Source organism: Pedobacter sp. FW305-3-2-15-E-R2A2, assembly GCF_038446955.1.
Classification (GTDB): domain Bacteria; phylum Bacteroidota; class Bacteroidia; order Sphingobacteriales; family Sphingobacteriaceae; genus Pedobacter.
In genome coordinates this window covers 173,015-288,357 of record NZ_CP151803.1, presented here as the reverse complement: position 1 = coordinate 288,357, position 115,343 = coordinate 173,015, and the positions used below count along the sequence as shown (strand labels likewise).

The following is a 115,343-nucleotide window of genomic DNA, read 5'->3' as shown; positions in this document are numbered from 1 at the left end:
TCATTAAAACATTGCAACTCCTGCCAGGGGTTAAAGCTTCCGGAGATGGTACCGGGGGCCTATTTGTAAGAGGAGGAAGTGCAGACCAGAACATGATTCTTCTGGATGAGGCACCTGTTTACAACGCTTCTCACCTGCTTGGCTTCTTCTCTACTTTTAATTCAGATGCCATTAAAAATGTAACGCTCTATAAAAGTGGGATGCCCGCACAATATGGAGGGGGGCTATCCTCTGTAATGGATGTAAGAATGAATGATGGGAATAATCAAAAATTTGGCGTCAGCGGAGGCGTAGGTCTGATTGCTGCCCGGATCAATGTAGAGGGGCCGATACAAAAAGAAAAATCTTCGTTTCTGATCTCTGCGAGAAGAACTTACTTAGATGCTTTTCTAAAACTGGCCTCAGATTCCATAGTAAAAAACTCAAAGCTCTATTTTTATGATGTTAATGCCAAAGCAAATTACATTCTGGGAGATAAAGACCGTTTATTCGTCTCGGCTTATTTAGGCCGTGATGTACTGGGTGCAGATAAACTGGCCGGAATAGATTGGGGAAACATCACTTCTACGGTTCGCTGGAACCATATCTTCAGCAGTAAATTTTTCTCCAATACCTCTTTAATCTTTAGCAACTACGATTATAAGATCAAAGTAGATCAGGACGAAAGTTCTCTTTCTTTATTTTCACAAATTAAAGACTGGAATTTCAAACAGGATATGCAATGGTACGTAAACGATAAAAATACCTTGAGTTTTGGACTGAATGCAATCTATCATACCATTAAACCCGGAGAAGTCAGAGCTTCAGGAAATTCAGGAATGGTTTCACAAGACCTCCAAAACAGGTATTCACTGGAAAACGCCATATATGCCAGCAACACCTGGAAGGTGAGTGATGCATTTAGCCTGACCTATGGCCTGCGTTTATCGGCCTTTAGTATCCTTGGAAAAGGCGAATATTATAACATCAATGAGGAAGGTGCAGTTACAGGTCAAACCAGCTATAAAAAGGGGGAAATTGTAAAAACATATTTCAACCTGGAACCCAGACTTGCCGCAGCACTTCAGCTCAACGAGTCGACAGCACTTAAGGCTTCTTATGTTAGGAATGCACAAAACCTCCACTTAATTTCCAACTCAAATGCGTCTATGCCTACAGACAGGTGGGTAGCGAGTACAAATATCATCAAACCGGAAACGAGCGACCAGGTATCATTAGGCTATTATAAAAATTTGGGTCAAAATAATTACGATCTAACCATTGAAGCTTATTACAAAGACCTTAAGAACCAGGTAGACTACCGCAACGGAGCTGATATATATACGAACAAGCCTATAGAAACCCAATTACTTTTTGGTAAAGGACGTGCTTACGGAGTAGAGTGGCTGATCAAAAAGAAAACCGGAAAATTAACCGGATGGATCGCTTATACCCTTTCTAAATCCGAAAGACAGGTTGATGGAATCAATAATAACGAATGGTACAATACCAGACAGGACAGAACCCATGACATATCCATTGTCACCATGTATCAACTCAGTAAAAAATGGTCGGTTTCTGCGAACTGGGTCTTCTCTACCGGAAATGCGGTGACCTATCCTAATGCAAAATACAACTTATTGGGAGAAAGCTATTATTATTACTCCAACCGGAATGCAGAACGAATGCCGGCATACCACAGGTTAGATCTGGGTGCCACACGTACCCTGAAAAAGACAAAAAAATTCTCTTCAGAGCTCAACTTTAGTTTATTTAATGCCTATGGAAGAGCAAATGCTTATAGAATCGATTTCAGGGAAAAAGAAAATGATCCTACTAAAACTGAAGCGGTAAAAACTACATTATTCAAATTTGTTCCTTCAGTTTCCTATGATTTCAAATTTTAAATCTATCCTTCAAAATATACAGATGAAAACATCATCCGCTTACCGCTTGCAAACAGTAATTAACATGAAAAATATATCGAAATTATTGCTTTTGACACTCTTCTCCACCTTGTTTTGGTCTTGTGAGAAAGTGATAGAATTAGATCGTACCGAAAATGAAGAAAAGTATGTGATCGAGGGAACGATCACCAATGAGCCTGGTGTTTGTTCGGTCTTGCTGAGTAAAACAAAAAACTTTAAAGACGACAACCAGTTTATCGGAATTAGCGGAGCAATTGTCAAAATTGAAAACAATGGCATCATTGTGACACTTCCCGAAGCTAGTCCTGGCGTTTACAAAACCAATACCATTAATGGCACTCCAGGCCAAACCTATTTGATGACGGTTAATGTAGATGGAAAAACGTTTACAGCTTCCAGTACTATGCCGGAAAATGTACCATTTGATGATTTCTATATGAAACCTTCTGACTTTGGCAAAAAACGGACACTTGCTTATGTAAAATATAAAGATCCACTGGAACATGTCAATTTCTATTGGTTTAAACAATTCGTTAACGACAAAAAACAACGAAATTTTATGGTATCGAACGATGAATTTACACCTGGACAGGAAGTAAATTCGGGCATAACTTTTCAGAATGAGACAGATGATTTGTCAAGGGATTTTAAAAAAGGAGACAAATTAGGGATAGAAATGCACAGTATTGATGCTTCTGCTTATCTTTACCTCCACAGTCTGGAAAACGCTGAAGGCTCTGATAATGGAGCATCACCAGCCAACCCGATAAGTAATATAAGCGGTGGCGCTCTTGGTTTTTTTAGTGCTCACACCGTTCAAAAAAGAACTTTAGTGATTCCGTAAAAATGAATGAATTATTAGACAAAAACCTGAGCATAGTTTCCCTCTTTGGATTTGTTATTCTACTTACTTTAGTAGAAATGTACTTCAGTTATGCCCATGATAAAAAAGTTTATCATGGGCGTGATACCTGGACCAATGTTTACCTGATGACCGCCGCCTTTGTGATCAACCTGACCATGAAAACCGGTACCTTTTTCTTACTCGATTACTTTTATCACGAGTACCGCTTTTTTGAAATCTCTAATGCTTTCCTTTATTGGACCGTATTGATTCTGGCACAGGACTTTCTCTATTGGGTGCTTCATGCCACCGGACATTACGTGCGTCTGTTTTGGGCAATGCACGTTACACACCATTCCTCAGAATATTTTAACCTGACCACAGGTTTCCGTTCTACCGTTTTTGAGCCATTATACCGGGTATTCTTTTACCTGCCATTGGCATTGATGGGTTTTAATGCCTTCGATATCCTCTTTGCTTACCTGATCACCCAGATTTATGGAAATTTAGTACATACTCAGGCGATCGGTAAACTGCACCCTATTATTGAGTATATTTTGGTCACCCCTTCCCATCACCGGGTTCATCATGCGAGCAATGTCCGCTATCTGGATAAAAATATGGGCATGGTATTGATTTTATGGGATAGAATATTTGGTACTTTTCAGGAAGAAATTCCCGGAGAAGAAATCAAATATGGATTGACCAGTCAGCCGGAACCAGGAGCTGTAAACATCATTTTCCATGAGTTGATTGCGCTTTCTGACGATGTAAAAAAAGCACCAGGCTGGAAAAACAAGATAAAATACCTGTTTTATCCTCCGGGATGGAGCCACAATGGCGAAAGTAAAACATCCAGGAGCCTGCAAAAGGAGCTAATTGATCAATCCTGACCCCAAGCTGAATAATCTTCCCATTTTATTGCGCAATTTTGAACATCAAGAGCAGATAAATACAAAATCATGAAAAAACTGAGGAAGATCATAGCCGACATCAAAAACTTATCTGGCGAAGATCCTGATCAGTTACAAGCACTGCTCTGGCAGCTGATCTGTTATTCGCCAAAAATGCCGCCCCGCCTCCATCAGCAAAAATTACTGGAAGAAGCAGAAATCACCTCTTTAAAGATACATGATCAGTATTTTAGCCAGTCGGATTTAAACATCAATTGCTTTAAATGGGGGAATGGACCTGTTAAAATACTACTTAGCCATGGATGGGGCTCTAAAGGGTGTGACTTCAGCGAAATGATTACTATGCTGCGGGCAAACAAGGATTTCGAAATCTGGTCTTTCGATGCACCCGGGAATGGAAGTTCTGAAGGAGAAATCAGCAACCTTTTCCTCTATGCAGAATCCATCAAACAACTCTTTATTCATGCAGGCACACCGCAGGTCATGATCGGTCATTCTCTGGGTGGTATGGCCAATGCTTTAGCCTTACAGCAAAGCAACGCATATCCACAGTTACTGATCAGCATTGCACCAATGGTAAATCTAAAAGAAAACTTTATTGCCTCTATGGAGGCTGTAAATACCTCCAGCGAAGCACAGGAAAGGTTCTTTGCTGATTTTGAGCGGCTATTTGAGCAGAAAACCGAGTATTTTATATTGAATAAGATCTATGACTTTTCAGATCAATTGAAACATCTGTTGATATACGACTCGAATGACCTCATTTCTCCAAGCAGTTATATCGAAGCATTTCTAAAAGACCATCCGGAAACCTCAGCTTCTGCATACAAAGAAACCAGTCATTCGAAATTGTTAACCGATCCCAGGGTGCTAAACGAAATGGACCTGTTCATCATTAAAAATATCCATTAGCAGCCTCCTGATTAATTCAAAATCAATTTCTTCCAAACGGTCAAAGTGAATCACCGGCTTCCCCGGCTCCATTCCCTGCGATAACGCAACATTTGTCTTGAGAGCTTCCTGCTTTAGCTGATAAAAACTGATCTGATTTTTCTGAATGGCGAAGGCCAGCACTACAAGACCATTTCTGGAATATGCAGGCATTCCATAGGCCATATGTTCCTCATATCCGATTAACATTTCTTTACACAACGTCCTTACCATCGCCGGCACAGCCACCTTTTTTTCAGGGATCTCTAAAAAGTATTCATCTACAGTTGCCGCCTTGCTTTTCATCTCCATCTTTACTAAACGGTAAAATTACTAAAAATCCTTCTTTTCCCTGATGACAATCAGGGGCAAAAGTGATCATTATCACCTATCTAACTGATAATTATCGGGAAATTTACGCTCAGATTTGAATACCCGTTGTACCCGGTTCAACTCAAAATATAACTATCTTAAGCCAAATAAACATTTGATTAATTTCCAATAAAGCCCTTTAAACAAATGAATTCTCCTACCTACATTACTGCAGCGCAAGCAGTACAAGCTATAAAATCCGGCGACCGTGTCTTTATTCATGGCAGTGCCGCCACTCCCGTTCATTTAGTGAAAGCCCTGCAGGCAAGACATGCAGATTTAAAAAAAGTGGAAATCACCAGTATTACCACCCTAGGTGACATTGATTTCAACGCTGCCCCTTACCGGGAAAGCTTTTTCTTTAACTCCCTGTTTGTTTCTGCCAATACCAGGTCAGTAGTCAACAGCCCTTATGGTGATTATGTTCCTGTTTTTCTGAGTCAGATTCCCAAATTGTTTAAGGAAGGCTTCCTTCCTATCGATGTGGCTTTAATCCAGGTATCGGAACCAGATGTTCATGGCTATTGTTCCCTGGGCACCTCTGTTGACATCGCCAGAGCAGCTGTAGACACCTCAAAGCACATCATTGCCCAGGTAAACCCTAAAGTACCCAGAACACATGGTGATGGCTTTGTACACATCAGTAAGTTCCAGTCGATGGTCTGGCATGAAGAAGAATTGCCAGAAGTAGACTATGGCGCGAAAACAAGTGATGCCATGGTAACTATCGGAGCGAATATCGCTTCCCTTGTGGAAGATGGCGCCACCTTACAATTGGGAATTGGCGGAATCCCTGATCAGGTATTGAAAAACCTAACCGGTCATAAGAATCTTGGCCTACATACAGAGATGCTTTCCGATGGCGTGATCCCATTGATACAAAATGGAGTGATCAACAACAGCCTTAAAAAAATCAACCGGGGTAAATCCATTACTTCCTTTATGATCGGAACAAAAAAGTTATACGATTTTGTGGATGATAACCCCAGCATCAGGGTCATGGATATCTCCTATGCCAACGACACCAGTGTCATCCGTCAAAATCCAAAGGTTACGGCCATCAATTCGGCCATTGAACTGGATTTAACAGGTCAGGTATGTGCAGACTCTATGGGCACGTATCAATATTCTGGAATTGGCGGACAAATGGATTTCATTCATGGCGCTTCTCTCTCCGAGGGTGGAAAACCCATCATTGCACTCCCATCCATTACCTCGAAAGGAATTTCCAGGATCGTACCTTTTTTGAAAGAAGGAGCCGGAGTGGTGACGACAAGGGGCCATGTGCACTGGGTGGTTACCGAATATGGTAAGGTGAACCTGTTTGGCAAGAGTTTAAAACAAAGGGCAATGGCATTGATCAGTCTTGCGCATCCAACGCATCGGGAAGCGCTGGAACGGGCATTTCATGATCGTTTTAACGCTTAAAACCAAGCAGTTCCCATTCAATATGAAGCAAAAAAATACCTAATATTAGGTATTTTTTTGCTTCATATAAAGAAATACATTTGGCTTAAGCTATACATAAATATAGTTATTTAGGGGAGATTAATAAGGATAGGCCGGGGGGGGACTCTTCCGGCTTATTTTTTTAGTCCTTCCCTAACTGCCTTTATCTTGCTCATAAAATCCGCTTTCAACTCCGGATGAATGATTCCTTCATTTTCTTCAAAATTCTGATTAAAAGAAGGAAGAGAAAAAGTGTCGAGAATATTCGCACTACATTTCGGGAAGTAGGCTTTCGCCGAATTCATGACATTCCCGCCACCAAAGCCTCCCGGAGAAGTACTCATCAGCAACATTGGTTTATTCTGAAAAAACTTTCCATTGATGCGGGAGCACCAGTCCATTACATTTTTAAAAGCGGTCGTATAGCTGTTGTTATGTTCTGCCAGTGATACGATCATCAGATCACATGCCGCAATAAGTTCCAGCAACTGATGAGCCTTATGAGGATAACCATCATTACGTTCTCTATCTACGGAAAAAAGTGGCATTTCAAAATCATTCAGATCTAAAAGAGTGATCTTTTCTTCTTCAAAATAGGACAGCGTATGAATGACTAATTTTCTATTGATTGATCTACTGCTGTTACTTCCTGCAAAAGCTAAAATTTTCATCGGTTTCTTTATTTTAATTAGAAAAGGACATCCTGCAAATCTGCATTCTTATCAAAGACACTTTTGGCAAAAGGACATAAAGGAAGGATTTTCACTTTATTTTCCCTGGCATAACGAACGGCTTCCAATACCAATGCCTTCCCCACCCCTTTACCTGCAAACCCCGGGTCTACTTCCGTATGGTCGATAATGATTTTTCCGGGACCCGCCCAGACATAGGTCATCAGTCCAGCTTCCTTACCATCTTCTACAGCCTTAAACCAGCCTTTTTTCTCCTCATTAACCTGTTCGATATTCATAGATATAATTTAATTTTTAATGTTTTTTCCCTGCTCCGGAAGGGGAACAAAGTCAGTCTCTCCCGGCACGCTCGCAAAAGATTGTTCCAGCCACATGGTCTTCGCTTCTTCAATCCTTTCTCTTGTTGAGGCCACAAAATTCCAGTAAATGATCCGTTCTTCAGGAAAAGGTTCTCCTCCAAAAATATAAACGGTCGTATTTTCCTGCATCACGAACTCGCAAAGTTTAGTGTCTTTAGCCACCAGGATCTGCTTCGGCTCATAAGTATAACCTTCGCTTTCAATTGCTCCTTCCAGGATGTACAAAGCACTCTCTCCGAACAAATCAGCACCGATGGTCACCGTTTGCCGGTTGGTTGTTTTCAATTCCAGGAAATAAAGTGGACTATATACCGGAACCGGAGATTTTCTTCCGAAAGCTTCACCTGCAATCAGTTTAAAAGCGATTCCATTCTCCTCCCATGAGGGAATATCTTCCTCTCCTGCATGGTAGAATTCGGGCGCCATTTTTTCCAGTGCGGCAGGCAATGCTACCCAGATCTGAAGTCCGTGAAGCATTTTATCAGAATCTCTAAGGTAGGAAGGCGTCCGTTCAGAATGAACAATTCCACTTCCCGCAGTCATCCAGTTTACTTGTCCCGGTTTTATTTCCACCTCGGTTCCAAGGCCGTCTTTATGCATAATGCTTCCTTCAAAAAGGTAGGTAAGCGTAGAAAGACCGATGTGTGGATGAGGTGGAACATCCAAATTCTCATGGTCACTTAAACAAATCGGGCCCATATGATCAATAAATGAAAAAGGGCCCACCATTCGCTTCTCCCGGAATGGTAAAAGTCGGCCTACCATGAAATTGCCAATATTACTTGGCCTTTCTTCAATAATCAATTTAATATTTGACATGCTGATTTAGATTTTATATCCCACCATTGCTTCTGTTGGTAAAGCCTGATTTTAAAACCTAAGTTAAGATTAAATGTTCGCCTTATGAAGCAGAAAGCAGACTTTGCCTTAAAAACAAAGCGCCCGGCCTCAAAAAAAGAAACCGGGCGCCTGTTGTACATTGATCTGCTTAAAAGCTGACCTTATTTAACTGTTCATTGATATAATCAATTTCATCTCTTTTAAAAGTGATGTCCATTGCTTTGGCATTATCAATGGCCTGGCTTGCATCTCTGGCTCCGGCCAAGACGATAGTGATTCCTGGCTGAAGGGTGGTCCAGCGTAAAACCAACTGAGATAAAGAAACATTTTTCGCATCAGCGACAGGCTGAATGGCTGCTAAAAAGCTTTTCACTTTTTCCGCATCAAACTGACCAAAATAACCATTCCTGTGATCATTCGTTTTTAACGTCGCATCTTTAAAATACTTTCCGGTCAGCAGACCTCTTTCCAATGGACTGTAAGCAATGATAGAAATGTCATGCGCTATTGCATAGGGAATGACATCATCTGCAATCCCCCTGTTGAGCATGCTATAAGCAAGCTGATTGGAAGAAAGGGCGATGCTTTCATTTGCAGTTTTCATTTGATCAAGATTATAATTGCTCACCCCTGCTGCTCTGATCTTACCTTGCTGAATCAGCAATTCCAAAGCTTCCATAGTTTCATCAATCGGTGTGCTGGCATCCGGCCAGTGCAATTGCAACAGGTCAATATAATCCGTACCCAGACGTTTTAAACTTTCCTCCAGCTCTTTGATCACATTGGCCTTTGCAGCATACTTGTAAATCGGTAAGATCTTTCCATTCTCTTCCGCATCAAAGAAATGTTCTCCTTTCCCTTGATTGCTCTGGTCCCATACCAGTCCAAATTTATTCAGGATCTGAATTTTACTTCTGTCTTTCCCTTTGATTGCTTCGCCAATCAACTCCTCACTTAAACCAAAGCCATAAAAGGGTGCAGTATCAATGGTACTTACTCCATGATCTAAAGAGGCATGAATCGCAGCTATTGAATTTTGTTTCTCGTTTCCTCCCCACATTGTACCACCAATCGCAAATGCGCCATAAGTGATCGCCGACAATTCCAGTTCTGATTTACCTAATTTTCTATATTCCATTTCTTTATTTTCAATATTTATAAGCTATTTTCTTCTAATAACTGAGCCACAAAGGTTTGCTCCAAATGTGCTCTGTAACGTGTTAAATCGGTTTCGAGATCCGCGTTCTTTTCGACATCATGGAAATGTATTCCTGATAAGGGTTTCATCCCTGTAAATGCATTCATGCGATGAAATCCGAATAAAGGTCCTTCATCTACACTCTTTTCATTAAAAAACTCACCAGGTAGGGTAAACGCTTCTTTAGGCGCATTCCAGGAAGTGGTCAACATATATTTTTTCCCATGGAGCATTCCTCCTGTACCATAATTGAGAGCTGGATTCTCCGAAGAACGCCCATCACTTTTATAGATGCCTTTATTGTGTCCTGCGGTAAACACCACATCAATGTATTTTTTAAGGCCATGTGGTACCTGGAACCACCAGATCGGTGTATGATAAATTACGACATCTGCCCAGGTATATTTTTCTACTTCTTCTATTGGGTTATAATCGTCATTTACACTGGTTGTTCTGACTTCAAACCCTGGCTGGCTTTCAAAGAAAGCAATGGTTTCCGCGGTTATTGTTGCATTGAAACGACCGCCTGAATGACCAAAAACCTGTCCGCCGTTGATGATGAATATTTTCATGTTCTTTATTTTCTCTTTTATCATTTGTATTGTGACTACAAAATTATGGCAAGATCATGTATAATTAAAATAACTTAAATCATACCTTTGTATCATAATTATAATACATAAGATCATGGTTAATCTAGAATGGTTTAGAACATTTAAAGCGATTTACGAAACCGGGACCCTAACCGGAGCAGCTGAAATATTGTACATCTCCCAACCCGGGGTCAGTCTGCATTTGAATTCTTTGGAAGCTTATGTAGGTTATAAGCTATTTGACCGCACTTCCAGAAGAATGGTTTCCACTGAACGCGGCAAAGTACTTTACAATTATGTACTCGATGCAGTAACCAAACTGGAAGCAGCGGAACATCATTTTCATAAGAGTACAGAAAAAGATACTCCTACCATCAGTATCGGAATGTGTTTTGAGACCTTTCAATTTACTTTGGAATCCTACCTGCCGAAGCTTCCCTTTAATGTCATCATCAAATTTGGAGAATATCCGGAAATGCTGAGCGACCTCGACAATGGCATTCTTGATTTGATCATCACCCCTCAGAAAGGGGATTCCAATAACATCAATTACCTTCCTTTCTCCAAAGAGAAAATCGTACTGGTGGGCGGGTCGGCCACACCAACTGCCGGTTTTGACGAGCTCCTCAAAGAAGGAAATATGCAAGAGGTCCATGCCTGGCTTAAAAAACAGACCTGGTATGGCACCACCGCAGACATGGAGCATTTAAGGCGATTCTGGCACCTCAACTTCAATAAGCGCCCAGACTTCAAGCCAAACTATATTGTGCCCAACCTGAGCTCTATCGTACGTTGTATCAGCGAACAAAACGGAGTGGCCATCATTCCTGATTTTTTATGCAGAAAAGAAATCGAGAGCGGCAACATTAAGGTGATCTGGGAAGGAAATGACGTCATTGAGAACACCCTCTATTTTTCCACCCGCAAAAAAACCATTTACGCTACAGAGATCAAAATGATTGAAGAAATCTTTATCAAAGAAATGGTTTAGGTGCTTAGTCGGCACCTAATGTGACGCAGATTTAGAAAACACATTGATCACGATCACGCCAAGAATGATCAGTGAAATTCCCAGAATTGCAGGTAAATCCAGCTTTTGATGGTATAAAAAATATCCGGCAGCAGAAACCAATACAATACCTACACCCGACCACAATGCATAGGCAATACCGACCTGCATCGTTCTCAAAGTGAGGCTGAGAAAATAAAAGGCAATCATATAACCCGCAATCACAATAAGGGAAGGAATCAGTTTAGAAAACTGTTCCGACGCCTTTAAAGCACTTGTAGCGATTACTTCGGCAGTAATCGCTACAAATAAATAGATAAATTTCATATTTAGAATTTATAAGTCAGTCCGGCGCCAAAAATCTGTTTCACTTGTAAAGCCGGGCCTTTATTGATGCCATCCTTTCTAAGAATTTCAGTTTTATCATCATAGATTAATTGTACGCCGGCATTTACAGTTACAAACTTATTTACTTTCATAAACAGATTGCCCGTATAATCGGTAACTACATTTTGTGGTTTGTCAAGGTAGTTGGCATATAGTTTCAGGATATTCTCAAAGCTGATGTTTTCCATCAGGTTTACTTTGTAATAAGCATCTAATGAGGCTCCAAATTGGAAATCAGTTGTTTTTCCCTGCTTAACGCCAAAAGCACCACCTGGCTGACTGTTCAGCCTTTTATCGGAGACAATTACAATCCTGGAAGCTGCAGGAGAGATATTGACCCTAAAATTATCAGAACGTTTATAAGCAAAACCAGGCCCAAAAGTAAGATATGCTGGTGCGAAAGCTGTTGAAATCAATGTTCTTGTACCGTCCGCTTTGTAAGAATAACCATTCGCAAACTGGGTCTGGAAATTAGCATAGAAGGTATATAGCCAGTATTTAGCGGCTTTATATCCGACTAAACTGTTCAGAATGATTTTATCATCATTCTTACGGACGCCTACATCTTCCTGTTTGCTCAATCCGAAACCGACTATCGCTTTATTATCCCAACTCCATTTATCTTTTTTATAATTGAAATCGTAATTAAAAAGCAGGTTTCCGGCAAAGGCATTTACACCGCCTGCAGACCAGTTCGAAAAGGAACTTTGGTTGATTAAAAAGGTATTTTCTCCATGGATGGTCCATCTTTTTGTGGTGTCCAGGGCAACGGGTTCCTGGGCATAGCCGATCAGGCTAAAAAAGGAGATGATCAAAAGTAGTGCTGTTTTTTTCATAGATAAATCATTGATAGATGAAGTGTAGAATAGATAGGTAATGTCGTGAAATTACAAATTTATTATCTCAACAAGAAAAGTCCAATCTTTCTATCTTCATCAAAAGCACTATCAAAAGGTCTAAAAGGAATCCAGAAAGTTCTTCACATAACCTCTGCGACGTGTGAAAATAGGGATTTCCTTTGTATAGGTTTAGATTTTTTCCATCCCTTACTTTAAAATCCAGTTCAGTATTTTGGCAATATTATTTGCATCATCAACACCACGGTGGTGTGTTCCTTCGAGGGGAATCTTGAGCAGACTCAATGCAGCTGACATTCCCTTTTCATGGCTCAGCTTCTTTTTTAATGCAAATAAGGTCTTTACATTGATATGGGAAGGGCCAAAAGGATACCCGATATTCATGGCGGTACATTGTTTCTGAAATTGCTTCTGATCATATGCGCCAAAACTTGCCCAGGGCCGGCCTTGCGATAAGTACTCATCCTGCAAAATCCGACAAGCTTCTTTAAACGCGATCCCTTCCTCTTCGATCATTTGTGGCGTAATTGTGGTCAATTCAGTACAGAAAAGACTGATCTCAGACCGCTCTGGCTTTACCAGTATCCCTCTGTTTTCGGAAATCTCGCCAGTGCGAATATCCAGGAGACATACGCCAACCTCAATAATGTCACTTTCCATTCCTTTCGGTTGTCCAGTATTCCAGCAGGTTGCTTCTATATCTACGATGACTATTTTATCTAATTTATTTGCCATTCTTTAAAAATTTACACTTCATTTTCATTTAATTCCCTATTCAAATCTGAAGGTTTGCAGATCATTGAATAAGATTCATTCTTTAGGCTTAGTATCTTAATTGATACCACCCCAATGCAACTCCCCCGACACTTGCAGCCCTCTGTCATCAACTATAGACAAATACCAAATCTTAACCCCTTCAGGAAGTGTCGATAAACAAATCTGATCCCCTTTTATCTTCAGATCCTTACGCTCCCATTTTTTGTCTTTTAACGCTGTGGTTGTATCCGTTGTATAATTGAGATAGGCTTTATCAATAGGCACTACAGACTTAATTTTCGCTCTTATTGAAGTCTTTTTAATTTCCACGGCCTCTAATTTTGGTAAAGGAGTCGTCCCATTCAAATAACTATTGATGAAAGAATAGATTTCCTCATTTCCCCAGCCATAACTATGATTATGCCTGAGGCCAATTTTAACCGAAAGATTTCTATCATTTACCATGCGATAGGTTTTCTCGTAGCTATCCAGAAAAAAATGTCCGTCATTAGTCCCATTGATAAACAATACTGGCATTTTCGCTTTGCCCACATACTGAGAGGGATCATATTGCTTAATCCAGATTGCTCTGCTAGGATCCTTCAGTTGATCGATATTTTGCTTCATCGCGCTGTTTTCGAACAAATAGCCACATCCATATACAGGTACTACGGCCTTATACCGATCGTCTATACCAGCAAGAGAACAACTGATAATACCGCCCCAACTGATTCCGTTCAGCGCCGTTCTATTACTGTCCACCTCCTTAAAACTTCTGATTAGATTGTGTGCCAGAATTACATCTGCTACCGCCTGATACATCCATTGTTCACTTAAATCCGAAGTAATTGAATAATAAGGAGTCAAGCCAGCCGGTTCATCAAATCCGCCTGATATATGTTTTTTGGTCGCATCATTACCTCTTAAATCCATCGCGATAGCTGCATACCCTTTTTTAGCCCACAATAACGCCCAGGCCTTGAATGCAGTCCCTCCGCCACCATGAACCAATATCACCGCTGGCAAATTCTTATCCTTAGAACGATCTCCGGCTAGTGTCCCCGGGCTGGCGTAGTAGGCGAATACATTTTTAGGACGGCCCTTATAAGCTAATCCCTGATATACAATTCCAATCGCAGAATCTGTACTTAGGACTTTATAGGCTGGTACCTTATAAATTCCTTCTGTATCCCAAATTGTACCTTTTATTTGAGCATTAGCATCTGGTAATCCCCAAAAGAGAGAGAGCAGCATGATGATTGTCTTATTATATTTAGTTAGCATGTCACTCAAATTCATATAAAAATGAGCCACACTACCGTTTCCCATATCCGTAATTTGGTAATTTATAGGGGAAATACATAATTATAAAAAATCTTTCCGGAAACAAAAAAAGCCTCTCAGTTTTCACTGAAAGGCTTTTAATTGGGCTCCCGAGACTGGGCTCGAACCAGTGACCCTCTGATTAACAGTCAGATGCTCTAACCAGCTGAGCTACTCGGGAGTACTGGCTATCCAAAAAAACGGCTTTTTGAAGTCTTAAACAACATTAAGTTTCGTTCGTTTTGGGAATGCAATATTAGGGGTTTTAATTTATTTATGCAATATTTGCAGCGAAATATTTGAAAATAATTTTAAAAAGATATCTATGAGCTTGATAATCATAGGGACTGTGGCATTTGATGCTATTGAAACTCCCTTCGGAAAAACGGATAAGATAGTCGGAGGAGCCGCTACTTATGCAAGTTTAGCTGCATCCTACTTTTATAATAAAGTAAAAATCGTTGCTGTTGTTGGTGATGATTTTCATAAAGCAGACATTGACACATTCAATGAACATGGAATTGATACCGAAGGATTACAGATAAAAGAAGGAGAGAAATCGTTCTTTTGGTCTGGAAAGTACCACAATGACATGAACAGCAGGGATACTTTGGTAACTGAATTAAATGTTTTAGCTGATTTCGATCCCATCATCCCGGAAAATTATCAGGATTGTGAGTACCTGATGTTAGGAAACCTTACTCCTATCGTACAGCGTACCGTAATTGAGCGTTTAAAAAACAGACCAAAGCTGATTGTTTTAGATACCATGAATTTCTGGATGGACATCATGATGGATGACCTTTTGGAAACCCTTAAACTGGTAGACGTACTGACCATCAATGATGAAGAAGCCCGCCAGCTTTCAGGAGAATATTCTTTGGTTAAAGCCGCTAAGAAGATCCTGACTATGGGACCTAAATACCTGATTATTAAAAAAGGAGAACATGGTGCTTTGTTATTCCATGAAGACAAAATATTCTCTGCACCAGCTTTACCATTGGCAGAAGTGTTTGATCCAACAGGAGCAGGTGATACCTTTGCAGGAGGCTTTATTGGTTATCTTGCGAAAGTAGGAACAGTCAATTTCAACAATATGAAGAATGCCATCATTTATGGCTCAGCCCTTGCTTCTTTCTGCGTAGAGAAGTTTGGAACAGAAAAAATTCTTAACCTAACGGATGCAGAAGTAGCGGAACGCATTCAGGAATTCGTAAAACTAAGTGCTTTTACTATCGAAGCATAAATTATAAATTGGACAGGGACTGCTTGCAAAAGCAATCCTTGTCTAACTAAATAGCTTTCCTATCGCTATAAACTTCTCAAAAACATTTTCCGTATGCGGTGCGTCAGGCAGCTCCTCAGTAAGGTCTTGTCCTGCCCAGTGTTCATAATGTTTACCATTCCGCCATAGGCGACTTTCTGTAACGTCATAAATTATCCCACGATAGGCAACCCAGATCTGCGGCTTATCCTGCCCATTCCGAAGCGCCAGCTGTTGTTTGGTATAAATCGGCAGATCCATTATGCTCTAGCCTTGCTTTTAAATAGCTCGAATAAGTAAACACTCATCAAAAGCATTCCCATAAAGTAAAAATGGCTTTCAAAAGGAATGGCACCGAGTTTTAAATTCATCACCTCTGTATAAGAAATCACAGGCAACGTCGAAATAACGCCATAAGCAATATAAAAAAGGACCAACACTGCTAGAAATCCCCGGTAAAACTTATAGGTGAAGCGCAGTTTATTGAGGTATTCAATGTAAAAAATCAGGACAAACAGTACTCCAAATGAAATTGCACTGTACCATTTGGTATAAGTAAAGATCAGCATGGCAACACAAATCCCCATCAGCAGATTGCTAAAAGAAAGGCTAAACTTATCTAAAGCATTGCTGGGGAAGAACGCATTTAAGGTAACATAGATGCCAATTCCTGCCAGAGAAATGACCATAGAAAACAAAAATTCTTCTACAGGAATTTTCCATAATGATACACCAGTCAGGTAAGCAGGTTGAAAACTCCAGGCACCCACCATCACCAGTACTGTTGCAAATATCGAAAAGGCAATTCCGGTAATCAGCACCGCTGGAATGGCAAACTTTATGCTTTGGTTAAAACTTGTTTTTTTAACAGATAGCAGAACCATCGGGATAACCAGGATGCCAAGTGCCAGCAACAGATAAGTAAAATTCATTTATTTAATTAGTTAAGCCCAAAAATATGATTTTGACGGCGTTTACCAATGAATTTTTTATGCCATAAAAAAAGCGCTTTAACATCCAGGTTAAAGCGCTTTTAAATACCATGGGGAGGACTAAACAACCTCTGCACCCAAAATTTCTTTAGAATAGGTTTTCAGATATTTTTTAAGAATCTGGCGGGCAACGTGGATTCTCGTCTTTACCGTACCTATTGGAATTTCTAACATTTCAGCAATCTCATGATATTTATATCCTTCAAAATATTTGATGAAAGGAATATAATATTCCGGCTGAAGCGTGGCAAGCGCTTTATTGATATCGCCTATAATAAACTTACTGTCGCTCGTGTTTTTTGCAGCACTATAGTGCAGATTGGCAGAAGAAATATCGTCTGATTTGGTAATTAATGCATTGGTTTTCACCAAACGTCTGTAGTTGTTAATGAAGGTGTTTTTCATGATGGTAAATAACCATCCTTTAAGGTTTGTACCTTCTTTAAACTTACTGTAGTAAGTTACCGCTTTTAACATGGTATCCTGAACTAAGTCGTTTGCATCCTCAATGTCTTTCGTAAAATTTAAAGCGAATGACTGCAAAGAAACCGAATGGTCATTTAACTGGAGGTTGAATTCATTTTTTGTCATAATGTTTTAAGTTTTAAGGTTAAAAAAGCAAACAACGTTTTTAGGAGTGGCGCTCAACGTTTGTTTAATCTTACACACCAAATGCTATACAACATATGTACCAAAAAATCAATCCCAATGTTAACAAATTGTTTTTTAGGGTTGACAATGACCATAAGGGCTATGTCACAGAATATTTACTTCTCTTTCCAGTCGAACACCAAATCTGGCCGCTACCGTATCTATTATATTTTCTGAAAAACTATACACTTCCTGTCCGCTTGCCTGTCCATGGTTGACAAGCACCAGGGCCTGATTTTTCCAGGTTCCTGTTTGTCCAACCACCTTACCTTTAAACCCGCATTGTTCTATTAACCAGCCAGCTGCGAGTTTAACTTTACCATTCCCAGCTGGATAATGTACCAGTTCAGGAAATTTTTCAAAGACCTTTTGGAAGGCTTCCTGCTCAATTACAGGGTTCTTAAAAAAGCTTCCGGCATTGCCGATTGTAGAAGGATCAGGGAGCTTGCTTACCCGGATATGGGAGACCACAGCAGAAACATCAGCAATTGTTGGATGGGTAATTCCCCTCTTAACCAATTCTTCCTGAATGGCGCCATATTGCGTATTGATATTAGCTACCCGGCTTAACCTGAAACTCACCTCTGTGATGATATACTGGCCTTTCAGCTCATTTTTAAAAATGCTATCGCGATAATCAAACCGACAATCCTCATGATTAAAGGTCCTGCGTTTTCCCGTCGCAATTTCATAAGCCGAACAGGATTCAAAAACATCTTTAAGCTCCACGCCATATGCACCGATATTCTGGATCGGGGAAGCTCCTACCGTCCCGGGGATCAGGCTCAGGTTCTCTACTCCGGCAAAACCCTTTTGTACACAATAGTTTACAAAGTCATTCCAGACCACCCCTGCTCCGGCAGTAACGATGACCTCATCCCCATGAATCTCCTCAGAAATCCCTGGGATACTCATTTTTATCACCAAACCATCAAAGTCTTTCGTAAATAAAAGATTACTTCCGCCTCCCAAAATCAACAGCGGCTGCTCCTTAATCAATGCAGACTTCAACAGTTCTTCTAATCCAGATGGACTAGATACTTCTGCAAAATAATGGCTGCTAACAGGTATGCTAAAGGTGTTATAAGGTTTTAATGAGATATTTTCCTGGAAGATGGTCATAGATAAAATGAACTGATTTGCTATAGGGTACAAATGTAATTGTTAAGGAGTGTAATAAACATGTTTAAATAAATATTTAAAAAATTTGTCTATTTTTCGTCTCAATTGCTCAAATCATAAGCAACAAGGTGCTATAGAAAGGAGGAATACTAGAATTTGTATGGAAAATCAGGATAAAAAGAGAATTTTAATTATTGAGGCTGCTTTAAAGCGTTTTGCCCATTATGGTCTATCAAAAACGACCATGACAGAAATCGCAAAGGATATCTCCTTTTCAAAAGCATTACTTTATTATTATTTCCCTGACAAACTGAGCCTGTACGTAAGTGCCATTGAACACCTCATGCAAATCATCAGCAGAGACCTCGTTAAATCCGTTGACAAAACAAAAACAGCAACCGAAGGTGTACTTAAACTGCTACAAAAAAGACAGGCTTTTATACAGAAGTATTACAACATACTGGAGTCCAGTCAGATTATTGGCAATGAACTTCCAGATAATCTCGCAGAGAAGTTCCATAAAGCAAGGACTTTTGAGTTCATCATTATCGGCTCCCTGTTTAGCCGGGGTGTAACCAATAAAGAATTCGCGATCTCAGATACCAAATTAGCGACAGAAATATTCATCGATGCCTTATCTGGCATTCATTTCAACATCCTGTCTAAGGATAAAAGCATGTTCCCCGGAAAAGAACAGTTCAAACAGATTTTTCTAAAAGAAAAGATGTTTGCTGACATCTTCTTAAACGGATTGAAAATAAAACAATAAAATTTCGTCATTTTTATGTAACTTTTATATGATTTTCATATTAAAGTTTCTGTTGCTGGAATATGGCAGTATTTTTGACCGTTCAAAGAAAAAAGTCAGAAAGTAGAAAAGTAGAATGGTAGAGACAGATAAAAAAAGAGAACTGATTATTGAGGGTGCGATAAAGCGCTTCATTCATTATGGAATTAATAAAACCACAATGAACGAGATTGCGGACGATTTATCAGTATCCAAACCTTCCTTATATTATTATTTCCCCGATAAAAGCAGCCTGGTACTGGGAGTAATTGATAAGATTTTCTCCGATTACTTCGAGATTTTAGAAAGAGATCAATTTGCAAAAGACACACTTGAAGAGCGTTTCGCAGCATTTGTTGAAGTTAAACACCGCTTTTTTCAGAAATATTATATGCTTCACCTCTCGGGTGGTAGTCCGGATGCCTCTCTCAGCTCCGATGAGCTTAGGGAATCCTTCATGAAAATGAAAGCAAAAAATGAAAATCTTCATGCCGAAATCCTGCAAAGGGCAGTTGACAATAAAGAGATCGCACCTTGTGAAGTAAACAAAATGGCCGAGCTCTATCTGGACAGCCTGTCAGGAATCACTTCACTATGCCTGCTCCATGGAAACAAAGAACTCTTCCCAAGCAAGAAAGACATGAAAGCCATATTAGAGAAACAGCTCAGCTTATCGAAAATATTTATCAAAGGATTAAAATAAAACAGACCCCAAATTATCATAAACATGAATACAATAATTAAACAGGTAAGATTAATTCCACTACTGCTGCTGGGGTTATTATTATCGAATGCAGCAACCGCTCAGCAGACACTGAGCCTTAAAGATGCATTAAATTACGCCGTTCAGAACGCTGTATCCGTACGAAAAGCTAATCTTGACGTAGAAGGAGGCAAGTTTAAAACCCAGGAGATCAGAGCGCAGGCTTTACCACAACTTACCGGAAGTGCAAGTCTGACCGACAATGTTATCGTTCAAAGTATTGTACTGCCAGGAGAATTCCTGAACAGACCGGGCGAAGTGATCGTGGCTAAAGCAGGTACAAAATATAATGCAGGAGCAGGTCTTCAGTTTAATCAGCAACTGTTTAATCAAACTGTTTTCACCGGATTAAAAGCGGCAAAAACCAGCGAGAGTTATTATAAGCTAAATGCACAGCTCTCTGAAGAACAAATCATAGAGCAGGTGGCCAACAATTACTATTCAGTATTGGTGAACAGACAACAACTAAATGTAATCGACACCAATATTAAAAATGTGAAGGTAGTGGAAAGAATCCTTGCCGATCAATATAAAAACGGCTTGGCGAAAAAGATCGATGTAGACCGGATCAAAGTAAACCTGACCAACCTGCAAACTCAAAGGGCCCAGCTGATCAATGGCATCACTCAATTGGAAAACATGTTGAAATATTCTATGGGCATGCCGATAGAAACGGTTATCGTTTTACCACAGACAGAACTGGCAGAGATCAAGACCCTTCCAGAAATTGCGGAATCTATTGACATGAGTAACCGGACTGAGCTAAAAATTGCCAATGTTCAAAAAGAGCTATATACACTGGATAGAAAAGCGAAAGTCTCAGAATACTATCCCACCCTTGCATTGAACAGCAACTACAACTATAACGGCGTTAGCAATAAGTTTGATTTATTTAAAGGTAAAGGGACTGCGAACTGGTATGATATGGCTGCGATAGGGATCACCCTGAGGGTTCCTATATTTGATGGCTTCGCCACCCGTTCAAGAGTACGTCAGGCTGATGTAAACCTTAAAAAAGCGGATGAAGACATCAGACAGATGAAAAACGCTTTAAATGTAGAGTATGAAAATGCAAAAATCAAATTAAAAGACAACATAAGCACCATCACTGCTCAACGTCAAAACGTAATTCTTGCTCAGGAAATTTACCAAAGTACTCAAAACAACTACAATAACGGACTGGCGGCATTAACTGACCTTTTGGATACAGAAAATGCACTTACACAAGCTCAGAACAGTTACAACCAGGCATTATTAAACTATAAAATTGCCGAAATTCAATTAATCAAATCAAACGGAAATATAAAATCACTACTACAATGAAAAGAGGAATTATTACAGCCTTAGTAATCATACTTGCCATCGCAGGCATCGTCCTGGTATTAACCAATAACAAAAAGAAAAATGCGGCAAAAACGGCAATTGTAGCTCAAGGTAGCGGTGCAATCAGTGTCCGTACAGCAGTGATACAGAAACAAGCCATTAATCTTGATTTTAGTGCAAACGGGACCTTTGCACCTAATCAGGAACTGAACTTCCTTTCTGAAAATGCAGGACGTGTAACCAAAATCTATGTAGAGGAAGGCGATAGAGTAACTAAAGGTCAGTCTTTAGCCCGTGTTGATGCTGAGATTTTAAATACAGATAAAGAAACAGCAGAAGCAAATCTGCAAAATGCCATCAGAGATGAAGCCAGATATAGCAGCTCTTTCAAAACAGGCGGTGTAACACAACAGCAACTGGATCAGGCTAGACTTCTGGTTCAAAATGCGAAACTAAGGTTACAAAGTACGCAGAGAAGAGTAAGTGATGCCAACATCAAATCTCCGATCAATGGTATTGTTAACAAGAAATATATCGAAGTAGGTGCTTTCGTAAATGCTCAGGGTACACAAATGTTTGAATTGGTAGACGTTTCTAAATTGAAGCTGAAAGTAAGTGTAAACGAATCGCAGGTAGCGAATCTTAAAGTTGGCGATCAGGTACAAATCAAATCAAACGTATTCCCTACAGATGATTATGTAGGTAAAATCACTTTCATTGCCGCTAAAGCGGATGCTTCCCTGAACTTCCCTATTGAGATCATGGTAGAGAACAACAAGAAAAATACCATTAAAGCAGGAATGTACGGTACTGCAATCTTCAAGTTCCCAGGTCAGGCACCTTCCTTAACGATCCCGCGCGGTTCATTCGTAGGTAGCGTAAGCAGCAACCAGATCTTTGTTTTAGGAGAAGGAAATAAAGCCGTATTGCGTAAAGTAGTTGCCGGAAGAATCCTCGGAGAAAACGTAGAAATCCTTGACGGTCTTAAAGAAGGCGAAACAGTGATCATCAGCGGCCAGATCAACCTGATTGACGGTACTCCGGTTGCTCCTGTGAAATAGAATAGGCCCTTACAATGAAAAATATAAATACATTCTGATGAAAATAACAGAAATTTCTATAAAGCGCCCAACACTCGTTATTGTGGTTTTTACCGTATTAACGCTGATGGGGCTATTGAGTTACTTCAGCTTGAGCTATGAGTTGTTGCCGAAGTTCTCGAACAACGTAGTATCCATCTCCACGATATATCCGGGAGCTTCACCAAATGAGGTGGAAAATACCGTCACCAAGAAAATTGAGGATGCAGTCTCCTCCATGGAAAACATTAAGAAACTGAATGCAGTATCTTATGAGAGTTTATCCGTAGTGACCATCACCTTAAATGATAAAGCCAATGTGGATTTATCATTGAATGAAGCCCAGCGTAAAGTAAATGCGATCCTTGCCGATTTACCGACAGACGTAAAACCACCATCCCTGAATAAATTCTCACTGGATGATTTACCGGTAATTACCATGTCGGCATCCGCGAAAATGGATGACGCAGCCTTTTACGACTTAATTGACAAACGTATTGCTCCGATCCTTTCCAGGGTTACAGGGGTAGCTCAGGTTAACCTTGTAGGTGGACAGGAACGGGAGATTGTGGTCGGACTGGATGCAGATAGAATACAAGGTTACGGACTTTCTGTACCGCAAATTCAGCAAGCGATCTTAACCTCCAACCTGGATTTCCCTACCGGAAGTGTGAAGACTGAAAATCAGGACGTACTGATCCGTTTATCTGGTAAATACAAATCCATAGACGAGTTGAGAAATCTGGTCGTATCAACAAGCAAAGCCGGCGCACAAATCAGGCTAAGCGATGTTGCCGATGTTCAGGATGCACAGAAAGAAGTAGAAAAAATTGCACGTATCGACAGAAAAGGTGCGATTGCGATTCAGATCATTAAACAATCTGATGCGAATGCGGTAGAAGTAAGTAAGGGAATGCATAAAATTGTGGAAACCCTTCAACAAGATTACAAAGCCAATAATCTGAAAATGCTGATCGTAAACGACAGTTCCATCTTTACATTGGAATCTGCCGATGCGGTAATCCACGATTTAATCCTCGCGATTGTCCTGGTAGCCTTTGTGATGTTGTTCTTCCTGCATAGCATACGTAATGCGGCTATCGTAATGGTTTCCATTCCAGCCTCCCTGATTGCTACATTTATCGGGATTGGATTATTTGGTTACACCCTGAATCTAATGTCGTTACTGGGACTTTCCCTTGTAGTAGGTATCCTCGTCGATGATGCGATTGTGGTATTGGAGAATATATACAGGCACATGGAGATGGGTAAAAACAAAGTTCGTGCAGCTTATGATGCCACTGCCGAAATCGGATTTACTGTAGTTTCCATTACGCTGGTAATTGTAGTGGTGTTCTTCCCGATCGCGGTGAGCTCCGGACTGGTATCCAACATCTTACGCCAGTTCTGTGTGGTGGTAATTATCGCTACCCTCCTATCCTTAGTCACCTCATTTACCATTGTGCCTTTATTGTCGTCCCGTTTCGGCAAACTGGAAAAAATAGAAGGTAAAAATGCATTCGGACGTTTCATCTTATGGTTCGAAAAACAACTGCATCAGTTTACCGTTTGGGTAACCGGCATTTTAGAATGGACTTTACGTCATAAAGCCATCACTTTAATCGGCGTATTCCTCCTGTTACTCAGCTCATGTGGCTTAACCATTGGTGGTTTCATCGGAACAGAGTTCTTCCCTAAAAGTGATAAAGGGGAGTTCCTCGTACAGATAGAGCTTCCTAAAGATGCTTCTATCGAGAAAACAAACCAGGTTACACAACAGGCAGAAGCCTTCTTACAAACGAAAAAAGAAATCACACAATTGATTACTACTGTAGGACAATCCAGTGGTGACTTTGGAGGTACTCAGGCTACCGCTTATAAATCGGAGATCAATGTAAAATTGGTGGAACGTAAAGATCGCGAGGATGAATCCAGTATCTATGCGACTAAAGTAAGTCGTGAGCTGGCTAAATTCCTTGTTGGAGCGAAAGTAAAAACAGTGCCGATCAGTATTTTAGGTATTGCCGAAAACGCGCCTATTGACATGGTAGTTATGGGTTCAGACCTGGACAGTGCCATGAAATATGCAGAAGGAGCAATGAAAGTATTGAGTAAGATCCAGGGCTCTGCCGAGATCAAGCTTTCCGTAGAGAAAGGTAGTCCGGAGATTAATGTTCAGGTAGACCGTGATAAGATGGCCGCCCTGGGCTTAACACTGCAAACTGTAGGTACAACCATGCAAACCGCATTTAGTGGAAATACAGATGGTAAATACCGTAAAGGAGAGTATGAATACGACATTAACATCCGTTACCAGACTTTCAACCGTAAAGACATTGATGATGTAAGAAATCTGATCTTCATTAATGCCAACGGAGAACAGGTAAAACTATCTCAATTCGCAGATATTAAAGAAGGTGCCGGACCAAGTCAGCTGGAACGTAGGGATAAGAGTACCTCCGTTTCTGTAAAAGCACAGTCTATCGGTAGGCCAACAGGTACGATCGTAGCAGAGCTGCAGACAAGACTGGAAGAAATGGAGAAAAACGGCCAGTTGAAAAAGCCTGTAGGTGTAAGTTATGTATGGGCCGGTGACCAGGAGAACCAAAGCGAAGGTTTTGGTACCTTAGGGATCGCCTTAATGGCTTCTATCATCCTGGTATACCTGATCATGGTAGCCCTTTACGACAGCTTTGTTTATCCGTTCGTGGTGATGTTCTCGATTCCTTTATCGGTAATCGGAGCCTTACTTGCACTGGCATTAACCAACAACTCTCTGGGTATCTTTACCATTTTAGGTTTGATCATGCTGATTGGTTTGGTAGCGAAAAATGCGATCATCCTGGTCGATTTCACCAACCAGATGAAAGCAGAAGGAAAATCAACGCATGAAGCCCTTGTTTTGGCAAATCATGCCCGTTTACGTCCAATCCTGATGACAACGATTGCCATGGTAATCGGTATGCTTCCAATTGCCCTGGCAAGTGGTGCAGGTGCAGAATGGAAAAACGGTCTGGCATGGGTAATCGTAGGTGGACTAACCAGTTCATTATTCCTGACCCTGATCGTGGTTCCGGTAATGTACCAGGTATTTGACGGCATCTTAGACCGCTTTGGCTTCAATAAAAAAGGCAAAAGTATGGAAGATCTGATCGCCGAGCCTTACGACCATAAAGATGTAAAAGAATATGATCTGGAAGGCGGACATTAACCAACCTTCCTAATCCTATCAAAGAGGAACCCCGATAAAGGGTTCCTCTTTTTTGTTTAGCATAAATTAATGGTCAGAGTTTTGCTATACACCTGCCATGATGAAATACGCCTTATTACTCGCACTTGCCTGTGGCTGGCTGAATTCAAACGCCCAGCACCCTCCTGTATTTGAAGGAATGACCATGGACTCTACCATTCTTGAATTAAACGACCTGCCTCTTGAACTGGTAAAATATAAATATGGCGCACAGAAGATCAGCTTCCTGGCCATTCACGATGACGAAGACACCGGCGTCAAAGCAGCATTTGAATATATCCGTTTAAATGGAGGAAATATCATTGATTGTCAATACGGCGGACAAAGAAATTATGCTTTCAGCTATAACGGGCAGGACTACCAGACAGATCCAAACAGCATCTATTCCAGACCAGGCATTATCCTTGGCCTGGAGAAATATGGGAAAACGGATGAGGTAGTCACCGATCAGCTGGAACAGATTGCCAAAGAAATTCTAAACTTCTACCAACCTGCAAAGCAGGGTTATATTTTCACGCTTCATAACAACGCAGATGAAGGTTTCGGCATTTCCTCCTATCTGCCCGGCGCAGAATTGGAAAACATAGCAGACTCCGTTCATGTCAATCCGCTGATGGATCCGGATGATATGATCCTCGTAACCGAAAAAGTACTGTTCAATCAGTTGAAAAAAGAAAATGTAAATGTAGTCCTGCAGCATCAGGAAGCAGAGGATGATGGTTCCCTTTCGATTTACGCGATGAAGAACAACATCCCTTACCTGAACGTGGAAGTTCAGCACGGGCACCTGGAAGAAAATTTAATGCTGATAGAAGCTGGAGTCAGGGCATTGAGAGAAAGTTATCCTGAGCGCATAAAAAAGGCCGCAGATTAACCTGCAGCCTTTTCTTTGATCAATCACAAATGATTACATGTGTATTGCTCTATTTTCAGTCGCCGCCATTGCCGCTTCTTTAAGTGCTTCTGTATAGGTTGGGTGTGCATGGCAAATCCTTGCGATATCCTCTGCCGAAGCACGGAATTCCATCGCAACAACCGCTTCAGCAATCATATCTGCTGCACGCGGACCAATCATGTGAACACCTAAAATTTCATCAGTTTTAGCATCAGCCAATACTTTTACAAAACCATCGGTATCCATACTTGCCTTCGCGCGTCCGCTTGCTTTGAAAGGAAATGACCCTGCTTTATAAGCTGTACCTTTTTCTTTCAGTTGTTCTTCTGTATAACCTACAGAGGCCACCTCAGGCCAGGTATATACTACACCAGGAATCAGGTTATAATTGATGTGTGGTTTTTGACCTGCAATAGTTTCTGCCACATAAACACCTTCATCTTCCGCTTTATGCGCAAGCATGGCTCCTTTAATGACATCACCAATTGCATATACACCCGGAACAGCAGTTTCTAAATGCTCATTTACCGGAATCTTGTTACCACGTTCTTCCGTTGTAATCCCAATGTTTTCTAAACCTAAACCAGCAGTATAAGCCGTACGACCCACTGCTACAATGCAATAATCTGCTTCCAGTTTTACCTGCTCACCTTTTGCATTGTCTGCGGTTACCGTTACTCTTTTACCTTTAGCAGTAGCACCGGTCACTTTATGTCCCATGTAAAACTCCATGCCTAAAGATTTTTTCAACACCCGTTGAAGTTCTTTTCCTAAGCCCGCATCCATGGTTCCAATGATAGATGGCATAAATTCAACCACCGATACTTTAGTGCCCAGACGTGCGTAAACTGATCCCAATTCCAGGCCAATTACACCACCGCCAATTACGACCATTTCTTTAGGAACCTCTTTAATATTTAAAGCTTCTGTAGAGGTAATGATTCTCTTTTTATCGATCGGTAAAAATGGTAAAGCAGTCGGTTTAGAACCCGAAGCAATGATCACATTTTTTGCAGTGATCGTTTCCGTAGTTCCATCTTCTTTGGTGATTTTGATCGTATTCTTGTCTACGAAAGATCCGACTCCCTGGAAAGAATCAATTTTATTCTTTTTGAAAAGATATTGGATTCCAACCGTATTCTGTGTCACCACATCATCCTTACGTGCAATCATCTGTGGCATATCCACTTTCAGATCTTTAAGGTTGATCCCATGAGTCTGGAAAGTATGTGCCGCATTGTGAAAATGCTCTGAAGAGTCTAACAATGCTTTTGAAGGGATACAACCTACATTTAAGCAGGTTCCACCAAAAGTTTTATATTTTTCTATCACTGCCGTTTTTAAGCCAAGTTGGGCACATCTGATTGCTCCAACATAACCGCCCGGGCCCGAGCCAATAACAACTACATCGTATTGCATATAAAGGATTTTTTTTGTTGCACAAAGTTAATAAACCTAACACTAATAATCGCCCATATTCCAATTCTTTCCTCATCTTTAATGTTACAATCGCTAAAATGAGCAGACGTTTTCTGTATATTTAAGCTTCAATAAAAATCAATACCCAACATGACCCGCTTTAAATTTTCCTGGTTAATGATGATCCTGTTTTTTGCAGGTACATCCAGCTTTGCCCAGCAGTCAGATTCTGCGTATGTACGCGAGAATTACACAAAAATCGAACGCAGCATTCCTATGCGCGATGGTATTAAATTGTTTACCGCAATCTATGTCCCCAAGAATAAAGGAAAGAAATATCCTTTTATGATCAACAGGACGCCATATACCGTCTCCCCTTATGGAGAAGACAAGTACAAAACAACCTTAGGTCCCTCTCCTTTATTCCTTAGAGAAGGATTTATTTTTGTGTATCAGGACGTACGCGGAAAATGGATGAGTGAAGGCGAATTTGTCGATGTAAGACCCCATATCGATCAAAAGAAAGGAAAAAAAGATATTGATGAAAGCTCAGACACCTATGATACCATAGACTGGCTTATCAAAAACATTCCCGACAACAATGGTAAAGCAGGGATTTATGGGATTTCTTACCCGGGATTTTATTCTACCGCTGCGCTGCCTGGCGCTCATGAAGGGTTAAAAGCTGTGTCACCTCAGGCACCCGTTACCGATTGGTTTATGGGAGATGATTTTCACCATAACGGCGCCTTTATGTTAGCAGATGCCTTTAGCTTCTATTCTTCATTTGGCGTGCCGAGACCAAAACCGATTACCCCGGACAAAGGACCTAAACCCTTCAAATATCCCATCACAGACAACTATCGTTTTTACCTGAGTGTAGGTGCATTAAAAAATGTAAAACAAAAATACTTTGGCGACAGCATTAAGTTCTGGGACGACCTGATGACACATGGCACCTACGATGCCTTCTGGAAAGGGATGAACATCAGGCCACATTTAACAGGCATAAAACCTGCGGTACTGGTGGTAGGTGGATTCTTTGATGCAGAAGATGCTTATGGCGCTTTACATACTTATCAGGCTATAGAAAAACAAAACCCGACGACTAAAAACAACCTCGTAATGGGTCCATGGTTTCATGGAGGATGGTCAAGAGGAACCGGAGAAAGCTTTGGAGACATCAGCTTCGGACAGCCAACAAGTACCTGGTACCAGAAGAACCTGGAATTCCCTTTCTTCATGCAATACCTGAAAGATGCGACCGATGCTAAAATCGCAGAAGCGAATATCTTTATTACGGGAAGCAATGAATGGAAAGGCTTTGCCACCTGGCCGCCACAGAATACAGAAAAGAAAACTCTTTATTTTCAGCCAGAAGGTAAACTCAGCTTCAAAAAACCTACTGTTTCCAATAGCTATAACCAATACGAAACCGACCCGGCCAATCCGGTTCCTTATCAGGATGGTGTACAAGCCAGAAGAACAAGGGAATACATGATCGATGATCAGCGCTTTGCAGCACGCAGACCTGATGTACAGGTTTTCCAAACGGAAGTTTTGGAAGAGGATTTCACGTTAACAGGGCCAATCGATGCGAATCTTGTAATTTCTACCTCCGGAACAGATGCAGACTATGTGGTAAAACTGATTGATGTTTATCCGGAAGATGCGCTTCCAATGGAGCCTAATCCAAAAAACATCATTATGGGCGGATATCAGATGTTGGTGCGGGGAGAAGTGATGCGCGGAAAGTTTAGAAACAGTTTTGAGAAACCAGAACCCTTTATTCCAGGAAAAGTAACAAAGGTTAACTACAGCATTCCTGATGTGGCACATACGTTCAAAAAAGGACATAGAATTATGATCCAGGTACAAAACTCCTGGTTCCCGTTGGTAGACCGTAATCCTCAGAAATTCACCGACATTTATCATGCATCTGACAGCGATTTCCAAAAAGCAGTTCAGCGCATTTACCATGATGAGCAGAATGCGTCATCTGTATCTGTAACGGTATTAAAGCCCTAATCTAAATCATGAAGAAGATTTTATATTTAACACTGATATTGCTTGGCTGCACGCAGCTGAGCAATGCGCAGCTGCTCAGCGGAAAAACCAAATTTAGTCGAGCAGATAGCCTTCGGGGAACATTAAGTCCTTTACGCACCTGTTATGACATCAATTACTACCATCTGGATGTCAAGGTAGATATCGATCAGAAATTTATTAGCGGAAGTAATGAATTCCAGTTCAGCGCCACCCAGGATTTCAGCAAATTACAGTTCGACCTGTTCGAAAACCTCAGGGTAGAAAAAGTGGTTTATAAAAACAAAAATGTTCCTTTCAAAAGAGAGTTCAACGCGGTTTTTGTAGATTTTCAGCAAACCATTCCCAAAGGAAGTAAAGAAAGTTTTACCGTATTTTACTCCGGGAATCCAATCATTGCCAAAACCCCGCCATGGGACGGAGGTTTTATTTTCAGCAAGGATAAATCCGGAAATCCCTGGGTTTCCGTTGCCTGCCAGGGCTTAGGAGCCAGCAGCTGGTGGCCCAATAAAGACCATCAAAGTGATGAGGTAGACAGCATCCTGATCAGTATCAGTGTTCCTAAAGGACTTCAGGAGGTTTCGAATGGCCGTTTAAGAAGCACAGAAGCGCGTGCTGACGGATACACAAAGTACAATTGGTTTGTAAGCGAGCCGATCAACAATTACAATGTGACCTTTTATATTGGCAAATATGCCCACTGGACAGATGAGTATTCCGGTGAGAAAGGCAAGCTTTCTATAGACTACTGGGCTTTAAAAGAAGACAGTACCAAAGCCAGACCGCATTGGGATGCAGATGTCAAACCGATGCTCAAATCATTTGAACACTGGTTCGGCCCCTACCCTTTTTATGAAGATGGATATAAGCTCGTTCAGGCCCCTCACCTGGGCATGGAGCACCAAAGTGCCGTTGCCTATGGCAATCTCTTTAAAATGGGCTATTTAGGCAGGGACCTTTCGGGTACAGGATGGGGATTGAAGTTTGATTTTATCACCATTCACGAAAGCGGCCATGAATGGTTTGGAAACAACATCACCACAAAAGACATTGCCGACATGTGGGTACATGAAGGATTTACCAATTATTCTGAAGCTTTATTTACAGAATCTACCCAGGGAAAAGAAGCGGGGTCAGCCTATGTGATCGGAGTCAGAAAAAATATTGCCAATGATATCCCGGTCATCGGGGCTTACAATGTCAACCACGAAGGCTCCGGAGACATGTATCCTAAAGGGGCAAACCTGGTTCACCTGATCAGACAACTGGTCAACGATGATGAGAAGTTCAGAGCCATTCTCAGGGGATTGAATAAAACTTTTTACCACCAAACGGTTACCACCCAACAGGTGGAGCAATATATCATGAAACAAAGTGGCTTAAAACTGGAAAAGGTGTTTGATCAGTATTTAAGAACAACGATGGTGCCTGTCCTGGAATACAAAATTGAAAATGGCAAACTTTCCTACAGGTGGACTTCTTGTGTCAAAGGCTTTGACATGCCTTTAAAAGTCACCTTGAAAGATCAACATTTTTCCAGCATCTACCCGACCACAGATTGGAAAACTACCGGATTGAGCAGCCAAATCAACAAAGAAAATTTCAAAGCAGATCCAAATTTTTATGTTAAAATAAAAAATTTATAGTAAATCTTGCAACAAACTGAATATGGCTTGCGTCTTATAGAAAACCTTAACCACATGAAAAAATTCAGCTTAATATTAACACTTGCATTTTTCAGCCTTACTGCCATCAGCAAAGCGGAAAAACCAATCAGAATCAGTGCTTCCCATCTTCTTGATGAAGAAAGAAAAGTAAGCAACTTCAGTGCAATCGGTATTGCCGGGTCACTTAAAGTTTATGTCAAAATCGGAAACACAGAGAGCCTCAGACTGGAAGGAGATCAGGAAGGCATAGCCGAACTGATTACAGAAGTAAAAAATGGTACATTACACATCAGACCGAAAAAACAAAACTCCAATAACTGGTTTGGAAGATCAAATTCCAAAATTACCGCCTACATTACAGTAAAGAAGTTAACTTCTTTAGCGATGTCAGGCTCAGGAAGCATTGAAGTAGAAAACACCATCAATGCAGATGAGTTTAACGCTGCAGTTAGTGGTTCCGGAAACATTAAGGCAACAATCAATGCAAAAAGCCTGGAGGCTGCCATCAGTGGATCAGGAAAACTGTCTTTCTCAGGCAAAGCAAAAAAATCAGATGTGGCCATCAGCGGATCCGGAAGTTTCTCTGGAAGCAGCCTGTCTTCAGATGAAGTAAATGCCCACATCAGCGGTTCAGGGAACATTTACATCAACGCCGAAAAAACGATCAATGCGGCAATCGGAGGATCTGGAAATGTGAACTATACCGGAAATCCAACAGTGACCAAAGCAATTGGCGGATCAGGAAAAGTCAGAAAAGCAGGCTAGAAGAATAGCCAGGCCAAAAATCAGGCATAAAAAAAATCCCCGGACTCATCGTCCGGGGATTTTTTTTATATGCTTAGTACAGACTATACGCCTAAAAGCAATCTTGCAGGATCTTCCAGCAATTGTTTTACCCTTACCAGGAAGCCAACAGACTCTCTTCCATCAATGATACGGTGATCGTAAGACAATGCTAAATACATCATCGGACGGATCACTACTTCACCTTTTTCAGCGATAGGGCGCTCAATGATATTGTGCATTCCTAAGATGGCAGATTGTGGTGCATTGATGATTGGAGTAGACATCATTGAACCAAATACACCACCATTGGTGATGGTAAATGTTCCACCTGTCATTTCTTCAATCGTCAATTTGCTATCGCGGGCTTTAGTAGCCAGTTCGATCACTGATTTTTCAATCTGTGCAAGCGTTAAGCTTTCTGCATTTCTGATGATTGGAACTACCAATCCTTTAGGTGCAGATACCGCAATAGAAATGTCTACAAAATCATTGTAAACCAATTCTTCGCCATCAATCCTTGCATTTACTGCAGGGAAATCTTTCATTGCCTCACAAACAGCCTTGGTAAAGAAGCTCATGAAGCCTAAACCAACACCATATTTTTCTTTAAACTGATCTTTATATTTTCCACGAAGATCCATGATCGGCTTCATGTTTACTTCGTTAAAAGTAGTTAACATTGCCGTTTCATTTTTCACTGCTACCAAACGTTTTGCAACTGTTTTACGTAGTGGCGACATTTTTTGTCTGCGCTCATTTCTTGCGCCCGCAACCGGGGCAACAACTGCAGCAGTTGCAGGGGCAGCAGCTTTAGGCTGTGCTTTTTCTGCATTTAATGCATCTTCTTTAGTGATCCTTCCATCAACACCTGTTCCTTTTACCGATCCGGCATCCACTCCTTTTTCTGCAAGAATTTTTCCTGCCGATGGTGATGGAGTACCTGTTGCATAGCTGTCTGCGGATTTCTCTGCTACCGGAGCAGATTTTGTGTCTTCAGCAACAGTCGCTTTTTCTGCTGCAGGTGCTTCTTTAGATTTAGGAGCAGCACCGCCGTCTTCAATTTTACAAACTACTGCACCTATAGCCAATGTATCGCCTTCACTAGCCACTGTCCTTAAAGTTCCGGCCTGTTCTGCAGTTAATTCAAAAGTTGCTTTATCAGATTCCAATTCAGCAATTACCTCATCCATTTCTACTGCATCCCCATCATTTTTCACCCAACGTGATAAAACAACTTCGGTGATTGACTCGCCTACTGGCGGAACTTTTATTTCTATACTCATAACTGATGTATTATATTTTCTAATCTACATTATAAACTTTACTCACAGACTTCTTGGCAATCTCTTTCTCCGTTTCCGTTACGGGCATTTCGAAAGCTTTTGCTAAAATATAAGCTTGCTGATCTGCATGTTGCCTAGCAAAACCTGATGCCGTACTGCTGCTTTCTTTTCTTGATATCACCTCAATATCATTAAAGATAGTTTTTCTTAACCTGCGTAGCAAATATGGCCATGCACCCATGTTTTCAGGTTCTTCCTGAACCCAAACGGCTTCTTTAGCATTTTTATATTTTTGATATACCGCTTCCATCTGCGCCAACGGCGTTGGATACAATTGTTCCACCCTTACGATAGCCACATCTTTGATCTGATCTTTTTGTTGTTTTTCCAACAACTCATAATAGATCTTACCGCTACAGAACAATACCCTGTTTACTGATGCTGCTTTCACATTTGCATCGTCAATCACTTCCTGGAATTTGTTGTCTGTGAACTCTTCTAATTTAGAAACGCATAAAGGATGACGCAAAAGACTCTTCGGTGTAAACACGACCAAAGGCTTTCTAAAATCACGCTTAAACTGTCTGCGGATCGCATGGAAGAAATTCGCCGGAGTGGTACAGTTCGTTACCTGCATGTTGTAATCTGCACAAAGCTCCATAAAACGCTCAATACGTGCCGATGAATGCTCAGGACCCTGGCCTTCATAACCATGTGGCAATAACATCACCAAACCATTCTCACGTTGCCATTTCGTTTCGGCACTTGCAATATACTGATCTACTACAATCTGTGCTCCGTTAAAGAAATCACCAAACTGCGCTTCCCAGATCGTCAATGCATTCGGGTTGGCCATTGCATAACCATATTCAAAACCTAGTACACCATATTCCGATAAATGTGAATTGTAAATATCGAAAGGTGCCTGTTGATCAGAAACATGCGCCAACGGGATGTACTCCTCTTCAGAATCTTCCAGTGTTAAAACGGCATGACGGTGAGAGAAAGTACCTCTTTCCACATCCTGTCCGCTTAAACGAACACGTTTACCTTCTGCAAGCAAAGTACCATAAGCCAGTTGCTCACCCATCGCCCAGTCAAACACATGTGTGGTATTTGCCATTTTACTACGCTCATCAAAAAGCTTTTCGATCTTCTTGAAGAACTTTTTATCTGAAGGCAGGCTGCTGATTCTTTTGGCCACTTCCAGCAAAGTCGTTTTCTTAACCGCTGTATTTGGGGAAGTCTCAAAATCCTGTACCGTAGCCAGACGCATGTCTGCCCAGGCACCGCCAAATTTAACATCCTGATAAGTAGAAGTAATTTCTTTAGCTTCATTCAGGCGCTCCTGCAAAAGACCACGGAATTCTTTTTCCAGTTCTTTTGCCATACTTGCTTCCAGTTTACCCTCTTTGATTAACTGCTGAACATAGATGTCACGCGGATTTGCATGTTGCTCTATCGCTTTATACAATAGTGGCTGTGTGAACTTAGGTTCATCCGCCTCATTATGTCCAAACCTGCGGTAGCATAAAATATCGATGAATACATCGTTTTTATATTTTTGACGGTACTCCATTGCCAGGTTGATCGCATAAACCAAAGCCTCCACATCATCTCCATTTACATGGAAAACGGGAGATAAAGTTACTTTAGCGATATCTGTACAATAAGTACTCGAACGTGCATCTTTAAAGTTGGTCGTAAAACCAATCTGGTTATTGATGATCAGGTGAATGGTTCCTCCGGTTTTGTACCCGTCTAAGCCAGCCATCTGAATCACTTCGTATACGATCCCCTGACCGGCAACAGAAGCATCACCGTGGATCAGAATTGGTGCGATACGTGCATCATCACCACCGTATTTAAAATCTATTTTAGACCTGGTCATTCCTTCTACCACTCCGTTCACTGTTTCCAGGTGGGATGGATTAGGACATAAACTCAGGTGAACACTATTTCCATTATTGGTGGTTACGTCGGTAGAGTAACCCAAATGGTATTTTACGTCACCACCAAAAGGTGATGCTGCACTGTACCCTTTACCTTCAAACTCAGCAAAGATATCCTTATAGGTCTTTTGCATGATGTTGGCCAAAACGTTCAGCCTTCCACGATGCGCCATTCCGATCACAAATTCTTCGATCCCCAGCTCAGAACCTTTTTCAATCACGGAATCCAATGCAGGAATTAAAGCTTCCGCACCTTCCAGAGAAAAACGTTTTTGACCAAGGAACTTCGTTCCAAGGAAATTCTCAAAACTTACCGCTTCATTCAGCTTTTTTAAAATTCTCCGTTTTTCTTCGATAGAGAAATTTGGCGTGTTACGCACACTTTCCATTTTATGCTCGATCCAGGACAATACCTCCGGCGTGCGGACATATTTATATTCTGCACCTATGGAACGGCAGTAAGTCTGTTTTAAGAAAGCAACGATATCACTTAATTTCGCTGCTCCGATGCCGATTTCAACACCTGAATTAAATACTGTATCAAGATCGGCCGCTGATAATTTAAAGTTTTCCAGATCCAGTGTTGGAAGATGCTGACGTCTTTCTCTAACCGGATTGGTATGTGTAAACAGGTGGCCACGCTGACGGTAACCGTTGATCATGTTTAAAACACTAACCTCCTTTAGAAAATGCTCAGGAGTTTCTTCTCCTGCTGATGCCGGAGAGGAGTCTCTGCCGAAGTCGAAGCCTTCAAAAAATTTCTGCCAACCAAATTCAACCGAATTGGGATCTTCTTTATAAGTTTGATAAAGGGACTCTATGTATTCGGCATTTGTGCCGTTGAGATAAGATAAATTATCCATTATGTGTGAATATGCTATAAGTGATGCAAAATTAGGATTTTACCTATTAAGTCAGGCAATTTTCTTTATAAATCTTCCAAAAAATCGGTCATATCACAGACATTCTTTAACGGCGTCAGCTGATCCTTCACAAGGATATCAAATTCAGAGATTAAACTACCTGCAACTAACAAAGGAACATTCAGACTGTCCATAACTTTACCTATAATTTTATTGATGTCTTTACCCAGATTTAAAGAAGTTAAAACTATAAAAGCGAAATCCGGTTGATAGGACGCCACTACTTTTTTAAGATCTGTATAAGGTATTTCTGAACCCAGATATAGGGTATCATGACCACACCTCTTCAATAGGTATCTGGCAAAAAGCAGGCCAGTTTCATGCATTTCGGCTTCGGGAAGAAAAAGCAGAAACCTTTTTACTTCCGCCTTTTCAGGTTTTTCCACTTTATCGATTTCCACAATGATGCGGTCGCGGATCAGGTTGGAAGCAAAGTGCTCATGAGAAGGATCAATCGTGCCGGTTTGCCACAGCATCCCTACCCGCTTCATAAAAGGAAAAAGAACCACATCCATCGTTTTGACCAGGCCCATCTCCTCAATACATTTTCCCAATATTTCAGAAAACTCAACTTCATCATAGGCGATCGTAGCATTGGAAAGGCTGAGCATCTGTACGGAATCATTACTCCGGTCGGACTTTAACTGGGTAACCAGGTCGGCGATCTGCTTTTGGGTCATCTTGGCAATCCGGCTTATTTTATAGCCATTCTCGTTCAGGGCCACAATATTAAGCAGCATTTTTAGATCGTCTTCATCGTAGAAACGAATGTTCGTGGGTGTTCTCTTGGGTGGCACCAGATTATACCTTATCTCCCAGGCTCTGATCGTATGTGCTTTAATCCCAATGAGCCCCTCTATATCACTTATTGAAAATTTCCTCACGTTATTGTTTACAACAAATGTTAAACAACTTTGTTTAAAAAACAATTTTTGTTTAATTTTTATAGAAAATAAATGTTAAAAGGGGAACTAAAGTAGTTTAAAGAATGCTTTTAAGCCATCGGCGCTGTATCGGAAACAGCGGTTTCCAGTATTTTGATTTGCTTATCGAGGTCAAAGGTATTTTTTGATTTCGCATCTTTCCCTACGCCTGCTACATTCGCCCAATTTCCCCAGTTACTTGCCGGTGCATAATCGATGAGTTTATCCTCAAAATAGACTGCTCCATTCGTCCAGTGGACTTTTAAAACATGAACCAGGAAAGTAGCAACCAATAAGCGCCCCGAATGAGGAATAAAACCGGATTCATTCAATTCATGCATGTACTTGTCAATCATGACATGTCCGGTATTTCCCGTTTTCCATTTTTGTAAGGCAGGGTTCTCATTATCTGCGATAGAAAATAATTCCTTTTCGAAATCAGGATCCTGAAAAAATTCAATTCCATGTTTTTTAAACATAAACCTGAAATAATCCCGCCACAATAAACCCAAAAGGATCTGATTGAAATTTGGATTCCCCCCAAAAGTAGCCTCCGCTTCCTTTACCAACCAGTAAACCTTTCTCGGCGATAAACAACCTAAAGACAACCAGCCCGACAACCGGGAAGAAAAACCAGGTTTATCAGCACTCTGTTTCACTGGTTTCAGGTAAATATCAGCGCCCTCTTCCAGCAATGCTTTCAGGTGTTGCAAGCCCGCATCCTCTCCACCTAAAAATGATTGTTCAGGAATAGAAATGGCGGAATCAAAACCTAAGTCTTCAAGGGAAGGTAGCGCTCCCCAATCTTCATTCTCCACAAAAGAGATCTCCTCAGGAGATAAAAAGCAGGATTTCACGATGGCATCACGCTCTGTTTTCTTTTTAAACTGGGCAAAGACATCAGGAATATCCTTAATGGGAAAAGGAAGGTCTTCTTTGTTATATAAAGTATGTCCTATGAAATGTTTCAGGTTGATTTTAAGCTTCCACAAAAGGTCTTCTACTTTAGTAGAGATTAAGGTCTCTTCCGGCGCCACTTCACGGTGATGGTAAACTTCGGATATCTCATAGTCTTCTACCAATTTAGCCATTAATTCTTCCGGGCTTCCCTTCATCAGTAAAATATCGCCACCCAGTTCCTGAAAAGCTTGTCTTAGTGCCGCAACACTTTCCAACAGAAACTTCGCCCGATGTGCCCCGGTCTTATCCGTTTCAAATATGGTGGGCTGAAAATAATGAGGATCAAAAAAATAAACCGGCAAAATACTGTCGGATTTTGCAATGGCTTCAACCAACATTTCATTGTCGTGTAATCGAAGATCATTTCTAAACCAAACTAATATTCTTTTAGACTTCATTAATGAGGGGGACATAAAGTATATAATTCACAAAAATATACGAATTTTTAGCTTAGTACGAATGCATAAAGCAATATTTACATAAGCGCAACAAACATTTACAAGAAAAAGACTTAATTCCAAACTAAAATGCCGTTAAGCGGTTATACAAATTATGACGAAGCACATTCTGATGACCGGAGCCACAGGCCTGATTGGCAAAAAACTGATCCGGACCTTACAGGAGAAAGGACATAAAATCTCCGTCCTCTCCAGAAAACCTGTTGTGATAGAAAACGTTAAAGTCTTTTTATGGGATGTCTATCAACAGCAAATAGACCCCGGTTGCCTGGAAGGTATAGACACCATCATCCATCTGGCAGGAGAAAATGTTGCCGGCGAAAAATGGAGCCCGGCCCGCAAGAAAAAAGTGATCGACAGCAGGGTCTTATCGACAGCACTCCTTTACCAACTGATAAAAGAACAACAGGCAGACATTCAGACCTTTATTTCCGCCTCGGCAGTAGGTTATTATGGAGATGCCGGAGATGAAATTCTAACGGAAAAAAGTCTTGCCGGAACAGGATTTCTTGCCGAATGCTGTCGGCAATGGGAAGCCGCTGTTGACGAAGGAACGGCTTTAGGCCTGAGGATCGTAAAATGCAGGATAGGTTTTGTGCTTGCCAGAAATGAAGGAGCACTTCCAGCTCTTGACAAACCCATCCGATTTTTTGTTGGAGCCGGATTGGGCAGCGGCAAACAATGGGTGCCATGGGTACATATCGATGATGTGGTTGAAGCATTTGTGACTGCAGTCGAAAACGAGCAATGGACTGGCCCATATAATATCTGCGCCCCTTTCCCGGTGAGCAACAGAAGCCTAACCAAAGCCATCGCTAAAAAACTACACCGACCAGTATGGCCGGTCAATATTCCGGAAAGTATTTTAAAACTTATTTTAGGAGAAATGAGCTCCGTTGCCCTGATCAGCAACAATACTTCCGCCCAAAAGCTCCTGGATACCGGTTTTCAATTTAAATACCTTCAACTTGAAGATGCTTTAACCGATATTTACCAGGCCTAAGGCCAACAGATTTACCAGGCATAACCCAAGCCCCTTTAAAATAATGAAGTCAGAAATTAACATTTGCTGGTTACGAAGAGATTTAAGATTAGAAGACAACGCCGCATTATATGAAGCACTCCGAAGTCCTTTACCGGTATTGTTACTTTTCATTTTTGACAAAAACATCCTCAGTAAGCTATCGGATAAAAAAGACGCAAGAGTAACTTTCATTCATAAAACCCTGGAGGCGCTAAATTCCAGTCTTCAACAATCAGGGAGCAGCATTCTAGCCAAATATGGTAGCCCGGAAGAGGTATGGCCCGAGATTTTGAACAGTTATACCGTCAAATCTGTATATGCCAACCATGACTATGAGCCTTACGCAAGGGAGAGAGATGATGCCCTTGCCGAATACCTGCGCTCGGAACAAATCGGCTTTCATACCTTCAAAGACCAGGTGATTTTCGAGAAAAATGAAATCACAAAAGCGGATGGCAAACCATACACCGTATTTACCCCCTACTTCCGGCAATGGCAGCAAAAACTGAATGAATTCTATATCAAGGCTTATCCGATAGAAAAATATGCCGGTAATTTCTTTCCATTGGCTCCTCAGGAAATCCCCGGTCTTTCTGAAATGGGATTTGAAACCTCAGACCTGAACTTCCCAAATAAAGACTTCAGCAGCAAGCTGGATCTTTATGAAGATAAAAGGGATTTTCCCGCTGAAGACGCCACCACGCAGATCGGCATTCACCTCCGTTTTGGTACGCTCAGCATCCGTGAAGCCGCCAGAGCAGCATTAGCCCAAAAAGCAGAAAAATGGCTATCTGAATTGGCCTGGAGAGATTTCTATATGATGATCTTATGGCATTTCCCACATACCGTTGGCCATTCATTCAAACCTGCTTATGACCTCATAAAATGGAGAAACGACGAAAGAGAATTTGAAGCCTGGTGCCAGGGCAATACGGGCTACCCGATTGTAGATGCCGGAATGAGGCAATTGAATGCGACCGGATACATGCATAACCGTGTCAGAATGGTTGTCGCCAGTTTTCTGACCAAACATCTTTTGATCGACTGGAGATGGGGCGAAGCCTATTTTGCAGAGAAATTACTGGATTATGAAATGGCAAGTAATGTAGGTGGCTGGCAGTGGGCCTGTGGTTCCGGAAATGACGCAGCACCCTACTTCCGGATCTTCAACCCTGAGCTTCAGACGAAAAAATTCGATCCTGAATTTAAATATATCGACCGTTGGCTCCCTGCTTATAAACAACAAAAGCATGTACAACCTATAGTTGAACATGCTTTTGCAAGAGAAAGGGTATTAAAAGTCTTTAAAGAAGCATTAAATGAATAATATCTTCCTATCTCGGTTTAGTTGGTAACGTTGACAATCTCTACGTCAAAATCTAAAACGGAATTGGCAGGAATGCTTCCTGATTGATTGGTCACATTTCCATATCCTAATACCGAAGGAATAAATAACCTGAATTTTGCTCCTTTTGTAAATTTTAACAACATCTGTTTCATTCCCACCACCAGAGTTTTCGGTGCTGCAGTAAACTGACCGGAATCAGCCGTTGTTCCATCCAGCATCTTTAAAGTATATTTTATCTCTACGTCTGTATTGACGTTAATCGGATCAGTTCCTGTTCCCGAAGTCGTTACGATGTAATGAACGCCAGATTCATCTTTTAGGGCAGTCAGGGAATTGGCAGTTAAAAAGGACAAAATATGTTGCTGATCTAACGCCGCCTGCTTTTCCGAATACGTGCTGATGTTCAATTCAATCACTTCATTTGAAGGGATTTTTGCTCCAGGAAATCCGTTTTTGCCAAAAGCAAGGTAGGAAGGCAGGAAAATCCTGGCACTACCTCCGGGTCTTAATTTCTTGATCACATCTGAAATCGCGGGAACCGGAAGCCCCATGAATCCACCACCCTGAACAGCCATACCAGTATAACCAACAGGCATCCCCAGATTACGGGTCAGCGGCGAACTGCCATACACTGTACCATTGACCATTGATTTTCCAACAAGATTATAACGTACAGAATCTGCATCCTTATATTCCGGCGCAGGTGTTCCGCCATCGGCCGGCTGTGTGAGCACATAAAAATATCCGGATTTTGCCGGATCTGGCAAAGCAACAATATTATTTTTAGCCAGATAATCGGCTATTTTAGCATCATCCTGCGTCTGAACAGATTCATATTCCTTTTTACAGGAACTCAAAAGAACAACTGCCCCTAACAAGGCAAAGGTATAAAGTGATAACTTTTTAATCATTTGGTTTTTTTATTATTGATATCCACAAGGGTAACGGTATAATCTAATATTGAATTGGGTGGGATTGATGACCCCTGAAAGTCTTTATAGGCTAATGGGGAGGGAATGATCATCCTGATTTGTCCTCCTTTGGCAATCAGTGGCAGTCCGATTGTCCATCCTTCCATTAAAGCACCGAGGCTTAAAAAAACGGGTTGCTCCACAGTGATCGTCTCAAATGGAAACTTCGCACCTAATATTTTTGCGGTATAAGCCACCAGAATACTATCGGTTAATTTAGGTGCGGCTCCTGTACCTGGTGCTAAAATCCGATAACTGAGCCCTTTGGGATGAACTGTGATTTCTGCAATAGCACTATCCGCAACGAATTTTGCTATAATTGCTTTATCAATCTCCAACTGGGTATCAGGATCATAATCCTTCTTTTTTTCACACGCTGCAAATAACCCGCAGAGAAGGAATAAGCCCAGAAAGATCTTGTTTTTTAACATAATACACAAAAATAGTCTTTTCTAACTGATGGAACAATTTTTAACCAATTTTAACAATTGCAGGCCCCGGAAAAAGCCTCATAAAAAACGCCCTTAATAAATTAAGGGCGTCCAGTTTAATTATGAATCGTTATCTTAATAACAATATTTATTTGCAGCTATCAATTGTTGCGCCACTTTCTGGCGTGTCTCTTTGACATTGAAAGCGTCCATTTTGGTAAACCTGCGTAAGCCTACCATCATCATTCTTTGCTCATCACCTTCTGCAAAAGCCCACAATGCTTCTTTACCTGCTTTCTGAAGTCCATCAACGGCTTCAACAAAATAAATACGCATCATGTCCAGCTGACCTTCACAGGCCGCTTCCCCACGAAGGTTCACTAATTTCTCTGTTCTCAGCAAGGTCGATTCTGCTACGTACACATAACTCGCCATGTCTGCAATGTTCATCAGAATTTCCTGTTCTTTAGAAAGGCTCATCATCAGCTTCTGCACTGCGGCACCTGCCACCATCAAAGTTGCTTTCTTCAGGTTTTTAATGATTTTCTTTTCTGCGGCAAACAAGGTATCGTCTTCTTCGCCGAAATCAGGGATCGACATCAGTTCTGCCGCTACTGCTGTAGCAGGCGTCATCAGGTCTAATTCGCCTTTCATCGCACGCTTCAACATCATATCTACGGTTAACAACCTGTTGATCTCATTCGTTCCTTCAAAGATCCTGTTGATCCTTGCATCACGGTAAGCGCGGTCCATAGGTGCCTCCGCAGAGAAGCCCATTCCACCATAAATCTGTACCCCTTCATCTACCACATAATCCAGCACTTCAGAACCCCATACTTTCAGGATGGCGCATTCTACGGCAAACTGCTCTGTAGATTTCAGTTTCGCTTTACTTGCATCCATTCCTCCGGCAACCAAGGTGTCATAAGCATCGTCGATGTTCTGACCGGCGCGGTAATTTGCAGACTCTACTGCATATACTTTAGCCGCCATTTCTGCCAGTTTGTACCTGATGGCACCATATTTTGAAATCGGGCGGTCGAACTGAATCCGCTCATTAGAATAATTAATTGCCGTATCGATCACTGCTTTAGAAGCGCCAATCGCTGCAGCAGCCAATTTGATCCTTCCAATGTTCAGGATGTTTACTGCAATTTTAAATCCATTCTGACGGTCCGAAAGCATGTTTTCTACCGGAACAGGGCAGTCGTTAAAGAAGACCTGTCTCGTAGAAGAACCCTTGATTCCCATTTTATGTTCTTCAGGATTCATGCTGATTCCACCAAATTCACGCTCCACAATGAAAGCCGTTAAATTGGCATCATCGTCAATTTTAGCAAACACAATAAAGATGTCTGCAAAACCACCATTCGTGATCCACATCTTCTGGCCGGTGATCAGGTAATGTTTTCCATCTTCCGACAGTTTCGCTTTGGTTTTTCCGGAGTTGGCATCAGAACCTGAATTTGGCTCCGTTAAACAGTAAGCAGCCTTCCACTCTCCTGTTCCCAGTTTAGGGATATATTTTGCTTTTTGTGCTTCATTTCCATAATACAAAATCGGCAATGTTCCGATTCCGGTATGTGCAGAAAGTGCTACAGCAAAAGAGTGTCCTGCACCAATCACATCAGCAACCAGCATCGAAGTATTGAAATTCTTTCCAAAACCACCAAATTCTTCCGGAATAGAAACTCCAAGGATCCCCAGAGCTCCGGCTTTATCCATTAATGAAGGCATCAGTCCTTCTTCCTGCGTATCAATACGGTCCAGGTTCGGGTATACCTCCGCCACTAAGAAGTCGCGACAGGTCTGTGCAATCATTTGTTGTTCTTCATCAAATTCTTCAGGAATAAATACATCCTGGTAATTGGTTTCTGTTATCAAAAACTCTCCACCTTTAATTGTTTTTTTGTCTGTAGTTTCCATAATATTTTTCTAAAGCATTTCAAAAATTCCGGCCGCACCCTGTCCGCTACCCACGCACATGGTTACCATTCCATATTTCTGATCTCTTCTTTTTAATTCGTTAAATAATTGCACTGATAATTTCGCACCTGTACAGCCCAGCGGGTGTCCAAGAGCAATTGCACCTCCATTGACATTCACTTTAGTCGCATCGATACCCAAAGTCCTGATTACCGCCAGCGACTGAGAAGCAAAGGCTTCGTTCAATTCGATGAGGTCCAGTTCTTCCAGCTTCATGCCTGCCATTTTCAAAGCTTTAGGAATGGCCTCAATTGGTCCAATTCCCATAATTCTAGGCGGCACACCCGCAATGCCATAACTCACCAGACGGGCGATCGGATCTACGCCTAATTCTTTCATTTTACTTTCAGATACCACCAGTACAAATGCAGCACCGTCTGAAGTTTGTGAAGAGTTTCCTGCAGTTACACTACCATCGGCAGCAAAAACAGGTTTTAGTTTAGCCAGTTTATCCAATGAAGTATCCGCTCTCGGTCCTTCATCTATATCCACCACATAACTGCGGGTTTTCTTTTTCATATTGGCATCCAGGTAATTTTCTACTACCGTGATGGGTGCAATACCATCTTTCAGGTGACCGTTTTTAATCGCTTCCACCGCTTTCATGTTCGACTGATAAGCGAAAGCATCCTGATCTTCCCTGCTCACTTTATATTCATTGGCTACTGCTTCAGCAGTTAAACCCATTCCCCAATACCAATCCGGATTCTTCATCGCCACCTCTGCATTTGGAACTACTTTCCATCCGCCGAAAGGCATTCCCGACATCACTTCCACTCCACCGGCAATGATACAATCTGCCATACCGCTTCTGATCTTGGCCACTGCAGTCGCAATGGTTTCCAATCCTGAAGCGCAGTACCTGTTGACCGTTACACCCGGAACTTTATCCGTATCCAATCCCATCAAAGAAATCATACGCCCAATATTCAGGCCTTGTTCCGCTTCCGGGGTCGCATTCCCTACAATTACATCATCAATTTGTGTTTTGTCCAGATTAGGCACCGAGGCCACCAGCTGTTTAATCACTTCGGCAGCCAAATCATCGGCCCTTGTAAAACGAAATACACCACGAGGGGCCTTGCCCACTGCTGTACGATATCCTGCTATAATATATGCTTCTTGCATGTCCGTATCTTTTATTAGCCTAAATTAATTTCTTAGAGGTTTTCCTTTGGTCACAATACTTTGAATCCGTTCCAGCGTTTTACGTTCACCGCAAAGCGATAAAAAGGCTTCTCTCTCCAGGTCAAGCAGGTATTGCTCTGTCACTTCTGTTGGGGAAGACAAATCTCCACCACACATTACCCATCCCAGTTTTTCCGAGATTTTCTTATCATGCTCAGAGATATAATGACCGGAATACATCGTATTTGCGCCTGCATATACAATCCCCAGACCCTGTTTACCCAATACTTTAATGTCCTTGCGTTGTACCGGTTTGGTATATCCTGCATCCGCCAGTTCAATTGCTTTCGCTTTCGCATCCGCAATCAGCCTGCTCCTGTTCATCGAGATCGAATACTTGTCTTTTTGCAGGTATCCCAATTCAAATGCTTCTACTGCTGAAGTGGAAACCTTAGCCATACCAATCGTCAGGAACCTGTCTTTCAATGCATTCTGCACAATCTGGTCGTCTTTATATTCATCAGAGGCACGCAGGGCGAATTCTTTCGTACCGCCACCACCAGGAATCACTCCCACACCAAACTCCACCAATCCCATATAGGTTTCCGCATTCAGCTGAACATGATCCGCATGTAAACTAAACTCACAACCACCGCCAAGGGTTAAGTTATGTGGCGCAACGACTACCGGAATAGACGAATACCTGATGCGCATAGAGGTGTTCTGAAACATCCTGATTGCCAGGTTTAACTCCTCCCATTCCTGCTCTACCGCCATCATAAAGATCATCCCAACATTTGCTCCTGCAGAGAAGTTGGCACCATCGTTTCCAATCACGACCCCTCTGTATTCTTTTTCAGCCAGGTCAATCGCTTTATTGATCGCCTGCAGGGTATCTCCACCGATCGTATTCATTTTCGAATGGAACTCTACATTCAGGATTCCATCTCCAAGATCAATAATAGAGGCACCTGAATTTTTCCAGATGGTTTTATTTCCCCTCAGGTTGTCCAATACTACAAAGGCTTCTGTGCCCGGTACTGCTTTATAACTTTTAGAAGGGATATCATAATATTTTTTTACACCATCTTCCACTTTGTAAAAAGTAGTATGTCCCGCAGCCAGCATTTCATGAACCCATGCTGCAGCCTCATGGCCATATTTCTTCATGCCTTCCAGGGAATCAGCGATACCTACTGCATCCCAAACTTCGAAAGGACCTAAATCCCATGCAAAGCCTGCACGCATGGCATCGTCAATCCTGTACAACTCATCAGAGATTTCAGGAATGCGGTCAGACACATATTCAAACAAACCAAAGAAAGATGCACGGAACAACTCTCCCGCTTTATCTTTTCCGGAAGCAAAAACTTTCATTCTGTCTTTTACATTCTCAATTGGCTTGGTCAAATCCAATGTGGAGGATTTCACTTTTTGCTGAGGACGGTATTCCAGTGTTTTCAGGTCTAATGCCAGAATCTCGGTCTTCCCATCTGCAGTTTTTGTTTTTTTATAAAAACCCTGTTGCGTTTTATCGCCAAGCCATTTATTGGCTTCCATTTTCTCTACATAAGCAGGCAGCTTAAAGAGGTCATGGGCTTTGTCCTGCGGACAATTGTCATATAGTCCTTTAGAAACTTTAATCATGGTATCCAGACCAACCACATCAGTGGTACGGAAGGTTGCAGATTTTGGTCTTCCAAGGGCAGGGCCAGTAAATTTGTCTACTTCCTCTACTGTCAGGTCCATCTTTTCTACCAGATGCAATAAAGACATGATAGAATAAACCCCCACACGGTTCGCAATGAATGCAGGAGTATCTTTACAAAGTACCGTAGTTTTACCTAGAAATTTATCACCGTAATGCATTAAGAAATCCACCAGCTTCGGATCGGTCTCCGGAGTAGGGATAATTTCCAGCAAGCGCAAATAACGGGGAGGATTGAAGAAGTGTGTTCCACAGAAATTCGCTTTGAAATCTGCTGATCTTCCTTCGGCCATCATATGGATCGGGATTCCGGAAGTATTAGAGGTAACCAATGTTCCTGGTTTACGGTATTGCTCTACCTGATCGAACACCTGTTTTTTGATGCCCAGATTTTCTACGACAACCTCAATGATCCAGTCGTAGGTAGCAATCTTAGCCATATCATCAGTAAAGTTACCGGTAGTGATCTTATTCAGCACACTCTTGGTATAAACAGGGGAAGGATTGGTCTTTACCGTATTTTGTAAAGCGGCATTTACAATTCTGTTTTTAACTGCCGGATGATCCAGGGCCAGTCCTTTCGCTTGTTCCTCGGCGCTCAGCTCTTTCGGAGCGATATCAAGCAAAAGTACCTCAACTCCAATGTTCGCAAAGTGACAAGCAATACGTGAACCCATAATACCTGAGCCCAATACTGCTACTCTATTTATCTTCTTGTTCATAATTTTCTGTAGGAATTTTATATGCCAATGTAAGTTTGTTCAATTTCTGCAGCGTTGAGATCAGGTTGTTCTTTTCCTGTGCGCTGAGGTGTACGTTCAGATACTCGTTAAAAGAGATCACCACGCCTTTTGCAAGCTGTCTTTTTTCACGGCCCAGGTCAGTCAGATATACTTTAACTGAGCGTTTATCTCCGATGGAAGTCTCCCGGTATATTAACCCCATTTCTTCCATATTGTTTAGCATTCTTGATAAACTTGTGGCCTTCACTCCGAGCAAACCGGCCAGCTTCGAAACCGCCGTACCTTCCTTCTCAATATTGATCAGCACATAGCCAATGGCCTGTGTGATTCCAAATCCGGATGCGATCTGATTATAAGTGTTGGAAACATTCTGCCAAACCACTTTCAAAAAATAATCTACTGTCTCTTGTTGTTTCATGAATTACTATGCTTGCATAACAAAGCTATAGAATTAAAACCTTATATGCAAGCACAATAAAAAAAATTATATCATAAAAAAAGCCGCCTTACTTACGTAAGGCGGCTTTTAAACTAAATACTATTTCAGACTAGTAAAGTGTGAATTCTACTCTTCTGTTTTTCTGACGACCAGCAGCAGTTTTGTTGGTAGCAATAGGTTGGTTTGGACCGTAACCTGTAGCTTCGATACGTGAAGCATTTGCACCTTGAGAAACTAAATAAGCTTTAACCGACTCAGCTCTTTCTTTCGATAAACGTAAGTTTAAAGCCATTGAGCCTGTATTATCTGTATGACCAGCTAATTTCAAGCTAAAGTTTTTCTCTACTAATAAAGCAGCAACACGATTTAAAGTAGTATAAGATTTAGAGCGGATAGTTGCTTTACCTAAATCAAATTCTAAGTTTCTGATTGCCTCATCCACTACCTTACGGTCAGCTTCAGTGATGATTACTTTTTCCTGGATAACCGGAGCCGGAACTTTTAAAGGACAACCTGCACCATCAACAACTGTTCCTGAAGGAGTACCTGGACATTTATCCAATTTATCAGCAACACCGTCACCGTCAGTATCTTTCAATAAGTCGTTCATTTCAGATCTCAATCTTGCGTTTTCAGCTTTCTGAGCATCTAAGTCACCTTTTAAAGCGTTAGCAGTTTGTTTTGCCTGTAATGCTTCATCATAAGTTAAAGCTACAGGGTTATGCCATGCCAATTGTTTTCCTTTTCCTAAAGCAAACTCTAAACCTCCATAAGCGTATGAATATCTATCGTTTGTTGCACGGTAGAACCCATCAAGGTTATCACCATCAACAAAGTTTACAGTCCATCCTAAATCCAAATTGATCTTTTCAGATAATTTAACTTTAGCACCTAAACCTACAGGAATGATCAATTCGCTGATTGTTTTATCACCAGCATAATTTGTTAATGCACCACCACCAGTTGCAGTTTTAACTTTGTAACCAGCTAAACCAGCACCAGCTGAAGCATACAATTGCAAAGCGCTGGTTTTATTGAACATGTCGATATTGAACATGTTAACTACAGCATTTAAACTTCCTGAATAGCTAAGGTCAGTTTCGAAAGCACTTACAGGGCTTACGTTAGTTGCACCACTTTTCCATTTTTCAGTGTTATCAGCTTTTAATTTACCTCTTACTCCGTCTAAACGTAAAGAGAAATATGGTGTAAATTGTTTTTTGATGTAAAGACCATAACCTAAGCTTGATTTGTTGTTAGAGAAATCGTTTTTACCACCAAGAGGAGATGTAGGAGTTAAAACCCCGGCATTAACACCAAATGACCATGTAGTCAGCTGATTTGAATTTGTACCTGCTTGATCCTGAGCCTGAACAGAACCCCCAATTAAGAGCGCAGCTAAAGCCACAGGCAGGGTTTTAAATAAATTTTGTTTCATAAAATAAGTATTAAATAATTGTTACAATGTTTAATCATATAATTCATTTCAATACTTAGGCCAATATTTAAAACTACTTTAAACGACTGTTATTTGAGATTAAGTGTGCAGAATTCTATACAGGCTACCAGCCTACTGACTCATCGTCACCACGGGGATCAGCACCCCCCTGATAATAACCCCATTTGGTTTTAAGGATACCATCAACTCTCCCGATCGGGCCTCTGGGTGTAAGAATATAGCCTCTGGACTTCAATTTCGAGATATTCAGACTATCCAGTGCTCCCTCTTCAAGATAAACTTCGTCCGGTAACCATTGGTGATGGAAGCGTTTTGAGGTCACAGCCTGTTGCATATTCTGGTCAAACTCAGTGACATTCAATATGGTCTGAAAAACAGACGTTATTATCGTAGAACCTCCGGGAGTGCCTACAACCATAAATAATTTACCCTCCTTTTCAATAATTGTCGGCGTCATAGAGCTCAACATTCTTTTTCCCGGAGCAATGGCATTCGCCTCTCCACCCACCAGACCATACATATTAGGTGAACCTGGCTTAACAGAGAAGTCGTCCATTTCGTTATTCAAAAGAAATCCGGCTCCTTTCACCACCACGGTAGCTCCATAAGAGCCATTCAGCGTCGTCGTAACCGAAACTGCATTTCCTGCTTTATCTACGATGGAGAAATGAGTTGTTTCTTCATGTTCCTTTCCTTTGACTTCCCCCGCTTTAACGGCTGCGCTCGCTGTTGCCTTTGCCCAGTTAAAAGTGCTCATTCTACTTTTAACATACTCATCTTCCATTAATTCCTTTCCCGGAACCGCATAAAAATCCGGATCCCCCAGGTGTGTAGCTCGATCAGCATAAACCCTGCGTTCTGCTTCCACCATCACCTGCACCGTAGAGTCGGCATTATACCCCCATTTTTTCAAAGGATAAGGTGCCACAGATTTCAGCAACTGAATTAAGGCAATTCCTCCACTTGAAGGAGGGGGCATAGTAATGATCTTATATCCTTTATACGTTCCTGTAATGGCCTTGCGCCATACGGCCTGGTAGTTCTTCAAATCCTGAGCAGTAATGATCCCGCCACCGCGTTTCATTTCCAGCAACAGACTGTCCGCCACAGCACCTTCATAAAATCCGGCACGGCCTTTATCACGAATCTGTTCCAGCGTGTTTGCCAGCTCATTCTGTAGTAACAAATCGCCTTTTACCCACTGACTTTTTTTGATCAGTGCAGTACCAAGCGGATTAAAAGCGATCAATTTATCCTGCAAACTATTAAATTCGGCGGCTTGCCGTTCGGTAATGGCAAATCCCTTTCTGGCCAGCAAAATTGCAGGCTCAATCAAGTCTGCCCATTTCAACTTTCCATATTTTTCGTGGGCCGCTACCATTCCGGCAACAGAACCCGGAACACCTGAAGCCAGCTGTCCATACAAACTTTTATCAACGATTGGTTGTCCTGCCGAATCAAGGTACATGTTTCTGGAGGCCGCAGCTCCGGCCTTTTCTCTAAAATCAAGCGTATTCGTTTCTCCCGATGCAGAGCGGTAAACCATAAAGCCACCACCACCAATATTTCCGGCGTTGGGATAGACCACTGCTAAAGCAAACTGGACAGCGACCGCCGCATCCACTGCATTCCCACCTTTCTTTAAAATATCAATACCTACTTTTGAAGCCAGCGGACTTGCCGAAACGACCATTCCGTTGCGGTACTCTTCACTATTCTTTTTCCCAATCTGTCCACCTGCACATCCGGAAACCAAAGCTCCGGACAAGAGGACAAAGCCCATTACCCATGAAAAAACCTTATCCTTTATATCCTTCTGCATCAGCATAAATTTGTTCTATAGTAGCGGCATTTTTTTCTAAGATCACTTTTCGTTTCAAACTGAGCTTCGGTGTTAATTCGCCATCAACAATGCTCCATTCTTTCGATAATAAGGCAATGCGTTTCACCTGCTCCCATTTTCCGAAATCTTTAACACTGTAAGCAACGATCTCATCGTATTTTTTTATGACCAGCGGGTTTTTGATCATCAACTCATTGGTGGTATATGGAATACCTTTCTTTCCACACCAACCTTTCAGTGCTTCAAAAGTAGGGACAATTAATGCCGCAGGAAATTTCCTGTTTTCACCAAGTACCATCACCTGCTCTACCAATGGCGATTCCTTTAATTTATTTTCCAGCATTTGTGGAGCGACGTACTTTCCACCAGCGGTTTTGAAGATTTCTTTTTTCCTGTCAGTAATTTTTAAAAACTGTCCTTCCACAAGTTCACCGATATCACCGGTATGGAACCAACCCTCCGCGTCAATTGCTTCGGCGGTCAGGTCGGGCCGGTTATAATAGCCTTTCATGATGTTATGCCCGCGTGCTAAAACCTCGCCATCGGGAGCAATTTTAACCTCTACCCCTTCAATAGCAGGACCTACGGTTCCGAATCTGGTCTGACCAAAATAGTTGACAGTAATTACAGGAGAGGTCTCAGTTAAGCCATAGCCTTCCATTACCGGCATTCCTGCAGCGTAGAAGATCTTAGCCAAACGGGGATTTAAAGCGGCCCCGCCAGATACGATCACGACGATCTCACCTCCCATTGCGGCCTGCCATTTTGAAAATACCAGCTTCCGCGCAATTCCTAATTTAAAATTATAAAAGGCCCCGTTGTTAAAATCGTATTTCTCGGCTACAGAAAGGGCCCAGAAAAAGATTCCTTTTTTTACTCCGGTCAGTGCTTTTCCTTTTTCTATGATTTTATCGTATACTTTTTCGAGCAGGCGGGGAACAGTAGAAAAACCGTTGGGCTTCACAAACTGAATATCGGCAACAATTGTTTCCGTACTTTCTGCGTAATAAACAGATGCCCCCTTATACATGTGGAGATAAACGATCATCCGCTCAAAGATGTGCGAAAGCGGAAGAAAGCTCAGCGCCTTATGTAAGCCAGGAGGAACAAGAATAGACGAGTGTTCAAAATTTTTCACCAGGTTATTATGGGTCAGCATCACTCCTTTCGGTGTTCCTGTAGTTCCGGAAGTATAAATCAGGGTCAAAATATCATCTGGTGTCACTTCTTTCCTATAGGCATCAAGATCAACAGAGGCATTTTCTTTCCCGGCTTTCAGCAGCTCTTCCCAGGAAGCCACTCCCTCGATAGGATTAAAAGAATAAATCTTAATGGAAGAATTCAATTCATCACAAACAGGCTTTACCTTTTTATAAATCTCTTCATCAGCCACGAAGATCACGGTAATCTCTGCATTCTCCAGAATAAACTTAATGTCGTGCTCAGCAAGCGTTGGATATAAAGGAACCTGATACGCACCCAATTGTATAATTGCAAAATCGGAGATATTCCACTCCGGCCGGTTATGGGACATCACAGCGATCCTTGAACCTTTTCCTACACCAAGATCAACCAATCCCCGGCTCAATGCATCAACCGATTCAATGATATCTTTGGTGCTGTATTTCTTCCATTCCCCCTTTATCTTACCACTTATAAACTCCTCTTTTGGAAAATTCTCTAAATTGTATTGAAGTAAATCGAATACTCGTGTGATCGTTACCGCCATAACCGTTATTTTATAATTTGTACCTGGTGTTTCCCAAATCTAATAAATTAAATTCTCTATCAAAACCAATTTAAATATTGGTATGTTTTCTTTCTGTAATAATTAATTCGGAGAGATCCGCTGCAATCGAAAGCTAAAAAACAAGGAAAGGACAAAGAAGCTGGCGAGGTCGAAACGGGTTCGGATGAAGCCCGGATAGAACAGGGATCAAACAGGGATAGAACACGGATAGAACAGGGACAAAATGCGTGTTTCATTCCTGTTCTATCCGGGCTTGATATGACTTACATCACTGCTTATTCCGAACCTGTCTTTAGCCGTTTTCCGACATTAAAGAAAATACTCCAGCCCTTTTTCAACGGATTTAAAATCGGCTGTTAAGCCTGTCAAAAAAGCAAAACGCGTATTCTTTTAGATTTAACGGCACAATAGTTGATAAGGTAGAAATCATCAATAAAAAATTAATAAAACACAGATTATGAAAAAATTACTTACTATTATTTGTTTAGCCGTGATTGCGACGTTTGCTTTCCATTCAGAGTCAAGCGCACAAAGTTACAAGAATGCCATTGGTGGTCGTTTCGGCGCTGCAAATGGGGTTACTTTCAAAACAACACTTGGTGGAAACAAGATGGTAGATATCATTGCCAACTTTAGATCAAACAGCAACTACAACTATTTCCGCGTAACTGGTTTATATGAAATCTATAACCCAATCAGCAATGCAGCAGGATTAAACTGGTATTATGGTGTGGGTGGTACAGTAGGATCGGTTAAATACAAACCAAAAGATCAAAGTGACCTTTATTTAGGTGTTGACGGTGTTTTAGGTTTGGATTACAAATTTGCAGATGCGCCAATCAATATTTCCTTAGACTGGAAACCAACGATCGGTCTTGTTCCTGATACAGATTTTGACGCTTCAGGTGTTGGACTGTCTTTACGTTTTACCTTCTAGGTTAACAAAACACCTAAAAAAAGCGGGGTTAGAAAAAGCATGTTGTCATGTGCTTTTTTCTAACCCCGCTTCTTTTAACTGAGCTGAAGATTATATTCCCATCCAGCCTTTACGTACCAATACCTGTGATTCCGGAGCATTGTTCTGAATCTCCCCTACCAGCTTGATATTCGGACTAGCTTTCAATGTAATTTTGATGTCTTTTTCAATCCCGTCTCTTTTCACTTTTACCGTTACCACATCACCAGGTTTTTTGCTGGTAATTACCGGCATGCGCTCTAGTGCGGCTTCCACACCAACTCCATCTACACTGATCACTTCGTCATTGACATTTAGGCCATCCACCCATGCAGCTGAGTTTCTCGATATTGCAGAGATGATGATTCTGCCTTCTGTCTTTTTAGAAGCCACACCAATATAAGGAATATTGTTTCCTTCATTTTGATTTTTGATCGTGATTCCGGCATATCCAAAATATTTATCATATTCTACAGGATGCGTTCCGTTTACATATTTTGTCCAAAAATCAGTAAAGCTTTTGCCACTGATCTTCTCTACCATCGCTTTAAATTCAGCATCAGTATATCCTCTTTTCAACGTTTTACCCTGAAGATACATGGCTTTCATCACATCATCCAGGCTTTTTGTTCCTTTAGTGGCCTGAGCAATCTCCAGGTCCATTAACAAACCTACTACTTCGCCTTTGCTATAATAAGAAACACCTGTGTTGTTTGAATTTTCATTCGGTCTGTATCCTTTAATCCAGGCATCATAACTGGATTCTGCTGCCGACTGTACTTTAGCTCCCGGAGTATTAGATACATTGGCCACCGCCGTAACCAGTCCATCCACAAAGGTTTTAGGATCTACAAAACCTGCACGTAGTACCAATTTGTTCTCATAGTAAGAAGTAAATCCTTCTGCCACCCATAAATTGGTGGTATAGTTTTCATTGTCGTAATCGAATGGACCTAAAGCAATCGGACGCATTCTTTTCACATTCCATAAATGGAAATACTCATGGGCAACCAGATTCAGGAATCCAAGATACCCCTCCGGTGTCTGGTATGCATTTCTGGAAGCACCTAAAACCGTAGAGTTTAAATGCTCTAAACCACCACCACCTCTTTCAAAATTATGAACGATGAAAGTATAGTGTTTATTAGGGTTCTCGCCATAGATGGCCGTTGCCTGTTCGATCACCTTAGCCATATCTACTTTCAGGCGCTCTTTATCATAATTGCCGCCACCATACATGGCAACTTCATGTTTTACACCTGAAGCCATAAAATCAAATACTTCCTGATTTCCTACTTCAATAGGACTGTCAAACAGCACATCAAAGTCTGAGGCCGTATAAGTAAAAGGCTGTCCTGCTACCGGCTCCAGACCTGTAGAGACTTTACTCCATCCTTTATAAGGAATTATTTTCACTGTACTTGGCAATTTCAATAATCCATCAGGATACATGAATATACCGGTGCTGGATAAAAAGGCATGTGATTCATCTATGAACGGGGTCCGTACAGAAACTTCAAAACCATACACCCTATATTTAATTTTTATTGCATTGGATTTAGCAGAATATACCCTCCATGCGTTTTTCTTAACTTTTTCAAATTTTACAGGTTTACCTCCCGCAGTGGCACTAAAGTCCTCTACGCTTTTTGCAAACTCACGGACCAGGTAAGAACCGGGGGCCCATACCGGCATCTTTACATCTACGTAATCTTTAGCCAATCCGGAAATCGTCATTTCCATTTCCACATAATGTGCCTGAGGTTCTTTAAAGCTCACCTCGAATCCTACTTTTACCTGCGATCTGGCTGTCATACCTACTGATAGTAATATTACTAGTCCTACAATTGATTTTTTCATTCTTTAATCTTATTATTTTATTGTACCCATCCTTCTCTCCTAATCAAGCCCTTCCTCAATTAAACCCTGTTTTTTAGTATCATAATTGTTATATTAAACCAATTAAACCAGGCTAAACTTTTATCGTTCTTTTAAGTCATAGGTTAAAGAAGGCGCTAATTTACTTTTTACGGGCGATAAACAAATGTATAATTTATCTCTTTTCGTCGTCCTTAAAAAGAATATTAGGCTGTAACATACTTAATACAAGCTATTACAGGCCGTATATTTAAATATTTTTGCACGTTAACTTATCCTATTCACCACATATGAAACTAAGATACATCATCTATGCCCTGATCGCTCTGGGCATTGCCTATTTAGTCTATTACCGCATTTCTGCCAATAAAAAAATTGCCGATGAGGGTGCCGGAATGGGTAAAGGAAAAGGTGGCCCCGGAAAGGGACTACAGGTGAATGGGATCGTTGTCAAAACAGGTGATTTCAACAATGACCTGGAAGTTACCGGAACGCTGGAAGCGAATGAATCCGTAGAACTTCACAGTGAAGTTTCCGGTTTGGTAACCAGCATCAACTTCAAAGAAGGTTCTAATGTGACAAAAGGCAGCCTGTTGGTGAAAATCAACGATCGTGATATTCAGGCGCAGCTGCAAGATGCTTTAACGAAACAAAGGCTTTCGGCAACCAATGAGAGCCGCTCCAAACAATTACTGGAAAAAGGCGCCATCAGTCAGGAAGAATATGATACCTCCCTTGCCAATCTGCAATCCCTGAAAGCACAGACCCAACTGATCCGTGCACAGCTGGCAAAGACCTCAATTTTCGCTCCCTTTAGCGGCAAGATTGGTTTACGATCTATCTCTGAAGGTGTTTATTTAACCCCGGCAGCGATTATTGCCAACCTCTCCAGCATCAATCCATTAAAAATCAGCTTTTCTGTTCCGGAGAAATATGTCGGACAAATCAAGACAGGCTCTGAAGTCTTCTTTACGACTGATGGTTATACCAAATCATTTACGGGCAAGGTGTTTGCCATCGAGCCCGGGATCAATACCCAAACCAGAACACTGCAAATCAAAGCACTCGTTCCAAATCCGAATCAAGAACTCCTTCCGGGATCTTTTGCCAAGATCAAACTTGCCCTCAGCACTTCAAAAGATGCGATCCTGATTCCAAATGAAGCTATTATTCCGGTATTAAAAGGGAAGACGGTGTTTATCAGCAAGAATGGCAAGGCCCAACAAATTGAAGTAGAAGCAGGAACACGGACTGCTGAAAATATTGTCATCACTTCCGGATTAAAAGTAGGTGATACCGTATTGACTACCGGTGCAATGGCTTTAAAACAGGATGCCCCTGTGAAAGTAACTGTGGTTAAAAATTAAGTTTCCTTTATGAGCATTTCAACCACCAGTATAAAAAGGCCGGTTCTGGCCATCGTGATGAACCTGATGATCCTTCTTTTTGGTGTCATCGGTTATAATTTCCTGGGCGTCCGGGAATACCCGAACATTGACCCTACTGTCGTTTCTGTGAGGACCTCTTATCCGGGTGCAAACTCAGACATTATAGAATCACAGATTACAGAACCCCTGGAAAAGTCCATTAACGGAATTGACGGGATCAGGAACATTTCCTCTTCCAGCAACCAGGGAAGCAGTAACATCACCATAGAATTTAACCTGAACAAGAACATTGATGATGCGGCAAACGACGTGCGCGACAAGGTCTCTCAGGCAGCAAGAAGCCTACCCAAAGACATCGACGGAAATCCGGTAGTCAGCAAGGCCGATGCCAACTCCGACGCGGTAATCACCATGACCATTCAAAGCGATAAACGCAATGTGATGGAACTGAGTGATTATGCAGAAAATGTGATTGCCGACCGCCTGCAAACCATCACCGGAGTGAGTAGTGTGCAGATTCAGGGCCAAAGAAAATATGCCATGCGCATCCGGATTTCTCCGGATAAACTGGCTGCCTACGGACTGACTTCCCAGGATATTGTTACCGCACTTAACAACGAAAACGTAGAGTTGCCATCGGGAAAAATCACTGGTGCAAATACGGAGCTCATTGTAAAAACACTGGGAAAACTGACCAACGAAGAAGAATTCAATAACCTGATCCTGAAGAACGATACCGATAATGTAGTCCGCCTGAAAGATGTAGGTTACGCAGTACTTGGTTCAGAAAATGAAGAAACCATTTTAAGGGAATCAGGAAAACCCATGGTAGCCGTTGGTCTTGTCCCTCAGCCGGGAGCAAATTACCTGGACATCTCCAGAGAGTTTGACAAAAGATTTGAGCAATTACAGAAAGATATTCCAAAAGACATCAAGCTGAACATCTCTTTAGATAATACGAAGTTCATTAAGATGTCGGTTACAGAAGTTGCGGAGACCATCATTCTGTCCCTGATCCTGGTGATCCTCATTATTTACCTGTTTTTCAGGGATTGGGCAATTGCCATCAGGCCTTTGCTGGATATTCCGGTTTCACTGATCTTTACTTTCTTTATCATGTACATTTTTGGATTCTCCATCAATGTATTGTCCTTACTCGCTATTGTTCTGGCCACCGGACTGGTGGTGGATGATGGGATTGTGGTGACCGAAAACATCTTTAAAAAGGTGGAAGAAGGTTACTCTCCTTTTGAGGCCGCGATCAAAGGATCCAATGAAATATTTTTTGCGGTGATCTCGATTTCCGTTACCCTTGCGGCGGTGTTTTTACCGGTTATCTTTCTCGAAGGATTTGTCGGGCGGCTCTTCCGGGAGTTCGGGATTGTAATTGGTGCAGCCGTGCTCATCTCGGCCTTTGTATCTTTAACTTTAACGCCGATGCTGAATGCCTACCTCATGAAAAAGACCGGGCATAAAAAATCGAATTTCTATAACCTTACGGAACCTTATTTTGTGAAGCTGAACGACAGCTACTCGGATAACCTGAATAAGTTCCTCAACAAAAAATGGCTGTCCATTCCCATCATTGTGGTCTGTGTGGCAATGATTGCTCTATTCTGGAAGATCTTACCAAAAGAAACGGCTCCTTATGATGACCGCAGTGCGATCAATCTGAGGGTGACCACACCAGAAGGCTCTTCCTTTGCCTATACGGATCGTTTCATGCTGAAAATCCAGCAGATGATTACCGATTCTATTCCAGAAACAAAGGTCAACATTACCATCACTTCTCCGGGATTTGGCGGATCGGGATCTACCAACAGTGGTTTTATCAGAATGGGCCTATCTGATCCGGGCGACCGTGGCCGTACACAGGATGAGATTGCTGCCAGGCTCACCAGAATCACCAGAAGGTATACGGAAGGAAAAGTCGTAGTCACCCAGCAACCGACCATTTCTGTGGGTCGCAGAGGGGGCTTGCCGGTCAATTACATTATCCAGGCACAGAACTTTGATAAGCTGAGGGAAAAAGTACCCTTGTTTATGGATGAGGTGTCCAAAGACCCTACGTTTACCACTTCAGATGTGGACCTTAAATTTAACAAGCCAGAGATTGATTTAACGATCGACAGAGATAAGGCGAAAAATCTGGGCGTCTCCGTTTCGGATATCGGGATGGCCCTTCAGCTGGGCTTAAGTGGCCAGCGCTTCTCTTATTTCTTTATGAATGGCAAGCAATACCAGGTGATCGGACAATTCGAGATGAATGACCGGAAAGATCCTTTAGACCTGAGTTCAGTTTATGTACGGAATAATAAAAATGAGCTCATTCAGGTAGACAATATGGTAACGGCGAGAGAAAAAAGCAGTCCGCCGCAATTGTACCGGAACAACCGTTTCATTTCGGCAACGGTTTCCGCAGGTCTGGCTCCGGGTAAAAGCATCGGTGAAGGTATCGAAGCGATGGACCGGATTTCCGCTAAAATACTGGATGAGTCCTTTTCTACAGATCTCGGTGGCGAATCCAGGGATTTCCAGGAAAGTTCTTCCAATACCATGTTCGCATTCGGCCTTGCCTTATTGCTGGTCTATTTAATCCTTTCGGCACAATTTGAGAGTTTTGTAGATCCTGTGATCATCATTCTGACGGTACCAATGGCCGTTGCTGGAGCCTTTTTATCGCTCTGGTTGTTTGGTCAGAGCTGGAATATCTTCAGCCAGATCGGAACGATCATGCTGATCGGACTGGTGACCAAAAACGGGATTCTGATTGTGGAATTTGCCAATCAGCTGAAAGAAACCGGAAAGAGCGTTCACGATGCCATCAGGGAAGCTTCGGTTTCCAGGCTCAGACCCATTCTGATGACCAGTCTGGCCATTGCCATCGGTGCATTGCCGATTGCCATGGCTTTAGGTGCCGCAGCAAAGAGCAGGATGGGAATGGGAATCGTGATCGTTGGGGGAACCATGTTCGCCCTGATCTTAACGCTATTTGTGATCCCCGCCATTTATTCTTACTGGTCTAAAGAGCACAAAGCAAATACAGAATTAGAACTTTCACTGAAAGCGGCCTTAGCGGAAGAAAGCTTAGCAAAAAAAGCACATTAACCCATGATCCAGTTTCAACTCTATAAGACCATGAAAACCAGGAAACTTCTATTTGCCACCGTGCTGCTGTTATTGGCTGGCAGGACAGGTTTTGCACAGCAAAAGCTGAGTCTGGAAGAAGCCATCAGCACCGCGTTAAAGAACAATTACGACATCAGGCTCGTGAATAATGAGGTACAGATTGCGAAAAACAACATCAATCCCGGAAACGCAGGGATGCTACCTAAACTTACCGCAGATTACAGCAGAGGAGGGAGTAATCAGAATACCGTACAAACTCAGGCTTCAGGAACAGAACGAAGAACAGATGGAGCAAGAAGCACTAACCAAAGCTATGGGGCATCTTTAGGATGGACCATATTTGATGGTCTCCAGATGTTTGCCAATTACGACCGGCTTAAAGAATTACAAAAGCTGGGAGAGGTGAATGCAAAAGAGACAGTCATTGCCACAGTTGCCGATGTGATCAATGGCTATTATGCTTTAGTCAGGCAACAACAACTGGTGATGGCTACAGATACCGCACTCGACATTTCAAGGATGCGTTTAACCATTGCCAAAAACAAGCTGGAGATCGGAAGAGGTTCCAAACTGGATGTTCTTTCTGCTACCGTAGATTATAATGCAGATACCTCTCTTTATTTGCAGCAAAAGAATGTACTCAGGACGAATATGGTGACCTTAAACCAGGTGATGGCAAGGGACCTGAATCTGGTTTTTGAAGTGGACCAAAACATGAAAATAGAACAGGATTTAAATTATACAGAATTGTCTGGTCTGGCTCAACAACTCAGTCCGGCTTTACAAGCGGCCTTCATCAATAAAAAAATTGCAGAACTTAACCTGAAACAGGTAAAAGGACAGCGTTATCCGACAGTGGGTCTCAACAGTGGTTATGAATTCTCTAACAGCACGAGCCCTACGGGCTTTAATACGCAGTTCAGAGCCAGGGGTTTTACTTATGGAGTAACAGCAAGTCTCAACCTGTTTAACGGCTTCCTGCAGCGTCAGAATGAACGTAACGCAAAGGTACAGATCAATACCACCGAGTTGAACCTGGAAAAAGCCAGACAGGACATCAACGCCCAGCTGCTTTCGGCTTATCAGAATTACCTGACCAACCTGGACCTGCTGAAGGTAGAGCAGACCAATGTGAACATTGCAAAACAAAATCTGGACATTACGCTTGAAAAATACCGGCTGGGCAGCATCTCTCCGCTGGAGCTCAGAGAGGCACAAAGAAACTCCATTACGGCCATCACCCGGTTTCTGGATGCCCAGTATCAGGCAAAACTTACTGAAATCAGCTTAAAAGAAATCAGTGGCACATTAAATATTCAATAAGATTGTTATTTTTAGCAAATGATTTTAGTAGCAGACAGCGGGTCCTCTAAAACTGACTGGATGGGTTACAGCCCGGAAGAGACCATCAGTTTTAGCACACAGGGTATTAACCCTTATTTCTTGAATGCGCATGATATTTTTAAGCTTTTTTCGAAGAAGAAAGAAATCGCGGCTTATGCGGATAAAGTGAAGGAAATTTATTTCTTTGGTGCAGGCTGTTCTTCTCCGGATAAAGTGGAAGTCATCTCGAATGGCATTTCTTCTTTTTTTACCCAGGCTTACGTCTCGGTAGAGCATGATTTAATTGGCTCAGCTTACGCCACCTGCGGCGATCAGAAAGGCTTAACCTGCATCCTGGGAACAGGTTCAAACATCTCTTATTACGATGGCAAAAACGTTCATAGTGGCGCTCATGGTTTAGGATATGTTTTAGGAGATGAAGGCTCAGGCACCTTCTTTGGCCGGAAGCTCATCACCAGCTACCTATACGGAAATATGCCAGTCGAATTAAGTGTAAAATTTGCACAAGACTACCAGATCGATAAGGAAACTGTAGTCACCAATCTCTATCAGAAATCATCACCCAATACCTATCTTGCTTCCATCAGCCGTTTCATGGCAGAACATACAGACCATCCTTTTATTCTTAACATCTTACGGGAAGGTTTTCAGGAATTCGTAGACACCAACATTAAAGACTATGCAAACTATAAAAGTCTGGATTGTCATTTCGTAGGCTCTATTGCTTACTATTACCGGGATGTATTGAGAGAAGTCTGTTTAAGCAACCAGGTCAAAGTAGGTAAGATTTATCAGAAGCCTATTGAAGGAATTTACAATTACATCCTAAGAAAAGAGGGAATTACAGTTTAATCAGCAAGCGGAGCATGTCCTGATGTTGAATCCCGTTTTCAAAAATGGCTTCCTTATAATTCAGTAAGAAGAAGTCTTTATCAATCCTTTCTGCCCGGAATCCTGCACGCTGATAAAAGGCCAGCTGATAGCCAAAGGTTCCGGTTCCTACTTCCACACTTTCCCCTCCGAGGTTTTTCACTACTTCCAAGAGGTGCTGAAGCAGTGCAGTGCCAATACCCTGATTTTGATACCCGGGCATTACCGCAATATTTTTAAGTTCGTACTTTGCTATTCCTATGGGTTGCAGGATATAACCGCCAACCGTTTCTTCCTTAATTTTAGCAATATAAACCAGTGAATCCGGAAGGTATCCCAGGATACTTTTTTCTGCCGGATCTGCCAGCAGGAACAAGTCCATCGGCACATGGCCATTTATTTTTGTAATCTTCATGAGTTTACAAAAGTATCGTTATACGCTTTGAGTTTCAAACTCAGGAATTCCTACCCGCTTGTTCATTTCCCTTCTCACCATCAGTGCGATCAGTTCCAGCTTCTTGCGGTCTTCCTCTTTGAATACCCTTGGTTTCTTGTCCACGATACAAACCACACCTACCCTAAACCCTTCATTGGTGGTAATCGCAGCAGCAGCATAAAAGCGCAATCCGGATTCTCCGGCAATCAGGGGATTAGAGATGAGGCAAGGGTTCTGAATGAGGTCTTCAAAAACCGTTACGCTTTCATTTAAGATCGCAAGAGAACATAAGCTCACCTCCCGGTCTACTTCCAGTCCTATGTGCCCGCTCTGATCTGCCTTGGTCCACACTTTATCGCGGTCCACGAAGTTAATCATCGCAATAGGGGTATTCATCATTGTTGCCGTAAGGGCCGCCAGCTGATCGAATATAGGTTCGGTTTTAGTATATAAGACCTTATACTTTTTCAGGTTTTCCAATCTCGCATCTTCATCCGTCGGAATCAGGATACTTCCTATGTTTGTTTCCAATTTATTAAAATCTAGTCATGTGTACTTTAACAATTACCATACCTATTGGGAGGTCTTATCTATTTGGCACACAGGAAGAATTGGATCTTAAATATAAAGAGGAACGAATAAGGCATACCGAAGTTCTTTCGCATTTTTCTCTTCTGAAAATGGAACAAAATGCGATCATCTAACCTAAAAATCAATGCAGGATCAATAATACCCAATAATTGAATATGGGCAATTTTTTCTCACTTTGATGATTAATCAGCCTATTTAACTACGCTACATCCATTATATCCTCTATATTATCCCATTCCCTTGTAAAGGCGCCCTCACACCCAAAACAGCTATAGAACTGAATATCAGTTAAAAGTAAACAAAAACATCGATTTTCTTAAAAAAACAATTCCAGGCCCTACCTCTCGACTTTTTCCGAACTGCTAAACACCCATTCATTTTTAGCCGTTTTAAGATAGCTGACTTTATAATTCTCATTTGGAGGCAGCGTAAAATGAAAAACAAGATTTTTTTCATTGGGATCTTTTGGCAGGAATCCGGGAAGCAGGGTATCCGCCACCATTTTAATATGAGCTTCAGTATGCATAATTCATTTTTAATGCAAAGGTAAAAGCCCCGGTCCGAATATTCAGCATTAATCTTGAATATTCAAACCAGGGCTTTTGAGAGAGAATTTGTATTAATCTTTGGTAACCTTGAATTCAGTACGTCTGTTTAGTGCTCTTCCTGCGGGGTTGTCTTTGCCGTTTGGAAGTTTATTCGGTGCAACCGGCTTAGTCATACCATAGCCCTTGCTCTTCATCCTGCTTTCCGAAATTCCTTTCCCAAGAAGGTAATCCACACAGGATTTAGCTCTTCTATCAGAAAGGTCCATATTATAAGCAGGCGTTCCTTTACTATCGGTATGGGAACTTAACTCAATTTCAATCTGTGGATTGTCAACCAGAATGTTATACAGGTAATCCATTTTTACTTTGGAATCTGAGGTCAGCTCTGCTTTATCAAACTCATACAATACATCTTTTAGCACAATTGCTTCATCCTTTTTATAAGGAGTCAGGCAGATCTCCTCGCTGAACAAGGTATCTTTTTGAGCCAGCTGATCGTAAGAATAACTTAAATTCTTGGTAAAATACTGCGCCTTCTCTGCGGTAATCTTCAGCTGACGGTTAGAATTGATCCTGAAGTTATACTGCCCGTCTGCTCCCGTTGTAAATTTAAACTGTTGCAGCGAGTCCGCAAGCGTCACCACTGCATTCTCCAATGGTTTTCCATCTTTACAATCCAGGATCCTTCCCCTGATGTTCAGGTACTCTCTTTTGAGGTGAAAGATCTCCAGGCAGCATAAAGACTCCCTGTCGGAACTGATATAACCTTCCACATCAGTATCATCCAAAGGTGTAAAATAAAGGTCATCCTTAGAAGAGTTGAATGGATACCCTAAATTCCGGGGTTCAGACCAGCTGTCAAAATCACCATCACTTTCATAAAAATCAAAGCCTCCCAGGCCGACTTTTCCATTGCTCGAATACAATAATTTTTTAGTCTTCACATTATAATACGGTGCTTCCTCATCCCCTGAAGTATTGATCGTATTTCCCATGTTGATCGCCTGTCCAAGCGATCCATCCGGACGAATGGCACAATACCATAAATCATACTTTCCATGTCCGCCGGGACGATCTGAAGAAAAGATCAGGTATTTTCCGTTTTTACTCACTGAAGGCTGCATGGCATTGAAACCCTTCACATTGATATTCCCTCCAAGTTCTACCGGTTCAGACCAATCTTTTCCTGTTACAGAAGCGGAAGTCAGCTGATAAATCTTTCTGGTTTCTTTAGCGCTCCATCCGGTGATGAACATCACTTTTCCATTGGGAAGAAAAGCAGGTGTAGCCAGCTCTTTATCTTTGTTGCTGGTTGGAATTTTCTTGATAGAGATCCTTTCCGTCAATGGGTTCCCTGAAGTTTCGTAAATTGCATTTACATACGGCGTTTGTTTTCTCGTTACCTTTGACGCAGTTTTTGCATCCGATAACACCACATTTTTACCACTGCTGTTCACCGGTCTGGAAGAGGTGAAATAAAAATTATTTCCTCTGAGCAATGGTGTATAATTGGAGCCCGCCTGGTTGATGTCATTTTTCAGTCTTCCCAGCTTAAATAACCGCGGATGGCTCACTTCATATAAAGCAAACTGGCAGGAAGCAATTTCAGTTTTAGCCCTGGCAGTATACTCATCGCTGGCGGTATATTTCTTCTGGAAAGTCTCGAAAGCACCGATTGCTTCTGTATATTTTTGATTGGCTCTTAACGTCACTCCATACCAAAAGGTACTCAGGATATATTTCGGGTTATTGAAATCTTTAGCAATGGCATACCATTTCTCTGCATCAGTAAAGTTCTTATACTGTCGGAGTGATTCTGCCAGCTGGAAGACACTATATTCGTAATCTTCTTTCTTAGGGCTCTCCTGTTTCACCTTAGACTCAAATCCGTAAGGCACCACAAAACCAGAGCTATCCGGAGAGATCTGTAAAGCTTTTTTATAATATTCTGCCGCAGCATAATACTCCTTATTCAGGTAATAAACATCAGCAACTCTTTTGCTATTGGTTACAAATTGAGCACTGACAACATGGCTAAGCAGGCAGAGGACGAGTAATATTTTAAGTTTCATATCGCGTTATATTATAATCTTGGACAAAAGAAATTCGGACCCACAATACCTTTTCTTCTGGTAAAGGAGATGGACAGCTCCAATCCGCCCTGACTACGGGCCATTTTATTAAAACTGGAGGTATTAAAGTCGTAGCTCACACCAAATACCATGTTCTTAATATTGAGGCCAAAGAAGGCAATTGCAGCATCATCCACCCGATAGTTTGTTCCAAGCATCAGGTCTGCTTCAGGATTTAGCATCACTTTCGCATAAGCACCTACAGAGGTTTCTTTCGCATTCCCCTGTCTCATATGTAATGCATTGGGTGTAATATCCAGCATGTCGGTTATTTTAATTCTTGCACCTCCATGTCCCGCATAGCGGATGGGCATCCGCACATCGGTACCCAGGAATTTATCAATCGGCCTGGTCAGGTGGGCAGCCGTTGCACCTGCAAAGACATTCACACGCTGGTCCGGGTTTCCATCAAAATACATCACCCCGACATTGACATCCGGAACAAGGGTATTCGAAGAAGCAAACGATTCGCTGATTCCAAAGTTAGGATCATAACCCGTTACCGGGTTAAACTGGTTTCCAAGGGTAATCTTGGAAGCATCAAAACTCTTGTTCAGAATCCCCGCCTGGACGCCGAAGTTGATCATATTCTGCCCTGTCGAACCGAAATGAATCCGGTAAGCCGCAGAAGCCAGGACACTCAGATGGTTGTAACTGATGTCTCCGGCATTCTGGTTCAGTACCATCGCCCCGAAAGCGAGATTTTTAACGGGGGCCATATCAAATGACGCACCCCCGGTTAAAAACGAATTAGAGACACCCCCCCATTGCTGCTTAGCATTTATGGACACCCTATAATCACCGTCAGTAACCCCCGTTAATGCCGGGTTTAACCACAGTGGATGGGCGTAATATTGTGAAAAGTGAGGATCAATCTGTGCGATAACCCTTTGCGTTCCTAAACTCAAAAACGCTCCTGCTATTATAATTTTTACTAGGTTCTTCATAACAATTGTGTTTATTATCTCAATAGGGTTATTGTTCCTTTTTTACTTGTTTTTGTTCCGTCATTGAACTCTACTTCTGCGATGTATACGTATACTCCGTTAGGCTGTATCTCTCCTTTATAAGTTCCATCCCATCCGCTTTGAACATTTAATGATTCATAGATGAACTGTCCCCACTGGTTGTAGACACGAAGCTTCAATTTGGCAATCGTATTTCCGTATACATACAGCACATCATTCTTACCATCGCCATTTGGCGTGAATGTATTCGGGATAAAGACTTGGTTACCCAATGGATTTTCTGCTTTTGAGTTCAGGCTTGAAGCATCGCTCAGCTGACAAGGTAGTTGTCCGAAGGCCCTTACCCTGATCGTCACCGGCTGATCTGGTTTCAGACCACTGATCAGATGTGTTAATCCCGCAGCTCCTGAGCTAGGTGCAATCCAGGTTGTTCCTCCATCAAGAGAGACTTCGTAGCCTGTTGCCCCTGCTACTGCAGCCCATGCGAAGGCTACACTCGTTGCCGTTGCTGACTGCACTGAAACAACAGGCGCAGTAAGTTTAGGCAGAATCGTTACCACCACCGCGATACGTGCAGCACTGGTACATCCGGTAGTCTTATTGACACTTTCCACATAATAGGTAGTTGTTGCTGCCAGAGAAGGAGTAGTAAAGCTACTTCCTTCAGACAGTGAAGTACCTCCTGTAGCAGAACTAAACCAGCGATAAGTAAGCGCTGCATCCGGATTGTTAACCGACAATACTGCTGCATTGCCCGCACATAATGGGTTTGTGGCTCCATCCACCGATGTTGGTGCATTAGGTGCATTCTGCACACTCACTGCAACCGCAGTTCTGCTTGTGCTGCTACAGGTAGCGTTAGAAGCACCTACATAGAATGTTTTATTTGCAGTAATCACAGGCGTAGTAAAGTTGGCACCTGTACCCAGTGCGGTTCCACCTGTTGCTACATCGTACCAGCTATAGGTAATGCCGTTAACCGGATTAGAAACACTCAATACCGTGGTACTTCCCGGGCAGGCATTTGCAGTAGCAGAGACTACAGTCGGAACACCTGGTCTGGTATTTACCGTAACTGTTGCCTTAACCCTACCCGTTGCACTGCCGCAACCCGAAGCACTTTTTGCCAGCACATAGAAATCGGTAGTTGCATTTAATGCGCCTGTAGGGAAGCTTTGACCGGTACCCAATAAGGTACCTCCTACTGCTGCATCATACCATTCGAAAGTAACTCCAGCCTGTGGATTCAGGATATTGAGTGTTGCTCCATCTCCTGAACATACCGACAATCCGTTGCCATTTTCGATCACCGGTACATCCGGTAAAGGATTTACGGTTAAAGTGATCACTTTCGCTGTTCCAGGGAGGCTTTCACATTTATTGTCTCCTTTTACAGTTACGTAATAAGTAATGGTTGCATTCTGTACTTTCTCCAATATTGCTCCTGTAAATACTGCATTGGTTAAGGCAGCATCAGTATACCAGGTAAATACAGGGTTCGTTACAGTTGTACTGCTTGCGGTTAATTTAACCGTTGTTCCTGTACAAACAGGGACATCTGCTCCTGCTACAACTACATCTGAAGCATCAGCCGGAGTGTTCACCGTTACGGTAACCACTTTAGCATTTGCTGCGGTATTCTCACATCTGTTCGCACCACGAACAGTTACATAGAAAGTAGTGGTTGCAGTAACTGTTGGTTCGAACACCGCTCCGGTAGCCGCAACATTTGTTAAGGCCGCATTCGTATACCAGGTAAATACCGGGCTCGTCACTGTCGTGCTACTCGCTGTCAGTAAAGCTTTGGAGCCTGCACATAATGGACTGCTGTTTCCGGTAACGGTGATGTCTGTTGCTACCGCAGGTGGGTTGATCACTACCGTTACCACTTTTGCCCCTGCTGTTAAGTTCTCACATCTGTTTGATCCGCGAACGGTTACATAGAAGGTAGTGGTAACCGCTAATGTCGGTTGGAATACGGCAGTATTGGCAACTACTGTAGTCAGGTTGGCATCACTATACCAGGTAAATACCGGGTTCGTTACTGTCGTTGTACCTGCAGTTAAGGTTGCTTTTGTTCCTGCACAATATGGAGCATCATTTCCTGCAATGGTAATGTCCGCAGCTGTAGCAGGTGTATTTACGGTAATCGCTACCACTTTTGCATCTGCAGGTCCGTTTGGACATTTGTTGTCTCCGCTAACGGTTACATAGTAAGTCGTGTTTGCGGTAACTGTTGGCTCATAGATTGGTCCTCTGAACACTTCCGTTGTTAAGGAAGCATCACTGTACCAGATAAATATAGGATTCGTTACTGTTGTTGCAGTTGCGGTTAAGGTTAGTTTTGCTCCCGCACAAACGGCAGCTCCATTTCCTGTAACATTAATATCAGCAGCGGTAGCAGGTGGATTCACCGAAACTGCAACTGCTTTACCTGTTCCGGCAAGGTTTTCACATTTGTTAGCTCCTTTTACCGTTACATAATAAGTAATTGCAGCGGTAACTGGTCTTTCCAATACTGCTCCTGTAAATATGGCATTGCTCAGGGCAGCGTCAGTGTACCAGGTAAATACCGGGCTTGTTACTGTGGTACTGCTTGCTGTTAACTTAATCGTTGCACCGGCACAAACGGCAAGATCCGCTCCTGTAACGATCACATCGGTAGCATCTGATGGCTTGTTCACAATCAGCGTTACAATTTTTGCATCGCCAGATAGGTTTGCACATTTGTTTGTTCCGCTAACGGTTACATAATAAGTAGTGGTTGCGGTTAATGTAGGTTCAAATACCGGACCTGTAGAAACCACATTTGTTAAGGCGGCATCCGTGTACCAGGTAAATACCGGGCTTGTTACCGTAGTGCTGCTCGCGGTTAATAATGCTTTTGCACCGTTACAGAACGGACCGTTATTTCCGGCAACCGCGATATCTGTGGACACTGCTGGCGGGTTAATCACGACAGTCACCACTTTTGCCTGTGCTTTCAGACTTTCACATCTGTTGGTTCCGCGGACAGTTACATAATAAGTAGTGTTTGCAGTTAATACTGGTTCGAATACCGGACCTGTAAAAGCAACATCTGTCAGATCAGCATCTCTGTACCAGGTAAAGACAGGGGCAGTTACTGTAGTGCTGCTTGCGGTGAATTTAGCTTTTGTTCCTTTACAGAATGGGGCACCATTTCCGGCAATGGTAATATCTGCAGCTGTTGCAGGAGTGTTGACCACAACGGCCACTACTTTTGCGTCTGCAGGATCATTTGGACATTTATTGTCGCCGCTAACGGTTACGTAATAAGTGATACTTGCGGTTAATGTAGGTTCGTAGGTTGCTCCTCTGAACACTTCAGTTGTTAAGGCCGCGTTGGTATACCAGATAAATGTAGGATTAGTTACGGTCGTTGAACTTGCTTTAAAGCTCGCTTTCGTTCCCTGACAGAACGGAGCATTGTTTCCGGCAACGGCAAGATCTGCCGGGGTTGCCGGCGTATTTACGGTTACGGTCACGACTTTAGCATCCGCTGGTAAATTCGGGCATTTATTATCGCCGCTAACGGTTACATAATAAGTAGTCGTTGCGGTAAGTACCGGCTCAAAAAGGGCATTGCCTGATACCGGAATCGTTAATGCCGCATCACTATACCAGGTAAATTTAGGATTGGTTACCGTGGTTGAACTGGCAGTCAGACTTGCTTTTGCTCCTTTACAGAACGGAGCATCTGCACCTTTTACCGTAATGTCAGTTGCAACTGCAGGTGGATTCACTGTAATCGTAACCACTTTTGCATTTGCAGGGGTACTCTGACAAATATTATCGCCATTCACACTCACATAGAAGGTGGTGCTTGCGGTGATGACAGGTTCATAAAGCGCAACGTTAGATACAGGAATGGTTAACGCCGCATCACTGTACCAGGTAAATTTAGGGTTGACTACCGTTGTTGAACTCGCAGTCAGGCTTGCTTTTGTTCCTGTACAGAACGGAGCATTTGCACCTGCTATGCTAATGTCAGCAGGGGTTGCCGATGGGTTAACCGTAATGGTAATTTTTGTACGTCCGGCAGTGCTGATACATGAATTTGCATTCGCAGCTTCCACATAGAAGTCGTACACTCCTGTAGTCAGGTTCGACGTGGTAGTATAGCTATTGGTATTTGTTGCCAGTTTGTTTCCACCGGTCAATGCATCAAACCAGTTGAAGCTTACTCCTGCTACCGGATTCACCGCAAGTGTTACTGCGACATTCGGACAAGTTGTTTTCGGGTTACCCGCTACTTCTACCGGCGCAGCTGGTGCAGCCAGTATCGTTACGGTAACTTTGGCTTGTGCACTTGCACAATTGTTACGGGTTGCAGTTACAAAATAATCATAAGTTCCTACAGCAAGTGTTGTTTCAGTGGTAATACTGGTTCCGGTTCCTACCTGTGTAGCCCCTTTGTACCAGGTATAGGTAAGTCCTGCAACCGGATTCTGAACACTTAAAGTTGCAGCAGTCCCCACACAGGCAGATGCGTTTGCACTGGATACTTTTGGTGTAGCCATCACACGCTGTGCATAGTTAAAGTCAAGCGTAGTTAAAGCGGCAACAAGACCAGACCTTAATCTCAGCTCCACACCGTCAAACGGTTTTGTAGGAAGGAAGGTAAGGATTGCTCCTTCATTGGCACTCAATACTTTTAGATGAACCAATGGATTATCCGTAACGATCATATCGTTATTGCTCACCAAACCCTGGAAAGTAGTCACTTCAATAGAAGGCAATACAGCCAGCGAAATCAGCTTACCAGGTGTGCTGATGCGGATGCGGATGCTATCACCAACATTAGACAGGCCGGTAAAACCTACATGTTGATAAACTGAAGCACCTAAAGCTCCGACTGGCATCACCAGTGAAGAAGCGGATTCCGTATCGTTATCCACCGCTCTCTCCGGATTATATACAGCAGTTAGTACCGCAACGCCATCTGCTCCCGCTCTCACCTGAACTGTTGCCACCTCACAAGGAACATCAGTTGGGTTAGTGGCAGGCAGTACAGTAACCTGTGCGGAAGCACGGGTTAAGGCAGTACATCCTCCAGGGATCTCTGCACTTACATAGTAAGTATCTATTCTTGGATTTGGACCATTATTTACTGCGGGAGTAAATTCATAGCGGGCACTGCTTGAAAGCAAGTTTCCGTTTGTAGGGGCATCATACCATTTAAAGATCACGCCAGCACTACTCGAACTTGCGGTTAACACCGCTATTGATCCTGATTTAACGGTAATAGACTCCGGTGTAATTACCGGAATATCCAGACCAGTTACATTAATTTGTGCAGCAGCTCTTGTAGCTGAAGGCACGTTACAAGCAGCAGATACTGCTTCAACGGAATAACTTGTGGCCACTGTCACATTGTTAACAGTGAAGGTTACTCCATCTTTATTTGCCTGATAAACGCCTGCATTGTCATACCATTTGTAAACAATTCCAGTTAAAGGATTTTTCACTTCCAGGGTAACATTTGTTCCAGGACAAGTATTGATCGTAGTTGAAACCAGTTCAGGAACCACCGGTGCAGGAGCCACGGTTACGATGACCTTTGTTCTGACGCTGGCACAACCCGAAGCATTGCTGCCTTCCAGATAGTAAGTCGTATTGGCTGTTAATGCCGGAGTGGTAAAAGTAGTTCCGGTAAATACCGAAGTACCGCCGGTAGCCACAGTATACCATTTATAGGTCAGTGCAGCATTTGGATTGTTAACCGCAAGTGCTGCAGTTTGTCCGGAACAGATCGCCGGACTGGCAACTACCAGTTTTGGTGCTACTAAAACACGTCTGGCGTAGTTCACATCAACTGTAGAAAGCACACCTGCAAGACCTGCATTTAAACGAACCTCCACCTGGTCAAAGGCTGCTGTTGGCACAAAGCTGATTAACGCCTGACTGTTATTACTCAACAGCTCCAGGTTAATTAAAGTATTGTTTATTGAAACGGCATCATTGTTATTTGTTGCGCCATTATAGGTTCCAACCTGAATGCTCGACAATAATCCCAGTGTTAGTAATTTACCTGGTGCATTTAACAGCACTTTAACAGTATCCCCGGCACTGGAAACAGAACCGAAGCCAAGGCGTTGGTAAACTGAAGCACCCAGAAGTCCAACCGGCATCACCAATGATGAACCTGTTCTGGTGTCGTTATCAATGGCCAGTTGTGGATTAAATATCGCGGAAAGCAATGCTACTCCCGTCACACCATGTGTTTCTGCAATTGCAGCCTCACAAGGAACCGGGCTTGGCAAGCTGTTGTCTACCGTAATCGTCACCTGTACACGGCTCAGCGAAAGACAACCTGTGGCATTCGATTTGGCTTCTAAGTAATAGGTAGTCGTTGCAGTAAGTGGTTCCGTAACATACGTTGCACCACTGAATTTTGGCGTGGTTGCAGTTGCAGAATCATACCAGTTAAAGGTTACATCTGTATCTGGTGAAGTCGCTGTTAAGATCACCGTCTGACCCGAAGCAACCGTAGTTGCTGAAGCCTGAACCTGTGGTAATGTTACGATCGGATTTACCGTTACAGGAACTGCAGTTCTTGTAGAAACACCACATCCAGGATTTGCTGCTTCTACATAATAGGTCGTACTTGCTGTTAATGCAGGGGTAACGAAGGTAGTTCCGGTAAATACAGAAGTACCTCCGGCTGCCACTGTATACCAGTTATAGCTGACACCTGCTCCAGGAGTATTGACTACTAAGCTGGCGGTAGAACCATAACACACCGGTAATACCGTTGCCACTACTGGTGGTGTTGGCGCAGCGGTAACCGTAACCGTAACCGGAATACGCTGGGTATTTGCACAACCCGCTTTGCTCACTTCAATATAATAAGTTGTTGTCGCTGTAAGTGCAGGTGTAGTGAAAGTGCCACCTGTAGCCAATGCGGTTCCACTTGCCGGAGTGGCGTACCATTTTAAAGTAGTACCTCCATTTGCAGTAGCAGTTAAGGTAGTGGTATTTCCTGCACAGATCGTCTGACCTGTAGCAGCAACAGTTGGATTAGGATAGATAATGGAAGCACCATAGATATTATAGCGGCTTAATAAATTTGCCACTGCTCCAAAACGGATTTCCACGGCATTATAAGTTCCTGTTGCCGCAAGTGTAACCTGGAACCTGTTGCCATTTAAAAGCTGGAGATTTAATAAAGAAGAATTTAATGGATAAACCTTTACTACCGTTGTTCCATTGTAAACGGTAATCGTTCCTCCGTTAATTAATCCGATATCGGCAAGGCCAACAGGAGTTTCAAGATCTAAACGGATGCTGTCGGTCGCGGCTCCGGAATTAGGGAAGATCAGTTTTTGATACCCTACACCGGCAACGTTAACCCCAAGATTAATGGTGGTAAATGTTGCAGGGTCTGCATCCGTTGAACCTGATGGATCAGTGATTCCGCAAAGTAAACAAAGAAGAGATTCGATTTTTGTTTCCTGAGCTGTTGCAGCATTACAGTTCGGGTTAACCGGGCCAGTTGTGACCGTTACGATAACCGCAGCTCTGCTGGCACTCACGCAGCCTGTGCTATTTACTGTTTCTGCATAATAAGTTGTGGTGGTATTTAATACCGGTGTGGTAAAGCTCGTACCAGTACCTACTGCAATACCGCCTGTTGGGGTAGTAAACCAGTTGATGGTATTTCCTGCTTCGGCAGAAGCCTGAAGCGTAGCAGTTTGTCCGGCACTAATTGACTGGCCGGCAGAAACTATGGCTAAGGCAGGAGTTGGACGTGCGGTTACGGTAACTGCAGTACGACTGCTTATTGCTGTTCCGGAAACGGCCTCCACATAATAGGTGGTATTGGCAGTTAATGCAGCAGTAGTATAAGTCGCCCCTGTAAAGATAGGTGTACTTCCTGTTGCCGCATACCAGTTATAAGTTACTCCCGGTAAGGTATTGCTCACGCTAAGTGTAGCTGTACTTCCTGAACAGATGCTGGTCGACGCCACCACTGGCGGATCAACTTTTACCTTCACCGTAAAGTTGGTGGTGGTGGAGTTGTTGGCTGCATCTTTGGCCGTTACAGAGAAAGTAAAGGTTCCACCTTGCGTTGGTGTGCCGGTTAACTTACGGGTAATTGGATCGAAGCTCAATCCCGGAGGAAGGTTCGCTGAAGTATAAGTATAAGGTCCTGTTCCGCCGGTTACTTCAGGCAGGGTCTGCGCGGTGTAAACGGTTCCGACAGTACCATCGGCCAATGCCATTGTTGGTAGTGATAAAGCACCGATTACTCTTAAAGCATAAGTATTGGTTGCAGTAGTACCGACATTGTCAGTTACCGTTACGGTTACCGTATATAAACCTGATTGTGTTGGCGTACCAGAAATGACACGGGTGGTTGCATTAAAATTCAATCCCGGAGGAAGGCTTGTTGCCACATAAGTATAAGGTCCTGTTCCACCTGTTGCCGAAGGAATAGGTTGTGAGGTATAGCTTACATTCACATTTCCATCCGCAAGTGTTGCCGGAGGAAGCACCAATGGATTGCCTACTACAATTGAATAATTGGTCGTGATGGTTTTTCCATCTCCATCGGTTACCGTTACAGGAATGCTATAAGTTCCTGCCAGCGTTGGTGTACCTGTGATCTCACGGGTAGTTGGATTAAAGGTCAATCCCGGAGGAAGGCTTGCTGCCGGAGTGCTATAAGTATAAGGTCCCACACCACCAGTCGCGGTAGGGATTGTTTGGGCAGGATAAGGAATTCCTACGGTACCATTGGCAAGTGTTGCCGCAGGTAAAACAAGAGGATCTCTGACTACAATGGTATAGTCTGCTGTTTTGGTATTTCCATTGGCATCAGTTACGGTTACATGAACCGGATAAGTTCCGGCCAGAGTTGGCGTACCTGTGATTTCACGGGTAACCGGGTTGAAGGCCAATCCCGGAGGAAGACTTCCCGGAGTAGCAACGTACGTATAAGGTCCTGTTCCGCCAATGGCAGCAGGAAGTGTTTGTGTTGGATATAGGGTGTTTACCGTTCCATTGGGAAGTGTCGCTGCCGGAAGTGACAAAGCAGCAGTTACGGTTAAGTTAAAAGGAGTGATTGCAGTACAACCTTTACTGTCTGTCGCCAGAACAGAAAAAGAATAAGGTCCTGCAGTTGCGGTCGGGGTTCCGGAAATCAATCCGGTTGCCGATAGTGTTAATCCTGCAGGCAATGTGCTACCTGGAGCAAGTGTATAATTAAATGCAGGTGTTCCTCCCGTCGCGACAGGAATTTGTTTGGAATAACTGGAAGCGATCGTGGCATTCGGTAAGGCAGCGGTTGCAAAAACAATAGCCGGGTTTACATTCACCGTAACCGGTACACGCTCTGCATTTACGCAGGAACCTTTACCTACTTCTATATAATAGGTAGTTGTTGCCGTAAGTCCTGTTGGGGAATAGGTATTTCCTGTAGCCAATGCAGTACCACCTGTTGCGTCGGCATACCATTTCAGATCTGTTCCACCGTTTGGTGTTGCAGTCAGGGTGGTCGATGCTCCGGAACAGATGTTTAAACCTGTGCTCGCAACCGTTGGTTTTGGATAGATCACTTCTGCACCGAAGATGTCAAGTGCCGTTACTGCGGAGAGTACCGCACCGAAGCGTACTTCTACTGCATCGTAGGCCGCGGCAGCCGGAACAGTTACACTGAAACGATCGCCACCCAACAGACTAAGGTGGATCAGTGCGGAGTTAAGGTCGTAAGAAGCTACGGTTGAATTGCCATTTCTGACATTCACACTTATGCCTCCCAGAAGGGAAAGGTCAACGATGTTTCCAGGCAACCTCAAATCAAGACGGATGCTATCCGTAGCTACGCCTGCAGTCGGGAAACCCAATCGCTGATATCCGACCGCCAGAACACCTACCGCAAGGCGGATGCTGGAAAAGTTCAGCGGATCTGCATCAACAGAGAATCCAGGGTCTGAAACTTCACAACCGATACATATCCCCTGAATCGCATTGGTTTGGGAATTGGCAGATTTACAAGTTACCCCTGGTGTAACGTTCGTGACTGTAATGTTAACGGCAATTCTGTTTAAACTTGCACAACCTCCTGCACTCTGCGTTCCTACATAATAGGTGGTATTTGCATTTAATGCCGGAGTTGTAAAGCTGGTTCCGGTTGCAACCGGACTTCCGCCTGTTGAGCTGGTATACCAGTTAATGATGCTACCGGCAGTTGGCGCTGTGGCCGAAAGTGTAGCGGTTTGTCCGGTAGAGATATTTACATTCGTTGAAGACACCTGCGCATCTGCCGGAAGTGCATTAACGGTTACGTCTACCTGTTGACGTGCACTGGAACAGGCACCGATCACCGACTCTACGTAATAAGTTGTATTCGCAGCCAATACAGGAGTTAAAAATGTTTCTCCGGTAAAGACTAAGTTTCCACCAGTAGCCGCATCATACCAACGGTAAGTCTCCCCTACCACCAGAGCGCCAATTTGCAAAGTTGCTGAAGATCCGCTACAAATAGGAGCAACGGTAGATACTACCGGTAAGATTGGATTATTTACCGTTACACTCACCAGCTTACGCGGAGATTCGTTGGTACATCCCGCTCTTTTTCCTGATACATAAAATGTATTGACACCAGTTACTAAACCTGTTGGCGTAAAACTGACACCGGTAGTTCCTGTACCTCCGGTAGCCTGGGTATACCAGGTATAGGTTGCACCTGCTTCCGGTGTATTGATATTTAAAGTTACTCCATCTCCTGTACATGCGATACCGGTAGCTGAAGCTGTATTGTTTACATTTATGGTCGTTGGCAAAGCCATCGTACGGGACACCTCATGAAGGTTGATCGAATTTAAAAGACTGGCTGTTCCCCCGATTCTCAACTGAACCCGATCAAAAGGAACACCAGGTGCAAAGGTTAAGACCCCAATGGTACTACCCGGATTCAGGAGTTTAAGGTTGAGCAAGCCGCCTGTCCCGGGGACAAGTCCGTTACTGACACCTCCATTGAAGGTTTCGATACTTACCGAGCCCAGCAATTCAAGAGAAAGCAGGGATGGTCCTGTCGAAACCATTAATCTTACGGAGTCCGTGGCAGCAGATAACCCTGGAAAGACAATCGTTTGTTGCGCAAAGCCTACCAAGCCAATTGCAGAACCTAAAGTTGAATAGGTACTTTCCACACCGTCTATTGCATTTGATGGATTGTTTACGCCACCAAGTGCGCCAACAGTTCCAGAAATTCCATGTAACTCATCTATTGGTGCATCACAGTTTATATTTGTCGTATTTTGTAAGAAATAAGCATGAAAAACATTAATAGAAGTTAATGCAGCCAGGGCCCCTCCATCCACTGTCACACGTACTCTATTATAAGGTACACCTGGGCCCGGTACAAAGATTTCGGCCTGATTACCGTTTGCCAGCAGGTTTAATAAAGCTGTTCCGCCATCGCGAACAACGCCTACCGGGGTATTGTTAAAGTAAGCCTGAACTTTGATGGCTCCGAGCACACTTAGCGATAAAGTTGTTCCGGTAGAAACCTTAACTACTGATCCGGTGTTATTTCCGGGTAAGTTTCCGGCGGGAAATATCAGGTTCTGAAATATTCCTCCTCCCAACAAGCTGACTCCGGCAGTAACAGTCGATGCCGTATTTATGTTGTTATCTACAGCCTGGTCCGGTGCTGATACGCCACAAAGTAAACAAACGCCGAAAGTTCCGTCGCTTGCTGTAGTCGCGTATACACGTTGTTGAGATTGTGCATACGATTTCAGATTAAAAAGCGTTATAGCTATAATACTTAAAAAAATGAGGATAGGTTTTTTAAGTTTTCCTGGCAGGGTAGATGTGCATTTCATATGAAGGGAATTGAGATGTCAAAATTTTACTTTGATGCAATTTTAATCATTGAATACCTCGCAATGCACGTTCGAATTGTTCATTTACAAAGCAGTAAATGATCGATTCATTCATTTTGTTCATTTTTGACAACATCTAATTCAAATAACGCCAATAAATCTCACCTAAATAATTGAGCAACAAATAGTTAAACAAAAGAAACAATATTCATTCATTTTTTTACTTCATATCTTCGCGTTCATTATTGTACCGAAAGCATTATATTCGTTTAGTTGAAGAAATTAATGCTCACTCGTACTGTATATGGACGATATATCTACCTTAAATGAAGTAAAGAGTCTAATCCTATTAAAAACAGGAATTCGAACCATCACTCCTGCTGATTGTAAAAGGATCTCCATTGAAATCAGTAAAACGTTAAACAAGAATGTTAGCGAAACAACCATAAAGCGATTGTTTGGATTTGCGGTGGTAAAACATAACTTTTCAAAGTTTACCCTGACCACGTTATCGGAATATGTCAATAAGGAACAAATTGGCAATTGGACTGCTCCTGTTCATTTAAATGCTCAGGAAAGTGCCACCAATTGGACAGACATCCGGCATAATGCCAGAAGGATCACGGACTTTACCTTGAAAGGGATTAAGAACCGTTCCGGTATTCCTTATGAGATGACCATCAGCCGGAAATTTGCAGAACATGACTTTGATGACTTCTTTAAGAGCAACTATACTTATACCTGTTTTATTTCACAACCTGGTTATGGCAGGACCATCCTTCTTAGTCATTTAGTAGAAAAGTTCTTTAATAACGAATCTTCGGTACACAAGGACTCTACGGTAATGTTCATCACCGCAAATAGTTTTTTCAATGTAGACCAGCTTACACTAAACTTTGAAGACCAGCTTAAAGTGCAACTGGGAATTTACCACAAAGAGAGTCTGCTGGAACATATTCAGGAAAACTATAGTCAGACAGGGAAAAAATTTATCATTGTTCTGGATGGCTTTTCAGAGCTCATCATTAAAAAGGATTTAAAGAAACAACTTTTTGAAAGTATCATCAGTTTTATTTGTTCCATTGAAAATGTAGACTGCATTAAACTGGTAATGAGCATGCGGTCCACGACATGGATGAGATTTTATGATTGCATCAGACATTCTGCATTTTTGAAGTCGAAATGGTTTACAGGAAATTACTTCAATCAGAATGAAGTCTCCAATGTCCCTCCCCTCACGGGCAAGGAAGTGGATCAGATCATCTCTAAAGTCAATCAATCTGATGTTTATGAATTAAATCCAAAACTTAAATCTCAATTAAAATTTCCCTTATATATACAACTGTATTATCAGTTAAAAGAAGAAGATCCGTATTTCAATTATTCTACGAGCATTACTTTTCATGAACTGATCTCCAGATTTATTCAGGAGAAAATTTACCGGTCAAATTATTATACGGAGAAAATTCTCTTTCTGAAAAAAGTCATCCAGCTCACAGATTATGGGAAGAAAGTGGACTCCGTTCCAAAAGACCTTCTGATCAGCGAGTTGTCGGCATTTAAAAATGCATATATGGAGCTTTTATCTGAGGGTATCCTGATGGAAGAGAAAAGTCAGGACGATTATCAGCCAAGGGAATATGTCCGTTTTATTTATCCTCATATCTTTGAATACTTCCTCTTTATTGAATTGCTGGAGAAATTCCATTTACAGGTTGACTGGACTTTCTTCCAGTTTATCCAGAGTTCTTATGAAAGCACTAATGTAAGGTTCCACCTGTTACAATGGACGATCCGCTTTATCATCAGGATCGGTGATTTCAGGTCCCTCTCTCATATTTTTGACCTGCAGCTAAATTATTTTGAACGGAATTACCTCATTCTGTTTATTGCCGAGAACCTTAGGTTCAGGACCCGGTATAGCCCGGACACCATTAAGCTTTTAACAGATCATAAGCTTCATGACATCCTCATCAAACAGCTGATCAATTTTGACTTTGTAGATTCCTGCTATAAAGAAGCGGTTACTGTTCTTGCAGATGTAGCAGATACAGATGAAAACCGGTTAATTTATCAATCTATTCTTGCCATTTTTGACATCATGAGTATGGATCAGGATAAGGTGGCCATGAGGTTGAACAAACTAAGTGCGTTAGATGTAAAAGGATGGCCGGTAAACCCATACGAACTGACCTGGCTGATTTACCTTAAACTGAGCAACAGGCCGATTGAACCACATCCTATGATTCAGGATCTGGAAAATTTCAATTATCCTTTTTTAGACACCAAAGCAGCACTCGATACCAAGCAGGGAATTGCCTATGTATTGTTGCTTATCCTGAATACTTTCTATGGTAGTGATGAAGGCACGATCAGGATCATCAAAACCATTTCTAAATTACATCCCCGTGTATTTTCCAAAAGAACGGCTTTTACCATCTTTATGATGAACGTTTTTGCACTATCGAGCTCCAAGGTCAACCCTGGAAAGAAAACCGATCAGATAGAACATATATTGGTAGAGATCCACAATAACAAAACACGGTTTAAACTTACCGAATACTCTGAATCCATTTTAAGGATGATGCAGGCCAATCAGCTGAGAAACAGAGGAGAGTATGTACTTGCTTATGAGTATTCAAACGAGTGCATTCAGATTTTCAAAAGAAATGAACTGAACCTCAATTGTATCATGATGTACGATGTGATTATTGCCATCTTCAAAGACCTTAAAGATCCGGTAAAAGTAAACGAATATAAATACGAGCGGTTATGCTTTATGGAGGAAAGAAAAATACCTCATAAACTGCTGGTCAACGTCAGTTAAAAAGAAAGCGCCATTAATCGGATTAATGGCGCTTTCTTTTTTATATATGCAGGAATATCTATTTCTTATATTCAGCTGCCAGTTTTAATGCATTATAAGCATTTACGATACCTCCGGTTACGCAAAGGTCTGAAAAAGGAATATCCTTTGTCGTCTCTCCCTGCTGTACTTTCACTACCTGGTCTACCTTAACTACAGATTTAAGAATGATATCTTTCACCTGTACCGCGGTCAGCTTAGGATAGTAAGAACGGATCAGTCCGGCTAAACCTGCAACCACAGGCGCAGCCATACTTGTTCCGTCTAAGTTTTCATATTTAGAACCAGGAACAGTTGAATTGATCCTTACACCAGGTGCAAATACATCAACCGTAGTTTTTCCGTAATTTGAAAAGTTAGCTTTGATGGTTTCATCATTTGCCCAGCCTGAAGCACCTACAGTAATCCATGAAGCAGCAACTCCACCATCCGCATACTGAGGATTAGGGAAATTTTGTTCTACTTCCAGATCTTTGTTGTCATTTCCCGCAGCATGAATCAATAACACATCTTTAGAAACTGCATATTTTACCGCTTCATCTACAATGGTTTTATTCCATGAATAAGCTTTACCGAAACTCATGTTGATGACTTTAGCACCGTTATCGGCAGCATAGCGGATTGCATTTGCCACATCTTTATCACGTTCATCACCATTAGGTGTATTGCGGACTGCCAGGATCTCTACATTATCAGCAATACCTTTTATACCCAGGTCATTGGTTCTTACTGCGGCAATAATACCGGAAACGTGAGAACCATGACGTGCATCCGGACCAGCCACATCGTTATTGCCGTAAAAACGTTCCTTTGTATTTTCAGGATCATCCCCAACAATTGATCTTGGGTCATAATCCAGGTTCAGGTTATATTCTACCTGCGATTTGAAGTGGTCATATCCGGGTAACACCTGACCGTCATAAAATTCCTTGAAAGTGGCATTCTTTAACTGCTCTACCATAATTCTCTGGATATTTTTCTCCATATCAGTTACAGGAACAAAACTTTGGAAATCGGCAACGGTAGGGTTTTCCTTACCTATTTTTTTCACCACATCATCTATCGCTGTTTTGATAGAACCATAGCGCATTAGTCCGTCTTTGGCTTCGGCCAGTTCTTTTTCCAGTTCTGCCTTATTCTTTTGATAAGCTTCAAATGCAGGCAGGTCATTTGCTTTTACAGAAGTCGCATCGGAATTGCCGAATTTAGCATTGTCTCTGCGTACCAGACGGGTTAACTCCAGTGTTTCATGATTTACTGAACCTTTCGCAGAACCCAAAAAGTTCCATCCATGGATATCATCGATATATCCGTTCTTATCATCGTCTTTTCCGTTACCTGCTTTTTCCTTTTTATTTACCCAAATGATTGATTTCAGGTCTTCATGGTTGGTATCTACCCCACCATCCAGCACTGCAACAATAACAGACCTGGACTTTTTTCCTTTTAACAATTCGTGATAAGCTTTCTCTGTACTGATACCGAAAGTAGAATCTGCTTTAAGGTCCAGGTTCTGCCAGTTTGGCTTTTGTGCCATGGACAAAAAAGGAACGGCTGCCAATAAAGACAAACCCAGAATCCCGCGATAGCAAAAATTTGCTTTTATTTTATTCATAAGTTGATATTTTAAACAAAGTTAATTAATAAATAGCTCAGGGTGTTTATTCAGGATGTGCGACAATCACCAATTGCTATCCCATAAACGTAAAAAGCCAGATACAAATATCTGGCTTTTAAAACAAAATGAGATAATTCCTACTGTAAAGACATCAATTCGTAAAAATCTTTGATCCTGGCAAAGGAAGGATGCAGGGAAACCACATCTCCAAAAACCAATAGTGCAGGAGAGGAAATCTTGTTGTCCTCTATTAATTCAGCAATGGTATCTACCACCCCTATTTTTATATGTTCATTGACCGAAGAGCCATTTTCAATAACTGCTACAGGAAGTTTATTTTTACCTTCTGCCTGGAAGATGGCAGTGATCTCTCTTATTTTCTCAATTCCCATCAGAATGACCACCGTTGCTTTTGATTTTGCTGCCACGGACAAATCAGGAGAAAGCTCACCGGCAGCATTTGTTCCGCTAAGGACCCAAAAGCTATCGCTCAGGGTATTGTAGGTCATGGGTATTTTATGTAATCCCGGAACACCCAAAGCGCTGGAAATACCGGGTATAATTTCTGTTTGAATACTGTACGATTCTGCATAGTCTACCTCTTCGAAGCCACGGGCAAAGACAAAAGGATCGCCGCTTTTTAACCTAACCACATGGCCATAATTTAAAGCATAATCGATCATCAGTTTATTCACCGCATCCTGAGAAAATGACTCATCGTCAGATTTACTGCCTACAAATATTTTAATTGCCTTTTCGGGAGCATGATTGAGCAGGGCTTCATTCACCTGTGCATCATATAAAACCACATCTGCGGCAGCAATTGCCTTAACACCTTTTAAGCTAATGAGTTCAGGATCACCGGGACCGGCTCCTACCAATGTAATTTTAGGTTCTTTTACACCACTTTCTATCTTATTTAAAATCATAGCCTAACGTTTAAAGGTATTACATATTTGTCTTATGGATACAAATATACAAAAAGACTATAGAAATAGTAGACTTTATTTGAAATTAAATATTAATTAACAATGCTTTCATCAGTTTCGCGGGCAATAACGTCTGCGATAGAGGTTTGAGCAAGGACTTTCAAAGTTGCGTCCCGTACATCAATAAAAGTTTTTCTAATGCCACAGGTCACTTCATCATGACATTCATCGCATTTACGGTAAAATTTAAGACTGGCACATGGAACCATTGCAATCGGTCCGTCGGTAATGCGCAGGATATCGGCCAGATAAATATCACCCGGCTCTTTATTCAGGCTATAACCACCACCTGCACCTTTTTTACTGTACAGATAACCTGCATTACGCATGTCCAACAGGATCTGCTCTAAGAACTTTCTGGGGATCATTTCCTGTTCAGCCAATCTTACGATCTGCATAGGAGGATTTCCAGCGTTTTTTCCGAGCGCAACAAGTGCCTTTATTGCGTATTTAGTCTTCTTAGATAGCATAAAGACAAAGTTAAGAAAAATACATTACTTTCTCATAGCGTAATATATAGCTGAAATTGCAGGAAATTCATAAGGTACTGTGGTGGTCGTATTATGGTAGTGTTGTGATACTGGTCAACTCTTCTCTATGTTTCGTTCGACTCTTCTTCGAGTCGGAGTCGAAGAACACTTGCAAAGACTTCGCACCATATTCGGCCGGAACATAGAGAACGATACAACACTACTATAACACTACCCGAACAGTGTCCCTCCCTTCCCTGACGGATCTGTTTCTTTCCGCTACAAAGTGTGGAACAAGGCAACAGTTACTTTTCAGGAAAAGAACAAAAATCACTGAATATAAGCGATTTAACACCAAAAAGCAGTTTTGGCATCATTATGAAACCTATCTGATCGTAATTAAAACAGAATAATAAACTTTTAAAATATATAATTATGAAAAAGATCATCTTATCCGCAGCATTTTTAGCATTCGTAGGGTTAACACAAGTAAAAGCAAGTGATGTTAAAAATCCAGCTATCGTTACCGTAAAACAAGACAGTGTAACCAAAACTCCAGTTGAATTGAAAGATCTTCCAGATGCAGTTAAAACAACATTGGCATCTGATAAATACAAAGAATGGACGCCAACAGCTGCATTTTTAGTGACCAAAGCAGATAAGTCTGAGTATTTTCAGGTTGATGCTAAAAAAGGAGAAGAAACTGCTTCTTTAAAACTATCTAAAGAAGGTGCAGTTATTGAGTAAGCCCACAATAAATATCAATTAATATACTTCACAAAAGCCGGATATCCTCCGGCTTTTGTATTTTTGCTATAATTACAAGCGAAATCCCTATGGCAAAAATACTGATTATTGAAGACGACCTCACTTTTTCGCAGTTACTGGAAGGTTTTCTGACCAAACATGGTCATGAGCCCAGTTCGGTGAGTGATGTAAAAAAAAGTCTAAAACTAATAGAACAGCAAAGTTTTGACCTTTTATTGGTAGATTATCGTTTACCTGACGGAACAGGTCTCGACGTTTTATCCCATATACGTGGAAAAGGATTAACCCAGCCGGTCATTATCATGACCAGTTTTAATGATGTAAGAACGGCAGTAAAATCCATCCAGTTAGGGGCCTTCGATTACATTACCAAGCCTGTAAATCCAGATGAGTTGCTGATGATTATCAACAATTCCCTGGGTAAAAAAGAAACCATCAGCTCCGGCACTTCCATTGAGCATACAGATGCCATCAAAGGGAAGAGCAGCATTGCTGATAAACTATACGAACACATCAACCTCGTTGCCCCTACCGATATGTCGGTCATCATTCAGGGAGAAAGCGGAACAGGAAAAGAATATGCTGCAAGAGCACTGCACATGCAGAGCAAACGTAAGGACAAGCCTTTTGTAGCGATCGATTGCGGTGCATTATCCAAAGACCTCGCAGCAAGTGAATTATTCGGACATGCCAAGGGCGCCTTTACAGGTGCTCTGAATGACAAGAAAGGTCAGTTTGAAGCGGCAAACGGAGGCACCTTGTTTCTGGATGAAGTTGGGAACCTCAGCTATGAGGTTCAGGTAAAGATGTTACGCGCTTTACAGGAACGGGTAATCCAGCCACTTGGAAGCACTAAGACTGTAAAAGTCGATGTAAGGATCATTACCGCCACCAACGACGACCTGAAATCAAGTGTAGCCAATGGCTCCTTCCGGGAAGACCTTTACCATCGTCTAAACGAATTCAAGATCCAGCTTCCCGCATTGAGAGATAGAGGCAAGGACATCGAGTTATTCATCAATCATTTCATCAGACTTTCCAACACCGAATTACAACGTAATGTGCAGAACCTGTCTCAACAGGCGAAAGACCTTTTGCTGCAGTACGATTGGCCGGGAAATTTGCGGGAGCTAAAGAATGTGATTAAACGGATGGTGTTATTGACTCCATCGGAAACGGCAGAGGTAGATTCTTTACCGGAAGAAATGATCATCTCCATTAATCAGATTCCAAAACCCAATGGTACAGATCTCAAAGCCATCAATGAGGTGAATGAGAAAATGCTGATTATAGAAACCCTGGTCAAGGTTAAATACAACAAATCAAAGGCAGCCAAATTACTGAATATCGATCGCAAGACCTTATACAGTAAAATGGAACGCTATGAAATAGAGTAAGAACTAAACTTCTTTTATCTGGCCGATCAGCAGCTTTAATTGTGCTGATAAGGCCTGTATATCGGCTCTGGTTGCTTTGTCAGGAACCGGATGCTCAGATAAAGTGATTTCCATCTCCCGGAACTCAGTAGCCAGTTTCCGGGAACCAATCTGGGCAATCCGCCCCGCAAGACGGTGAGTAACCAGACGCAATGTTTCCCCGTCTTTCTTTTCCAGGGCTTCCTGAGTTTCCTGAATATCGTTTTCCGAATCCACAACAAAGCGGTCCAGGATCTTTTTCAATTGTTCCTCATCATCGAAAGTCATCTTCCGTAGCGGTCCAAGATCGAGCGCGATCTTTTCCGCCCCTATTTCCTCTTCGCGAATTTCTTCTTCTTCTTTCTGCTGGTCTAAGGCTTTTATCTGTTGGCTTCCGGTGCCCATGGAAAGGTTAATTTCTTCCGAGAATACGGCCAGCAGTTCATTCTCCCTGAAGGGTTTCATCACCAATCCGTCAAAGCCATTGTTTAAGAGAAATTCTCGTTCATCAGGGAGCACTTGTGCCGTGATGGCAAAGATCTTAACCGTGGAGCCCATTCGTTCCCTGAGGAGTTTGCAAAGTGCAATTCCATTCATTTCAGGCATCCGCATATCCACCAGGATATATTTCAAATCTGTTCCTTCTTCTTCTTTCAGCAATTCGGATGGAGAATGAAAGCTTTTATAGGTAATTCCATTCCTTTGAAAGATGATGCCGCAGAGGTCAAGGATCAGGGGATCATCATCTACCACCCATACCTTGAAAGGCTTCCAGGACACCTGTTCATTTGCATTTAGCAATGTTTCTGTGATCGGTTCTGCTGCGACTTTAAAAGTCAGGTATACCGTGAAAACGCTTCCTTCTCCCTGTTTGCTTTTTACATAAATCCGACCTCCCTGGTTTTCAACCAGCGACTTGATGATCGTTAAACCCAGACCTGTACCCGCCTGGTTTAAGACTTCATTATCCGGCGCATTCACCTGCTCAAATTCATTAAATATCACCGCTGTTGCTGCCTCAGAAAGGCCTATCCCCGTATCCTTTACCATAAAGGTGAAATGGAGGTGCTCCGCCTGTCTTTTATAGAATACCGAAAGGACCACCTCCCCTTCATTTGTAAATTTGATGGCATTCCCCAATAAATTGTAAAGGATTTGTTTTAGCCGGAAAGGATCTCCGGTAATGTATTTTGTTTCATGCAGCGTCACTTCGGTTATCAGTCCAAGCGATTTCCGTTCTGCCTGTGGCCGCATGACAGAAACAACTTCCTCTAAAAGTTTAACAAAATCAAAAGGCTTATCTGCGAAAGTAAACTTGCCGGAAATGATCCGGTTATAGTCCAGCACCTCATTTACGATCTGCAACAAATGCTCGGAAGAGTGATAAATGGCATCAATATCTTTCGGTTTCGGCTGCTCCTGCTGCCGGATCACTTCTGCATACCCGATAATGGATTGCAGGGGTGTCCGGATCTCGTGGCTCATGTTAGAAAGGAAGCGTTGCTTCGCCTGTCCATGATATTCGGCTTCATCTCTGGCCAGCTCCAGTTCATTTTTATACCGGTTGCTTCGCGTGATGTCGGTCAGGATGAAATAAAGCAAAAGTAACATCAGCAGGAAAAACACAAGCATAATGATACTGATGGTATTGATTCCGGTATTGACCACATGTTTGGCCTGAATGCCATTGAGCTCTATCTGTGTCACAACTTCACTCTCTACTTTTCTGAGAATATCGAGCATCTGGTTGATTAACCTGTTGTTTGCATTGGCCAGTTCGGCCTCCTTATTCAGGAACCTCGCACTTTTCATCCTTTGCTCTTTTTCAATGGTTCTGAGGGATTCTTCCAGACTTCTGGAGATTTTATCTTCATTTGAAAGTGCAATGGTATCTACTTTTACATGCTGTTCGTTGATGATTTTATAAGACTTATTGTCCTCACTGTTTTCCTTCTTCTTTCCAAAAAGCCGACCGAAAAAACTTCTGTTTTTATCCTCGGTTGAGTAAATGGTGGTCGTGGAACTTTGCTGCTGTGAAGCCAGAATTGTACTGTCATTACCACTTTTATTCACCATATCGCTCAGATTTTGCACCTGTCTGGAGAATGACTTATTGTTCACCAGGCCTTCTCTGACCTTCAAATAATTGACAAACTGGTTATCTCGTTCCCTTAAAAGCTTTTGAATGCTCACAATGCGGTGAAGCTGTACCGTATCCCGGGGATATAACATCAGCAAAGAATCCAATACCAGTCGCAACTGACTGGATTCTTTAAACAGCTTGCCGTAATTTTTCGAATCATTCGAAGCCTGCCTTTTTTGCATCTGATCCAAACGGCTGATTTTAAGAGAAATCAGGTTCACCATCCTCAGGCGTTCACTTGGGGCAGAAATGTTTTCAACGGTATTTAACATTTCATTAAAAGCGACCTTACTCACCCCCCAGGCCATCAGCAAGGCAAAACACGCCAATAGCAATGCGATGATGATCTTTCCTTTAATGGCCTTAAATAAACTCTTTTTGGGGGTACTACTCATTTTTTAAATCACAATTATTGACAATACAAATAGAACAGCAAGGAACCTGCCATGATCTGCTTTTTTAAATAAAAGAACGAATTATCCGAATAAAAAGAAGGCGATAATTAAGGTAATGATCACATTAAAAAGCTGTGCGGTCAGAAATGCGTAAAGCGGCTTTTTACTATTGTTCTTAAAAAGATCCTTAAAGTTAGTTTCCAGTCCGATGCTGGTAAATGCCAGTGCGAACCAGGCACCCTGTAAATTTTTCAAACCATCTTTCACATCGGATACCGTCCCTTTTGAAAGGAAGAAAGAAAACAGCAATGAGGCTCCGATAAAGCCCAATACAAATTTGGGAAAGCGTTCCCAAATGACGCCCAAAGTAGGTTTTACCCTTTGCCCACTTTCGTCGGTATGGTTGGTATAGGACCAATAAATACTGATGACAAAAGCAGCAATCCCCAGTAATACATTCTGTGAAAATTTAACAATGGTACTAATTTTTAATGCTTCGTCTCCTACCATAGATCCTGAGGCCACTACTGCTCCGCTGGTATCAATACTTCCACCAAGCCAGGCTCCGGTTACTGCTTGTGGGAAAGAGAAATAATTGGCGATATAAGGCATAAAGATCATCATAGGAATTGCGGTGATCAAGACCATAGAGATGACATAGGAAAGCTTTTTTGAATCCCCTTTGATCGCTCCAGAAGTAGCGATTGCCGCCGAAACACCGCAAATAGAAACGGCACTGGAGATCATCATGGTCAGTTCATCATCCACTTTAAGTTTTTTACACAACCAAAAAGCGAAATACCAAACCGAAAGCACGACTACCAATGCCTGGATCAAGCCAAGAGAACCGGCTTTCAGAATATCCGCGAAGATCACTGTTGTTCCCAATAAGACCAATCCGATCTTTACGAAAAGTTCTGTAGAAAGTGCCGTACGGAACCAATCCGGCAATTTGAAAAAGTTGCCGATTGCAAGGCCAATGATCAGACTAAAAATCACGGCCTCCAGATTGAAGGACCGCATCGTGGAACTGCCGGCAATCACTAACGCAATAATGGTAAGTACATAGACCGCCGGAAAGCCAAGGACAAAGTTTTTGACTGATTTCCCCATGATCAAAGTTCCTAAAGTCCCAATCGACAGGATAAATAAGAACTGAACGAGTATCGCCCTCAGGTTATCAAACTGCAGTACTTTATCGAATAAGATAGTAGAACTGTCCCATTTAAAAACAGGAACGGGAACCTGGAAAAATAAAATAGAAATAAAGATTACCATTGCGCCGAGCAGGACCACAGTCCAGTCTTCATGCATAGAAAAGTTGTTGGGTTTTAATAGTTTTTTGGTCATTTACAGGTTTATTTATTTGTGTGACGTAATTTAAGCTTTTATATGAAAAAGCCAGGTCATCCAACCTGGCTTTTAACCAAACAAAACTTAGATCTAACCAAACATCTAATTTTTTTTAAGCATCAGCCCGGGCGGGCTGAGAATTATATTCTTTAAGCTTACTGAGAGCAAATATAATAAAGTCTACTAATTTAATAGAATTTATTTTCAATTATTTTTCCGAAGGGATAACAATGCCCTTTATTGCCAGAATAACTGACTACTTAGTTAAGAAAGTTTAGTACTTATTATCGATTTTTAACTGAATATTACTCCATCCACACAATGAATAGGTTTCCCTTTCTGCTGATCGCTCTCTTCTCTTGTTTTTTTACGCAAACAAATGCGCAGATTCATCTGCCCAGGCAAAGTGGAATAGCGATACTGCCGGCAAAAAATGCAAGCCATATTGCAGGGATTTACAAAGACACCATCATCGTGATTAGCGGCAGCACTTATTCATTTACAGTGGATACCCCTGAGGATCAGGGACTGGTTTCTACCAATATTGGAACAAAAGGCTTATTCGCACAAATCAGGTCTTCAGATGGTACTGCCCAGAAATATGAGCTCAGTGATGGTAACGGTGTAAAAAAAGAAGAAGGGTCCTTACTCAGCGGAGATCGGCTAACAGTCATTTCCGAAGATGGAAAATCCAGACGGACATATTATATTTTACTAAGGGAGCTAGCCATCGCGGGCAAACTGCGGCTGGGAACAGAAAAGATGACCGTTCATACTCCGCAGGAGCTCAGTCTTTATTTTACTGCCGGACAGCGAAGTCCGGACGTAACAGTCAGTATTACCGTTCCACCAGGAATCAGGCTGACGATGGAAAACACAACTGTTAACGTTATTGGCCGCGGAGAGGTGATGTTAAAGGATCTTAGCAGCCAGTCTATCGGCAAAACAGGGACAAATTATTCCTATTCCAGGGTAGGAAATGTTGTGCTTGAGGGTAGTCCTGTAAACGGACAAACCATTACATTTAATCATCTGGACCTGCGTCCGGCAAATGGTCCTGACCTTAAAATCACCATTAGAAATGTGAACCTAGGCAAAGCGGGTACGTATTTTTTTAAAGCCAGGTACCGCACCTCAAAGCCAAAGGTATTGCAAAGCCCCGGAACGGGAACTGAAATCGCAGTACTCCATGCAGTTGCTTTCATTTCTGATTTTCAGCGGATCCCACTTCACAATTTACATTTTAAGGAACAGCCGAAAACCTATACTCAGGTTAATTTCAAATGGAGTGCTAATCCTGAGACCGGCAAAACACAGATCTTACAATCAATAGATCTGGGAAAAACCTGGAAGTTAAGTCCTGCCCTGGTCAACATTAAAAACAGTACTGCTCATATTTCCGGATTAATACCAAACCAACAATATCGTTTTAAACTTCGAAGCGGCAGCGGGCAAGGAGCTTTGTTTTCAAACGAAGTTAGATTTTATGCCGGAAAAACTGACGTCAGGGAATATGGTATTGTGGCTGATGAACAGCAGGATCATACCGACCAGATCAACAGGGCTATAGATTCATTGGCCGAAAATGGTGGAGGAACGCTTCTTTTTAGTAAAGGAACTTATCGGGTAAGGACTGTTCATCTAAAGAGCAATGTTTATTTGTATGTCGATAAAGATGCGGTCATCAAGGCCATTAAAGGAACTGACGCTCCGGAAAGTACCTGGTTTAGCGATAAAAAATACAGATCCGGACTTTCTCCTACAGATACCGGTCCCTATGAGGATCCTGAAAATTACCTGACTAAGCAAGATGTTGGTCATCATTATTTTAGAAATGCCATGTTTTTTGGCGAACGGCTAGACAATGTAAAAATCATAGGAAGGGGGCTCATTACAGGAGATGGCAACCTGGTAACTGGAGATAAGGTGATGAACAATCCGCCTGACCATCGTGGAGACAAGATGTTTTCTTTTAAATTGTGTAGTAACCTGGAAATCGGCGGTATCGATACGCCTGAAGACCTATGGTACGATCCGGAAAAAGATGAACCTTATTATCTTGGAAAATCCGGGACCAGGCAATTTGATACTTCCAACATGCTGAAGATTGAACGTGCAGGGCATTTCGCCCTGTTGGCAACCGGAACGGACTCCATCAATGTTCACGATACATATTTTGCAAAAAATCAGGTTTCCAATGCCAGAGACATCTACGATTTCATGGGTTGTAATGAGGTGACTGCCACCAATATTTACTCAAAGGTAAGTTCTGATGACATCATAAAATTAGGCTCAGATTGTTCGCTTGGTTTTACCAGACCCGCAGCAAATTATAAGGTGCGAAACATCATCGGCGACACCAATTGCAACCTCTTTCAGATCGGTTCAGAAACTGCCGACGACATCAGTAAAGTTTGTATAGATAATATCTATATCCTTGGCGCAAATAAAGCAGGTTTTTCTATATCAACCAATGACGGGGCACTGATCAAAGACATTCACCTCAATTGTGGGCATACCGGAAGGATCCACTCCCGCTCAAAGATGTTCCGAACTACTGCCCCCTTCTTCATTTCCATCTCTAACCGTGGAAGAATTTCAGGTGCTGAAGTAGGAAAATATGCTTTTCTGGAAAACGGAAAAATAAGAACAGAGTTATTGGTTAAAAATATAAACATAGGCCGGGTTGAAAAGGTTATGCTACAGGGCATAGATATTACTGAGATCTATAGTGGCAGCTCCTATAGCGGAAGCCGTTGGAAAGTTTATGATGGTACACAAAAACGATCGGCCTCAATTATCGCAGGATATCGGCTCCCGGATTCCGCTGCTGTTGAAGGGGGATTAGACTTCCGCCTGCCAAATGGCTTACATACAGGCTATGTTCAGGATGTCGTATTTAAGGACATCCATATCATCGACAAAGGAGGAAATCCGGTTGAAGATGCAAGCCAGGTTCCGCCGGAGCTGGGGCTTGGGCAATACAATGTGTCTAACCTGAAAACACTTCCTGCTTATGGTCTTTGGGCACGTCATGCGACGGGATTAAAGGTGGAAAAAAGCAGTTTCAATTATGAGAAGACCGATGATAGACCTGCCATAGTTCTGGAAGATGTAAAAGACGTCCGTTTCAAAGACCTCAAAATACGGAAATCAAAAAATCAAAATCAGGTTATCCTGCAGAAGAGCAGTCAAAATGTAGACCTGAAACAGGTGATTCATCATTAGGTAACGCTCTATTCCCGTTTAATTTGGGTCAAACTCAACGGTTATGTCAGCTGATTTCTCAAGGGCATTGAAAACGTCATCTTTTTTTTTCTAAGTTTGTATAGCAAAAATCAGTGATGAAAATCAATAATGGATCTTCCTCCGGCACTGCAAACAACATCATCCCAGGAACTATGACCAAATCAGCAAAAAATGCTGTCCTTTTCTTTAGCTTAATTATCCTTTTTTGTTGCCTGACTTTCTGCCGGGAGCAACCAGGTAATGTCAGTGCTGCATCAGAAAAAAAATACAGCATTTATATTTTAGGGAAAGACGGGAAAGAATATATTATGGAGACCAATACTTTAGATAGTGGCATATTGTATCCTGAAAAGACTGGTGCAAAACTCGATGAAAAAGAGATCGATCGTGAACTTGTGGTACGGGACAGGTTTTACTACCTGTTGAACAGAAAAAAAGATTCTTTTATAAAATACAAAGAAGCAGAACAGACCATAACAGAGGTAGCTTCCGCGCCGTTAGAAAACTTTTCAGTCGACAACTATTATTGGTTAAATAAGGACACACTCCTGCTAACCGGCCTAAACACGACCGACTATAGCCAGGTGAAATATGCGATCATACAAACAGACGACATGAAGGTCCTTACCATTGGTGATCTCGCTGTTCCCCGGCCTTTTGGGAAATATACTTCCATCTCAACCGGATTTGTAGAACTGAGAAATAAGCAACTGTTTCTGGGCTATACTTATCACCAAAAATTGAGCTCTTACGATTATACCACCAGTGACACCACCTATCTCGCCTTATTTAATTATCCTCAGATGACTAAGATCAGGATCGATAAAGATGTGCGCTCTACCTACCCCGGCGGAACCAACCTGGTGCAACCTTATTCTTTCAATGATGAAAAAGGCAATTATTATTTTATGACCTGTCCGGGGATTGCACTGGGAAACCGTGCTGACCTTCCTACCGGAATATTCCGGATCAATGCAGGAGCAGATGCTTTGGACAAAAACTACTTTTTCAACATCTCCGGCTCTGTTATCAACAACCATGCTTACGGAATATGGTATCTCGGAGGTAATCAGGCCATCATCAGAACAGAGCGGAAAGATTTATTTAAAGGGCTGAGTGACCATTACAGCACTGCTCATTTTGAATTCTATCTGATCGACCTCTCTTTAGGAAAGGTATTAAAGAAACTGGAACTTCCATTAGATAAGGGAACGAGAAGGGCCTGTGTGATCGTTTCCGGAAATACGGCTTACATCGCGGTGAATTCTACCAAAGAAGGCAATTATGTCTGGCTTTATCATATAAAAACAGGAGCCTTAGAAAAAGGACTTCAACTTGCCGGAGATACAGATTTCATCATGAGAATCGACAAGATTCAAAAGTAAAAAAGGCCGCCCGGAAAAAATCATCCAGGCGGCCGGATCTTTAAATCATTATTTTTTTAGAAGTCAAATGCCGCAGAGAGTTTAGCAAATCTGCCCAGAATAGGTCTGGCATAGTAGATCGTACCTGGAGCCGTAGTTACCCTTGGATTTCCTTCTGTAAGACCAATCGTATTGGTTAAGTTTGAAGCATCCAATGCAAACCGCATCCGCTTAACTTTCAGGGATACCCCTGCGTTCAGTACATCAAAAGTAGGCAGGAGGCTTAAGTTTTCATTGTCTGAATACTTCTTCCCAAAATGATTCACTTCTGCGTAGATGGCCAGGTTCTTTGTCAGATTATAAGCAGGGCGAATGGTTCCATAAAAACCAGGAATTCTACGTACCCTGTTTCCATTGTTATTTACTCCTTCTCCGGAAAAGTCGGTAAATTTTGGATCTTGTAAGGTTGCATTGATGGTTAAACTGAAATTTCCGGCAGTAAACTGTCCTTCCAGCTCCATTCCATAGTTACGCGCTTTTGCGAATTTGTTTTCCGATTGCCCGTTTAACAGGATATCTGTAAAGGCCAGATCAGCAAGGTCCATATAAAAAGCATTAGCAAAAAGTGCAAACTGTTTCGCCTGATATTTATAGCCCAGCTCAAACTGATTGATCACGGTTGGCTTTAATTGATCCAGCTTATCCATATTCTCAAAATAAGCTTCCTCAATCGGCGAACGGAAACCATTGCTATAGCGTACGTAAGCTGCCATATCATCTGCAAACTTATAGTTTGCTGCCGCACTTCCCGATAAACGGTTCACATCATATTTCCAATACTGATAAGCACCGGATAAGACCGTTATTGAATTATCAGCGGTAGTACCTGCGAAATTATTATTGGAGGAAGAACTGTTGTCCAGATTTTGTAAAACAGCATTGGGCTTATTCTTGTATCCGGTATAACGGTCCATGTCAAAACGCAAACCGATATCGAAGGTCAACTGATCTGTTGCTTTTATTTCAGCATTTCCAAAAACCGCATTCAGGTTTCCTTTTGTTTGTGTCTGCCTGGTTAACCAGGAAATATCAGTTACCCCGTTATAGGTTCTGGACCGGTTACTTCCTCCTTCAGAAACGGATTTATCCACCAGGTTTAACAGTTGAGGATTATCAGAAACTGATACCAACAGGTTACTCCAGTTCCATTGCTGGTTAGAAGTCCAGTTCGAGTAATAATAACCAAGGGATAAAGCCACTTTATCATTTTTATAATCAAACCTCAGGTTGTTGGCAAAGTTTTTCATTTGTTTATCAATTGCCCAGTAACCAACTTTTGCAACCAGTCCGGGGTTAATTACCGCACCGGTATTTACATTGGTATATTCAGGGCTTAACACTGGAAATGCTCCGCCGTTAGTACGATATCCCGCAGCAAAATCAGCAGCAGTTTGCGGTTCAGCACCAGGAAAAATGGCAGTATATTCCAAATTGATTTTAGTATATCTGGTATTGTTACTTAAAGTAAAACCACCACCTAAATCTGTTTTAAATTCAGCTCCTACGGCATCCACAATAGGATGAACCCCATCTTCAAGGTTTCTTTTAAAAGAACCGCCACCATATTGAGGAATATCCAGCTGACTGAAATTTCTTGACGTCAATGTTCCGGTATTCGCATTAAATCCCTCAATCCCTTTGGGATTATTCCTATCGGTTAATGGAATGGGCAGCAAGAATAAGTTTCTGTCATTAAGTTTCTTGTAAGACAATTTGATAAAACCCTTATCCAGGTTGTATTTCAGATTCATCTTTACCTGTCCGCCGTCGTTCCCTTTAAAACCAGGGTTACGAACGCCGTTTTCAGTCCTGTAAAACCCACCTACATTGAAGAACAATTTATCTTGTATCAGCGCTCCTCCGACATTCAGGTCAGTCCGAAATAACCCGGAAGTTCCAGTGGTCATTTTTGCTGTTCCCGAGAAATCATTGCTTCCTGTTTTAGTGATAAAATTGATAATTCCTCCGGGGGAATTGGTGGCAAAAACAGAACCAGAACCGCCTCTAAGTGCCTCCATACGAGAAATCGTCTCATCAACACGCAGCCAGTTATCGGCGTTTGCAAATTGCAATGCACCATCTTCAAAAACAGGCATGCCATCTTCCTGAATCTGAACATATTCATAGGCTCCTGCAGAAGGAATCCCTCTTGAGAACAGGTTATTCCCCACTTCTCCACCGGAAGTTTCCACCACAAAACCCGGCACATGCTTTAATAAATCAGCAGCACTCGAAGGGGCAAACTGCTGGATGGTTTTGCTATTAAAACTGGTAATGGCCACACTGGATTCAATTTTCTTTAAAGGATTTACGGAACCAGTCACCACTACGGCATTCAGCTCCATCAAATCCTCCAGCAGGGTGATTTTTAGGGATCCGCCTGCAGAAACCGATTGTTCAATACTCCTGTAACCGATGGCACTAACGATCAGAACTTTGGCATCAGGAGTCAGGTTTAGGGCAAACTTACCGTCCCGGTCGGTTGAGGTGCCGGTTTTAGTTCCCTTGATGACCACTGTTGCACCGACAATTGGCTGGTCATTTTTATCTACTACGGTACCGGTCACTGTTTCTCTGGCCTTCAGGTGTATTACCGGTACTTTACTATAAGTTGTTTCTGCACTGCTCAACAGGCAGCAGGCGGCAATAAAGAATAGATATCTTTTCATAATTTGGTTTTTTAAATGGTTAGGTTTTAGGCTCGTTTATACTGTATGATTAATTTTTATTCATTCATTTTCATTTTTAAGTAGACTCCGTTGGTCCATCCGAAGCCATTCTGATTGGGATATTCTCCTCCCCCCGCAGCAAGAGCGCTATCTACAACATTGTATTTTTCCATCATTTTGCCTGTAGTTTTGAAGACCCTTTCTACCGTTGCCATCCAGTTTCCGGCGATATCTCCGGCAAGTTGCACTGCGCCATAATTGACTGCGGCTTTATAGCCGATCCATTGTAAAGGAGCCCATCCGTTTGGTGCATCCCATTGCTGTCCTGTTGTATTTGGGGTAGTGAGCAAGCCGCCTTCTTTCAAAAAAACAGTTTGCAGGTGTCCCATCACTTTTTCAGCTTCGGCTTCGCTGGCAAGACCAAAGAACAAAGGAAAAGCCATGGCCATGGACCAGGCTTCGGAAGCCAGGCCACGTTTAAAATCATAATCAAAATACCCTCCTTTCTCCTCATTCCACAAATACTTCCTGATCGCAGAAGCACGTTGATTTGCCTTTTTGTGATAATATTCCTGCTCCTCACCGTTGCCTGCCAAAGCAGCACATTTGGCAAGGGTAGATTCCAAATGCCATAGCAGGCTATTGAGATCCACGGGAATCAGATCTGTTGTTTTTATAGTACTGATGTCCTGCCCATCGGCAAACCAACGGCCTGAAAAATCCCAGCCAGACGCACATGCGGCTCTGATATTCCGATATAGATCCGCTTTTTCTGTAGTCGAATGATTGAAGATTTCCAGATCCTCATAATAGCCCTCCGGACGTGGCGTGTTTTCTTTATCCCAGAAGCGGTTTAACAAAACTCCTTCTGGCAACCTCACACTGTGTTCATAAGCCGGTTCAGCCGGACTTAAACGCTCGCTTCCATTCATCCAGAAAGCATATTCAGCTTTCAATTGGGGCAGGTATTTCAGGTAGCAACCCTCGCCTTTTTCTTCTGCGAGCAAATCCAGCATCAAAGAAAAGAAGGGGGGTTGGGAGCGACTGAGGAAATAACTCCTGTTTCCATTTGGAATAAAGCCAAATTCTGCAATCAGGTAAGCAAAATTATCCACCATATTTTCAATCAGATCAATCCTGCGGGACACTTGCAGTCCTAACATGGTAAAATAGCTATCCCAATAAAAAAACTCTCTGAAACGTCCTCCTGGTACCACAAACTTCTGAGGAAGTTGAATCAGGGAACTAAATTCAGCTTCTGTTCTTCTGCTGAGTTTGTCCCATAGATTTTGAATATGGATTACCGGATTTTCTTCCTGTACTGTGATCTCGAATTCTTCATTGGGTGGTAATATGAAATTTTCTTTTACAAATTCCAGCAAATCAAAAGCTGGTTCATGTTGCTGTCTACGGTATTTCTCTAAAATTTCAGGCGCAGTAAATCTGGGCAGACAGTCGGGAAAAACCTTCTGGTCTGCAAAAATCCGTTGCGTCTGAACATCAGAAAACAATTCTTGTAAATCTTCAATATAGAATAAGTGACTTGACATATAAATATGGGTAGGGATTAACTTAACGTGTGTTGAATGAGGTGCCTTGTTTTCATTTTTTGAAACAGGAACAGGGCCACAGTGAGGACAGTGATCGGCAGCAGTGAGAAGTAAAAGGCCGTCTGACCTCCATAATGTTGAAAGATATAGCCGGTGATCAGAGATCCTAAAGAGCCACCTAATGCAGAGAAAACTACGATTAGTCCGGACATCGTTCCATGCTGATTTTTTGGCAATGCGCCCAGGATGACAGAATTAATGGCAGGGTAAACAGGTGCGAGAAAAAATCCGATCAGGGGAAAAATATAGGCAGCGAATGGAACATCGGCCCAAACCTGGATCTCATGCGGACTCGTGCCGGAAGCAAGAGGAATGGCAATAAGAACCAGTCCCGCAGCGGCGAAAAGACAAACAGTAAGACAGATATACCAAGAGATTCTCTTCAAAACAACCCCGGCAAGGAAACGTCCTATGGCCGTCGAACTGGCCATAATACCCGCCATGAGAACACTGATCGAGGATGGCAAATGCAGAACTTTGTTATTGAATGTAGGTAGCCAGCTCATGATGCTCTGTTCAATTAAAACATACAGAAATGCACATACAACAAAGGAAACGACCAATGGCAACATCAATAATTTGAGCATATCAGTATAGGATTGCTTAAATTTTATTCCTGGTTCAGGCTTCGCCGCCGATTCATTAAGTGGCGAAATGCTCAATAATACCAGGGCCAGCAGATAGAAGGTACCAATCAGGTAGTAAACTGTAAACCATCTCCCTGAGGCCGCGTCTGCATCGTCAATAAAATAACTGAAGATGAAATAGCCGGATAAAATTCCAATCATAAAAAAGCTTTCAATAAAGCTCATCAAACTGATGTGTGCCTTTTCAGTTTTGGTAATTAAGCCAATGGTTCCAAATACGGAAATCTTGATCAGGGCGAAACTGGCTCCCGTAATGGCAAACAGCAATTTAACTGCGATAAAGGTCTTTACGGAAGGAACGATAAAACAAGCTATCGCCACGGCTGCAAGACCAATCTGCATTGATTTTTTATAGCCTATCCTGGTGATAAATGAAGCGACAATAAAAGAAACTACCGCAATCGTGATGTCTTTGAAGGCTTCCAGAACAGAGGCGGAAGAAGCCGAAACTCCATAGTATCGTTGTGCCTGCAGGATCACCGTACCGACACTATTCAGCATAATGCCGAATAATAAATAGTTGATGAATACCGAGACCTTAATTTTCAAGAATTCCATTAAACCGCGTTTTAAAAAGATAGATAGATTTGGTTAGTAATTCCGACCAGCTGCAGGCAGCTCATTGGATATGATAAAATTCCAGTTTTTATAAATGCAATAATTATCCTTTATTCACTATTTATTGAACTATATTAATATTTAATTTGTTATATTTGATCAACTTACCTTAATAAGGATGAAAATTCACTTTGAGATTGTAAAACCTGATGAGGCTTCATCGATGCGGTTCTTATATCAGAACCAACCTATCCATGAGTTTGTTTGGGAATATCACTACCATCCGGAATACGAGCTGGTCTGTGTGATTTCCGGTGGTGGAACCCGACATGTAGGTTCCCATATCAGCATGTATGAAGATGGAGACCTGGTGCTGATCGGCTCCAATGTGCCACATTCCGGATTTGGCTTGAATGCAAGGGATCCTCATGAAGAAATTGTCATTCAGATCAAGCCCGAAGTGATGCAGCAATGGATTTCGGATTTCCCTGAAATGCAACACATCGCGGCATTGGTAGAGCGGTCGAAGTATGGCATTAAATTTAATGGCAGCATTAAGGAAAAGGTAAAAGAAATATTGGTCAATATGAAAGATATGCTGCCTTTTGAAAGGAAGATCAACTTTCTGCAGGTGCTCCATATTTTAGGGAGCAGTGAAGATTATCACATTTTAAATGAGAAGGCCATTATCGCCGATCTGGTGAGCAAACACAGGTCCCGGCTACAAAAGATCTTTACCTATGTAGAACATTATTACCACGAAGAGATTGACATTGAAACTGTGGCCGGACTGGTCAACATCTCTGTTCCTTCTTTCTGCAATTATTTTAAGAAAACGACTCACATTACTTTTACCGAATTCGTGAACCGCTACCGCATTCAAAAAGCTTGTCTTTTCTTACAACAGGATAAGACCATTGCCCAGGTCTGCTTTGAATCGGGATTTAATAATGTGACCTATTTCAACAAGATTTTTAAAAAGATCATCAACAAAACACCTTCAGACTTTAGAAAAGGAAAATAAGACGTCTGGGAAGGCCTATACAGGCAGATCAGATCTCTTCAGGCAGTTGGAGCTTCCAAAGGTTAGCATAGGCTGAATTCGGGCTAAAACGCAATTCCTTATGACTGCCCTGTTCAACCACTACACCTTTATCGAGCACAATGATTTTATCAGCATTGCTCAGCGTACTCAGACGATGCGCAATAACAATCACCGTCTTCTGTTTTGATTTGAGGATATCGATCATCCTTTGTACATATTTTTCAGAAGCAGAGTCGAGAGAAGAGGTGGCTTCATCCAATATCAGAATTTCAGGATCGCGGTACAGGGCTCTTGCTATGGCGATTCTTTGTCTTTGTCCGCCAGATAAGGTGGTTCCATTTTCTCCCAGGTAGGTTTGAAAGCCTCTGGGTAAGGATTCAATGAAACCAATCAAGCCCAATTGAGTAGAAATATCGATGATCTTTTGCATATCCGGTTCATAATCTCCTATGGCGATATTCTCAATTACATTACCGGCAAACAGATCAATTTGCTGGGGAACTACAGAAACAGCACGACGGAGCGTGGCTGTTTTTATATATTTTAAATCATATTTTCCAATCCGCACGTTCCCTCCCTGAATTGGATAAATATTCTGTAGGATCGACATTAAGGTCGATTTTCCAGAACCACTTTCCCCCACTATAGCGGTGAACTTTCCTTTAGGAATGATCAGGTTTAAATTGTCAAAAACAGAGACTCTGGTTCCATAACGAAATGATACATTTTCAAAATGGATGTCTCCGATCTTATCAGGACTGAGTTCAACCTGATTCTCGTCGTTTTCACGTTCCAGGTCCATAATCTCGAATAACCTGTCCGCAGCAATTACCGCATCCTGAACTGTTTTATTCATCCCTATCAGAGAAGAAACGGGTCCTGTAAAATAACCGATCAGTGTATAAAATGACAAAAGCTCTCCAGGCGTAATCTTGCTGTCTATTACATACCCAGCCCCTACCCATAGCAAGACAATGGTCAATAAACGGGAAGTGAGTTCTGAGGATGTTCCCGCAAAAACAGAGTTCATATTAGATTTAAAACCATCCTTCAATAGCTTTACAAAGCGAACTTCGGTCTTTTCATTGGCAAAAGATTCCAGGCCAAAACGTTTGATGGTTCCTACTGCATTGAGACTTTCTACAAGCTGAGACTCCAGCTCGGCAGAATCTTCCATTAGTAAGCGTTGTGCTTTTTTATTGAGCTTATCAGCTACAAAATAAATCAGCAAATACAGGGGAATTACAGCCAGCATCAGTAAAGCCAGCTTCCAGTAATAGGTAAACATCATGGCAAATGAAAACACCACAATGAAAATATTGACCAGAAAGTTAATGCTGACATCATTCAGGAAAGCCCTGATCTTAACGGCATCGTTAATCCTGGAAATAATCTCTCCGACACGCATCGTATCGAAAAACTGCTGCGGTAATCTGAGCAGGTGTTTATAATATCCTAAGATCAATTGAGCGTCGATCATCTGCCCCGTTTTCAGGGTAAAGATCGTTTTTGTCATTCCAACAAACAGCTGGATAACCAGGATGACCACCATCGCAATGCTCATCAGATTGAGCAGATTTCTGTTGCCATCAACCAATACAAAGTCTACCAGCTTTTGAACAAAGATGGAAGTCGATAAGCCTAAAATCGTATATACGATTGCTCCAAATAAAGCCTGGATTAAAATGCGCTTATGTGGTCTTATTAAGTTCCAGAAACGTCCGGACACAGAGACCTTTTCATTTCCCGTTTCGAACTCTTCTGAAGGTAACAATAACACTAAAGCTCCGGTCCATTCTTTTTTAAACTCCTCATGTGTCCTCCGGTGCATCTGACCATCAATAGGGTCCATCACATCGATAAACTTACTATTCACTTTATAGATCACGACATAATGCTGCAGGATGTCTTTGACAATGAGGTGTGCAACTGCAGGTTTTGGTATTTTAAATAAACTCTCAAAAGGTCCTTTTACGCCTTTGGCCTCAAAACCTAATTTCTGAGCGGCTTCCACCATTCCCAAAACATTGGTTCCTTTTTTATCCGTACCTGCAAATTGTCTGATCTTTGCCACAGGCAAATCCAGTTTATAATGCGATGCAATGGAAGCCAGGCAAGCTGCACCGCAATCTGTAATGTCTCTTTGTTTTACTTTAGTGCTCATAGCTTTAGGTCTTATCGCTAACGTTTGGATTGACCCAATCGTCAACTTTATCATATAACAACTGATATAAACTACGGCTGGTTACTGTGAAACGGGCAGTAAAATTCATTCCTTTCTTTAAATAACCTTTATAACCATTCTTTAGGACCAGATGATCCTGATTCAAGCTACATTTCACTTTGAATACAGGTTGATTTCCATTTAAAACAATGATATCATCGGAGATATCGATGACCTCTCCCATTGCAGATCCCCATTGGTTATAATTGTAGGCATCGATCTGAAAACGCACCTCCTGGCCTTTTTTTATAAGTCCGATATCAGATGGTTTGATATAACAGAATGCCGTTAAGCTCGCATCTGGTGATATTTCACCGATCTTCTGATTTGCAAAAACATAAGCTCCTTTTTGTACGCCACTGAGGTTTTGAACAGAACCACTGGTTGCTGCCCTCAATACATACTGCTTTTTCTGTTCTGTCAATTCTGCCTGCTGACCGGAAAGCTGGCGTAATTCATTACGAAAGCCGTTTGCTTCCGTTTGCCATTGTGTTTTATATTTAGCCCGGACCATCTGGTAGGTCGAGGTCGCTTGTTCCAGTTCAAACTTATATTTTTCGTACTCAGATTCTGTAAGTACCTTATTTTCGTACAACTTACTGTAACGTGCAAAAGTGCTTGCTGCCTGCATTTTTGCAATTCCGGCATTTTCTAATTCCTGCACAAACTGTTGCCATGAAGCATTGTATTGTCCGGTTTGCAGGTTTGGGGAATTGGTTTTGTCCAGTGTTTGGAAGGACAACAGCATATTGATATCCTGAAGGAACTGACTAAGCTGACCTTCACGGCCCTGTACCAGGACACTCTGTTGCTTTGGTAATCCACCATCAATCACGAGTATGGTATCTCCTTGTTTTATTTTTTTATTATCGGTCAGCCGATATTGAACCAGTCGGCCATTAACAGGGATGTTTAATTCCGTTTTTTCAAGAGAAGATTGTAAAACGCCATTTCCTTTAATGGTGATGGGCGTCTTAATAAATGGAAGTGCCGCAAAAGTCAACAATACAACCAACAGGGTAACTTGATAAATGAGTTGGGATGATTTGTTGATTTGTGAGCGGTAGACAATAGAAGTGGTAGAAATCGTTTCTGCAGAATAGGGAGATAGAGGCATGTTTTAGTGTTTAAAATCACCGTTATTCTGAAATTCAGAATAACGGTAACTTATAACTTTTTTATAGGCTCCAAACAAATTTCAAAACATTGGTTAATGTTTTGTTTAAAAAAACAGAAGCATCAGCAGCAACAGCGTTTACAGTTCCAACAACTGAACCAATAACACCTGTTAGGATATCGTTTAATAAACCACCGCCTTCAACTTTTGTCATTTCAGTAACGTTCATTTCCTGAACACCAAGGTTTTTTAATTCTAGATTTTTCATATTTAGGGATTTTTAATTTAAATTCCTTACTCTTTTAAGGCTTTTCAGGATACGCCTAGGTTGGCCAAACGCTGAAACGAATATAATGATAGTATCCATAAAGATTAAGGAGAGGAATTTCTACTAAAGGTTCATTTTCTCTGAATAAAACTTCAAAATGCCTGTCCTTTAAACCAAAAAACATGGTTTCGCCCTACATACAGGTAGTTTTATTCCTATTTGTTCAATTTATTCATTTTTTCAAGCCAAATAAGGCAGGTATTTTTACGTTTTCCTAAAAAGACACCAATTATTGAATAGAATAGCAAGCGCCCGAAAAACAAGGTTCAACAAGACTCCATTTCTACTATTACGTTCTATTTTTAATAGGCATTAAACTTGATTTCCTAAAAAATAAGGAGATCACGAGCATAGACGTGCTTTAGAACAATAGTTTGTTCCATAAGAAAAACAACCGTTATTGTGAATAACGGTTGTTTTCCAGAATCCTTACAAGCTAAAAATTGCAGTTAAGACCGTGCCGATCTGTTTTTTTGCATATGTAACGGTATCACCTACAATAGCACTCGCAGCTGTGGCAACGACAGTTAGCGTACCGCTAATGAAATCCCCTAATAAACCACCGCCATCAATTGTTTTCATCTCAGTTCTGCTCATCTCCTGAACACCAAGATTTGTTAGTTCTAAATTTTTCATAATAGGAATATTGTTATTTAAGGTCCCTACTCTATTCAAGGCTTTTCAGGATTCGCCTGGTGTGGCCAAACACTAAAACTAAGATACTCATTAAGTGGTTTTTAAGGTTAATCCCTAAGAGGGCTGGAAATCAATGGATTTTCGATAAGAAACAACAAAAAGCAGGTTGGTTAAGCACAAATAGGGTTTATGTGCAAAATGAACAATGATTTACGGGAATCATTCAAATCGTTCATTTTATCTGCTGTAAAAAAAGCTCAACAGACTAATAATTAAACGATTACCAAAACCAGTTCTCATTCCCACAACCTTTGGGAATGAAAACTTCAACCGATAATGTTCTTATTTTTTACAGTCGACAGGAGCAAATGTAAACCTGCCTTTTTCAAACGAAATTGGTTTTCCTTTCACAAAAAAAGACCTGCCTAAAGTAGTTTGAATTTGTCCCACACCAAGAATTAACTTCCCATCTTTCTTTAAGAATGCCAACGGGTTCTTATAAATGGTTTTATTTTCCAGTCCGATCTTGAAGGTGTAATCAACAAATAAAGTGTCCCCCTTGAATTTTCCCTCGACCTTCCCATCATTCTTTCCTTTCTCCTTAAAATTAATGGTCAAATCACCGGAAACTTTCCCGCTACTTTGGGTTTTTATATTAAAGTTGGCCGTATCAACCCCGTCAACGGCAACAAAACATTGTTCGTTAATCAATGAGTCTGTAGCATTCGCCGAAGTTTGTTCTGTCCCTCCCTGATTACAACTAAAAAGAACAGGAAATGCAAGAAGTGCAAAGTAAAACGCTGGTTTTTTCATAATTATTTATGGTTTGAAGTGTACAATCGATTAATAATTCAATCTAACAATACCATAAAGATGCATAAAGTTTGCTCCTTCCATAAATAATTAAGAAATACTGAAAGTCCAGGAATAACAAACGTTCTTTTGCAACATTAATTCCGCTGCCCTGTCTAATTTGTCAGATGAGTCAACCAAACGAAAGTAGCAACGCGGACAGGCACTTAGTTGAAAATTAATTTTAAAGGTGCTTAGTCTTGCAACCAATTTCCCTTCGATCTTTTGACGAAAAAGCAAAAGCTCATTCTCTAAAGAAGGGCTGTTTTGTCAACACATCCAATTGCTTCAATAAGGTTGGAATTCTAAAATCTCCATGCATCAATTTAATAAGACCCGCAGCGACATCCAGTTCCATTCCGGCAACAGTAATATACAGCGGTTTTGCACTTGTTCCACGGTAAACCAGTCTTTTACCATGAACTAAGTTTATAAAATCATTTTTTGCAACGCCAACGATTGGAATCGTTCTGTCTAATGCTTCATATAAATGACCACCCAATCCCAATTTCCCGGCATCGTCTAAGGTGACGAAACCATCAATTACAATTGCTTCAATATTTTCAAGACCGATCTTCTTCAGTATACTCAAAATACAAGGAAGCTCTCTTTTATAAAAAAAGCCTGGTTCATATTCTTCGGTTAATGCGCTGATTTCTGTGAAAATTTCCTTTGGTTCCTGATCAGTCCAGTTTTCAAAGCTAAGGCAAACGGTGTAAGCATTGCCTGGATAATAAGAATCAAGCGCTAATATCATAGGATCTTCTGTGACTTGTTATTTATTGGGATTGTTCAATGTAAATTCAAAGTCGGGTGTTTTAGACACTAATTAAAAATAGGTCATAAAAAGCAAAAATCCCGCTCTACTTATCGTAAAGCGGGATCGTAGCCCGTAGGGGAATCGAACCCCTGTTTCCAGAATGAAAATCTGGCGTCCTCACCCCTAGACGAACGGGCCATTTTAGAAGCGCCTTAATCTTATTAAGATCACGGCTTCTTTGGTAGCGGGGACCAGACTCGAACTGATGACCTTCGGGTTATGAGCCCGACGAGCTACCAACTGCTCCACCCCGCACTATACCTTTTAAAAACTTCACTAAGCCTCTGCTTAATGATTACTGTAGCCCGTAGGGGAATCGAACCCCTGTTTCCAGAATGAAAATCTGGCGTCCTCACCCCTAGACGAACGGGCCATTTTAGAAGCGCCTTAATCTTATTAAGATCACGGCTTCTTTGGTAGCGGGGACCAGACTCGAACTGATGACCTTCGGGTTATGAGCCCGACGAGCTACCAACTGCTCCACCCCGCACTATATACAATTTCGTAGCTTTCGTTATTTGTTTAACTCTTGTTCCGAATTGGAATGCAAAGATATAATTCGTTTCTTTGCGGTGCAAATTTATTTTAAAAAATATTTTCATGTCACATAAAGCAGGTTTTGTAAGTATAATTGGTAAACCCAATGCGGGCAAATCAACGTTAATGAATGCCCTGGTGGGTGAAAAGCTTTCTATCATTACTCCGAAAGCTCAGACTACCCGTCACCGGATTCTGGGAATAGTCAATGAAGAAAACTATCAGATTGTATTTTCTGATACTCCGGGCATCATAAAACCGCGTTACGGTTTGCAAGATTCTATGATGAGTTCGGTTAAAGGAGCCCTCACAGATGCGGATCTGATTTTGTTCGTTACCGACATTAATGAACAGTATGATGAGAACGATGTCTTGGAAAAAATTATTGACACCACTATTCCAATGATTGTCCTGATCAATAAGATCGACAATGCCACACAAGAAGAGGTAGAAGAGAAAACTGCTTACTGGCAGGAAAAACTAAAACCCAAACATATTTATGCCATTTCTGCATTACATCTATATAACCTGGATGGCATTATGGAAATGGTATTGGATCATTTACCGGAACATGCCCCCTTCTATGATAAAGAAGACCTGACCGATCGTACCCAAAGATTCTTTGTTTCAGAAATCATCAGAGAGAAGATCTTTAACAACTATCAAAAGGAAATCCCTTACAGTACAGAGGTCGTGATTACTTCTTTTAAAGAAGAAGAGAAAATCACCAGAATCAGTGCTGAAATCATTGTAGAACGCGATTCTCAGAAAAATATCCTGATTGGTAAAGGTGGTGCTATGCTCAAGAAAGTTGGTACCGAAGCCCGTAAGGATATTGAGAAATTTCTGGATCAAAAAGTGTTCCTGGAGACCTTTGTAAAGGTAGTCCCGGACTGGAGAAGTAAAAAGAACTATTTAAAAAGTTTCGGGTACGAAAATTAAGCTTACCTTTGCAACCCCTTAATAACTAATACAATTCATACCAATACACATGAGCAACATTATCGCAATAGTCGGAAGACCAAACGTAGGCAAATCTACCCTATTTAACCGCTTAACAGAGAGTCGCAAAGCCATTGTTGATGATTTTAGCGGTGTAACCCGTGATCGTCATTACGGATCGGCAGAATGGACAAACAGACAATTTACAGTAATTGACACAGGAGGCTATGTAGCCAATTCTGAAGATGTTTTTGAAGCAGCCATCCGCGAACAGGTGGTGATCGCCATCGAAGAAGCAACAGTATTGTTGTTTATGGTAGATGTGGTAACCGGCATTACCGACCTGGATGACGAAATTGCCCAATTACTCAGACGCAGCAGTAAACCCGTATTTATTGTTGTAAATAAAGTAGACAATACACAGTTACAAAATGATGCTTCCGTATTTTACGGATTTGGTTTAGGCGAAATCTACCCGATCTCTTCTATGACTGGCTCAGGAACAGGTGATTTACTGGACGATGTGATCAAACACTTCGAAGATATTCCGGAAGAAGAAAATGCTTTACCTAAAATCACCATCGTTGGAAGACCTAACGTAGGAAAATCATCGCTGATCAATGCCTTAATAGGTAAGGAAAGAAATATTGTAACTCCAATCGCAGGTACAACAAGAGATTCCATCCATATCCATTACAATCAATTCGGACATGAATTTATGTTTATTGATACTGCCGGACTTCGTAAGAAGACCAAAGTAAAAGAGAACATTGAATTTTATTCTGTTATGCGTACCATTAAGGCGCTGGAAGAAGCGGATGTGGTCATCTTAATGATAGATGCCATGGAAGGATTAGAGTCGCAGGACGTTAATATTTTCCACCTTGCGGAGAAAAACAAAAAAGGAATCGTGATCCTGGTCAACAAATGGGATTTGGTAGAGAAAGACAGTAAAACCGTTAAAATATTTGAAGATCAGATTCGTCAGAAATTACAACCTTTTACTGATGTACCAATTGTTTTCACTTCTGTAGTTAACAAGCAACGTATCTTCCAGGCCATCGAAACGGCATTGGAAGTATTCAAAAACAGAGGAAAGAAAGTTCCTACTTCTAAATTGAATGATGTCATGCTGCCAATTATTGAGAACTATCCTCCACCAGCATTGAAAGGAAAATACATCAAAATTAAATACATTACTCAGATCAACGGAACATCACCGATGTTTGCTTTCTTCTGTAACCTGCCTCAGTACATCAAGGAACCATACAAACGTTTCATTGAAAACAAACTAAGGGAACATTTTAACTTTAGCGGAGTACCAATTCAGATTTATTTCAGACAGAAATAAAATACGATTACTGCAAACTGGTTAATGCCTGTTTGACCATAGCGTCACTTAAATTAAGCGCTTTGTAATAACCGGCATCACCCAGGTGGTATTTACACAACAACACTTTGATGTCATTATAGATCAAAGGTCTGGCGGCCTGCAATAGCTTGGGCTCTATCACCACTCCCTTGGTCTGAATATATTTCAACAAATCCTTGTAGTCCGCATCATTGATGTTAAAGGTTGCAAGGTTTTGTTCAATAAAAGAAGAAGTATAACGGTTTGCAAGAACATCGTAGACGAAGTCAAACAATACCTTTTTCGCAATCAACTTGGCATAGAATCTATTAAATCCACTGGTATCCATTTTTACATAAACATCCGGCTGGATTCCACCGCCTAAGAACAACTTCCCTTTCTTAACGCTATCTTTTACACTTACATTTTTTGAAGTCAGCTCTCCATCATTAAAGCGATCCTCGATCTCATTCTGATAGGCATTATAGCCCTTCTTATAAGATTTCTGAATACTTCTGCCTGAAGGCGTATAATATCTTGCTATGGTCAGATTCAAGGCAGAACCGTCTACAAAAGGAAACTGTTCCTGAACAAGCCCCTTTCCAAAAGAACGGCGACCAATAATGATTCCTCTATCCAAATCCTGTACCGCACCGGCAAGAATTTCACTCGCAGAGGCGGAGTTTTCATTAATCAGTATCGCCAGTTTCCCCTGTTCAAACGCTCCACCACCAGTGGTGAAGTAATCTGTCCTTGGCTCATGTTTACCTTGCGTATACACAATTAACCTGTTTTCTGCTAAAATCTGATTCGCCAGTCCTGTAGCTGCAGTCAGGTACCCTCCCCCATTGTCGCGAAGGTCAAGCACCAGTTTTTTCATCCCTTTGCCTTTAAGCACACGAACAGATTCTACAAAGTCCTGATCGGTCTCTGCACCAAAATTACTGATGCGCACATATCCGGTTTCGGCATTGAGCATATAAGCTGCATCAATACTGCTCACTTTTACCCGCCCACGGTTTACTGTAAACAGTACCGGGATTGGATTTCCAGGATGCAGGATACTTAATTTTACAGCAGTACCTTTCTTTCCCTTGATCTTGCCAATCATTTTCTCTCTTGGCAATGCCCTTCCGCTTACAAAAGTGGTGTCTATTTTAAGAATTTTATCTCCCTGGCGGATTCCTGAAAGAAAAGCAGGACCGTCTTTGATCACATTGGTCACCAACAAGGTATCGTTGAGGATGTAATATTCAATTCCAATACCTTCAAAATTACCCCCAAGGGCTTCGGCAAATTCGTTCGCTTTTGCCGGAGGAAGATACACGCTATGCGGGTCCAGCTGATGTAACAGGCTGTCTATAGGCAGGTGGTGTAAACTATCTGCATTCACCTCATCAACATAGTTTTTATTGATAATATGAATGATTTCATCTACCTTTTCAGTATTGTCGGCGAGATAACCGGCCTGCTTTTTAACCTGAAATCCCTGATCTTTTAAGAACTTATACCCCACAAACATTCCACCTATCAGAACAACGGAATAAGTAAGGGCGATCAAAAGGTTATATCGGGTAGTCTTTTTCATGGTTAAATGCTGCGTAAAGTTATAAAATAACCCTGTCAATTAATAAATTAAGTCTTATTCATTTGTAATTGTTTTGATAAATTTCAGGATTATCGGGAATGTTGCCTGGTATTGTCTTATTTGAACTGATTTCCGGTAATATTTCCGGTTTAAAAAGAAAATCACGAATTTTATCAAAAAAACCACATATGATAAGAGTAACTGAGCAGGAGTCAAAGTATAACAACATTGATCAGATGTCTGTACTGCAAATTCTTCAAGACATCAATAAAGAAGACCAGACAGTTCCTCAGGCAGTGGAAAATGCCATTCCACAAATAGAGAAATTAGCTACCTCAGTTGCAGAACGTATGATCGGTGGAGGCCGCTTATTCTATATCGGAGCAGGAACCAGTGGTCGCCTGGGTGTAGTAGACGCCTCAGAATGCCCGCCAACCTTCGGCGTTCCCTTTGATTGGGTAGTCGGTATCATTGCCGGCGGCGATACAGCGATCAGAAAAGCGGTAGAAAATGCAGAAGATGATGTTGAACAGGCATGGATAGACCTTCAGGAATACAAAATCAATGAAAAAGACTGCCTGATTGGCCTGGCCGCATCAGGAACCACTCCTTATGTAGTCGGCGGACTAAATACAGCACGTAAACACGGCATCTTAACCGGGTGTATCGTTTGTAATGAAGGTGGACCTATCGCTGCTGAGAGTGATTTCCCGGTAGAAGTGGTGGTTGGACCGGAATTCCTCACTGGCTCTACGCGTATGAAATCAGGAACTGCACAAAAATTGGTTTTAAATATGCTTAGTACCACAGTAATGATAAAACTGGGTCGGGTAAAAGGAAATAAAATGGTAGATATGCAGCTGACCAACCATAAACTGGTTGATCGTGGCACACAAATGGTAATGGAAGAACTACACATTGGCCATGATCAGGCGGCAGATCTGCTCATCCGTTATGGAAGTGTACGTAAAGCGGTAGAAGCAGGCACCAAATAATCTCATAAAATATGCACGAAATTGAGCCTTTCTACCTGTGGCGCGATGATTACATCGCTGCCGAAGATGAACGTTCGCCTTTTTACAATACGGAATACTCAGAGTTCTATTTTGACAAACAACTTTACAATTTCCTGATTCATCCTCAATGGGACGACTTTGGATCCAATACACTATACCTTAAAGTTTTGTATACGGATTACGATAGGAATTATGCCATCATAGAGTTCATCGGAGAGTGGAATGATGCGATCGGAAATGACATTATGCTGTTGAAAAGGGAGATCCTGGAACTGATGATCGATGAAGGAATTAATAAATTTATCCTTGTCGGAGAAAATATCCTGAACTTCCATTCTTCCGAAGACAGCTATTATGAAGAGTGGTTCCAGGACGTTGAAGATGGCTGGATCACGGGAATTAATTTTCAGCAGCATGTAATCGATGAATTCAGAAGCGGCAATATTGACTACTACATTAACTTTGGCGGTCAGCTTGACGATTTGGCATGGAGAACATTAAAACCCCTTCAATTATTTAAAAAAGTAGAAGAAATCCTGACAAAACGACTCGGGGCATAGGTTTTGTAAGAAGATAAACAATTAGTAACTTTAAACTAAAATTTAAATAAAATGGATAACAACAATAATTACCAGTGGGCACACAAATCTGTTATTGCAGAACAGCAAACCGGAATGGTTGCCAAGAAGTTCTTTGCAAATGTCTTTCTATGGATGTTTGTAGCGTTGAGTTTATCAACAGTAGCGGCTTTGGTTATCTCTACTTCTCCGGCAGCATTAAGCCAGTTGGTGAATTTTGAAACCGGACAAAGAACTG

General features: G+C 41.9%; 84 protein-coding genes and 5 tRNA genes (2 of these 89 running past the window's edge). 34 read left to right on the top strand and 55 right to left on the bottom strand.

Annotation, left to right across the window (positions count from 1 at the left end):
* From AAFF35_RS01090 to AAFF35_RS01075, 4 genes are all read left to right on the top strand, one after another.
* On the top strand, positions 1-1,886 hold the 3' portion of the coding sequence (locus tag AAFF35_RS01090; protein ID WP_342330491.1) for a TonB-dependent receptor. It extends 760 nt beyond the left edge of the window; only the last 1,886 of its 2,646 coding nucleotides appear in the window; the start codon falls outside the window, past its left edge; it ends in the stop codon at positions 1,884-1,886.
* Between the two features lie 22 nt (positions 1,887-1,908).
* The gene (locus AAFF35_RS01085; protein WP_342330490.1) at positions 1,909-2,751 is read left to right on the top strand and encodes a DUF4249 domain-containing protein; all 843 of its coding nucleotides are present in this window, start codon (positions 1,909-1,911) and stop codon (positions 2,749-2,751) included.
* Positions 2,752-2,753: 2 nt separating this feature from the next.
* Positions 2,754-3,644: a sterol desaturase family protein gene (locus AAFF35_RS01080; protein WP_342330489.1), complete on the top strand. Its 891-nt coding sequence runs from the start codon at positions 2,754-2,756 to the stop codon at positions 3,642-3,644.
* A 69-nt stretch (positions 3,645-3,713) separates the two neighbouring features.
* A complete protein-coding gene (locus AAFF35_RS01075) occupies positions 3,714-4,577 on the top strand; it encodes an alpha/beta hydrolase (protein WP_342330488.1) in 864 nt (287 codons plus the stop codon).
* Here the strand turns inward: AAFF35_RS01075 and AAFF35_RS01070 are convergent.
* A complete protein-coding gene (locus AAFF35_RS01070; protein ID WP_342330487.1) occupies positions 4,536-4,907 on the bottom strand; it encodes a DUF1801 domain-containing protein in 372 nt (123 codons plus the stop codon). The two genes, AAFF35_RS01075 and AAFF35_RS01070, sit on opposite strands and share 42 nt — an antisense overlap.
* A 207-nt stretch (positions 4,908-5,114) precedes the next feature.
* Between AAFF35_RS01070 and AAFF35_RS01065 the strand changes: the two genes are divergently transcribed.
* Entirely contained in the window at positions 5,115-6,395 is a 1,281-nt protein-coding gene (locus tag AAFF35_RS01065; protein ID WP_342330486.1) for an acetyl-CoA hydrolase/transferase C-terminal domain-containing protein, read from the top strand.
* A gap of 155 nt (positions 6,396-6,550) precedes the next feature.
* Here AAFF35_RS01065 and AAFF35_RS01060 read toward each other — a convergent pair whose 3' ends face one another.
* The 5 genes from AAFF35_RS01060 to AAFF35_RS01040 form a co-directional block, all read right to left on the bottom strand.
* The gene (locus tag AAFF35_RS01060; protein WP_342330485.1) at positions 6,551-7,087 is read right to left on the bottom strand and encodes an NAD(P)H-dependent oxidoreductase; all 537 of its coding nucleotides are present in this window, start codon (positions 7,085-7,087) and stop codon (positions 6,551-6,553) included.
* 17 nt (positions 7,088-7,104) lie between these two features.
* Complete coding sequence (locus AAFF35_RS01055; RefSeq protein WP_342330484.1) at positions 7,105-7,386, bottom strand: GNAT family N-acetyltransferase; 282 nt, start codon at positions 7,384-7,386, stop codon at positions 7,105-7,107.
* Positions 7,387-7,395: 9 nt separating this feature from the next.
* Positions 7,396-8,286, bottom strand: a complete 891-nt coding sequence (locus AAFF35_RS01050) for a pirin family protein (RefSeq protein ID WP_342330483.1) — start codon at positions 8,284-8,286, stop codon at positions 7,396-7,398.
* Between the two features lie 169 nt (positions 8,287-8,455).
* Positions 8,456-9,445 (bottom strand): aldo/keto reductase, encoded by a 990-nt coding sequence (locus AAFF35_RS01045; RefSeq protein WP_342330482.1) that lies wholly within the window; start codon positions 9,443-9,445, stop codon positions 8,456-8,458.
* A gap of 17 nt (positions 9,446-9,462) precedes the next feature.
* Positions 9,463-10,077, bottom strand: a complete 615-nt coding sequence (locus AAFF35_RS01040; protein WP_342330481.1) for an NAD(P)H-dependent oxidoreductase — start codon at positions 10,075-10,077, stop codon at positions 9,463-9,465.
* 115 nt (positions 10,078-10,192) lie between these two features.
* Here AAFF35_RS01040 and AAFF35_RS01035 point away from each other — a divergent pair, with 115 nt between their 5' ends.
* Complete coding sequence (locus AAFF35_RS01035) at positions 10,193-11,089, top strand: LysR family transcriptional regulator (protein WP_342330480.1); 897 nt, start codon at positions 10,193-10,195, stop codon at positions 11,087-11,089.
* A 15-nt stretch (positions 11,090-11,104) separates the two neighbouring features.
* Here the strand turns inward: AAFF35_RS01035 and AAFF35_RS01030 are convergent, their stop codons facing one another.
* From AAFF35_RS01030 to AAFF35_RS01010, 5 genes are all read right to left on the bottom strand, one after another.
* Positions 11,105-11,434, bottom strand: a complete 330-nt coding sequence (locus tag AAFF35_RS01030) for a multidrug efflux SMR transporter (RefSeq protein WP_342330479.1) — start codon at positions 11,432-11,434, stop codon at positions 11,105-11,107.
* 2 nt (positions 11,435-11,436) lie between these two features.
* A complete protein-coding gene (locus tag AAFF35_RS01025; protein WP_342330478.1) occupies positions 11,437-12,330 on the bottom strand; it encodes a DUF3078 domain-containing protein in 894 nt (297 codons plus the stop codon).
* Between the two features lie 210 nt (positions 12,331-12,540).
* Positions 12,541-13,086 carry a 3'-5' exonuclease gene (locus AAFF35_RS01020; RefSeq protein WP_342330477.1) on the bottom strand — a complete coding sequence of 182 codons (546 nt, stop codon included), beginning with the start codon at positions 13,084-13,086 and terminating at the stop codon, positions 12,541-12,543.
* A 96-nt stretch (positions 13,087-13,182) separates the two neighbouring features.
* Positions 13,183-14,436, bottom strand: a complete 1,254-nt coding sequence (locus AAFF35_RS01015; RefSeq protein WP_342330476.1) for an acetylxylan esterase — start codon at positions 14,434-14,436, stop codon at positions 13,183-13,185.
* Positions 14,437-14,537: 101 nt separating this feature from the next.
* Positions 14,538-14,611 (bottom strand) — tRNA-Asn (locus AAFF35_RS01010).
* A 144-nt stretch (positions 14,612-14,755) separates the two neighbouring features.
* On the opposite strand from AAFF35_RS01010, the gene AAFF35_RS01005 reads away from it, so the two are divergent.
* The gene (locus AAFF35_RS01005) at positions 14,756-15,676 is read left to right on the top strand and encodes a PfkB family carbohydrate kinase (protein WP_342330475.1); all 921 of its coding nucleotides are present in this window, start codon (positions 14,756-14,758) and stop codon (positions 15,674-15,676) included.
* Positions 15,677-15,718: 42 nt separating this feature from the next.
* On the opposite strand, the gene AAFF35_RS01000 is transcribed toward AAFF35_RS01005, so the two are convergent.
* The 4 genes from AAFF35_RS01000 to murB form a co-directional block, all read right to left on the bottom strand.
* Positions 15,719-15,955 carry a cytochrome b5 domain-containing protein gene (locus AAFF35_RS01000; protein WP_124585221.1) on the bottom strand — a complete coding sequence of 79 codons (237 nt, stop codon included), beginning with the start codon at positions 15,953-15,955 and terminating at the stop codon, positions 15,719-15,721.
* Positions 15,955-16,626, bottom strand: coding sequence for a lycopene cyclase domain-containing protein (locus tag AAFF35_RS00995; protein ID WP_342330474.1), 672 nt, complete (start codon positions 16,624-16,626; stop codon positions 15,955-15,957). The genes AAFF35_RS01000 and AAFF35_RS00995 overlap by 1 nt, the downstream gene beginning before the upstream one ends.
* Positions 16,627-16,746: 120 nt before the next feature.
* Positions 16,747-17,277 carry a sigma-70 family RNA polymerase sigma factor gene (locus AAFF35_RS00990; RefSeq protein WP_342330473.1) on the bottom strand — a complete coding sequence of 177 codons (531 nt, stop codon included), beginning with the start codon at positions 17,275-17,277 and terminating at the stop codon, positions 16,747-16,749.
* Between the two features lie 165 nt (positions 17,278-17,442).
* The gene (gene murB / locus AAFF35_RS00985; RefSeq protein WP_342330472.1) at positions 17,443-18,459 is read right to left on the bottom strand and encodes a UDP-N-acetylmuramate dehydrogenase; all 1,017 of its coding nucleotides are present in this window, start codon (positions 18,457-18,459) and stop codon (positions 17,443-17,445) included.
* 160 nt (positions 18,460-18,619) lie between these two features.
* Here murB and AAFF35_RS00980 point away from each other — a divergent pair, with 160 nt between their 5' ends.
* From AAFF35_RS00980 to AAFF35_RS00955, 6 genes are all read left to right on the top strand, one after another.
* Entirely contained in the window at positions 18,620-19,228 is a 609-nt protein-coding gene (locus AAFF35_RS00980) for a TetR/AcrR family transcriptional regulator (protein WP_074608654.1), read from the top strand.
* Positions 19,229-19,343: 115 nt separating this feature from the next.
* Positions 19,344-19,949, top strand: coding sequence for a TetR/AcrR family transcriptional regulator (locus AAFF35_RS00975; protein ID WP_074608652.1), 606 nt, complete (start codon positions 19,344-19,346; stop codon positions 19,947-19,949).
* A gap of 24 nt (positions 19,950-19,973) precedes the next feature.
* The gene (locus AAFF35_RS00970; RefSeq protein ID WP_342330471.1) at positions 19,974-21,332 is read left to right on the top strand and encodes a TolC family protein; all 1,359 of its coding nucleotides are present in this window, start codon (positions 19,974-19,976) and stop codon (positions 21,330-21,332) included.
* Positions 21,329-22,393: an efflux RND transporter periplasmic adaptor subunit gene (locus AAFF35_RS00965; RefSeq protein WP_342330470.1), complete on the top strand. Its 1,065-nt coding sequence runs from the start codon at positions 21,329-21,331 to the stop codon at positions 22,391-22,393. Before AAFF35_RS00970 ends, AAFF35_RS00965 begins: the two co-directional genes overlap by 4 nt.
* Before the next feature lie 37 nt (positions 22,394-22,430).
* A complete protein-coding gene (locus AAFF35_RS00960; RefSeq protein WP_342330469.1) occupies positions 22,431-25,622 on the top strand; it encodes an efflux RND transporter permease subunit in 3,192 nt (1,063 codons plus the stop codon).
* A gap of 97 nt (positions 25,623-25,719) precedes the next feature.
* Entirely contained in the window at positions 25,720-26,535 is an 816-nt protein-coding gene (locus tag AAFF35_RS00955) for a hypothetical protein (protein WP_342330468.1), read from the top strand.
* 33 nt (positions 26,536-26,568) lie between these two features.
* On the opposite strand, the gene lpdA is transcribed toward AAFF35_RS00955, so the two are convergent.
* A complete protein-coding gene (gene lpdA / locus AAFF35_RS00950) occupies positions 26,569-27,975 on the bottom strand; it encodes a dihydrolipoyl dehydrogenase (protein WP_342330467.1) in 1,407 nt (468 codons plus the stop codon).
* A gap of 150 nt (positions 27,976-28,125) precedes the next feature.
* Between lpdA and AAFF35_RS00945 the strand changes: the two genes are divergently transcribed.
* Genes AAFF35_RS00945 through AAFF35_RS00935 form a run of 3 tightly spaced genes read left to right on the top strand, consistent with a single transcriptional unit; the run spans position 28,126 to position 32,453 of the window.
* A complete protein-coding gene (locus AAFF35_RS00945; protein WP_342330466.1) occupies positions 28,126-30,003 on the top strand; it encodes a CocE/NonD family hydrolase in 1,878 nt (625 codons plus the stop codon).
* 8 nt (positions 30,004-30,011) lie between these two features.
* Entirely contained in the window at positions 30,012-31,667 is a 1,656-nt protein-coding gene (locus AAFF35_RS00940; RefSeq protein ID WP_342330465.1) for a M1 family metallopeptidase, read from the top strand.
* A 54-nt stretch (positions 31,668-31,721) separates the two neighbouring features.
* Positions 31,722-32,453: a head GIN domain-containing protein gene (locus AAFF35_RS00935; RefSeq protein ID WP_342330464.1), complete on the top strand. Its 732-nt coding sequence runs from the start codon at positions 31,722-31,724 to the stop codon at positions 32,451-32,453.
* 83 nt (positions 32,454-32,536) lie between these two features.
* Here AAFF35_RS00935 and odhB read toward each other — a convergent pair whose 3' ends face one another.
* From odhB to AAFF35_RS00915, 4 genes are all read right to left on the bottom strand, one after another.
* Complete coding sequence (odhB, locus tag AAFF35_RS00930; protein ID WP_342330463.1) at positions 32,537-33,757, bottom strand: 2-oxoglutarate dehydrogenase complex dihydrolipoyllysine-residue succinyltransferase; 1,221 nt, start codon at positions 33,755-33,757, stop codon at positions 32,537-32,539.
* A 19-nt stretch (positions 33,758-33,776) separates the two neighbouring features.
* The gene (locus AAFF35_RS00925; RefSeq protein WP_342330462.1) at positions 33,777-36,572 is read right to left on the bottom strand and encodes a 2-oxoglutarate dehydrogenase E1 component; all 2,796 of its coding nucleotides are present in this window, start codon (positions 36,570-36,572) and stop codon (positions 33,777-33,779) included.
* Between the two features lie 65 nt (positions 36,573-36,637).
* Positions 36,638-37,516 (bottom strand): MerR family transcriptional regulator, encoded by an 879-nt coding sequence (locus AAFF35_RS00920; protein ID WP_342330461.1) that lies wholly within the window; start codon positions 37,514-37,516, stop codon positions 36,638-36,640.
* A 110-nt stretch (positions 37,517-37,626) separates the two neighbouring features.
* On the bottom strand, positions 37,627-38,913 hold the full coding sequence (locus tag AAFF35_RS00915; RefSeq protein WP_342330460.1) for a DASH family cryptochrome: 1,287 nt from the start codon (positions 38,911-38,913) through the stop codon (positions 37,627-37,629).
* A 154-nt stretch (positions 38,914-39,067) separates the two neighbouring features.
* On the opposite strand from AAFF35_RS00915, the gene AAFF35_RS00910 reads away from it, so the two are divergent.
* Both AAFF35_RS00910 and AAFF35_RS00905 read left to right on the top strand, forming a co-directional pair.
* Positions 39,068-39,976 carry a TIGR01777 family oxidoreductase gene (locus AAFF35_RS00910; RefSeq protein WP_342330459.1) on the top strand — a complete coding sequence of 303 codons (909 nt, stop codon included), beginning with the start codon at positions 39,068-39,070 and terminating at the stop codon, positions 39,974-39,976.
* Positions 39,977-40,019: 43 nt separating this feature from the next.
* The gene (locus AAFF35_RS00905) at positions 40,020-41,324 is read left to right on the top strand and encodes a deoxyribodipyrimidine photo-lyase (RefSeq protein ID WP_342330458.1); all 1,305 of its coding nucleotides are present in this window, start codon (positions 40,020-40,022) and stop codon (positions 41,322-41,324) included.
* A gap of 17 nt (positions 41,325-41,341) precedes the next feature.
* Here AAFF35_RS00905 and AAFF35_RS00900 read toward each other — a convergent pair whose 3' ends face one another.
* The 9 genes from AAFF35_RS00900 to AAFF35_RS00860 all read right to left on the bottom strand — a co-directional run bounded on the left by AAFF35_RS00900 (position 41,342) and on the right by AAFF35_RS00860 (position 53,782).
* Positions 41,342-42,256 carry an FKBP-type peptidyl-prolyl cis-trans isomerase gene (locus tag AAFF35_RS00900; RefSeq protein ID WP_342330457.1) on the bottom strand — a complete coding sequence of 305 codons (915 nt, stop codon included), beginning with the start codon at positions 42,254-42,256 and terminating at the stop codon, positions 41,342-41,344.
* Positions 42,253-42,747 carry an FKBP-type peptidyl-prolyl cis-trans isomerase gene (locus AAFF35_RS00895; RefSeq protein ID WP_342330456.1) on the bottom strand — a complete coding sequence of 165 codons (495 nt, stop codon included), beginning with the start codon at positions 42,745-42,747 and terminating at the stop codon, positions 42,253-42,255. Before AAFF35_RS00895 ends, AAFF35_RS00900 begins: the two co-directional genes overlap by 4 nt.
* 135 nt (positions 42,748-42,882) lie before the next feature.
* Positions 42,883-44,673: an acyl-CoA dehydrogenase family protein gene (locus AAFF35_RS00890; protein ID WP_342330455.1), complete on the bottom strand. Its 1,791-nt coding sequence runs from the start codon at positions 44,671-44,673 to the stop codon at positions 42,883-42,885.
* A gap of 9 nt (positions 44,674-44,682) precedes the next feature.
* Complete coding sequence (locus AAFF35_RS00885) at positions 44,683-45,861, bottom strand: acetyl-CoA C-acyltransferase (protein ID WP_342330454.1); 1,179 nt, start codon at positions 45,859-45,861, stop codon at positions 44,683-44,685.
* Between the two features lie 24 nt (positions 45,862-45,885).
* Complete coding sequence (locus tag AAFF35_RS00880; protein WP_342330453.1) at positions 45,886-48,291, bottom strand: 3-hydroxyacyl-CoA dehydrogenase/enoyl-CoA hydratase family protein; 2,406 nt, start codon at positions 48,289-48,291, stop codon at positions 45,886-45,888.
* A complete protein-coding gene (locus tag AAFF35_RS00875; protein ID WP_073238100.1) occupies positions 48,272-48,730 on the bottom strand; it encodes a MarR family transcriptional regulator in 459 nt (152 codons plus the stop codon). The genes AAFF35_RS00880 and AAFF35_RS00875 overlap by 20 nt, the downstream gene beginning before the upstream one ends.
* Positions 48,731-48,860: 130 nt before the next feature.
* Positions 48,861-50,189, bottom strand: a complete 1,329-nt coding sequence (locus tag AAFF35_RS00870; RefSeq protein ID WP_342330452.1) for a DUF6089 family protein — start codon at positions 50,187-50,189, stop codon at positions 48,861-48,863.
* A 124-nt stretch (positions 50,190-50,313) separates the two neighbouring features.
* The gene (gene ggt, locus AAFF35_RS00865; RefSeq protein ID WP_342330451.1) at positions 50,314-52,032 is read right to left on the bottom strand and encodes a gamma-glutamyltransferase; all 1,719 of its coding nucleotides are present in this window, start codon (positions 52,030-52,032) and stop codon (positions 50,314-50,316) included.
* Positions 52,010-53,782 carry a long-chain fatty acid--CoA ligase gene (locus tag AAFF35_RS00860; protein ID WP_342330450.1) on the bottom strand — a complete coding sequence of 591 codons (1,773 nt, stop codon included), beginning with the start codon at positions 53,780-53,782 and terminating at the stop codon, positions 52,010-52,012. Before AAFF35_RS00860 ends, ggt begins: the two co-directional genes overlap by 23 nt.
* Positions 53,783-54,260: 478 nt before the next feature.
* On the opposite strand from AAFF35_RS00860, the gene AAFF35_RS00855 reads away from it, so the two are divergent.
* Positions 54,261-54,740 (top strand): hypothetical protein, encoded by a 480-nt coding sequence (locus AAFF35_RS00855; RefSeq protein WP_342330449.1) that lies wholly within the window; start codon positions 54,261-54,263, stop codon positions 54,738-54,740.
* A gap of 90 nt (positions 54,741-54,830) precedes the next feature.
* Here the strand turns inward: AAFF35_RS00855 and AAFF35_RS00850 are convergent, their stop codons facing one another.
* Positions 54,831-56,618 (bottom strand): PDZ domain-containing protein, encoded by a 1,788-nt coding sequence (locus AAFF35_RS00850; RefSeq protein WP_342330448.1) that lies wholly within the window; start codon positions 56,616-56,618, stop codon positions 54,831-54,833.
* Between the two features lie 308 nt (positions 56,619-56,926).
* Between AAFF35_RS00850 and AAFF35_RS00845 the strand changes: the two genes are divergently transcribed.
* Genes AAFF35_RS00845 through AAFF35_RS00830 form a run of 4 tightly spaced genes read left to right on the top strand, consistent with a single transcriptional unit; the run spans position 56,927 to position 63,349 of the window.
* Positions 56,927-58,003 (top strand): efflux RND transporter periplasmic adaptor subunit, encoded by a 1,077-nt coding sequence (locus AAFF35_RS00845; RefSeq protein WP_342330447.1) that lies wholly within the window; start codon positions 56,927-56,929, stop codon positions 58,001-58,003.
* A 9-nt stretch (positions 58,004-58,012) separates the two neighbouring features.
* Complete coding sequence (locus AAFF35_RS00840; RefSeq protein WP_342330446.1) at positions 58,013-61,132, top strand: efflux RND transporter permease subunit; 3,120 nt, start codon at positions 58,013-58,015, stop codon at positions 61,130-61,132.
* Between the two features lie 30 nt (positions 61,133-61,162).
* The gene (locus AAFF35_RS00835; protein WP_342330445.1) at positions 61,163-62,476 is read left to right on the top strand and encodes a TolC family protein; all 1,314 of its coding nucleotides are present in this window, start codon (positions 61,163-61,165) and stop codon (positions 62,474-62,476) included.
* Between the two features lie 18 nt (positions 62,477-62,494).
* Entirely contained in the window at positions 62,495-63,349 is an 855-nt protein-coding gene (locus tag AAFF35_RS00830) for an N-acetylglucosamine kinase (RefSeq protein ID WP_342330444.1), read from the top strand.
* On the opposite strand, the gene AAFF35_RS00825 is transcribed toward AAFF35_RS00830, so the two are convergent.
* The 6 genes from AAFF35_RS00825 to AAFF35_RS00800 form a co-directional block, all read right to left on the bottom strand.
* On the bottom strand, positions 63,339-63,782 hold the full coding sequence (locus AAFF35_RS00825; protein ID WP_342330443.1) for a GNAT family N-acetyltransferase: 444 nt from the start codon (positions 63,780-63,782) through the stop codon (positions 63,339-63,341). The two genes, AAFF35_RS00830 and AAFF35_RS00825, sit on opposite strands and share 11 nt — an antisense overlap.
* 18 nt (positions 63,783-63,800) lie before the next feature.
* Positions 63,801-64,334, bottom strand: a complete 534-nt coding sequence (locus tag AAFF35_RS00820) for a GAF domain-containing protein (RefSeq protein WP_342330442.1) — start codon at positions 64,332-64,334, stop codon at positions 63,801-63,803.
* Between the two features lie 397 nt (positions 64,335-64,731).
* Positions 64,732-64,920, bottom strand: coding sequence for a hypothetical protein (locus tag AAFF35_RS00815; RefSeq protein WP_342330441.1), 189 nt, complete (start codon positions 64,918-64,920; stop codon positions 64,732-64,734).
* A gap of 93 nt (positions 64,921-65,013) precedes the next feature.
* A complete protein-coding gene (locus tag AAFF35_RS00810; protein ID WP_342330440.1) occupies positions 65,014-67,014 on the bottom strand; it encodes an OmpA family protein in 2,001 nt (666 codons plus the stop codon).
* Between the two features lie 11 nt (positions 67,015-67,025).
* The gene (locus tag AAFF35_RS00805) at positions 67,026-68,021 is read right to left on the bottom strand and encodes a PorP/SprF family type IX secretion system membrane protein (RefSeq protein WP_342330439.1); all 996 of its coding nucleotides are present in this window, start codon (positions 68,019-68,021) and stop codon (positions 67,026-67,028) included.
* A gap of 14 nt (positions 68,022-68,035) precedes the next feature.
* A complete protein-coding gene (locus tag AAFF35_RS00800) occupies positions 68,036-79,897 on the bottom strand; it encodes a putative Ig domain-containing protein (RefSeq protein ID WP_342330438.1) in 11,862 nt (3,953 codons plus the stop codon).
* Between the two features lie 304 nt (positions 79,898-80,201).
* Here AAFF35_RS00800 and AAFF35_RS00795 point away from each other — a divergent pair, with 304 nt between their 5' ends.
* On the top strand, positions 80,202-82,724 hold the full coding sequence (locus AAFF35_RS00795; protein ID WP_342330437.1) for a hypothetical protein: 2,523 nt from the start codon (positions 80,202-80,204) through the stop codon (positions 82,722-82,724).
* A 58-nt stretch (positions 82,725-82,782) separates the two neighbouring features.
* On the opposite strand, the gene AAFF35_RS00790 is transcribed toward AAFF35_RS00795, so the two are convergent.
* From AAFF35_RS00790 to AAFF35_RS00780, 3 genes are all read right to left on the bottom strand, one after another.
* Positions 82,783-84,378 (bottom strand): S8 family peptidase, encoded by a 1,596-nt coding sequence (locus AAFF35_RS00790; RefSeq protein ID WP_342330436.1) that lies wholly within the window; start codon positions 84,376-84,378, stop codon positions 82,783-82,785.
* Positions 84,379-84,518: 140 nt separating this feature from the next.
* Entirely contained in the window at positions 84,519-85,310 is a 792-nt protein-coding gene (gene cobA / locus AAFF35_RS00785; protein WP_342330435.1) for a uroporphyrinogen-III C-methyltransferase, read from the bottom strand.
* 92 nt (positions 85,311-85,402) lie between these two features.
* Positions 85,403-85,840, bottom strand: a complete 438-nt coding sequence (locus AAFF35_RS00780) for an Rrf2 family transcriptional regulator (RefSeq protein WP_074608586.1) — start codon at positions 85,838-85,840, stop codon at positions 85,403-85,405.
* Positions 85,841-86,275: 435 nt separating this feature from the next.
* On the opposite strand from AAFF35_RS00780, the gene AAFF35_RS00775 reads away from it, so the two are divergent.
* A complete protein-coding gene (locus AAFF35_RS00775) occupies positions 86,276-86,587 on the top strand; it encodes a hypothetical protein (RefSeq protein ID WP_342330434.1) in 312 nt (103 codons plus the stop codon).
* Positions 86,588-86,676: 89 nt separating this feature from the next.
* Entirely contained in the window at positions 86,677-88,005 is a 1,329-nt protein-coding gene (locus AAFF35_RS00770; RefSeq protein WP_342330433.1) for a sigma-54 dependent transcriptional regulator, read from the top strand.
* A gap of 3 nt (positions 88,006-88,008) precedes the next feature.
* On the opposite strand, the gene AAFF35_RS00765 is transcribed toward AAFF35_RS00770, so the two are convergent.
* Together AAFF35_RS00765 and AAFF35_RS00760 are read right to left on the bottom strand one after the other, a co-directional pair.
* On the bottom strand, positions 88,009-90,561 hold the full coding sequence (locus tag AAFF35_RS00765; RefSeq protein ID WP_342330432.1) for an ATP-binding protein: 2,553 nt from the start codon (positions 90,559-90,561) through the stop codon (positions 88,009-88,011).
* A gap of 81 nt (positions 90,562-90,642) precedes the next feature.
* Entirely contained in the window at positions 90,643-91,911 is a 1,269-nt protein-coding gene (locus AAFF35_RS00760; RefSeq protein WP_342330431.1) for a putative sulfate exporter family transporter, read from the bottom strand.
* Between the two features lie 324 nt (positions 91,912-92,235).
* On the opposite strand from AAFF35_RS00760, the gene AAFF35_RS00755 reads away from it, so the two are divergent.
* Positions 92,236-95,142, top strand: a complete 2,907-nt coding sequence (locus AAFF35_RS00755) for a glycosyl hydrolase family 28-related protein (protein ID WP_342330430.1) — start codon at positions 92,236-92,238, stop codon at positions 95,140-95,142.
* A gap of 116 nt (positions 95,143-95,258) precedes the next feature.
* Positions 95,259-96,548 (top strand): DUF4374 domain-containing protein, encoded by a 1,290-nt coding sequence (locus AAFF35_RS00750; RefSeq protein WP_342330429.1) that lies wholly within the window; start codon positions 95,259-95,261, stop codon positions 96,546-96,548.
* A gap of 56 nt (positions 96,549-96,604) precedes the next feature.
* Here AAFF35_RS00750 and AAFF35_RS00745 read toward each other — a convergent pair whose 3' ends face one another.
* The 3 genes from AAFF35_RS00745 to AAFF35_RS00735 are packed head-to-tail and all read right to left on the bottom strand — an operon-like array spanning position 96,605 to position 102,071.
* Complete coding sequence (locus tag AAFF35_RS00745) at positions 96,605-99,256, bottom strand: TonB-dependent receptor (protein ID WP_342330428.1); 2,652 nt, start codon at positions 99,254-99,256, stop codon at positions 96,605-96,607.
* A 56-nt stretch (positions 99,257-99,312) separates the two neighbouring features.
* Entirely contained in the window at positions 99,313-100,806 is a 1,494-nt protein-coding gene (gene treF, locus AAFF35_RS00740) for an alpha,alpha-trehalase TreF (RefSeq protein ID WP_342330427.1), read from the bottom strand.
* A gap of 17 nt (positions 100,807-100,823) precedes the next feature.
* Positions 100,824-102,071, bottom strand: coding sequence for an MFS transporter (locus tag AAFF35_RS00735; protein WP_342330426.1), 1,248 nt, complete (start codon positions 102,069-102,071; stop codon positions 100,824-100,826).
* Positions 102,072-102,249: 178 nt separating this feature from the next.
* On the opposite strand from AAFF35_RS00735, the gene AAFF35_RS00730 reads away from it, so the two are divergent.
* Positions 102,250-103,095 (top strand): AraC family transcriptional regulator, encoded by an 846-nt coding sequence (locus AAFF35_RS00730; protein ID WP_342330425.1) that lies wholly within the window; start codon positions 102,250-102,252, stop codon positions 103,093-103,095.
* Between the two features lie 28 nt (positions 103,096-103,123).
* On the opposite strand, the gene AAFF35_RS00725 is transcribed toward AAFF35_RS00730, so the two are convergent.
* The 10 genes from AAFF35_RS00725 to AAFF35_RS00680 form a co-directional block, all read right to left on the bottom strand.
* A complete protein-coding gene (locus tag AAFF35_RS00725) occupies positions 103,124-105,280 on the bottom strand; it encodes a peptidase domain-containing ABC transporter (protein ID WP_342330424.1) in 2,157 nt (718 codons plus the stop codon).
* Positions 105,281-105,284: 4 nt separating this feature from the next.
* Entirely contained in the window at positions 105,285-106,457 is a 1,173-nt protein-coding gene (locus AAFF35_RS00720) for an HlyD family efflux transporter periplasmic adaptor subunit (RefSeq protein WP_342330423.1), read from the bottom strand.
* Positions 106,458-106,518: 61 nt separating this feature from the next.
* A complete protein-coding gene (locus AAFF35_RS00715; protein WP_124585326.1) occupies positions 106,519-106,725 on the bottom strand; it encodes a hypothetical protein in 207 nt (68 codons plus the stop codon).
* 489 nt (positions 106,726-107,214) lie between these two features.
* Complete coding sequence (locus tag AAFF35_RS00710) at positions 107,215-107,421, bottom strand: hypothetical protein (protein ID WP_342330422.1); 207 nt, start codon at positions 107,419-107,421, stop codon at positions 107,215-107,217.
* Between the two features lie 342 nt (positions 107,422-107,763).
* Complete coding sequence (locus AAFF35_RS00705) at positions 107,764-108,234, bottom strand: hypothetical protein (RefSeq protein ID WP_342330421.1); 471 nt, start codon at positions 108,232-108,234, stop codon at positions 107,764-107,766.
* Between the two features lie 283 nt (positions 108,235-108,517).
* Positions 108,518-109,030, bottom strand: coding sequence for an endonuclease V (locus AAFF35_RS00700; RefSeq protein WP_342330420.1), 513 nt, complete (start codon positions 109,028-109,030; stop codon positions 108,518-108,520).
* A gap of 129 nt (positions 109,031-109,159) precedes the next feature.
* Positions 109,160-109,231, bottom strand: a tRNA-Glu gene (locus AAFF35_RS00695).
* 41 nt (positions 109,232-109,272) lie between these two features.
* A tRNA-Met gene (locus AAFF35_RS00690) sits at positions 109,273-109,348 on the bottom strand.
* Between the two features lie 46 nt (positions 109,349-109,394).
* Positions 109,395-109,466: transfer RNA gene (locus AAFF35_RS00685), tRNA-Glu, on the bottom strand.
* 41 nt (positions 109,467-109,507) lie between these two features.
* Positions 109,508-109,583, bottom strand: a tRNA-Met gene (locus AAFF35_RS00680).
* Between the two features lie 110 nt (positions 109,584-109,693).
* Between AAFF35_RS00680 and era the strand changes: the two genes are divergently transcribed.
* Positions 109,694-110,572: a GTPase Era gene (era, locus tag AAFF35_RS00675; protein WP_124585342.1), complete on the top strand. Its 879-nt coding sequence runs from the start codon at positions 109,694-109,696 to the stop codon at positions 110,570-110,572.
* Positions 110,573-110,621: 49 nt separating this feature from the next.
* Complete coding sequence (gene der, locus AAFF35_RS00670) at positions 110,622-111,923, top strand: ribosome biogenesis GTPase Der (RefSeq protein WP_342330419.1); 1,302 nt, start codon at positions 110,622-110,624, stop codon at positions 111,921-111,923.
* A 7-nt stretch (positions 111,924-111,930) separates the two neighbouring features.
* Here the strand turns inward: der and AAFF35_RS00665 are convergent, their stop codons facing one another.
* Positions 111,931-113,511: a S41 family peptidase gene (locus AAFF35_RS00665; RefSeq protein ID WP_342330418.1), complete on the bottom strand. Its 1,581-nt coding sequence runs from the start codon at positions 113,509-113,511 to the stop codon at positions 111,931-111,933.
* Positions 113,512-113,699: 188 nt separating this feature from the next.
* Here AAFF35_RS00665 and murQ point away from each other — a divergent pair, with 188 nt between their 5' ends.
* The 3 genes in view from murQ to AAFF35_RS00650 are tightly spaced (at most 51 nt apart) and all read left to right on the top strand, a layout consistent with a single transcriptional unit that may run on beyond the window.
* Positions 113,700-114,506, top strand: a complete 807-nt coding sequence (gene murQ, locus AAFF35_RS00660) for an N-acetylmuramic acid 6-phosphate etherase (protein WP_342330417.1) — start codon at positions 113,700-113,702, stop codon at positions 114,504-114,506.
* A gap of 11 nt (positions 114,507-114,517) precedes the next feature.
* On the top strand, positions 114,518-115,087 hold the full coding sequence (locus AAFF35_RS00655; RefSeq protein WP_124585348.1) for a hypothetical protein: 570 nt from the start codon (positions 114,518-114,520) through the stop codon (positions 115,085-115,087).
* 51 nt (positions 115,088-115,138) lie between these two features.
* A protein-coding gene (locus AAFF35_RS00650; RefSeq protein ID WP_342330416.1) for a Bax inhibitor-1/YccA family protein crosses the window boundary here: on the top strand, positions 115,139-115,343 show its start. 548 nt of this gene lie beyond the right edge of the window; the window shows 205 of its 753 coding nt (coding positions 1-205); the start codon lies at positions 115,139-115,141; its stop codon lies off the right edge, out of view.

Bases quoted from the DNA above. Each gene is read 5' to 3' on its own strand.
- AAFF35_RS01085 (WP_342330490.1), top strand. From the start codon at position 1,909: ATGAAAACATCATCCGCTTACCGCTTGCAAACAGTAATTAACATGAAA.
- AAFF35_RS01080 (WP_342330489.1), top strand. From the start codon at position 2,754: ATGAATGAATTATTAGACAAAAACCTGAGCATAGTTTCCCTCTTTGGA.
- AAFF35_RS01075 (WP_342330488.1), top strand. From the start codon at position 3,714: ATGAAAAAACTGAGGAAGATCATAGCCGACATCAAAAACTTATCTGGC.
- AAFF35_RS01070 (WP_342330487.1), bottom strand. From the start codon at position 4,907: ATGGAGATGAAAAGCAAGGCGGCAACTGTAGATGAATACTTTTTAGAG.
- AAFF35_RS01065 (WP_342330486.1), top strand. From the start codon at position 5,115: ATGAATTCTCCTACCTACATTACTGCAGCGCAAGCAGTACAAGCTATA.
- AAFF35_RS01060 (WP_342330485.1), bottom strand. From the start codon at position 7,087: ATGAAAATTTTAGCTTTTGCAGGAAGTAACAGCAGTAGATCAATCAAT.
- AAFF35_RS01055 (WP_342330484.1), bottom strand. From the start codon at position 7,386: ATGAATATCGAACAGGTTAATGAGGAGAAAAAAGGCTGGTTTAAGGCT.
- AAFF35_RS01050 (WP_342330483.1), bottom strand. From the start codon at position 8,286: ATGTCAAATATTAAATTGATTATTGAAGAAAGGCCAAGTAATATTGGC.
- AAFF35_RS01045 (WP_342330482.1), bottom strand. From the start codon at position 9,445: ATGGAATATAGAAAATTAGGTAAATCAGAACTGGAATTGTCGGCGATC.
- AAFF35_RS01040 (WP_342330481.1), bottom strand. From the start codon at position 10,077: ATGAAAATATTCATCATCAACGGCGGACAGGTTTTTGGTCATTCAGGC.
- AAFF35_RS01035 (WP_342330480.1), top strand. From the start codon at position 10,193: ATGGTTAATCTAGAATGGTTTAGAACATTTAAAGCGATTTACGAAACC.
- AAFF35_RS01030 (WP_342330479.1), bottom strand. From the start codon at position 11,434: ATGAAATTTATCTATTTATTTGTAGCGATTACTGCCGAAGTAATCGCT.
- AAFF35_RS01025 (WP_342330478.1), bottom strand. From the start codon at position 12,330: ATGAAAAAAACAGCACTACTTTTGATCATCTCCTTTTTTAGCCTGATC.
- AAFF35_RS01020 (WP_342330477.1), bottom strand. From the start codon at position 13,086: ATGGCAAATAAATTAGATAAAATAGTCATCGTAGATATAGAAGCAACC.
- AAFF35_RS01015 (WP_342330476.1), bottom strand. From the start codon at position 14,436: ATGGGAAACGGTAGTGTGGCTCATTTTTATATGAATTTGAGTGACATG.
- AAFF35_RS01005 (WP_342330475.1), top strand. From the start codon at position 14,756: ATGAGCTTGATAATCATAGGGACTGTGGCATTTGATGCTATTGAAACT.
- AAFF35_RS01000 (WP_124585221.1), bottom strand. From the start codon at position 15,955: ATGGATCTGCCGATTTATACCAAACAACAGCTGGCGCTTCGGAATGGG.
- AAFF35_RS00995 (WP_342330474.1), bottom strand. From the start codon at position 16,626: ATGAATTTTACTTATCTGTTGCTGGCACTTGGCATCCTGGTTATCCCG.
- AAFF35_RS00990 (WP_342330473.1), bottom strand. From the start codon at position 17,277: ATGACAAAAAATGAATTCAACCTCCAGTTAAATGACCATTCGGTTTCT.
- murB (WP_342330472.1), bottom strand. From the start codon at position 18,459: ATGACCATCTTCCAGGAAAATATCTCATTAAAACCTTATAACACCTTT.
- AAFF35_RS00980 (WP_074608654.1), top strand. From the start codon at position 18,620: ATGGAAAATCAGGATAAAAAGAGAATTTTAATTATTGAGGCTGCTTTA.
- AAFF35_RS00975 (WP_074608652.1), top strand. From the start codon at position 19,344: ATGGTAGAGACAGATAAAAAAAGAGAACTGATTATTGAGGGTGCGATA.
- AAFF35_RS00970 (WP_342330471.1), top strand. From the start codon at position 19,974: ATGAATACAATAATTAAACAGGTAAGATTAATTCCACTACTGCTGCTG.
- AAFF35_RS00965 (WP_342330470.1), top strand. From the start codon at position 21,329: ATGAAAAGAGGAATTATTACAGCCTTAGTAATCATACTTGCCATCGCA.
- AAFF35_RS00960 (WP_342330469.1), top strand. From the start codon at position 22,431: ATGAAAATAACAGAAATTTCTATAAAGCGCCCAACACTCGTTATTGTG.
- AAFF35_RS00955 (WP_342330468.1), top strand. From the start codon at position 25,720: ATGATGAAATACGCCTTATTACTCGCACTTGCCTGTGGCTGGCTGAAT.
- lpdA (WP_342330467.1), bottom strand. From the start codon at position 27,975: ATGCAATACGATGTAGTTGTTATTGGCTCGGGCCCGGGCGGTTATGTT.
- AAFF35_RS00945 (WP_342330466.1), top strand. From the start codon at position 28,126: ATGACCCGCTTTAAATTTTCCTGGTTAATGATGATCCTGTTTTTTGCA.
- AAFF35_RS00940 (WP_342330465.1), top strand. From the start codon at position 30,012: ATGAAGAAGATTTTATATTTAACACTGATATTGCTTGGCTGCACGCAG.
- AAFF35_RS00935 (WP_342330464.1), top strand. From the start codon at position 31,722: ATGAAAAAATTCAGCTTAATATTAACACTTGCATTTTTCAGCCTTACT.
- odhB (WP_342330463.1), bottom strand. From the start codon at position 33,757: ATGAGTATAGAAATAAAAGTTCCGCCAGTAGGCGAGTCAATCACCGAA.
- AAFF35_RS00925 (WP_342330462.1), bottom strand. From the start codon at position 36,572: ATGGATAATTTATCTTATCTCAACGGCACAAATGCCGAATACATAGAG.
- AAFF35_RS00915 (WP_342330460.1), bottom strand. From the start codon at position 38,913: ATGAAGTCTAAAAGAATATTAGTTTGGTTTAGAAATGATCTTCGATTA.
- AAFF35_RS00910 (WP_342330459.1), top strand. From the start codon at position 39,068: ATGACGAAGCACATTCTGATGACCGGAGCCACAGGCCTGATTGGCAAA.
- AAFF35_RS00905 (WP_342330458.1), top strand. From the start codon at position 40,020: ATGAAGTCAGAAATTAACATTTGCTGGTTACGAAGAGATTTAAGATTA.
- AAFF35_RS00900 (WP_342330457.1), bottom strand. From the start codon at position 42,256: ATGATTAAAAAGTTATCACTTTATACCTTTGCCTTGTTAGGGGCAGTT.
- AAFF35_RS00895 (WP_342330456.1), bottom strand. From the start codon at position 42,747: ATGTTAAAAAACAAGATCTTTCTGGGCTTATTCCTTCTCTGCGGGTTA.
- AAFF35_RS00890 (WP_342330455.1), bottom strand. From the start codon at position 44,673: ATGGAAACTACAGACAAAAAAACAATTAAAGGTGGAGAGTTTTTGATA.
- AAFF35_RS00885 (WP_342330454.1), bottom strand. From the start codon at position 45,861: ATGCAAGAAGCATATATTATAGCAGGATATCGTACAGCAGTGGGCAAG.
- AAFF35_RS00880 (WP_342330453.1), bottom strand. From the start codon at position 48,291: ATGAACAAGAAGATAAATAGAGTAGCAGTATTGGGCTCAGGTATTATG.
- AAFF35_RS00875 (WP_073238100.1), bottom strand. From the start codon at position 48,730: ATGAAACAACAAGAGACAGTAGATTATTTTTTGAAAGTGGTTTGGCAG.
- AAFF35_RS00870 (WP_342330452.1), bottom strand. From the start codon at position 50,189: ATGAAACAAAATTTATTTAAAACCCTGCCTGTGGCTTTAGCTGCGCTC.
- ggt (WP_342330451.1), bottom strand. From the start codon at position 52,032: ATGCAGAAGGATATAAAGGATAAGGTTTTTTCATGGGTAATGGGCTTT.
- AAFF35_RS00860 (WP_342330450.1), bottom strand. From the start codon at position 53,782: ATGGCGGTAACGATCACACGAGTATTCGATTTACTTCAATACAATTTA.
- AAFF35_RS00855 (WP_342330449.1), top strand. From the start codon at position 54,261: ATGAAAAAATTACTTACTATTATTTGTTTAGCCGTGATTGCGACGTTT.
- AAFF35_RS00850 (WP_342330448.1), bottom strand. From the start codon at position 56,618: ATGAAAAAATCAATTGTAGGACTAGTAATATTACTATCAGTAGGTATG.
- AAFF35_RS00845 (WP_342330447.1), top strand. From the start codon at position 56,927: ATGAAACTAAGATACATCATCTATGCCCTGATCGCTCTGGGCATTGCC.
- AAFF35_RS00840 (WP_342330446.1), top strand. From the start codon at position 58,013: ATGAGCATTTCAACCACCAGTATAAAAAGGCCGGTTCTGGCCATCGTG.
- AAFF35_RS00835 (WP_342330445.1), top strand. From the start codon at position 61,163: ATGAAAACCAGGAAACTTCTATTTGCCACCGTGCTGCTGTTATTGGCT.
- AAFF35_RS00830 (WP_342330444.1), top strand. From the start codon at position 62,495: ATGATTTTAGTAGCAGACAGCGGGTCCTCTAAAACTGACTGGATGGGT.
- AAFF35_RS00825 (WP_342330443.1), bottom strand. From the start codon at position 63,782: ATGAAGATTACAAAAATAAATGGCCATGTGCCGATGGACTTGTTCCTG.
- AAFF35_RS00815 (WP_342330441.1), bottom strand. From the start codon at position 64,920: ATGCATACTGAAGCTCATATTAAAATGGTGGCGGATACCCTGCTTCCC.
- AAFF35_RS00810 (WP_342330440.1), bottom strand. From the start codon at position 67,014: ATGAAACTTAAAATATTACTCGTCCTCTGCCTGCTTAGCCATGTTGTC.
- AAFF35_RS00805 (WP_342330439.1), bottom strand. From the start codon at position 68,021: ATGAAGAACCTAGTAAAAATTATAATAGCAGGAGCGTTTTTGAGTTTA.
- AAFF35_RS00800 (WP_342330438.1), bottom strand. From the start codon at position 79,897: ATGAAATGCACATCTACCCTGCCAGGAAAACTTAAAAAACCTATCCTC.
- AAFF35_RS00795 (WP_342330437.1), top strand. From the start codon at position 80,202: ATGGACGATATATCTACCTTAAATGAAGTAAAGAGTCTAATCCTATTA.
- AAFF35_RS00790 (WP_342330436.1), bottom strand. From the start codon at position 84,378: ATGAATAAAATAAAAGCAAATTTTTGCTATCGCGGGATTCTGGGTTTG.
- cobA (WP_342330435.1), bottom strand. From the start codon at position 85,310: ATGATTTTAAATAAGATAGAAAGTGGTGTAAAAGAACCTAAAATTACA.
- AAFF35_RS00780 (WP_074608586.1), bottom strand. From the start codon at position 85,840: ATGCTATCTAAGAAGACTAAATACGCAATAAAGGCACTTGTTGCGCTC.
- AAFF35_RS00775 (WP_342330434.1), top strand. From the start codon at position 86,276: ATGAAAAAGATCATCTTATCCGCAGCATTTTTAGCATTCGTAGGGTTA.
- AAFF35_RS00770 (WP_342330433.1), top strand. From the start codon at position 86,677: ATGGCAAAAATACTGATTATTGAAGACGACCTCACTTTTTCGCAGTTA.
- AAFF35_RS00765 (WP_342330432.1), bottom strand. From the start codon at position 90,561: ATGAGTAGTACCCCCAAAAAGAGTTTATTTAAGGCCATTAAAGGAAAG.
- AAFF35_RS00760 (WP_342330431.1), bottom strand. From the start codon at position 91,911: ATGACCAAAAAACTATTAAAACCCAACAACTTTTCTATGCATGAAGAC.
- AAFF35_RS00755 (WP_342330430.1), top strand. From the start codon at position 92,236: ATGAATAGGTTTCCCTTTCTGCTGATCGCTCTCTTCTCTTGTTTTTTT.
- AAFF35_RS00750 (WP_342330429.1), top strand. From the start codon at position 95,259: ATGAAAATCAATAATGGATCTTCCTCCGGCACTGCAAACAACATCATC.
- AAFF35_RS00745 (WP_342330428.1), bottom strand. From the start codon at position 99,256: ATGAAAAGATATCTATTCTTTATTGCCGCCTGCTGCCTGTTGAGCAGT.
- treF (WP_342330427.1), bottom strand. From the start codon at position 100,806: ATGTCAAGTCACTTATTCTATATTGAAGATTTACAAGAATTGTTTTCT.
- AAFF35_RS00735 (WP_342330426.1), bottom strand. From the start codon at position 102,071: ATGGAATTCTTGAAAATTAAGGTCTCGGTATTCATCAACTATTTATTA.
- AAFF35_RS00730 (WP_342330425.1), top strand. From the start codon at position 102,250: ATGAAAATTCACTTTGAGATTGTAAAACCTGATGAGGCTTCATCGATG.
- AAFF35_RS00725 (WP_342330424.1), bottom strand. From the start codon at position 105,280: ATGAGCACTAAAGTAAAACAAAGAGACATTACAGATTGCGGTGCAGCT.
- AAFF35_RS00720 (WP_342330423.1), bottom strand. From the start codon at position 106,457: ATGCCTCTATCTCCCTATTCTGCAGAAACGATTTCTACCACTTCTATT.
- AAFF35_RS00715 (WP_124585326.1), bottom strand. From the start codon at position 106,725: ATGAAAAATCTAGAATTAAAAAACCTTGGTGTTCAGGAAATGAACGTT.
- AAFF35_RS00710 (WP_342330422.1), bottom strand. From the start codon at position 107,421: ATGAAAAATTTAGAACTAACAAATCTTGGTGTTCAGGAGATGAGCAGA.
- AAFF35_RS00705 (WP_342330421.1), bottom strand. From the start codon at position 108,234: ATGAAAAAACCAGCGTTTTACTTTGCACTTCTTGCATTTCCTGTTCTT.
- AAFF35_RS00700 (WP_342330420.1), bottom strand. From the start codon at position 109,030: ATGATATTAGCGCTTGATTCTTATTATCCAGGCAATGCTTACACCGTT.
- era (WP_124585342.1), top strand. From the start codon at position 109,694: ATGTCACATAAAGCAGGTTTTGTAAGTATAATTGGTAAACCCAATGCG.
- der (WP_342330419.1), top strand. From the start codon at position 110,622: ATGAGCAACATTATCGCAATAGTCGGAAGACCAAACGTAGGCAAATCT.
- AAFF35_RS00665 (WP_342330418.1), bottom strand. From the start codon at position 113,511: ATGAAAAAGACTACCCGATATAACCTTTTGATCGCCCTTACTTATTCC.
- murQ (WP_342330417.1), top strand. From the start codon at position 113,700: ATGATAAGAGTAACTGAGCAGGAGTCAAAGTATAACAACATTGATCAG.
- AAFF35_RS00655 (WP_124585348.1), top strand. From the start codon at position 114,518: ATGCACGAAATTGAGCCTTTCTACCTGTGGCGCGATGATTACATCGCT.